At 61.5% G+C, this 115,343-nt stretch carries 104 protein-coding genes and 2 tRNA genes (1 of these 106 running past the window's edge); 79 read left to right on the top strand and 27 right to left on the bottom strand.

Annotated elements, in window-relative coordinates:
- The 4 genes from HY836_RS09205 to HY836_RS09190 form a co-directional block, all read left to right on the top strand.
- Nucleotides 1-416: the end of an ABC transporter permease gene (locus tag HY836_RS09205; RefSeq protein ID WP_290675673.1), read on the top strand. 646 nt of this gene lie to the left of the window's left edge; only the last 416 of its 1,062 coding nucleotides appear in the window; its start codon lies off the left edge, out of view; the stop codon is at nt 414-416.
- A 5-nt stretch (nt 417-421) separates the two neighbouring features.
- The gene (locus HY836_RS09200) at nt 422-1,348 is read left to right on the top strand and encodes an ABC transporter permease (protein WP_290675671.1); all 927 of its coding nucleotides are present in this window, start codon (nt 422-424) and stop codon (nt 1,346-1,348) included.
- A gap of 85 nt (nt 1,349-1,433) precedes the next feature.
- Nucleotides 1,434-2,600: a BMP family ABC transporter substrate-binding protein gene (locus HY836_RS09195; protein WP_290675669.1), complete on the top strand. Its 1,167-nt coding sequence runs from the start codon at nt 1,434-1,436 to the stop codon at nt 2,598-2,600.
- Between the two features lie 32 nt (nt 2,601-2,632).
- Entirely contained in the window at nt 2,633-3,676 is a 1,044-nt protein-coding gene (locus tag HY836_RS09190; protein WP_290675667.1) for an adenosine deaminase, read from the top strand.
- A gap of 623 nt (nt 3,677-4,299) precedes the next feature.
- Here the strand turns inward: HY836_RS09190 and HY836_RS09185 are convergent.
- On the bottom strand, nt 4,300-5,175 hold the full coding sequence (locus HY836_RS09185) for a class III extradiol ring-cleavage dioxygenase (protein ID WP_290675665.1): 876 nt from the start codon (nt 5,173-5,175) through the stop codon (nt 4,300-4,302).
- Nucleotides 5,176-5,184: 9 nt separating this feature from the next.
- Nucleotides 5,185-5,919, bottom strand: coding sequence for a YoaK family protein (locus tag HY836_RS09180; RefSeq protein WP_290675663.1), 735 nt, complete (start codon nt 5,917-5,919; stop codon nt 5,185-5,187).
- 80 nt (nt 5,920-5,999) lie between these two features.
- Between HY836_RS09180 and HY836_RS09175 the strand changes: the two genes are divergently transcribed.
- Nucleotides 6,000-8,606, top strand: a complete 2,607-nt coding sequence (locus tag HY836_RS09175) for an ABC transporter permease (protein WP_367114662.1) — start codon at nt 6,000-6,002, stop codon at nt 8,604-8,606.
- Between the two features lie 3 nt (nt 8,607-8,609).
- Here HY836_RS09175 and HY836_RS09170 read toward each other — a convergent pair whose 3' ends face one another.
- From HY836_RS09170 to ychF, 4 genes are all read right to left on the bottom strand, one after another.
- Nucleotides 8,610-9,116, bottom strand: a complete 507-nt coding sequence (locus tag HY836_RS09170) for a chemotaxis protein CheW (RefSeq protein WP_290675774.1) — start codon at nt 9,114-9,116, stop codon at nt 8,610-8,612.
- A gap of 210 nt (nt 9,117-9,326) precedes the next feature.
- Nucleotides 9,327-10,043 (bottom strand): hypothetical protein, encoded by a 717-nt coding sequence (locus tag HY836_RS09165; protein ID WP_290675661.1) that lies wholly within the window; start codon nt 10,041-10,043, stop codon nt 9,327-9,329.
- Nucleotides 10,044-10,133: 90 nt separating this feature from the next.
- On the bottom strand, nt 10,134-11,693 hold the full coding sequence (locus HY836_RS09160; RefSeq protein ID WP_290675660.1) for a methyl-accepting chemotaxis protein: 1,560 nt from the start codon (nt 11,691-11,693) through the stop codon (nt 10,134-10,136).
- A gap of 197 nt (nt 11,694-11,890) precedes the next feature.
- Nucleotides 11,891-12,982, bottom strand: coding sequence for a redox-regulated ATPase YchF (ychF, locus tag HY836_RS09155; RefSeq protein ID WP_290675659.1), 1,092 nt, complete (start codon nt 12,980-12,982; stop codon nt 11,891-11,893).
- Between the two features lie 232 nt (nt 12,983-13,214).
- On the opposite strand from ychF, the gene HY836_RS09150 reads away from it, so the two are divergent.
- Together HY836_RS09150 and HY836_RS09145 are read left to right on the top strand one after the other, a co-directional pair.
- Nucleotides 13,215-14,375, top strand: coding sequence for an FAD-dependent monooxygenase (locus HY836_RS09150; protein ID WP_290675658.1), 1,161 nt, complete (start codon nt 13,215-13,217; stop codon nt 14,373-14,375).
- Nucleotides 14,376-14,423: 48 nt separating this feature from the next.
- Nucleotides 14,424-15,179: a DsbC family protein gene (locus HY836_RS09145; RefSeq protein ID WP_290675656.1), complete on the top strand. Its 756-nt coding sequence runs from the start codon at nt 14,424-14,426 to the stop codon at nt 15,177-15,179.
- A gap of 9 nt (nt 15,180-15,188) precedes the next feature.
- Here HY836_RS09145 and HY836_RS09140 read toward each other — a convergent pair whose 3' ends face one another.
- Genes HY836_RS09140 through HY836_RS09120 form a run of 5 tightly spaced genes read right to left on the bottom strand, consistent with a single transcriptional unit; the run spans nt 15,189 to nt 20,312 of the window.
- Nucleotides 15,189-16,379, bottom strand: a complete 1,191-nt coding sequence (locus tag HY836_RS09140) for a DUF3108 domain-containing protein (protein WP_290675655.1) — start codon at nt 16,377-16,379, stop codon at nt 15,189-15,191.
- The gene (locus tag HY836_RS09135) at nt 16,364-18,157 is read right to left on the bottom strand and encodes a peptidase M61 (protein ID WP_290675654.1); all 1,794 of its coding nucleotides are present in this window, start codon (nt 18,155-18,157) and stop codon (nt 16,364-16,366) included. The genes HY836_RS09140 and HY836_RS09135 overlap by 16 nt, the downstream gene beginning before the upstream one ends.
- A gap of 51 nt (nt 18,158-18,208) precedes the next feature.
- Nucleotides 18,209-18,709: a DUF3429 domain-containing protein gene (locus HY836_RS09130; RefSeq protein WP_290675653.1), complete on the bottom strand. Its 501-nt coding sequence runs from the start codon at nt 18,707-18,709 to the stop codon at nt 18,209-18,211.
- 58 nt (nt 18,710-18,767) lie between these two features.
- Entirely contained in the window at nt 18,768-19,595 is an 828-nt protein-coding gene (locus tag HY836_RS09125; RefSeq protein ID WP_290675652.1) for an SAM-dependent methyltransferase, read from the bottom strand.
- Between the two features lie 51 nt (nt 19,596-19,646).
- Complete coding sequence (locus tag HY836_RS09120; RefSeq protein WP_290675650.1) at nt 19,647-20,312, bottom strand: Maf family nucleotide pyrophosphatase; 666 nt, start codon at nt 20,310-20,312, stop codon at nt 19,647-19,649.
- A gap of 108 nt (nt 20,313-20,420) precedes the next feature.
- On the opposite strand from HY836_RS09120, the gene HY836_RS09115 reads away from it, so the two are divergent.
- The 20 genes from HY836_RS09115 to nagZ all read left to right on the top strand — a co-directional run bounded on the left by HY836_RS09115 (nt 20,421) and on the right by nagZ (nt 39,664).
- Nucleotides 20,421-21,023: a YceD family protein gene (locus tag HY836_RS09115; RefSeq protein ID WP_290675648.1), complete on the top strand. Its 603-nt coding sequence runs from the start codon at nt 20,421-20,423 to the stop codon at nt 21,021-21,023.
- Nucleotides 21,024-21,271: 248 nt separating this feature from the next.
- The gene (gene rpmF / locus HY836_RS09110; protein WP_290639700.1) at nt 21,272-21,457 is read left to right on the top strand and encodes a 50S ribosomal protein L32; all 186 of its coding nucleotides are present in this window, start codon (nt 21,272-21,274) and stop codon (nt 21,455-21,457) included.
- Between the two features lie 124 nt (nt 21,458-21,581).
- Complete coding sequence (gene plsX / locus HY836_RS09105) at nt 21,582-22,709, top strand: phosphate acyltransferase PlsX (RefSeq protein ID WP_290675647.1); 1,128 nt, start codon at nt 21,582-21,584, stop codon at nt 22,707-22,709.
- An 11-nt stretch (nt 22,710-22,720) separates the two neighbouring features.
- Nucleotides 22,721-23,752 (top strand): beta-ketoacyl-ACP synthase III, encoded by a 1,032-nt coding sequence (locus tag HY836_RS09100; protein WP_290675646.1) that lies wholly within the window; start codon nt 22,721-22,723, stop codon nt 23,750-23,752.
- Between the two features lie 72 nt (nt 23,753-23,824).
- The gene (fabD, locus tag HY836_RS09095; RefSeq protein WP_290675644.1) at nt 23,825-24,763 is read left to right on the top strand and encodes an ACP S-malonyltransferase; all 939 of its coding nucleotides are present in this window, start codon (nt 23,825-23,827) and stop codon (nt 24,761-24,763) included.
- Nucleotides 24,760-25,506, top strand: coding sequence for a 3-oxoacyl-ACP reductase FabG (gene fabG / locus HY836_RS09090; protein ID WP_290675642.1), 747 nt, complete (start codon nt 24,760-24,762; stop codon nt 25,504-25,506). Before fabD ends, fabG begins: the two co-directional genes overlap by 4 nt.
- Nucleotides 25,507-25,615: 109 nt before the next feature.
- Entirely contained in the window at nt 25,616-25,855 is a 240-nt protein-coding gene (acpP, locus tag HY836_RS09085; protein WP_035034663.1) for an acyl carrier protein, read from the top strand.
- A gap of 80 nt (nt 25,856-25,935) precedes the next feature.
- On the top strand, nt 25,936-27,180 hold the full coding sequence (gene fabF, locus HY836_RS09080) for a beta-ketoacyl-ACP synthase II (RefSeq protein ID WP_290675640.1): 1,245 nt from the start codon (nt 25,936-25,938) through the stop codon (nt 27,178-27,180).
- Between the two features lie 55 nt (nt 27,181-27,235).
- On the top strand, nt 27,236-28,015 hold the full coding sequence (locus tag HY836_RS09075; RefSeq protein ID WP_290675638.1) for a hypothetical protein: 780 nt from the start codon (nt 27,236-27,238) through the stop codon (nt 28,013-28,015).
- A 104-nt stretch (nt 28,016-28,119) separates the two neighbouring features.
- Nucleotides 28,120-28,725: an RNA polymerase sigma factor RpoE gene (gene rpoE, locus HY836_RS09070; protein WP_290675772.1), complete on the top strand. Its 606-nt coding sequence runs from the start codon at nt 28,120-28,122 to the stop codon at nt 28,723-28,725.
- A gap of 113 nt (nt 28,726-28,838) precedes the next feature.
- Nucleotides 28,839-29,564: a sigma-E factor negative regulatory protein gene (locus HY836_RS09065; protein ID WP_290675636.1), complete on the top strand. Its 726-nt coding sequence runs from the start codon at nt 28,839-28,841 to the stop codon at nt 29,562-29,564.
- Nucleotides 29,565-29,746: 182 nt separating this feature from the next.
- A complete protein-coding gene (locus HY836_RS09060; protein WP_290675634.1) occupies nt 29,747-31,303 on the top strand; it encodes a DegQ family serine endoprotease in 1,557 nt (518 codons plus the stop codon).
- Between the two features lie 420 nt (nt 31,304-31,723).
- On the top strand, nt 31,724-33,532 hold the full coding sequence (gene lepA, locus HY836_RS09055; protein ID WP_290675632.1) for a translation elongation factor 4: 1,809 nt from the start codon (nt 31,724-31,726) through the stop codon (nt 33,530-33,532).
- Nucleotides 33,532-34,503, top strand: coding sequence for a signal peptidase I (lepB, locus tag HY836_RS09050; protein WP_290675630.1), 972 nt, complete (start codon nt 33,532-33,534; stop codon nt 34,501-34,503). Before lepA ends, lepB begins: the two co-directional genes overlap by 1 nt.
- Before the next feature lie 15 nt (nt 34,504-34,518).
- Nucleotides 34,519-34,905, top strand: a complete 387-nt coding sequence (locus HY836_RS09045) for a DUF4845 domain-containing protein (RefSeq protein WP_290675628.1) — start codon at nt 34,519-34,521, stop codon at nt 34,903-34,905.
- Between the two features lie 58 nt (nt 34,906-34,963).
- A complete protein-coding gene (rnc, locus tag HY836_RS09040) occupies nt 34,964-35,755 on the top strand; it encodes a ribonuclease III (protein WP_290675626.1) in 792 nt (263 codons plus the stop codon).
- 186 nt (nt 35,756-35,941) lie between these two features.
- Nucleotides 35,942-36,901 (top strand): GTPase Era, encoded by a 960-nt coding sequence (gene era / locus HY836_RS09035; RefSeq protein WP_290675771.1) that lies wholly within the window; start codon nt 35,942-35,944, stop codon nt 36,899-36,901.
- 6 nt (nt 36,902-36,907) lie between these two features.
- Nucleotides 36,908-37,681, top strand: coding sequence for a DNA repair protein RecO (gene recO, locus HY836_RS09030; protein ID WP_290675624.1), 774 nt, complete (start codon nt 36,908-36,910; stop codon nt 37,679-37,681).
- Nucleotides 37,678-38,511, top strand: a complete 834-nt coding sequence (locus HY836_RS09025; protein WP_290675622.1) for a pyridoxine 5'-phosphate synthase — start codon at nt 37,678-37,680, stop codon at nt 38,509-38,511. The genes recO and HY836_RS09025 overlap by 4 nt, the downstream gene beginning before the upstream one ends.
- A 25-nt stretch (nt 38,512-38,536) precedes the next feature.
- The gene (gene nagZ / locus HY836_RS09020; RefSeq protein ID WP_290675619.1) at nt 38,537-39,664 is read left to right on the top strand and encodes a beta-N-acetylhexosaminidase; all 1,128 of its coding nucleotides are present in this window, start codon (nt 38,537-38,539) and stop codon (nt 39,662-39,664) included.
- A 31-nt stretch (nt 39,665-39,695) separates the two neighbouring features.
- Here nagZ and HY836_RS09015 read toward each other — a convergent pair whose 3' ends face one another.
- Both HY836_RS09015 and HY836_RS09010 read right to left on the bottom strand, forming a co-directional pair.
- Nucleotides 39,696-41,582, bottom strand: a complete 1,887-nt coding sequence (locus HY836_RS09015) for a long-chain fatty acid--CoA ligase (protein WP_290675617.1) — start codon at nt 41,580-41,582, stop codon at nt 39,696-39,698.
- Between the two features lie 179 nt (nt 41,583-41,761).
- The gene (locus HY836_RS09010; protein WP_290675615.1) at nt 41,762-44,719 is read right to left on the bottom strand and encodes an Rne/Rng family ribonuclease; all 2,958 of its coding nucleotides are present in this window, start codon (nt 44,717-44,719) and stop codon (nt 41,762-41,764) included.
- A gap of 859 nt (nt 44,720-45,578) precedes the next feature.
- Here HY836_RS09010 and HY836_RS09005 point away from each other — a divergent pair.
- The 4 genes from HY836_RS09005 to HY836_RS08990 are packed head-to-tail and all read left to right on the top strand — an operon-like array spanning nt 45,579 to nt 48,669.
- The gene (locus tag HY836_RS09005; RefSeq protein WP_290675613.1) at nt 45,579-46,604 is read left to right on the top strand and encodes an RluA family pseudouridine synthase; all 1,026 of its coding nucleotides are present in this window, start codon (nt 45,579-45,581) and stop codon (nt 46,602-46,604) included.
- A 27-nt stretch (nt 46,605-46,631) separates the two neighbouring features.
- On the top strand, nt 46,632-47,312 hold the full coding sequence (locus HY836_RS09000; protein ID WP_290675611.1) for an HAD family hydrolase: 681 nt from the start codon (nt 46,632-46,634) through the stop codon (nt 47,310-47,312).
- The gene (locus tag HY836_RS08995) at nt 47,305-47,682 is read left to right on the top strand and encodes a Rieske 2Fe-2S domain-containing protein (protein WP_290675609.1); all 378 of its coding nucleotides are present in this window, start codon (nt 47,305-47,307) and stop codon (nt 47,680-47,682) included. The genes HY836_RS09000 and HY836_RS08995 overlap by 8 nt, the downstream gene beginning before the upstream one ends.
- A gap of 27 nt (nt 47,683-47,709) precedes the next feature.
- Nucleotides 47,710-48,669 (top strand): S49 family peptidase, encoded by a 960-nt coding sequence (locus tag HY836_RS08990; RefSeq protein ID WP_290675607.1) that lies wholly within the window; start codon nt 47,710-47,712, stop codon nt 48,667-48,669.
- Nucleotides 48,670-48,696: 27 nt separating this feature from the next.
- Here HY836_RS08990 and HY836_RS08985 read toward each other — a convergent pair whose 3' ends face one another.
- Entirely contained in the window at nt 48,697-49,539 is an 843-nt protein-coding gene (locus tag HY836_RS08985; RefSeq protein ID WP_290675605.1) for an HDOD domain-containing protein, read from the bottom strand.
- 112 nt (nt 49,540-49,651) lie between these two features.
- On the bottom strand, nt 49,652-50,233 hold the full coding sequence (locus HY836_RS08980) for a chalcone isomerase family protein (protein ID WP_290675603.1): 582 nt from the start codon (nt 50,231-50,233) through the stop codon (nt 49,652-49,654).
- Nucleotides 50,234-50,476: 243 nt separating this feature from the next.
- On the opposite strand from HY836_RS08980, the gene HY836_RS08975 reads away from it, so the two are divergent.
- Nucleotides 50,477-51,259, top strand: a complete 783-nt coding sequence (locus HY836_RS08975; protein ID WP_290675601.1) for a type III pantothenate kinase — start codon at nt 50,477-50,479, stop codon at nt 51,257-51,259.
- Between the two features lie 6 nt (nt 51,260-51,265).
- On the opposite strand, the gene hslU is transcribed toward HY836_RS08975, so the two are convergent.
- From hslU to HY836_RS08950, 5 genes are all read right to left on the bottom strand, one after another.
- Nucleotides 51,266-52,597, bottom strand: a complete 1,332-nt coding sequence (gene hslU / locus HY836_RS08970; protein WP_290675599.1) for an ATP-dependent protease ATPase subunit HslU — start codon at nt 52,595-52,597, stop codon at nt 51,266-51,268.
- Nucleotides 52,598-52,603: 6 nt separating this feature from the next.
- On the bottom strand, nt 52,604-53,152 hold the full coding sequence (gene hslV / locus HY836_RS08965) for an ATP-dependent protease subunit HslV (protein WP_290675597.1): 549 nt from the start codon (nt 53,150-53,152) through the stop codon (nt 52,604-52,606).
- 91 nt (nt 53,153-53,243) lie between these two features.
- Nucleotides 53,244-54,989 carry an STAS domain-containing protein gene (locus tag HY836_RS08960; protein WP_290675595.1) on the bottom strand — a complete coding sequence of 582 codons (1,746 nt, stop codon included), beginning with the start codon at nt 54,987-54,989 and terminating at the stop codon, nt 53,244-53,246.
- A 5-nt stretch (nt 54,990-54,994) separates the two neighbouring features.
- Nucleotides 54,995-55,468: an RNA polymerase-binding protein DksA gene (dksA, locus tag HY836_RS08955; RefSeq protein WP_367114657.1), complete on the bottom strand. Its 474-nt coding sequence runs from the start codon at nt 55,466-55,468 to the stop codon at nt 54,995-54,997.
- Nucleotides 55,469-55,928: 460 nt separating this feature from the next.
- Nucleotides 55,929-56,981, bottom strand: coding sequence for a GTP-binding protein (locus tag HY836_RS08950; protein ID WP_290675591.1), 1,053 nt, complete (start codon nt 56,979-56,981; stop codon nt 55,929-55,931).
- 187 nt (nt 56,982-57,168) lie between these two features.
- Here HY836_RS08950 and HY836_RS08945 point away from each other — a divergent pair, with 187 nt between their 5' ends.
- The 6 genes from HY836_RS08945 (at nt 57,169) to HY836_RS08920 (ending at nt 64,529) form a co-directional block, all read left to right on the top strand.
- Nucleotides 57,169-57,987: an HlyC/CorC family transporter gene (locus tag HY836_RS08945; protein WP_290675770.1), complete on the top strand. Its 819-nt coding sequence runs from the start codon at nt 57,169-57,171 to the stop codon at nt 57,985-57,987.
- A gap of 10 nt (nt 57,988-57,997) precedes the next feature.
- Nucleotides 57,998-59,605 carry an apolipoprotein N-acyltransferase gene (lnt, locus tag HY836_RS08940; protein ID WP_290675589.1) on the top strand — a complete coding sequence of 536 codons (1,608 nt, stop codon included), beginning with the start codon at nt 57,998-58,000 and terminating at the stop codon, nt 59,603-59,605.
- Between the two features lie 125 nt (nt 59,606-59,730).
- Nucleotides 59,731-60,666 (top strand): glycine--tRNA ligase subunit alpha, encoded by a 936-nt coding sequence (gene glyQ / locus HY836_RS08935; RefSeq protein WP_290675587.1) that lies wholly within the window; start codon nt 59,731-59,733, stop codon nt 60,664-60,666.
- A 2-nt stretch (nt 60,667-60,668) separates the two neighbouring features.
- The gene (glyS, locus tag HY836_RS08930; RefSeq protein ID WP_290675585.1) at nt 60,669-62,840 is read left to right on the top strand and encodes a glycine--tRNA ligase subunit beta; all 2,172 of its coding nucleotides are present in this window, start codon (nt 60,669-60,671) and stop codon (nt 62,838-62,840) included.
- Between the two features lie 34 nt (nt 62,841-62,874).
- Nucleotides 62,875-63,483, top strand: coding sequence for a D-glycero-beta-D-manno-heptose 1,7-bisphosphate 7-phosphatase (gene gmhB, locus HY836_RS08925; protein ID WP_290675583.1), 609 nt, complete (start codon nt 62,875-62,877; stop codon nt 63,481-63,483).
- Complete coding sequence (locus HY836_RS08920) at nt 63,480-64,529, top strand: M48 family metallopeptidase (RefSeq protein WP_290675581.1); 1,050 nt, start codon at nt 63,480-63,482, stop codon at nt 64,527-64,529. Before gmhB ends, HY836_RS08920 begins: the two co-directional genes overlap by 4 nt.
- Nucleotides 64,530-64,555: 26 nt before the next feature.
- On the opposite strand, the gene HY836_RS08915 is transcribed toward HY836_RS08920, so the two are convergent.
- Complete coding sequence (locus HY836_RS08915; RefSeq protein WP_290675579.1) at nt 64,556-65,626, bottom strand: MBL fold metallo-hydrolase; 1,071 nt, start codon at nt 65,624-65,626, stop codon at nt 64,556-64,558.
- A 196-nt stretch (nt 65,627-65,822) separates the two neighbouring features.
- Here HY836_RS08915 and can point away from each other — a divergent pair, with 196 nt between their 5' ends.
- Nucleotides 65,823-66,485 carry a carbonate dehydratase gene (gene can, locus HY836_RS08910; protein ID WP_290675577.1) on the top strand — a complete coding sequence of 221 codons (663 nt, stop codon included), beginning with the start codon at nt 65,823-65,825 and terminating at the stop codon, nt 66,483-66,485.
- 40 nt (nt 66,486-66,525) lie between these two features.
- Nucleotides 66,526-68,424 carry a bifunctional isocitrate dehydrogenase kinase/phosphatase gene (gene aceK / locus HY836_RS08905; RefSeq protein WP_290675576.1) on the top strand — a complete coding sequence of 633 codons (1,899 nt, stop codon included), beginning with the start codon at nt 66,526-66,528 and terminating at the stop codon, nt 68,422-68,424.
- A 76-nt stretch (nt 68,425-68,500) separates the two neighbouring features.
- Here the strand turns inward: aceK and HY836_RS08900 are convergent, their stop codons facing one another.
- Nucleotides 68,501-69,334, bottom strand: a complete 834-nt coding sequence (locus HY836_RS08900) for an outer membrane protein assembly factor BamD (RefSeq protein WP_290675768.1) — start codon at nt 69,332-69,334, stop codon at nt 68,501-68,503.
- 263 nt (nt 69,335-69,597) lie between these two features.
- Here HY836_RS08900 and HY836_RS08895 point away from each other — a divergent pair, with 263 nt between their 5' ends.
- From HY836_RS08895 to HY836_RS08800, 20 genes are all read left to right on the top strand, one after another.
- A complete protein-coding gene (locus HY836_RS08895; protein ID WP_290675766.1) occupies nt 69,598-70,548 on the top strand; it encodes an RluA family pseudouridine synthase in 951 nt (316 codons plus the stop codon).
- Nucleotides 70,549-70,843: 295 nt separating this feature from the next.
- A complete protein-coding gene (gene scpB / locus HY836_RS08890) occupies nt 70,844-71,641 on the top strand; it encodes an SMC-Scp complex subunit ScpB (RefSeq protein ID WP_290675574.1) in 798 nt (265 codons plus the stop codon).
- 17 nt (nt 71,642-71,658) lie between these two features.
- Nucleotides 71,659-73,734 carry a 23S rRNA pseudouridine(2605) synthase RluB gene (gene rluB / locus HY836_RS08885; protein WP_290675572.1) on the top strand — a complete coding sequence of 692 codons (2,076 nt, stop codon included), beginning with the start codon at nt 71,659-71,661 and terminating at the stop codon, nt 73,732-73,734.
- Between the two features lie 157 nt (nt 73,735-73,891).
- A complete protein-coding gene (gene ndk, locus HY836_RS08880; RefSeq protein WP_290643141.1) occupies nt 73,892-74,317 on the top strand; it encodes a nucleoside-diphosphate kinase in 426 nt (141 codons plus the stop codon).
- Between the two features lie 35 nt (nt 74,318-74,352).
- Nucleotides 74,353-75,495, top strand: coding sequence for a 23S rRNA (adenine(2503)-C(2))-methyltransferase RlmN (rlmN, locus tag HY836_RS08875; protein ID WP_290675570.1), 1,143 nt, complete (start codon nt 74,353-74,355; stop codon nt 75,493-75,495).
- A 66-nt stretch (nt 75,496-75,561) separates the two neighbouring features.
- On the top strand, nt 75,562-76,383 hold the full coding sequence (gene pilW, locus HY836_RS08870) for a type IV pilus biogenesis/stability protein PilW (protein WP_290675568.1): 822 nt from the start codon (nt 75,562-75,564) through the stop codon (nt 76,381-76,383).
- Complete coding sequence (locus HY836_RS08865; RefSeq protein ID WP_290675566.1) at nt 76,376-77,374, top strand: RodZ domain-containing protein; 999 nt, start codon at nt 76,376-76,378, stop codon at nt 77,372-77,374. The genes pilW and HY836_RS08865 overlap by 8 nt, the downstream gene beginning before the upstream one ends.
- Nucleotides 77,371-78,645 carry a flavodoxin-dependent (E)-4-hydroxy-3-methylbut-2-enyl-diphosphate synthase gene (ispG, locus tag HY836_RS08860; protein WP_290675564.1) on the top strand — a complete coding sequence of 425 codons (1,275 nt, stop codon included), beginning with the start codon at nt 77,371-77,373 and terminating at the stop codon, nt 78,643-78,645. Before HY836_RS08865 ends, ispG begins: the two co-directional genes overlap by 4 nt.
- A gap of 41 nt (nt 78,646-78,686) precedes the next feature.
- Nucleotides 78,687-79,988 (top strand): histidine--tRNA ligase, encoded by a 1,302-nt coding sequence (gene hisS / locus HY836_RS08855; RefSeq protein WP_290675562.1) that lies wholly within the window; start codon nt 78,687-78,689, stop codon nt 79,986-79,988.
- 36 nt (nt 79,989-80,024) lie between these two features.
- Complete coding sequence (locus HY836_RS08850) at nt 80,025-80,741, top strand: tetratricopeptide repeat protein (protein ID WP_290675560.1); 717 nt, start codon at nt 80,025-80,027, stop codon at nt 80,739-80,741.
- Between the two features lie 63 nt (nt 80,742-80,804).
- Complete coding sequence (gene bamB, locus HY836_RS08845; RefSeq protein ID WP_290675559.1) at nt 80,805-81,962, top strand: outer membrane protein assembly factor BamB; 1,158 nt, start codon at nt 80,805-80,807, stop codon at nt 81,960-81,962.
- 18 nt (nt 81,963-81,980) lie between these two features.
- A complete protein-coding gene (gene der, locus HY836_RS08840; RefSeq protein ID WP_290675558.1) occupies nt 81,981-83,342 on the top strand; it encodes a ribosome biogenesis GTPase Der in 1,362 nt (453 codons plus the stop codon).
- A 137-nt stretch (nt 83,343-83,479) separates the two neighbouring features.
- Nucleotides 83,480-83,719: an RNA chaperone Hfq gene (gene hfq, locus HY836_RS08835; protein ID WP_290639920.1), complete on the top strand. Its 240-nt coding sequence runs from the start codon at nt 83,480-83,482 to the stop codon at nt 83,717-83,719.
- Between the two features lie 76 nt (nt 83,720-83,795).
- Entirely contained in the window at nt 83,796-85,028 is a 1,233-nt protein-coding gene (hflX, locus tag HY836_RS08830; protein ID WP_290675764.1) for a GTPase HflX, read from the top strand.
- A 179-nt stretch (nt 85,029-85,207) separates the two neighbouring features.
- Complete coding sequence (gene hflK, locus HY836_RS08825) at nt 85,208-86,407, top strand: FtsH protease activity modulator HflK (protein ID WP_290675762.1); 1,200 nt, start codon at nt 85,208-85,210, stop codon at nt 86,405-86,407.
- A gap of 32 nt (nt 86,408-86,439) precedes the next feature.
- Entirely contained in the window at nt 86,440-87,330 is an 891-nt protein-coding gene (gene hflC / locus HY836_RS08820) for a protease modulator HflC (RefSeq protein WP_290675557.1), read from the top strand.
- A 29-nt stretch (nt 87,331-87,359) separates the two neighbouring features.
- Complete coding sequence (locus HY836_RS08815; protein ID WP_290675556.1) at nt 87,360-87,545, top strand: DUF2065 family protein; 186 nt, start codon at nt 87,360-87,362, stop codon at nt 87,543-87,545.
- A 110-nt stretch (nt 87,546-87,655) separates the two neighbouring features.
- On the top strand, nt 87,656-88,849 hold the full coding sequence (locus tag HY836_RS08810; RefSeq protein WP_290675555.1) for an ATP phosphoribosyltransferase regulatory subunit: 1,194 nt from the start codon (nt 87,656-87,658) through the stop codon (nt 88,847-88,849).
- 37 nt (nt 88,850-88,886) lie between these two features.
- On the top strand, nt 88,887-90,254 hold the full coding sequence (locus tag HY836_RS08805; protein WP_290675553.1) for an adenylosuccinate synthase: 1,368 nt from the start codon (nt 88,887-88,889) through the stop codon (nt 90,252-90,254).
- Between the two features lie 64 nt (nt 90,255-90,318).
- On the top strand, nt 90,319-90,840 hold the full coding sequence (locus HY836_RS08800) for a phosphoribosyltransferase (protein ID WP_290675552.1): 522 nt from the start codon (nt 90,319-90,321) through the stop codon (nt 90,838-90,840).
- A gap of 33 nt (nt 90,841-90,873) precedes the next feature.
- On the opposite strand, the gene HY836_RS08795 is transcribed toward HY836_RS08800, so the two are convergent.
- The 3 genes from HY836_RS08795 to HY836_RS08785 form a co-directional block, all read right to left on the bottom strand.
- Nucleotides 90,874-92,667 (bottom strand): hypothetical protein, encoded by a 1,794-nt coding sequence (locus HY836_RS08795; RefSeq protein ID WP_290675551.1) that lies wholly within the window; start codon nt 92,665-92,667, stop codon nt 90,874-90,876.
- A 182-nt stretch (nt 92,668-92,849) separates the two neighbouring features.
- Nucleotides 92,850-92,934, bottom strand: a tRNA-Leu gene (locus tag HY836_RS08790).
- 465 nt (nt 92,935-93,399) lie between these two features.
- Nucleotides 93,400-93,484, bottom strand: a tRNA-Leu gene (locus HY836_RS08785).
- A 114-nt stretch (nt 93,485-93,598) separates the two neighbouring features.
- Here HY836_RS08785 and rnr point away from each other — a divergent pair.
- The 19 genes from rnr to trxC all read left to right on the top strand — a co-directional run bounded on the left by rnr (nt 93,599) and on the right by trxC (nt 113,179).
- Nucleotides 93,599-95,992, top strand: coding sequence for a ribonuclease R (rnr, locus tag HY836_RS08780; protein WP_290675760.1), 2,394 nt, complete (start codon nt 93,599-93,601; stop codon nt 95,990-95,992).
- Nucleotides 95,993-96,154: 162 nt separating this feature from the next.
- Nucleotides 96,155-96,901, top strand: coding sequence for a 30S ribosomal protein S2 (rpsB, locus tag HY836_RS08775; RefSeq protein WP_290675550.1), 747 nt, complete (start codon nt 96,155-96,157; stop codon nt 96,899-96,901).
- Between the two features lie 107 nt (nt 96,902-97,008).
- Nucleotides 97,009-97,893, top strand: a complete 885-nt coding sequence (gene tsf, locus HY836_RS08770) for a translation elongation factor Ts (protein WP_290675549.1) — start codon at nt 97,009-97,011, stop codon at nt 97,891-97,893.
- Between the two features lie 203 nt (nt 97,894-98,096).
- On the top strand, nt 98,097-98,807 hold the full coding sequence (gene pyrH, locus HY836_RS08765; protein WP_290675548.1) for a UMP kinase: 711 nt from the start codon (nt 98,097-98,099) through the stop codon (nt 98,805-98,807).
- An 87-nt stretch (nt 98,808-98,894) separates the two neighbouring features.
- Nucleotides 98,895-99,455, top strand: coding sequence for a ribosome recycling factor (gene frr, locus HY836_RS08760; protein ID WP_290675546.1), 561 nt, complete (start codon nt 98,895-98,897; stop codon nt 99,453-99,455).
- Between the two features lie 119 nt (nt 99,456-99,574).
- Nucleotides 99,575-100,351: a polyprenyl diphosphate synthase gene (gene uppS, locus HY836_RS08755; RefSeq protein WP_290675544.1), complete on the top strand. Its 777-nt coding sequence runs from the start codon at nt 99,575-99,577 to the stop codon at nt 100,349-100,351.
- 13 nt (nt 100,352-100,364) lie between these two features.
- Nucleotides 100,365-101,288: a phosphatidate cytidylyltransferase gene (locus tag HY836_RS08750; RefSeq protein WP_290675542.1), complete on the top strand. Its 924-nt coding sequence runs from the start codon at nt 100,365-100,367 to the stop codon at nt 101,286-101,288.
- A complete protein-coding gene (ispC, locus tag HY836_RS08745; RefSeq protein ID WP_290675540.1) occupies nt 101,281-102,486 on the top strand; it encodes a 1-deoxy-D-xylulose-5-phosphate reductoisomerase in 1,206 nt (401 codons plus the stop codon). Before HY836_RS08750 ends, ispC begins: the two co-directional genes overlap by 8 nt.
- A gap of 57 nt (nt 102,487-102,543) precedes the next feature.
- Complete coding sequence (gene rseP / locus HY836_RS08740; protein ID WP_290675538.1) at nt 102,544-103,953, top strand: RIP metalloprotease RseP; 1,410 nt, start codon at nt 102,544-102,546, stop codon at nt 103,951-103,953.
- A 27-nt stretch (nt 103,954-103,980) separates the two neighbouring features.
- Complete coding sequence (gene bamA, locus HY836_RS08735) at nt 103,981-106,269, top strand: outer membrane protein assembly factor BamA (RefSeq protein ID WP_290675536.1); 2,289 nt, start codon at nt 103,981-103,983, stop codon at nt 106,267-106,269.
- Nucleotides 106,270-106,271: 2 nt separating this feature from the next.
- Nucleotides 106,272-106,781 (top strand): OmpH family outer membrane protein, encoded by a 510-nt coding sequence (locus tag HY836_RS08730; RefSeq protein WP_290675534.1) that lies wholly within the window; start codon nt 106,272-106,274, stop codon nt 106,779-106,781.
- A complete protein-coding gene (gene lpxD, locus HY836_RS08725) occupies nt 106,778-107,851 on the top strand; it encodes a UDP-3-O-(3-hydroxymyristoyl)glucosamine N-acyltransferase (RefSeq protein WP_290675532.1) in 1,074 nt (357 codons plus the stop codon). The genes HY836_RS08730 and lpxD overlap by 4 nt, the downstream gene beginning before the upstream one ends.
- Nucleotides 107,848-108,288 (top strand): 3-hydroxyacyl-ACP dehydratase FabZ, encoded by a 441-nt coding sequence (fabZ, locus tag HY836_RS08720; RefSeq protein WP_290675529.1) that lies wholly within the window; start codon nt 107,848-107,850, stop codon nt 108,286-108,288. Before lpxD ends, fabZ begins: the two co-directional genes overlap by 4 nt.
- Before the next feature lie 7 nt (nt 108,289-108,295).
- Entirely contained in the window at nt 108,296-109,084 is a 789-nt protein-coding gene (gene lpxA, locus HY836_RS08715) for an acyl-ACP--UDP-N-acetylglucosamine O-acyltransferase (protein ID WP_290675527.1), read from the top strand.
- A 5-nt stretch (nt 109,085-109,089) separates the two neighbouring features.
- Nucleotides 109,090-110,244 carry a lipid-A-disaccharide synthase gene (gene lpxB, locus HY836_RS08710; protein WP_290675525.1) on the top strand — a complete coding sequence of 385 codons (1,155 nt, stop codon included), beginning with the start codon at nt 109,090-109,092 and terminating at the stop codon, nt 110,242-110,244.
- Complete coding sequence (rnhB, locus tag HY836_RS08705; RefSeq protein WP_290675523.1) at nt 110,213-110,950, top strand: ribonuclease HII; 738 nt, start codon at nt 110,213-110,215, stop codon at nt 110,948-110,950. The genes lpxB and rnhB overlap by 32 nt, the downstream gene beginning before the upstream one ends.
- Nucleotides 110,951-110,971: 21 nt before the next feature.
- Nucleotides 110,972-111,796, top strand: a complete 825-nt coding sequence (locus tag HY836_RS08700; RefSeq protein WP_290675521.1) for an RNA methyltransferase — start codon at nt 110,972-110,974, stop codon at nt 111,794-111,796.
- A 134-nt stretch (nt 111,797-111,930) separates the two neighbouring features.
- Nucleotides 111,931-112,629, top strand: coding sequence for a Bax inhibitor-1/YccA family protein (locus tag HY836_RS08695; RefSeq protein ID WP_290675519.1), 699 nt, complete (start codon nt 111,931-111,933; stop codon nt 112,627-112,629).
- A 109-nt stretch (nt 112,630-112,738) separates the two neighbouring features.
- A complete protein-coding gene (gene trxC / locus HY836_RS08690; RefSeq protein ID WP_290675518.1) occupies nt 112,739-113,179 on the top strand; it encodes a thioredoxin TrxC in 441 nt (146 codons plus the stop codon).
- A 27-nt stretch (nt 113,180-113,206) separates the two neighbouring features.
- Here trxC and dnaB read toward each other — a convergent pair whose 3' ends face one another.
- Together dnaB and rplI are read right to left on the bottom strand one after the other, a co-directional pair.
- Nucleotides 113,207-114,643, bottom strand: coding sequence for a replicative DNA helicase (gene dnaB, locus HY836_RS08685; RefSeq protein ID WP_290675516.1), 1,437 nt, complete (start codon nt 114,641-114,643; stop codon nt 113,207-113,209).
- Between the two features lie 213 nt (nt 114,644-114,856).
- Nucleotides 114,857-115,309, bottom strand: a complete 453-nt coding sequence (rplI, locus tag HY836_RS08680; RefSeq protein ID WP_290675514.1) for a 50S ribosomal protein L9 — start codon at nt 115,307-115,309, stop codon at nt 114,857-114,859.
- Between the last annotated feature and the right edge of the window lie 34 nt (nt 115,310-115,343).

The following is a 115,343-nucleotide window of genomic DNA, read 5'->3' as shown; positions in this document are numbered from 1 at the left end:
CCCGTACCTATGCCGGCTTTCAGTTGCAAGTCGGTGGGCTGGCGCCAGCGGCCTCTCGTTACGCCGGGTTCTCGTCGCGCAGTGCCTTGTGGACGGCTTTGCTGCTGTCCGGGGGCATGGCGGGGCTGGCAGGCGGGCTGGATGCGGCCGGGCCCCAGGGGCAACTCACGCCTTACATCCCCTTGGGCTACGGCTTTGGCGCCATCATCGTGGCCTTTGTCGGTCGCCTTCACCCTGTGGGCATCGTGTTTTCCGCGGTGCTGATGAGCATGTTCTACATCGGTGGCGAGCTGGCGCAGTCGCGTCTGGGCCTGCCCAAGGCCATCACGGGCGTGTTCCAGGGCTTGCTGCTGTTCGCCTTGCTGGCCTGTGACACCTTCATCCATCAACGTCTGCGCTGGGTGGCTGCCAAATGACCGGAATGACCGCTGACTCTCTGGCGCTGCTGATTGCCGCCACGCTCAATGCCGGCACCGTCGTGGCCCTGGCCGCGCTGGGGCTGTTGATCAATGAGCGTGCAGGCGTGCTCAATCTGGGCGCCGAAGGAATGATGCTGGTGGCCGCCATCGCGGGCTACGCCACCTGTGTGCATACCGGCAGCGATGTGCTGGGCTTTGCTGCAGGGGCCCTGGCTGGCGCGGGCATGGCCGCCTTGTTCGGTGTGCTGGTGATCTGGCTCAATACCAACCAGTACGCCAGCGGGCTGGCCTTGAGCCTGTTTGGCGCGGGCTTGAGCGCCTTTGCGGGTATCCAGTACACGCAGCAGCGCTTGCCCGAGCGCGCGCACTTCGACATCCCCTTCCTGTCTGACATGCCCTTTGTCGGCCCCGCTTTGTTCAAGCACCACCCCTTGGTCTACGGCGCCATGGCGCTGGTGATCGGGCTGAGCTGGTTCCTGCTGAAGTCTCGCGCTGGTCTGGTCTTGCGCGCCGTGGGCGAGTCGCCCGAATCGGCGCACGCGCTGGGCTATCCCGTTCGCCCTATCCGTCTGTTGGCTGTGATGGTCGGTGGGGCCTTGTGCGGGCTGGCGGGCGCCTATATCTCGATGGTCTACACGCCCATGTGGGTCGAGGGCATGGTGGCAGGCAAGGGCTGGATCGCCCTGGCCTTGACCACGTTCGCCACCTGGCGCCCCGCGCGCGTTCTGTTGGGCGCTTACCTGTTTGGCGGCGTCACCATGTTGCAGTTTCAGTTGCAAGGGCAGGGCGTGCAGATCCCCAGCCAGTGGCTGACGATGCTGCCTTATCTCTCGACCATCGTGGTGCTGGTGTTGATCTCGCGCAATCCGACGTGGATTCGCATCAACATGCCCGCATCGCTCGGGAAACCCTTCCATCCTGGCGCCTGAATTGGCATGATCGCGGCACGATCATTGCACCGGCTGTCCAGATCAAACCCTTTGTTTTTGAGCTGTTTTCAACCCTGGAGATGACATGACTTCACCGATGTCCAAGCGTTCTTTGTTGAAGTTGGCGGGCTGGGCCACGCTGGCTACATCCGCCGCCCTGGTCGGCTGTGGCAAGAAGGAGGCTGCAGCCCCTGAGGCCGCTTCTGGCGCTTCCGAAGCCGCTTCGGCCGCTGCCGCACCTGCCGGCCCGCTGAAGATTGCCTTTGCCTATGTGGGCCCTGTGGGCGATGCCGGCTGGACTTACGCACACAACGCGGGTCGCCTGGCCATCGAAAAGGAATTCGGCGACAAGGTCAAGACCACCTTTGTGGAGAAGGTGCCTGAGGGCCCTGAGGCCGAGCGCGTGATCCGCGATCTGGTGGGCCAGGGCAACACCCTGATCTTCGGCACCACCTTTGGCTACATGGAACCCATGCTCAAGGTGGCAGCCGACAGCAAGGACGTCAAGTTCGAGCACGCCACCGGCTACAAGACCGCGCCGAACATGCGCACCTACGACTCGCGCACCTATGAAGGCGCCTACATGGCGGGGGTGATCGCGGGCGGCATGAGCAAGTCTGGCGTGATCGGCGTGGTGGGCTCGATCCCCATCCCCGAAGTGATTCGCAACATCAACACCTTCACGCTGGGCGCGCAAAGCGTCAACCCCAAGATCAAGACCAAGGTCGTGTGGGTGAACGCGTGGTTTGATCCTCCCAAGGAAACCGAAGGCGCGCAAAGCCTGCTCAACCAGGGGGCCGACGTGCTGTTCCAGAACACCGATTCGCCCGCCGTGCTGCAGACCGCTGAAAAGGCCGGTAAATACGCCTTCGGCTGGGATTCGGACATGACCCAGTTTGGCCCCAAGGCTCACCTGGCCTCGGCCATCATCAACTGGGCTCCGTACTACGTCAAAGCCACCAAGGACGCCCTGGAAGGCACATGGCAGACCGGTGGTGTCTGGTGGGGTGTGAAGGAAGGCGCGATCGACATCGTGTCCATCTCCGACAAGGTGCCGGCTGATCTGAAGGCCAAGGTCGAGACGGTCAAGGCCGGCCTGAAGGATGGCAGCTTCGTGATCTGGAAGGGCCCCATCCTGGGTCAGGACGGCAAGGAAGTCGTGGCCAAGGACGCCGTGGCCGATGACAAGTTCCTGGGCGGCATCAACTTCTACGTCAAGGGCGTGGATGGTGCCGTGCCTTCCGGCAAGTAAGCCTCTGACGATGCACTGATCAAATCGACAAGATGACCCAAGCCCGTTTCGCCATTTCCAAGGACAAGCTGTCGGCACTGGTGCAAGCCATGCCCAAGGCCGAGTTGCACATGCACATCGAGGGCTCGCTGGAGCCTGAGCTGATCTTTGCCCTGGCCCAGCGCAATGGCGTGAGCCTGAGCTATCCCAGTGTCGAGGCCCTGCGTGCGGCCTACGCGTTCACGGATCTCCAGAGCTTTCTGGACATCTATTACGCGGGGGCATCGGTCCTGCTCAAGGAGCAGGACTTCCACGACATGGCCTGGGCTTATCTGCTCAAGGCCAAGGCCGACAACGTCGTCCACACGGAAATGTTCTTCGATCCTCAGACGCACACCGACCGTGGTGTGCCGTTCGAGGTGGTGATCAAGGGCCTGAAAAGCGCTTGCGATCGGGCGAAGGCGGAGTTGGGGGTCAGTGCATCGTTGATCATGTGCTTCCTGCGGCACCTGCCGGAGGAAGCCGCACTCAAGACGCTGGAAGAGGCCTTGCCCTTCCGGCAGCATTTCATCGGTGTGGGGTTGGACTCGAGCGAGCGAGGCCATCCACCCGAAAAGTTTGCCCGTGTCTTTGCGAAATGCAAGGAACTGGGGCTGCATCTGGTGGCGCATGCAGGTGAAGAAGGCCCGCCTGCCTACATCATCAGCGCGCTGGATGTGCTGCATGTGGAGCGCATAGACCATGGTGTGCGCTGTGTAGAAGATGCGGCGCTGGTGCAGAGGCTGGCCAGCCAGGGCACGGCCTTGACGGTGTGCCCGCTGTCGAATGTCAAGCTGTGCGTGTTCAAGAAGATGGCCGATCACAACCTCAAGGCCTTGCTTCAGCATGGCTTGAAGGCGACGGTCAATTCGGATGACCCGGCTTATTTCGGTGGCTACATGAACCAGAACTTCCTGGCTTGTTTTGCCGATCTGGATCTGGATGCGGACGACGCCTATACCCTGGCGCGCAACAGTTTTGAAGCCAGCTTTGTGGATGAGCAGACCAAGGCTGGCTGGATCGCGCAGCTGGATGCGACGTTTGCGCAGTTTGCTTGAGGTTGGTTTGATGCTTCGCTGAGGCGCTTGTTTCGCTTGGCTTCATGGGCCGTCAGAGTGTTGCTCTGATGGCCTTTTTGCTTTTTGCCTTTGTGTTTTTGTTCGTGCGGATGTGGGGGCAACGGGACGACGGCGGCAAGCGCCTGTTCCGCTCCTGACGCGGGCGACCACCGAGCGGCGCCGCCTTTGCCTCGTCAACACGAGCCTGCCCATGCCACCAGCCAGGACACCGCGAATGGTCGCTTCACAGTCGCTTGCCACCGCCATCCCGCGACATGCCGAGGGCTGGCAAGAGGTGTGAGTGGTGCACGCGTGGCAGCGTGGCGCGGGACCGGAAGTGGTGAAAGGAAATGCGTTACGGGTAGGTGCTGGCGGCTGTTCAATCGTGCCAGGCGACCCCTGTGTCGGACCGGGTGAATTGGGTGGGCGGCTGAAGCGACCATTCGCGGTGTCCTGACTCGTGAACCGCCTGGTCGGTGTTGACGAGGTGACCGAGTCGCGATGCGGTGATGGCCCGCGTCAGGAGCGGAAGCCGCCCACCCGGTTCACCTGGTCGCGCTCGCTTCATGCATGAAGAGAACGCCACCAAGACGCATCAACAGCAGCGCAAACCCAGCGCTAAGTCACACGCCCATTTGGCGAGCCAAGGCCTCGACACCCGGCCCGAAGCCATATGCATCCAGCGCCAGATGCCCGTGCGTCACGCTGCTGTGCAGTCGCATCCCTTGAGCCGGTACCGATGCATCGCCTTCAACTGCGGCGCCAGCTGCAAAGTAGAAAGGCAGCCAGTGCTCGTCTGTGGGGTGCATCTCACGAGCGTAGGGGGCTTGGGCGCGGTAGTCCAGCAAAGCTGGCCAATCGGCCACCCTGGTCCGGTTGTCTACCCAGGCGCGAAACGCCGCGCAGTCCTCTTCTTCCGGGGCGTCTATCGGGCTTGGCGAGCCAAAAAAGCGCTGCAGATTGTGCGTCAGGCTGCCTGATCCGATCACCAGGATGCCCTGCTTGCTCAGACTGCGCAGCGCCCGGCCCAAGGCCAGCATGTCGGCAGGCTTCGTGTGCGGCATCAAGGACACCGGCACCACGGGCACATCCACCTGTGGGTACACGTGCATCAAGGTGGTCCAGATGCCGTGATCCAGGCCACCTTGCGGCGTGAACTGGGCGGGCAGGCCTGCCTTGGTCAGCAAACGTGTGATCTCTTGTGCCAGGGCTGGTGCGCCAGCTGCTTCGTAGCGGATCTCATACAGGGCGGCCGGGAAGCCGCCAAAGTCATGGATGGTCTGATGGTGAGCCGCGCCCAGCACGAAGGGCGTGCGCGTGGCCGTGTGCGGCGACATGATCACCACGGCCTTGGGTCTACCCCAGAGCTGGTCAATGGCCGGCCCCAGCTCTCTCATGAACTGCCCGGCGGCCCCCGGCTCGAGGGCGATCATCGGTGAGCCGTGAGACAGAAACAGGGTTGGCAGCGGGGTGTCTTGCGTGGGCTTGGTGGGATCCATGGTGAAAGTCTAGCGACGGGCAGGCAGGAATTGCGCCGAGGACAGCAATGCCAGCACGATGGCCAGGGGCACCGTGGACACATAGCCCACATGCTTGAAACCCAGCGCACCGATCACGCCACCGACGAAAAAGGACAGCACCAACTTCACGTGCACGATAAGGCGCTCCTGGTTCACCCGAACCAGCGGCATGGCCACGCTGTCCGGCGAACGGTTCCAGTACAACAGCTTGCCCAGCTCGATGCCGATGTCCGTGACCAGCCCGGTCACATGCGTGGTGCGGATCTCGGCGTTGGACACTTTCGTGATCATGGCGTTCTGCAAGCCCATCACATAGCACAGCAGACCCACGGTGATGCCCATGGACGTGCCGATCAGGTGATGCATATACCCCAGCACGCCAAACGCCAGCAACAGGGAGGCCTCCAGCAGCAGGGGCAGCGTGTACTCGTGTCGGGAACGCCGGCGGCGCGCCCAGTTGATCATCACGGCCGAGGTGGCTGCTCCCAGCAGGAAAGCCAGCAGGGAGGTGAACCAGTCCAGCACCAGGTCCATGCGACCCAGGGCCAGGTCATCAGCCATGCTGGAGACCACACCCGTCATGTGAGAGGTGTATTCCTTGACCGCCAGGAAGCCGCCCGCGTTGGTGGCGCCGGCCACGAAGGCCAGTGACAGGCCCAGATGCAGGTTGCTCTGGCGTGTACGCTCCGGGGCCGTGAGCGTCCTGAGGTAATCGACTGGCATGGGTGGGGGTGATCTGCAAACTTCGGATTAAGCTGCCATCATCGCGCAATCCGAGCCACATCCAGCCTGAATCTACCTACATGAGTGTGATGTCCAGCAGCATGACCGTACCCGCATGGCGATGGGCCTTGCTTCAGACGCGGCGCGATTTCCGTGCCAGCAGCATGCGTTTTCTCATACTGGCCGTGGTGCTGGCGGTGGCCGCGCTCACGGCCGTGGGCTTTTTTGCTGATCGCATCGAGCGCGGCCTGTCTCGTGACGCGGCGCAGTTGCTGGGTGCCGATGCGGTGGTGGTGGCCGATCAACCCGTGCCGGAAGAGGTGATTCAAAAGGCGAGAGACCAGGGCTTGCGCGTGGCGCAAACCTCGGTGTTTGCCAGCATGGCGCGTGCACCGGATGAGCTTGGTGGCGATACGCGTCTGGTAGCACTCAAATCCGTCAGCCCGAATTACCCGCTGCGCGGCCAACTGACCCTGGGCACCATGGGAGCCGATGGGGTCGTCAAGCCCGCAGGCAAGGCTCCGGCAGGTGGACCGCCTGCCGGCCAGGCCTGGGCGGAGCCTGGTCTCCTGCTGGCGCTCAGCCTCAAGGTAGGCGATGAACTTTGGCTGGGCGAAGCGAGGTTCCGTATCCAGGCCGTGATCGTGAGCGAACCAGACCGCGGTGGTGGTTTCGTGGCGTTTTCGCCCCGGGTGATGATCCGCGCAGCCGATCTGCCCAGAACCCAGCTCGTTCAGCCTGCCAGCCGCATCACCTACCGGGCACTGGTCGCCGGGCCTGGCAGGGCAGGGGACGCGGACAGCACACGCATCGCCGCCATGCCCAACGACGGCAAGCAGCAGGTGCAAGCTTTCGTCGATGCGGCGCGCAAGGTGGCGGACAAGGCGCGCGGCGTGAAGATCGAAACCCTGGACACCGGGCGCCCGGAAATGCGCGCCACGCTGGACCGCGCCGGGCTCTTCCTGCGCCTGGTGGCCTTGCTGGCTGCCTTGTTGTCCGCGGTGGCGGTGGCGCTCGTTTCGCGGGATTTTGCGCAGCGCCGCCTGGATGACTGTGCGCTGCTGCGGGTGCTGGGCGTGCCGCAGCGCGTGATGGCCTGGTCCTATGCGATGCAGTTCGCGCTGGTGGGCTTGATGGCGAGTCTGGTTGGCTTGTTGCTCGGCTGGTTGTTCCACCTGGTTTTTGTCGCGCTGCTGTCTGATTTGGTGGGCGTGTCGCTGCCGGCAGCGGGCTGGCAACCGGTGGCCTTGGGCATGGGTGTGGGGGTGTTGCTGACCCTGGGTTTTGGCCTGCCGCCCGTGCTGCAGCTGACGCAGGTGCCACCCCTGCGTGTGCTCCGGCGTGACCTGGGACAACTGCGGCCCATGTCGGCTGCCGTCTGGGGCCTGGGCGGCGCGGCGCTGCTGGCCTTGCTGATGCTGGTGGCCAGAGACGTGAAGATGGGGGGCATCGCGCTGGGCGGCTTCGCGGGGGCTGTGCTGGTCTTCGCCGCCGTGGGCTTTCTGGCCGTGGCACTCTTGCGGATGCTGGCCGACCGCCTCGCTGGCAAGGCGCCCACCTGGTGGACCTTGGGCACGCGTCAGCTCACGGCGCAGCCCGTCCAGACGGTGGTGCAGGTGTGTGCCTTGAGTGTCGGCTTGCTGGCACTCATGCTGCTGATCCTCATCCGCACGGATCTGGTGGCCAGTTGGCGCAATGCCACGCCACCTGATGCGCCCGATCGCTTCGTCATCAACATCCAGCCGGATCAGGTCGAAGCCTTTCAGGCCACCCTGCGTGAAGCCGGCATCCAGCAGTTCGACTGGTATCCGATGGTGCGCGCCCGCCTGATCGGGATCAACGGCAAGCCCATCCGCGTGGAAGATTACCCCGAAGAGCGCGCCCAGCGACTGGTGGACCGGGAGTTCAACCTCAGTTACGCCCAGACCACGCCGGTCTATAACCCCGTGGTGGCCGGCCGTTATGTGCAGAACGAAGACGACGCCTTCAGCGTGGAGCAGGGCATTGCCAAGACCCTGGGCTTGAAGCTGGGTGACAGGCTTCGGTTCGAGATGGCGGGCACCGTCCAGGAAGGGCGCATCACCAGCCTGCGCAAGGTGGACTGGTCATCCATGCGGGTGAACTTCTTCGTGATGGCGCCCAAGGCGGACATGCCGCAATGGCCTGTCACCTACATCACGGCCTTCAAGCTGCCCAGACAGGCCTCACTGGACCGTCTGCTGGTCCAGAACTTTCCCAACGTCACCGTGATCGACGTGTCCGCCACCTTGGCGCAGATTCAGAACGTGCTGGGGCAGGTGATCACGGCGGTGGAGTTCCTGTTCGTGTTCACGCTGGTCACGGGGTTGATCGTGCTCATGGCAGGCTTGATGACCTCGCGTGAGCGCCGAGCCAGGGAGTGGGCCGTGCTGCGCTCCATGGGGGCCACGCGCCAGTTGCTGTCCACTGTTCAACGTGTGGAGTTGCTGGGGCTGGGTGCGCTGGCAGGTGCCATGTCTGCTGCGGCGGCATTGGCCATCGGCTGGGGCCTGGCCACCAAGGTTTTCGAGTTCGAATGGAATGCGCCCCTCTGGTGGCCCCTGCTCGGAGCCCTCATCGGGGCGCTGCTGGCCTGGATGGCCGGGTGGTGGAGCCTGCGCGGCGTGGTCGGCAGGCCGGTGGCGCTGACCTTGCGGCAGGCAGAATGAGGCTTACTGGGCCAGGCTGTTGATCAGGCCCATCTCGGCGCTGCCCATCAGCGATTCGATGTCCATCAGGATCAGCAGGCGGTCGCTCACGTTGGCGATGCCGGTGATGTAGGTGGTGTCCACGACCGAGTTGCTCATTTCCGGGGCGGGCTGGATGGCGGTCTCGGCCAGTTGCATCACGTCGCTCACCGAGTCGACCACGGCACCGACCACGCGGCCCTTGACGTTCAGCACGATCACCACGGTGAAGCTGTTGATCTCGGTCTGGCCGTCTTCGTTGAAGCAGTTGAACTTCACGCGCAGGTCAACGATGGGAACGATCACACCGCGCAGGTTCACCACACCCTTGAGGTAGGCGGGGGCATTGGCGATCTTGGTGGGCGGTTCGTACGAGCGGATTTCCTGAACCTTCAGGATGTCGATGCCGTACTCCTCGGTACCCAGGCGGAACGTGAGGTATTCACGGCCCGCGGGCACATGGCGCACCTGGCGGTTGTTTGTATGGCGCATGCCCAGTCCGGCGGGGGCGGCATCACTGCGGGCAGCGGGCTGGGTCTGGGGGGCGGCTTGCAGGGTTTCCATGCTCGTCCTTCGGGTATCAGGGTCGTGCGCCAAGCGGGGCGTACACCGTGGAGACTGGTTCCACCATCAATATCGGTCAGTCCTCACGGAACTGAAGCCTCAAATTGACCCGGGTTTACGCCCAGGTTCTGATGACGATCAGAATTTGATGCCGTACCACCCAAGACCGATCCCCCAGGCCTGACTGTCCGGTGTGGCATTGGTGCGTGAAGCGGTGACATCCAGCCCCAGTTGTTCGGGCAATAGCCAGTAGCGCAGTCCAGCCGATTGGGTGGCTGGGGCGTTGTGGTGCCCTACCAATTCCCCGAAAACAAGCCAGCGTTCAGAAGGGGACCACGCCAGTGCCGCCGCGTAGGTGCTCGCGCTGGCGTGTTCGCGTCGGTCGTGCTCCCGGCCCAGATTGATGTGCAGCGTCCATTGCGGGTTGAGGGGCAGGCTGGCCAGTACCGCGAAGCTGTTGGCGGCCTGATGCCAGTCTGGTTCGTCAGGTGCCTTGCCGTTGCTGGTGCCGGCCTTCAGGCCAAAGCGCCAGTCTTGCCAACTGGCCCACTCGGGTGCCCACTTGATCCCGACGGCCCGTCCCTGCACCTGTTCACTGCCGGGGGAAACGCGGATGAACTCCAGCCCGAGTTCCAGCCCATCCATCAAGCCACAGGCTGGTGCGAAGTGGGCGCTGCGGGCATCGCTGGCGTAGTCCAGCCAGGACTCGACCTGGCAGACCGCCTGATCGTTGGCCCCCGCGTCGTCCGTGGTCAACGGGCGTCCCGCCTGCGCTGGCAGGTTCACCATGCAGGCCAGGCCGCTTGCCAGGGTCAGCAGTTGCAGGAACTTCTGAATATCTTTGCTCAGGTTCATCGGCTTGGCTCCAGCTTGGGGGGGGGCGGTTGGCGGGGCGATTGGATGCTGTTCGATCAGGTTTGGCTTCAAGCGGTATCGTGCGCGCGCTCAGACCTTGAAGATCGCCATCGACTGTGTCAGGCGCGTGGCCTGGTCCTTCAGGCTGGCTGCTGCTGCCGCAGACTGTTCCACCAGGGCTGCATTTTGCTGGGTCATCTGGTCCAGGTTGGAGACGGCCTGGTTGACCTGCCCGATGCCGGTGCTTTGCTCGGTAGAGGCGGCCGTGACCTCACTGATGATGTCAGAGACACGCTGCACACTGGAGATGATCTCTTCCATGGCGGCGCCCGCATCGTGTACCAGGCGCGTACCGGATTGAACCTTTTCGCCGGATGCCGTGATCAGTTGTTTGATCTCTTTGGCGGCTGTGGCGCTGCGTTGGGCCAGGCTGCGAACCTCGCCTGCCACCACGGCAAATCCACGCCCTTGTTCACCCGCGCGAGCGGCTTCAACCGCGGCGTTCAGTGCCAGGATATTCGTCTGAAAGGCGATGCCGTCGATCACGCTGATGATGTCGTTGATGCGTTTGCTGGTACCGTCAATTTCACCCATGTTGGACACCACCTCCGACACGATGCTGTTGCCCCTGTGGGCGGCGCCTGCGGCCGACTGGGCCAGGGCGTTGGCCTGCATGGCCGACTCCGCACTATGGCGCACGGTACCGGTCAGGTGCTCCATGGAGCTGGCTGTTTCCTGCAGGCTGGATGCCGTGCTTTCGGTTCGCGCCGACAGGTCCATGTTGCCACTGGCGATTTCGGTGGATGCGACCGAAATCGAGTCCGCTGACACGCGTACGTTCGATACGATGGCTCTCAGTGAGTCTTGCATGCTGGCCAGCGAGGCCAGCAACTGAGCCGGTTCATCGCCGCCCTTGCTGTCAATGGCATTGCACAACTGGCCCGCGGCAATGGCCTCGGCAATGCGCTGAGCATCTTCCAGCGGCTGGCAGATGCAGATTTGATTGAGGATGGTCAGTGGCCCGACGATCAAGATGGACAGGATCACCGCGCCGGCAAACAAGGCAATGGTGTATCGGACGGTGTCGAGTTGGTCCTGATCTGCATGGGCCAGCTCCAACTCCATGACCTTGTCGATTTCCTGTGTGCGCAGCTCGAACTGGTCTGCCACGGCCAACACAGGCCCTAGCTTTGCCAGCGCATCCTGGGCGCTCAGGGCGCCCGAACTCAAATTGCCGCTTTCGGATTCCAGCGCCTTCTGATACTGCTCCAGTTGCGCCAGCAGTTTGCGTGCGATGACATTGTCTTCATCTTCCTCGCCGTCGAGCATCTTGTCTGTGGCGCTGCGCACAGCCTTCAGCGCCTCCTGCCAGGCTTGAAGATCTTTGTGTACGGCCGGGGCATTGCCAGCGTTCAGGAGCGCGTTCTTCTCGTGGATACGCAGATGACCAATGGCTGCTCGCATCTGGGAGAGTTCCCCGACCTCAGCAAAGTGCCCTTTACGGTATTCCTCGCCAGCGCTCTGGTTGTGCAACAAGCCATACAGACCCACACCTCCCACGAGCATCAGCAAAGAAAGCACCACGGCAATAGCGCTGTACATGCGGAACCGGATGGTGAACCCGCGCATCGCGGCATAGAACATGTTCATGGCCAGACTCAAGACTGTTTATCGGACACTTTTGGCGCCCAGAAGCAGAGCCTGATGGCCGTGTTCAAGTCGCCTAGACCTCGGTGGTTTCGGCGACTTCTGGCACGTCTTGAGCCATTTGTGTGCTCATAAGAATGAAAAAAGCCGGTCAGGCGCTGTGGCCGACCGGCTTGTTCTGGGGTCTTGCCCTCAGGGGATCAACTGCTGAACAGGAAATTGAGCACATCGCCATCCTTGACGATGTACTCCTTGCCTTCGGCGCGCATCTTGCCGGCATCCTTGGCGCCGGCTTCACCCTTGTACTGGATGAAGTCTTCGTAAGCGATGGTCTGGGCGCGGATGAAGCCCTTCTCGAAGTCCGTGTGGATCACGCCGGCGGCCTGAGGGGCGGTGTCACCCTTGTGGATCGTCCAGGCGCGCACTTCCTTCACGCCCGCCGTGAAGTAGGTCTGCAGGCCCAGCAAGCTGTAGGCCGAACGGATCAGGCGGTTCAGACCAGGCTCGTCCTGGCCCATTTCCGCCAGGAACATGGCGCGGTCTTCGTCTTCCATTTCAGACAACTCGGCCTCGGTCTTGGCGCAAATGGCCACAACCGGGCCCTTCTGGGCTGCCGCGTACTCTTTCAGGCGGTCCAGGAAGGGGTTGTTCTCGAAGCCATCTTCCGACACGTTGCCCACGAACATGGCCGGCTTGGCCGTGATCAGGCACAGCGGCTTGAGGATGACCAGTTCTTCCTTGCTGAAATCAATCGTACGGACTGGTTTGGCCTGGTCCAGCGCCGCCTGGCACTTCTCCAGCACCTTGACGATGGCTGCCGCGTCCTTGTCGCCAGAGCGGGCGGTCTTGTTGTAGCGGTGCAGGCCCTTTTCCACGGTGCCCAGGTCAGCCAGGCACAACTCGGTCTGGATGACCTCGATGTCGGCAATCGGGTCGACGCGGCCATTCACGTGGATCACGTTGTCGTCTTCAAAGCAGCGCACCACGTTGACGATGGCGTCCGTCTCGCGAATGTGCGAGAGGAACTGGTTGCCCAGGCCTTCGCCCTTGGATGCACCTGCCACCAGGCCAGCAATGTCCACAAACTCGACGATGGCAGGCAGGATGCGCTCTGGCTTGACGATCTCGGCCAGCGCGGCCAGACGAGGGTCAGGCACCTCGACCACGCCCACATTGGGCTCGATGGTGCAGAAGGGATAGTTCTCGGCAGCGATGCCGGCCTTGGTCAGGGCGTTGAAGAGGGTGGACTTGCCGACGTTGGGCAGACCCACGATGCCACATTGGAGGCTCATGGATGTTCCTGGTTGGATACAGACGAAAGGAATACGGTCACGCCTTGCCCCCCAATTTCCGGGGCGCAACACACGCCAAACCCGGCATTTTACGCGGTGAGTGTTGCTGTGACGGCCATCAAAAGGGCGTGCACCTTTTGAAATCCATAATAGACCCGTTGAAACCGGAACAAAATCGGCGGCAATTTGCACCAAGCTAGGTGGCGCAATGCCCCTGTCCCGATTCTTTTTCATGACCAAAACAGATTTTGATGTGTGTGTGAGCGGCTCCGGCGCCGTGGCGATGAGTCTGGCCCTGGCACTGTCGGCGGATGGCTGGCGTGTGGCCTGGGCCAAAGCCCCCGCATCCGGCAAACCGGCCCAGCCCGATGTGCGCACCTACGCACTCAATGCCCGTGCCATCACCTTGCTGGAGCGCTTGCGTGTGTGGCCGGCTTTGAAAGCCAGTTCGGCGGCTGTTCTGGAGATGGATGTGCGTGGCGACGAAGGCGGCACTTTGTCGTTTTCCGCCTGGCAGCAATGCGTGCGTGAACTGGCCTGGATCGTTGATGCGGCCGAGTTGGAGCGTTTGCTGGGCGAGGCCATGCGTTTTGCCCCCCGAGTCGAGGTGGTGCCACCTGTGACCGAGCAGGGCGCACCGGTCGATGCGGGCTTGCTGGCCATCTGTGAGGGCAAGTTCTCCGGCACCCGCTCCAACCTGGGTGTGACATTCACCCGGCGGGAATATGGGCATTGGGGCGTCGCCGCACGATTGAAGGCGACTCAGCCTCACCACGGTGTGGCCAGGCAGTGGTTTCGCTCCCCCGACATATTGGCGCTCCTGCCTTTCAATCACCCGGATCCCGTGGCTTCTTACGGCCTGGTCTGGTCGGTGCCCCAGGCCCGCGCCGAGCATTTGCTGGCCTTGAGCCCGACCGAATTTGAGCAGGAACTGCGCGATGCCATCCTCCTGTCCGATGCGTCGGCGCCTGCCAAGGTTGGCGAACTGAGTCTGACCTCCCCGGTGGCGGCATGGCCTCTCGCTTTGGCGCAAGCTAGCCGCTGGACTGGCCCGGGCTGGGTCCTCCTGGGCGATGCGGCCCATCTGGTACACCCTCTGGCGGGGCAGGGGCTCAACCTGGGATTGGCCGATGTCGATACCCTGGTGGCGGTGCTCAAACAGGCGCGGGCAGATGAACCATGGCGTTCGCCTGGCGACGAGCGCACCTTGCGCCGCTATGCCCGGCAGCGCGAGTGGCCCACCAAGGCCATGGCGGGGTTGACGGATGGCTTGCTGCACTTGTTTGCGGATGAGCGCGCACCTGTGCGTGACCTTCGTAACGCGGGCATGTCGCTGGTTCAGCGGCTGGGGCCTGTCAAGAATTGGCTGATTGGCCGCGCACTGGATCAATGAGCGCAGCTTGTTTTCTGGCATCGACACACACATTTCAAAGGACTGAGGATGATTTCCACTTTTCGCGCTCTGGCCGCGGCCAGCCTGGTTTGCTCGTTGGGGGCGGCGGTTCAGGCGCAGTCCGGGGAGTTGCCTGCAGCTCAATTGGCGGTCATCAAGGCCAAGCTGTCGCAGCGCGTGCCGGAGTTGGCCGGCATCGAATCCGCCCGTACCACACCGGTGCCGGGGCTGATCGAGTTGAAGGTGGGCAACCAGGTGGTCTACACCGATGCCTCAGGCGAGTACCTCATCGAAGGACAGTTGCTGGAGACCCGAACACAGCGCAACCTGACCGAAGAGCGCTTGGATGAAATCAACAAGGTGGACTTCTCTTCCCTGCCATTCAAGGATGCCATCGTCTGGAAGTCAGGTACGGGCAAGCGTCGCCTGGTGGTGTTCTCGGATCCGAATTGTGGATACTGCAAGCATCTGGAAAAGGAAATCCAGCAGATCAAGGATGTGACCGTCTACACGTTCATGATCCCGATCCTGGGGGACGATTCCAGAGCAAAGGTCGACAACATCTGGTGTGTCAAGGACCGCACGCAGGCCTGGCGTGACTGGATGCTCAATGGCATGGCACCAGCCAAGGCGTTTGGCATGTGTGCCTCGCCGGCGCAACGTAATCAGGCGCTTGCGCAGAAGCTGCGTGTCAACGGTACGCCCGCGATGTTCTTCGAGGACGGTTCGCGCCTGGCATCCGCCGCGTCGGCAGCGGTCATCGAGCAACGCTTGAGCAAGGCCAGCATCAAGACCGGCGGTTGATCATCCGCATCAGGGTGGAGGCGTGTCGCCAGGCGTCTGCTGTGGCGCGCCGTCCATCTGCATGTCCACATAGATCTCGTCCGTCCATTTGGCGTAGATCCTGATCGGCAGATATTGCAGGCTCGGGGCGAACCAGATGTCGCCCAGGAGGCTGTTCTTGTCCTGCGTCAGCCGGCGTGGTTTGACGTGCATCGTCTGGACGTCGCCCATGCCTGTGTGCAGCACTTCCTGATCGATGACGTCATAGGCGATGACCTCAAAGCGCTTGCTGGAGGCCAATGGCATCTCGATCGTGTTGCCCTTTTGAAGCAACTGCGGTTGCAGGATGAATTTGTAGGCCAGGTGGATCAGGTGGCTGACGGGGTCTTGCGCATCAGGCGTACGGGGAACCCGCTCGCCAGTGTTCAGCACGATCTCCTGCTCTTCAAATTTCAGCACGCTCGGCTTGGACGTTTTGAACAAGAGCCTGTTGACGCTCTCATAGCGCTCAGGCGACAAGCCGGATGCCACAATGTTGCCTTCACTGATCATGTTGATGCCGCCCAGAACGGGCACGCTGACATCCAGTCTCACCTGATAACGCGAGTTCTGCCGCACCCATTCCACGGTGGCCTGGCCATAAAAAGGCCCTCGGTAGTAGCCTTCGAGCTTGTAGCTCACCCTGGTGGCCTTGGGCCAGACAAAGGTGGGGCCCAGGGCAGCCGAAGCGGCGGATGCCGCAGTGGCAACATGCGCCTTGCTGGCTTCAGGTGCGCTGGCAACGGGAGGGGGCTCTACCGGCTTGGTTTGCGCCATGTCGCTAGCTGATGCAGCCGCGTCTACCTTGCTGGCCGCTTCAGCGACCTTGGCGGCTGAGGCGGCATCGTCCGGCGCCGAGGCTGCTTTGGCGGGCTTGGGTACACGCTTTTTGGTCACCACGGGCGCGGCCGGGCTGACCTTTGGCGCAGGCGGCGCTGCCACAGCGACAGGCGGTTGGGTCTGCTTGATCTCGGAGACGTAGGTGGCCTCCATGCGCTTGATCGATGGCGCGGCCGGAGAAAGGTCCACCATCTGCTGGGAGATCTCATACGTCACCCAGAGGTGCGCCAGCGCAACCACCAAGGTCAAGGCCAGCATCACACGCCAGCGCCTGTTGGGGCCTGGTCGGTTTTCGGATTCAGTGGGCGGCAAGGCCCCGTTGACGTTCAAGCTCGCAGCCATGCCTGCCTTCTGGCGAACTTGTCCGGCATCTGACCAAGGTCAGCCAGGCTCAGGGTGATGATCTCCACGGGGGAGCCGGTTTGCGCGGGCACAGTCAAGGTCGAGACTTTCTGGTCTCGGCAGATCAGCAGGACTTGAGCGCGTTGGGCATCGTGCCAGGCGGCGAGATCGTCGGCCTTCCTGATGCGCCATCCATCCAGTGCCAGCAGTTCATCGCCCGCGCTCAGGCCCATGCCTTCCGCGACGCCGCCCCGCATCACGGCCTGCACCTTGGCGGCGCCGTTGTTGTCTTGAATGCGCAAGCCCCATTGCTGTGGCAGGGGCGCGGCCTTGCCGCTCCAGGCCACGCCCAGTCTGTCCAGCAGATGCTGCAGGGGCAGCTCTTCGCATTGCTCAGTCCACTTGTCGAGCAAGGCCAGCCAGGTTTGTTCGACGGGCGTGCCTGCCTTGACCTGCAGACCTTGCGGGTAACGCCCGGCTTCGTCAGCCAGGGCCTGGGCCACGTCAGCCTGCGTGATGGGACGGCCCAACTGCCACAAGCGCTGCATCACGCCATCCAGCGAAGGATGGGCTTTGCCCGAAGCAGGCAGTTCACGCAGGGCCAGATCCAGGGCCAGTGCTACCAGCGAGCCCTTGGTGTAGTAGCTCACGGTGGCGTTGGCGGTGTTCTCGTCGGGGCGGTAATAGCGCGTCCAGGCATCGAAGCTGGCCTGGGCCACGCTGTAGCTCAGGCGGCCAGGCGTGGACAGCACCTGGTTGACCGTCTTGCCCAGCAGCTTGATGTAGGTGGCAGCGTCAATCAGGCCAGTTCGCAGCAGGAACTGGTCGTCGTAGTAGGAGGTGAAGCCCTCGAAGAACCACAGCATGCGGGTGTGGTTCTCTCTGGTGTAGTCGTAAGGTGCGAATTCGACCGGCTTGAGGCGCTTGACGTTCCAGGTGTGGAAGTACTCGTGGCTGATCAGGCCCAGCAAGGTGGTGTAGGCGTCCTTGTTGACCGGGCGGCCCTGGCGCGGCAGATCCTTGCGGCCACAGATCAGGGCCGTGCTCTGTCGGTGTTCCAGCCCGCCGTAGCCATCTTCGATGACGTTGAGCATGAACACATAGTGGTCGAACGGCGCCTTCTTGCGGCCGTGCCAGAAGTTGATCTGGGCTTCGCAGATCAGGCGGGTGTCGTCCAGCAGCTTCTGGCCGTCCAGATCGGCCGTGGCGCCGGCCACCACGAATTCATGGCGCACGCCGCGCACGGTGAACTCGCCGCGCCAGAAGGTGCCCAGCTCGACGGGGTGGTCGACCAGCGCGTCGTAATCGGGCGCGAGGTAGTCGCCCACGCCTTGCGTATTGATTTTGGAGGCGGGCAGGGCGGTGGCCACTTGCCAGCCCTTGGGCAGCCCGGTGATCTTCACCGCATGAGGCTGGTCTTCAAAGCCGTGCACTTTCAGGAAGACGCTGGTGCCATTGAAGAAGCCTCGGCTGGCGTCCAGAAAGGCCGCGCGCACCGAGGTGTCAAAAGCGTAGACCTCGTATTGCACGGTCAGGGCGACCGAGCCCGTTGTGGCTACTTCCCAGGTGGCCTTGTCCAGCGGTGTGACTGCCACATCGCGGGTGCCTTGCTTCGCCTTCAGCGGCGACAGATGGCGCGCGAACTCCCGAACCAGGTAGCTGCCCGGGATCCACACCGGCAAGCTCAGTTGCTGACTGGGCGCAGGCTTGTCCACGCGCAGGGTGACCAGAAAGCGGTGTGCGTTCGCGTCAGCGACTTCAATGCGGTATTGGATCATCGGGCTGGTTGGCTCGTGTGAGGTGGCTGGGGGCTCGGATCAATGTGCGGATCAGATCTGGGCCGCGGCCAGGAAGCAGCTCATGCTGGAGACGAAGGTCAGGCGAAAGCGCAGGGTGAGCCAGCCTGACACGCCCAGCTCCGGGTAGCGCTTGCGGTCACTCAGGTAGCAGGCAATCAGCAGCACACCCAGCACAACCAGCCCCGCATGGGGCGGCATCAGCAGGGCCAGCCAGGCGGCCAGCGAATAGATCACGCCCGTCCACAGTGCGCGGCGGTAGTGGGGCGGCGCCTCCATGTGCCAGGTCGAGCGCCACATCATCAGGCCCCAGGGGATGCCACCCAGAAAGGCCACGATCAGCGCGGCGTAGCTGGTGATGGCGCGCACCACGAACATGAAAGGCTCGGCGTCGATGCGACCGACCAGCAGCCAGATGAAGATGGCGCCGCCCACGAAAGGGATCAGCCCCGCATAGGCCAGCTTGCGTGCCAGCTCGTCTGGTTCGGCATGGTGGTGATCGGGCAGGGTATGGGTGGCGGGCAGGTCGTTCATGGTGGACTTCGGTGCGATGTCGCCATTGTGGCAAGAAGCGCGTGGCTTGAAGGGGCGATCAGGCGGCCAACCAGCTGAAAACCGCGGGAATGTCGTCTGGCAGTGTCAGCGCCTGCTTGCGCCAGCGTTCGACCGTGTCCGTGCGGCTCCAGCCTTGCGGCAAGGTCAGGCCCACGCTCACGCTCAGCAGGGTGTTGCCTTGCAGGTGTTGCACCAGGGCCTGCCACAGGGCCGGATTGCGGTAAGGCGTTTCGATCACCAGCTGAGTTTGATGCGCCTTGCGTGACAGTTGCTCCAATTCCTTGATGCGCTGGCTGCGCTCCTGCGCTTCCACAGGCAGGTAGCCCACAAACGCGAAGCTCTGGCCATGCAGGCCGCTGGCCGCCAGGGCCAGCACGAGCGAGCTGGGACCTGACAGCGGCAACACACTGACGCCAGCCTTGTGCGCCGCCAGCACGACCGCTGCACCGGGATCAGCCACGCCAGGCAGGCCCGCTTCGGAAATCAGACCCACATCGTGCCCAGCCAGGGCAGGGGCCAGCAACTCGGCGATCTGGCGGGCCTCCTCCGAACTGGGCGCGCCACCTGTGCGCTTTTGGGCGCCCTTGGGTGGACGAGGCAGCACCTGAATCTGCTGCTCCTGCATCGGCGCGGCCAGGGGCGTGATCTCGCCCACACGCTTGAGGAAAGCGCGTGTGGTCTTGGCATTCTCGGCAATCCAGTGGCGCAGGCCGGCGGCGGCCATGATCGCCCCCATGGGCAGCACCTCGCGCAGATCGGGGGCGGCGCTGCCTTCCTCCGTGTCCAGGCAACCCAGGTCCAGGGTATTGGGGATCAGCAGCAGTCGACCGAAGCGTCCAGGCTTGTCTTGGGGGGCTTGTGGCATGGTTTGTTCAGAAGGGCGAGAGGTATCGAAAAGGGTGGCCGGGCGAGCTTGTCAGCGCAACGCGTGTCGCCAGGCCAGAGCGTCAGCGCCCGCGTCACGCATGAGGCGCGCGGTGGCGATCAGGGGCAGGCCAATCAGGGACGTGGGGTCGTCGGAGACGATGCGTTCCAGCAGCACGATGCCCAGGGTTTCGGCTTTGGCGCTGCCGGCGCAGTCATAGGGCTGTTCGGCGTGCAGATAGGTGTCGATATCGGCGTCGCTCAGATCCCGGAAGGTGACCGTGACGGTGCTCAGATGGGTGCCGGCGAACTGGCTGGCAGGGCGCATCACGCAGACGGCCGTGTGGAAGCGCACCTCCTGCCCGCGCATGGCCCGCAATTGCTCGGTGGCACGTTGATGGTTGCCAGGCTTGCCCAGCGCCTGGCCATGCAGTTCGGCGACCTGATCCGAGCCGATCACCAGCACATCTGCGTTGGCATCAGCTTGCAACTGGTGGCAGACGTCCTGCGCCTTGGCTTTGGCCAGCCGCAAGGCCAGATCGGATGGCGCCTCGCCTGGGCGCGGCTGCTCGTCCGTGCGGGGTGAGCAAGTCTCGAATGGCAGCCCAAAGCGGGCGAGCAGTTCCTTGCGATAGGGCGAGGTGGAGCCCAGCACGAGGCGGGGCCAGGCGGGCGTAGGGCTTGTCAAGATCGGTTGTGGGCTGTTGCTGGATGGCATGTGATCGCTGATCGAGGGCAGCAGGTCAGGGGGCGTTTGGCGGGCAGGCGCAGCCGCCCCAAACTCGTATTGTCCCAGGGCCGGAGCGCTTGCCCTAAACTTGCGCCAATGAAAGCACGCACTTTTGCCCCCCGCAAGCTGGACATGGCCGCCTTTATCGAGTCCGGCGAAGAGATGGTGGGCGTCATGCCCGTCCAGGACTGGCCTCGTCTGGCCGAAGAATTGGCCAAGGACGCCGATGTCGCCAGCCTCAAGCCCATCAGCTGGCGCGCCCAGGGGCGTCTGGTGGCGCAGCGTGTGGGTGGCCCTCAACTCTGGCTGGACCTGAGTGCGCATGGCGAAATCGCCCGCGAATGCCAGCGCTGCCTGCATGCCGTGACCTTGCCGCTGGGGATCGACACCAGCATCCGCTTCGTGAAAGACGAGGCTGCCGCCGCTGAACTGGATGCAGACTGCGACGATGACGTGCTGGCCTTGTCCCGCCAGTTCGACCTGCAGGACCTGATCGAGGACGAACTCATCATGGCCCAGCCCATCGTGCCGCGCCACGAACAGTGCCCGACCGACGTGGCCGCGCTGATCAAGGCAGAAGTCGAAGCGGTGCCCCCCGGCCACGTGGCGCCCGCCGAGCAGCCTGGCGAGGCCGTGACGGCATCTGGCAAGCCCAATCCTTTCGCGGTATTGGCGTCCTTGAAAAAGGATCGCACCTGACGTTGATCCGTTGCCAGGATTCATGCTAGAATCGCTGGTTTTCCGGGTAGACCAATTTATTTCGTGGGCAGAGGTGTGAACCAAAGCTTGCGTTGTTTGAGCGGTTTGGCCGGTTCAAAATCAAATTTTTCAACACTTGCGGACTGCAAGGCGCTCAGTTTCAAGCGTGTTCTCGCAATCAGAAACTGGCACGGTGTGGTCTGACAAACCGCGAGCTGCAAGCTAAGTTCGCACATCCGGAGTCCAACATGGCCGTTCAGCAAAACAAAAAGTCGCCCTCCAAGCGCGGTATGCACCGTTCGCACAATGCCCTGGTTACGCCGGGCACGGCCGTGGAAGCCACCACTGGTGAAACCCACCTGCGTCACCACATCAGCGCCACCGGTTTCTACCGTGGTCGCAAGGTCCTCAAGACCAAGGCTGACGCCTCCTGATCTTTCAGATCTGACCCGGTTGCTGGCCGGGTATAAACAAATCACGCCATGAGGGCTGGGTCAACCGAAACATCGGTTCGCCAGCCCTTGTTCTTTTGTGCTTTCGTGAATGAATCATTTGCCCATGACTGCCTCCACGCCCAACTCGTCCTCCCCCCGATCGTCTGATGGGGTGATTTCCCCCGTTCGCATCGTTGTGGACGCCATGGGTGGCGATCATGGGCCGTCCATCACGCTGCCGGCAGCCAAGGCCTTCCTGGCCAAGCATGCCGATGCCGAAGTGGTGCTGGTGGGCCTGGCGGAAGCCATCGAACCTGCCCGCAACTGGCCTCGTACCACCCTGGTGCCCTGTACCGAAGTGGTGACGATGGAGGATCCGGTTGAAATCGCGCTGCGCCGCAAGAAGGATTCTTCGATGCGCGTGGCCATCAGCCAGCTCAAGGCCACAGCCGACAAGCCCGCCAACGCGCACGCCTGTGTGTCGGCCGGCAATACGGGTGCGCTGATGGGCCTGGCTCGTTACCTGCTCAAGACTGTGGATGGCATTGACCGTCCGGCTCTGGCCACCGTAATGCCCAACCAGAAGGACGGCTTCACCACCGTGCTGGATCTGGGGGCCAATGTGGATTGCACCGCCGAGCACCTGCTGCAGTTTGCCGTCATGGGCAGTGCCCTGGTTTCGGCCGTCGATGGCAAGGACAGCCCCAGCGTGGGCCTGCTCAACATCGGTGAAGAGATGATCAAGGGCAGCGAAGTCATCAAGAAAGCGGGTGACTTGCTGCGCACGGCCAACGATCGTGGCCTGCTGAACTTCTACGGCAACGTCGAAGGCAACGATATTTTCAAGGGAACTTCGGACATCGTGGTGTGCGATGGCTTCGTCGGGAACGTCGCTTTGAAGACTGCTGAAGGCCTGGCGGGCATGTTTGCCTCCTTCATCAAGCAGGAGTTCACGCGCAATATCGTTACCAAGATGGTGGCTTTGGTCGCCATGCCGGTGCTAAATCGCTTCAAGATGCGCGTTGACCACCGCCGCTACAGCGGTGCGGCCCTGCTCGGATTGCGTGGCCTGGTGTTCAAGAGCCACGGTTCTTCTGACGCCCTGGCTTTCGAAGTGGCGATGAATCGGGCTTATGATGCCGCCCGTCACAAGCTTTTGGACCGGGTTCACGACCAGATCGCTGCCACGCTTGTCAGTCTGCCGACTTCGGCTGACACAAGTGGTTCGGCGGATGTGGGGCAGGCGGCCTGATCCACCCCTCAATGTCCACAAGACATACTGACGACAATTTACGTTCCAGCTCACAGGCGTTGACGGGCCCTCGATTTGCCCGCATCGCCGGAACTGGCAGCCAGTTGCCCCCCCGGCGTGTCACCAACCAGGAGTTGGTTGACCGCCTCGCCGCCGATGGCATCCAGTCCTCCCATGACTGGATCATCGAACGCACAGGCATCCATGCGCGCCACTTTGCCGAGCCCGATGTCACCTCCAGCATGCTGGGCGTGCAGGCGGCCCGCAAAGCCCTCGACGCGGCCGGCCTGCAGGCCGATGACATCGATCTCATCATTTGTGCCACGTCCACGCCGGACATGGTCTTTCCCTCCGTGGCTTGCCTGATCCAGCGCGAACTGGGCATCCATGGCTGCCCCGCCTTTGACGTGCAGGCCGTGTGCTCGGGCTTCATCTACGCCCTGACCGTGGCTGATTCGATGATCCGTTCGGGCGTGTCGCGCCGCGCGCTGGTCATCGGCGCCGAGGTGTTCTCCCGCCTGCTGGACTTCAAGGATCGAACCACCTGCGTGCTGTTTGGCGACGGCGCGGGTGCCGTTGTGCTGGAAGTGTCCGAATTGCCGGGTATTGTGTCCTCTTGTCTGCATGCGGATGGCCGTTACGTGGATCTGCTCAATGTGCCGGGCAATGTGTCGGGTGGGCAGGTTCTGGGAGACGTCACGCTCAAGATGGACGGGCAGGCGGTGTTCAAGCTGGCCGTCAACGTCCTGGACAAGGCGGCACACGAAGTGCTGGAAGCGGCAGGTCGTGATGAAACCTGCATCGACTGGCTGATTCCGCACCAGGCCAATTTGCGCATCATGCAGGGCACTGCCAAAAAATTGAAACTTCCGTATGACAAGATCGTGGTGACCGTCGATCAGCACGGCAACACCTCGGCGGCATCGATTCCGCTGGCACTGGACCATGCGGTACGCAGCGGCCAGATCCAGCGCGGCCAGACACTCATGCTTGAAGGCGTGGGTGGCGGTTTCACCTGGGGTGCGGTGCTGGTTGACTATTGACGCCAGTCGACGCGCGCCTCTTGATTTCACCCACAACACTCATTTCTCAGAGACAGTACCAAGGACCTCGTCATGACTGCATTTGCTTTTGTGTTTCCCGGCCAGGGCTCCCAAGCCGTGGGCATGCTCAATGCGTGGGAAGGCCACGCCGCCGTGCGCGACACACTGGCCGAAGCCTCTGATGCCCTGGGTGAAGACATCGCCCGCCTGATTGCAGAAGGCCCCAAGGAATCGCTCGACCTGACCACCAACACCCAGCCCGTGATGCTGACGGCGGGTGTGGCTTGCTGGCGCGCCTGGTTGGCTGAAACCGGCCTGAATCCGGCTGCCGTAGCGGGCCACTCGCTGGGTGAGTACTCGGCACTGGTGGCCTCCGGCGTGCTGACCTTGAAAGATGCCTTGCCCCTGGTGCGCTTCCGTGCGCAAGCCATGCAGGACGCCGTGCCCGTGGGCACCGGTGGCATGGCCGCCATCCTGGGCATGGACGCAGAAGGTGTGAAGGCTGGTTGTGCTGAAGCTGCCGCCGCTGTCGGCGAAGCTGTCGAAGCCGTGAATTTCAATGATCCGAAGCAAACCGTGATTGCCGGCACCAAGGCAGCGGTCGAAAAAGCCTGCGAGGTCTTGAAGGCCGCGGGCGCCAAGCGCGCCTTGCCGCTGCCGGTGTCGGCGCCGTTTCACTCCAGCCTGATGAAGCCTGCTGCCGAGCGCCTGAAGGAAAAGCTGGCCGCAACGGCCTTTGCCGCACCACAGATTGCTGTGATCAACAACATCGACGTGGCTGTCGCCGCTGATGCCGACGCCATCCGTGATGCGCTGTATCGCCAGGCTTTTGGCCCCGTTCGCTGGGTCGAAACCATTGCCGCCATCAAGGCGCGGGGTGTGACACATGTGATCGAGTGCGGCCCAGGTAAAGTGCTGGCCGGTATGGTCAAGCGCATCGACGCAGACTTGATTGCAACCACCATTTTTGATCCGGCTTCGCTTGCTGAAGCCAAGGGGCTGCTGGCATGAGCACGGAATTCAAGGGACAAGTGGCGCTGGTGACCGGTGCCAGCCGCGGTATCGGCCGCGCCATCGCGTTGAGCCTGGCCCAGCGTGGCCTCAAGGTCATTGGCACGGCCACCACCGAATCTGGCGCGCAAGGTATCAGCGAGGCGCTGGCTGGCTTCGATGGCAGCAAGGGTATCGTCCTGAACGTGACCGATGGCGCCGCTGTAGACGCCGCGCTGGATGCCATCCTCAAGGAGCATGGCGCGCTTCACGTGCTGGTCAACAATGCCGGCATCACCCGCGACAACCTGTCCATGCGCATGAAAGACGATGACTGGGATGCCGTCATCGACACCAACCTCAAGGCCGTGTTCCGTCTGAGCCGCGCGGTGATGCGCCCCATGATGAAGCAGCGCCATGGCCGTATCATCAACATCACCTCGGTCGTGGGCGCCAGTGGCAACCCCGGTCAGGCCAACTATGCTGCCGCCAAGGCAGGCGTGGCGGGCATGACCCGTGCGCTGGCCCGCGAGCTGGGTAGCCGTAACATCACCGTCAACTGTGTGGCGCCGGGCTTTATCGATACTGATATGACCCGCGCCCTGACTGAAGAGCAACATACCGCCTTGAAGGCGCAAATCCCGCTGGGCCGTCTGGGCCAGCCCGATGACATTGCCGACGCCGTGGCCTTTCTGGCCTCGCCTCAAGCCGGCTACATCACGGGGCAGGAACTGCACGTCAATGGCGGCATGTACATGAACTGATTTTGAGATTGTTCAGGGAATCTCAATTTCCTTTTTCGAGCCGGCGGCGTTATAGACACGCCGAACCGGTAAAATCCCTGGTTTGTTTGCACCACCTCCTGGAGGAGTCATGAGCGATATCGAAGCACGCGTCAAGAAGATCATTGCAGAGCAACTTGGTGTTGCCGAGTCTGAAGTCAGCCCCGAGAAGGCCTTCGTTGCCGACCTGGGCGCCGATTCCCTGGACACCGTTGAACTGGTGATGGCCCTCGAAGACGAGTTCGGCATCGAAATCCCCGACGAAGAGGCTGAAAAGATCACGACTGTGCAACTGGCGATCGATTACGCCAAGTCGCACGTCAAGGCCTGAGCCGATTGAGTCAGACCAAGGCCCTTGCTCGCTGAGCTCGGGCCTTGTTCACATCGAATCAACCCTTTTCAAATCCAAGCATGACCCGTCGTCGCGTCGTCGTCACAGGCCTGGGCCTGGTTACCCCCGTGGGCAACAATGTTCAGGAATCCTGGTCGAATCTGGTTGCTGGCCAATCCGGCATCCAAACCATCACCAAGTTCGATGCCTCGGCGTTCGCCTGCCAGTTCGCAGGTGAGGTCAAGGGCTTCAACATCGAGGATTACATCCCCGCCAAAGAAGCCCGTCACATGGATACCTTCATCCATTACGGTCTGGCTGCTTCCATGCAGGCCGTCCGTGATGCGGGCCTGCCGACGGGCGAGGCCCTGACACCCGAGCTGGCCGAACGCATTGGCGTGATGGTTGGCTCCGGCATTGGTGGTCTGCCCATGATCGAGCAGACCCACAAGGAATACACCGATCGCGGCCCTCGCCGCATCTCGCCCTTCTTCGTGCCCGCATCGATCATCAACATGATCTCCGGCCACGTGTCCATCCAGTACGGCTTCAAGGGCCCCAATATCGGCGTGGTCACGGCTTGTACGACGGGCTTGCATGCCATCGGTCTGGCTGCCCGCATGATCGAGTACGGCGATGCCGACGTGATGGTCGCCGGTGGCGCAGAAGCCACCGTGTCGCCCTTGGGCATTGGCGGCTTTGCTGCTGCCCGCGCACTGTCCACACGCAACGATGATCCCAAGACGGCTTCACGCCCCTGGGACAAGGACCGTGATGGCTTCGTGCTGGGTGAGGGCGCTGGTGTCATGGTGCTCGAAGAGTACGAAAGCGCCAAGGCGCGTGGCGCGAAGATTTACGCTGAACTGGTCGGCTTCGGCATGACCGGTGACGCCTATCACATGACCGCACCGGATGTAGACGGCCCCAAGCGCTCGATGCTGTCGGCGCTGCGCAACGCCGGTATCAACCCCGATCAGGTTCATTACCTGAATGCGCACGGTACCTCCACGCCGCTGGGCGATGCCAACGAAACGAACGCCATCAAGGCGGCGTTTGGCGACCACGCGAAGAATCTGGTCGTCAACTCGACCAAGTCCATGACGGGACACTTGCTGGGTGGTGCTGGTGGCATTGAATCCGTGTTCACGGCGCTGGCTGTGCACCACCAGATCTCGCCTCCCACGATCAACATCTTCAACCAGGATCCCGAGTGCGACCTGGACTACTGCGCCAACACCGCGCGCGAGATGAGGATCGACGTGGCCGTGAAGAACAACTTCGGCTTCGGCGGCACCAACGGTTCGCTGGTGTTCAAGCGCGTCTGATTGACGGGCGCTTGGGCACATTGGTTTGCAGCAAGTCAAGATGGCCCCGCACCCCATGATGAGACCCAATGCCTGGGCCCTTTGGTCGGGCTCGGGGGGCTTGCCAGCTGTGCATCGCACCGCAGCCCTGTTCTGGTTGGCTGGTGGCGCGATGGTGCTCGCCTGGGTGGTTGGTCTGGTTCATGAAGCCATTGTCTGGGGTAGTTCGCCTCTGCTCCTGACAGCCGGGCTGTCTGTGGCTGTGGGGTGGTGCTGGCTGGCCTGGTCAACCTGGTCCGTCTGGCGTGCCGATCAGGCGCCCATGACCTTGTTGTGGACCGGGCCGGTGCGTGAGGTCGAGGAAGATGGCATACGCCTCACTGTAGGCGGTTTTCGGCTTGCGCAGTGGGATGCCGCCGTGCGCATCGAGGTGCAGATGGACCTGCAGCGCTGGATGTTGTTGCGGGTCATCTCCCTGAATGCCAGTTCTCCTCGCCAGACCTGGTTGTGGCTGGATGCCAAGGCGCAACGGCCAGGTGCTGCGGCACCGCAATCGCGTGACGCCTTGCATCAATTGAGATCCCTTCTGTATCTGGCGCCTCAACGCCGGTCGGCCTTGCCTGCAAAGCCATCAAGGCGAGGGGGCGCGGTCTCCGGGGTGATTCGGACAATGGCATCATGGCTGCCACCATTCAAATCAGGATCCAAGTTGCGTTCATCTGTCATGCCCCCCGGGTCGCTTTCAGGGCTGAGTCATCTGCATTCCGGCGCAGAGTCTGTCTTTCCCTCGACGCTGGTCATGCGTGACGAGGATCGCCGTGATGGTGTGGGTACTCGTGCCGGAGAACGCTCGTGAAGCCTCAGGAGCCAGTCGATCAGGCGCAGCCTGACCAGACTGCGTCGCCTCATGTGCGCCTGTCGGTCGCGGAAGCTGCCGTACATACTGAGCCGGTTGACCCGATTGTGGACGTCGATGCGGCCTTGGTTGAGCGGGTGCAGCGCGGTGACCAGAAGGCGTTCGAAATGCTGGTGGTCAAGTACCAGCGCCGCATCGAGCGTTTGATCGCACGCATGGTGCGGGATGTGGACCTGGTTGAAGACATCGCCCAGGAAACCTTCATCCGTGCCTATCGTGCGCTGCCCAATTTCCGTGGCGAAAGCGCGTTCTACACCTGGCTTTATCGCATCGCCGTCAACACCGCCAAAAAGGCCATGATTGGTCTCAAGCGTGACCCCGTTCTCACTGAATCGGCCATGGCGTCGGTCAATGACGAGGAAGAGGGCAGCTCTCGTGTGGAAAACGAACTCAGCGACGGCGAAACGCCGGAATCCGTTCTGGCCAGTCGACAGATTGCCCAGACGGTGAATGCGGCCATCGAGTCGCTGTCCGAAGATCTTCGCCAGGCCATCACCTTGCGAGAGATCGAGGGCCTGAGTTATGAGGAAATTTCCGAGATGATGAACTGCCCCATCGGCACGGTTCGCTCGCGGATTTTTCGCGCCCGGGAAGCCATCGCGACCCGCCTGCGTCCCTTGCTGGATACCCGGCAGGGCGAACGCTGGTGATGACGTTCGCTCAAATGTAAATCTGAGTGAACTTTTTTCAGTTGGATGAGTCTGTCTGTCATGTGGATGACGCGTGATGCGACATCCGGGGCGTGTATCAGGAGCAAATACGCATGTCTGACCGTTTCAGTGACAGTGACGCCGTCCGCGAAGCCCTGTCGGCGTTGGCTGATGGGGAAGCTCAATCTCAAGAGGTGGCCCGTGCTTGCGCTGCCTGGCGCGAGCAGCCCGATGCCCGAGCCGCATGGCAGGCGTATCAGGTGATTGGTGACGTGATGCGTTCGGATGATCTGGCGCATGGCGCATCCGGCGATGCCTTCCTGGCCAAATTCCGCGAACGCCTGGCGCAAGAGCCTGTGGTGCTGGCGCCGAGTGCCGCTCAAGCCGTACGTGGCGCGCCTGACATCGTCCCGACGCCTGCCGTGGTGCACACACTCAAGCGTCGCGCCTGGGCTGGGCCGATGGCCGTGGCCGCTGGCTTTGTCATGGTAGTGGGTGCCTTGATGTCGTCTCAGATCTTGCCCGTCGGCAACGGTGCGGCCTCGGGTGACGCCGCGCTGGCGCAGTCGGGGGGGGGCTGGGCAACGACGGCAGGTGGGGTGGGCCACGCTTATGTTCCCACGCAATGGTCTGGTAATGGCCTGGGGGCAGACGCCACCCGCATGTCGGGTTTGTCCATTGAAGGCGGCGCGTCGTTCAATCGTCCTGGTGACATCGTCATCGTTCGCGATCCGCACCTGGATCAAGCGCTCGCTGCCGAGCAAGTCGGCTCATCCGGCGAGGCCTCATTTGCCGGTCAAGGGCAATTGATCAGACAAGTGGTGTTTGACGGCCGCTAACACAGCCGTCTTTCCGCCTTACGGGCCGCTGTTCAGCTTTCGGGTTGCAGCGGCCTTGATCTTTGTTATCTTTACTTCTCTTCACACCGCTTGAGTGAACTGTCAGCCATTTGTCTGGCTCCTACGTTGTAGTTCCTGTCCCTTCAATTTGTATCGTTTTTTTGTCAAACGAGGTTTTGCAAATGACGTTTTCCAATCAGTCAGTCTCTTCGACCCCTTCCGTCGCTCGCCGCACGCTGGTCGTCGGCTCGGTGGTCTCGGCCGTGGCGCTGGTGCTGAGTTCCAGTTTGTTCCCCCACGCTTCACAAGCGCAGCAGCCGGCGCCGATCGTGGCGCCTGCAGTGCAGCCCGCGGCGCCTCAGGCACCCTTGCTGGTTAAAGGTTTGCCAGACTTTTCGGAGTTGGTTGAGCGCGTGGGCCCATCGGTGGTAAGCATTCGCACCACGCAGCGCATTGAAGAGTCCGAGGAGGGCGATGACGAGGCTGATGCCCAGATGCGTGAGTTCTTCCGCCGCTTCTTCGGCACGCCCATGCCTGGCCAGACACCACGCAAGAATGCGCCCAAGAAGGGCGGCGAACATGGCGAAGAGCGTCCACGTGGCCTGGGGTCGGGCTTCATCGTCAGCACCGATGGCTATGTGATGACCAACGCGCACGTGGTCGATGGCGCGGACGAGGTCTACGTGAACCTCACGGACAAGCGCGAGTTCAAGGCCAAGGTGGTGGGTGTTGACAAACGCACCGATGTGGCCGTGCTCAAGATCGAAGCCAGCAAGCTGCCCGCCGTGGCGATTGGTGATGTGGGCAAGCTCAGGGTGGGTGAATGGGTGATGGCCATTGGCACACCATTCGGCCTGGACAACACGGTGACAGCCGGCATCGTCAGCGCCAAGGCGCGTGACACCGGTGAGGAGATCCGTTTCATCCAGACGGACGTGGCGGTGAACCCCGGTAACTCGGGCGGCCCTTTGATCAACATGCGCGGCGAAGTCGTGGGCATCAACTCTCAGATCCTCAGCCGCTCGGGTGGCTTTATGGGTATCTCGCTGTCGATTCCCATTGATGACGCCATGAAGGTGGCCGAGCAACTGCGCTCAGGCGGCAAGGTGGTTCGTGGGCGCATTGGTGTCGCCATTGCGCCGGTGACGAAGGATGTGGCCGAGTCCATTGGTCTGGGCAAGCCGGTGGGCGCCCTGGTCCAAAGCGTGGAGGCTGGCACGCCTGCCGAGAAGGCCGGTCTGGAGGCTGGTGACATCATCACCAAGTTCGGTGGGCAGGCCATCGACAAGGCGCCTGATTTGCCACGCCTGGTTGGCGGCACCAAGCCCGGTACAAAGACCTCCATCCAGGTTTTCCGTCGTGGTGCCTACAAGGATCTGAGCATCACGGTAGCCGAGCTGGATGCGGCCAAGGCCAAGGGTGAGAAGGCAGAAGCGGGCAAAGCTGAAGCCAAGCTGGCCGCGTCTGCCCTGGGCTTGAACATCGCCGATCTCAACGCCGAGCAAAAGCGCGAGCTCAAGCAGAGCGGCGGTGTGTTCGTGGAGTCCGTTGAAGGCCCTGCCGTTCGTGCGGGCCTGCGTGCCGGCGATGTGATTTTGGCCGTTGCCAACGTGCAGATCAGTGGCGTCAAGGAGTTCGAGGCCGTGCTGGGCAAGCTCGATCGCAGTCGTCCTGTGAGCGTTCTGGTGCGCCGTGGTGAGTGGGCGCAATACGCGGTGATTCGCCCGAATGCCAAGTAAACAGTGATGACGGGCGTCAAGGCGCCTGCTCGCTGGCAGCGACCCTGATCGGTATCCGCAAGCCGATCAGGGTTTTTTATCGCGAAAAAATCACCGAAAACTTGATTGAAGTGAAGGGTTGTTGGTTGCGCTCGACAGGCCATTTTGCTGTTGATAACTGAGCGGGCGGCGTTGGGATTGCCGATACAATCCCTGGGCTGGCGAATCCTCCCCCAAGAAGCAAATCAAATCGCTCAAGTTACCCACAGTGGCCTGTTGATAACGTGTGGATAACAATTTTGAGGGTGCTCGCAACATCCCTGTTCATGGCTGTGACGCGGCCTTTTCAGTGGGGCTTTTCGATACAATGAAAGCCCAACAAGCAGTTGCCATACGTTTTTGTTGGAAGGCGCGTCACACCTTTGGACGTGCCTTTTTTTTATGAATCACATCCGTAACTTTTCGATCATTGCCCACATCGACCACGGCAAGTCCACGCTGGCCGATCGCATCATCCAGCGCTGTGGTGGTTTGAGTGACCGTGAGATGGAAGCGCAGGTTCTCGACTCGATGGACATCGAGCGTGAGCGCGGCATCACCATCAAGGCCCAGACGGCCGCACTGCAATACAAGGCCAAGGATGGCCAGGTCTACAACCTCAACCTCATCGACACACCGGGCCACGTCGACTTCTCGTATGAAGTGAGCCGCTCGCTGTCCGCCTGCGAAGGTGCCTTGCTGGTGGTGGATGCCAGCCAGGGTGTGGAAGCCCAGACCGTGGCCAACTGCTACACCGCGCTCGACCTTGGCGTTGAAGTGGTGCCCGTGCTCAACAAGATGGACCTGCCGCAGGCCGATCCCGAGCGCGCCAAGGCCGAGATCGAAGACGTGATCGGCATCGATGCCACCGATGGCATCCCCTGCTCGGCCAAGACCGGCATGGGCGTGGATGAGATCCTCGAGGCCGTCGTGGCCCGTATCCCGCCACCCCAGGGTGATCCGGATGGCCCGCTGCGCGCCATGATCATCGACTCGTGGTTCGACAACTACGTGGGCGTGGTCATGCTGGTGCGCGTGGTCGACGGCCAGTTGCGCAAGGGTGAGCGCATCCGCATGATGGCATCCAACGCCGTCTATCCGGCCGAACACCTGGGCGTGTTCTCGCCCAAGTCTGAAAACCGCGAGTCGCTCAAGGCAGGCGAGGTGGGCTTCATCATCGCCGGCATCAAGGAGTTGCAGGCCGCCAAGGTGGGCGATACCGTCACCGTGGAAAAGAAACTGCCCAACAACGCCGGTCCGGCCACCGAGGCGCTGCCAGGCTTCAAGGAGATCCAGCCGCAGGTGTTTGCGGGCCTGTATCCCACCGAGGCCAGCGAGTACGACCAACTGCGCGATGCGCTGGAAAAGCTCAAGCTCAATGACTCGTCCTTGCGCTATGAACCTGAAGTCTCGCAAGCGCTGGGCTTTGGCTTCCGCTGCGGCTTCCTGGGTCTGCTGCACATGGAGATCGTGCAGGAGCGTCTGGAGCGTGAGTTCGATCAGGACCTGATCACGACCGCGCCCAGTGTGGTCTACCAGGTCGAGCTCAATGGCGGTGAAGTCATCGACGTGGAGAATCCCTCCAAGATGCCTGAGATCGCCAAGATCAAGGAGATCCGCGAGCCTATCGTCACCGTGCACCTTTACATGCCGCAAGACTATGTGGGCCCCGTGATGACGCTGGCCAACCTCAAGCGTGGCGTGCAGCTCAACATGGCCTACCACGGCCGTCAGGTCATGCTGACCTATGAGATGCCGCTGGCCGAGATCGTGCTGGACTTCTTCGACAAGCTCAAGAGCGTGTCCCGTGGCTATGCCTCGATGGACTACGAATTCAAGGAGTACCGCGCCTCCGACGTGGTCAAGGTGGACCTGATGATCAACGGCGACCGCGTGGATGCGTTGTCCATCATCGTGCACCGTGCCCAAAGTCAGTACCGCGGCCGTGCCGTGGCGGCCAAGATGCGCGAACAGATCCCGCGTCAGATGTATGACGTGGCCATTCAGGCGGCCATCGGCGGCAACATCATTGCCCGCGAGAACATCAAGGCCCTGCGCAAGAACGTGCTGGCAAAATGTTATGGCGGTGACATCACGCGTAAGAAGAAACTGCTCGAAAAACAAAAGGCCGGTAAAAAGCGCATGAAGCAGGTTGGCTCCGTCGAGGTGCCACAAGAAGCGTTCCTGGCCATCCTTCAAGTGGACGATTGATGAGTTTGATCACAGGTGTGTTGTACGCTGCCTTGGTGGCGTACCTGGGGGGCTGGTATGTGGGCCAATGGCACGGCAACTTCTCGCTGCTGCTGTTTGTGCTGACCCTGGTCACGCTGGTCTATTGGCTGGCCGAGCGCTACAAGTTCCAGCCCGAGCGCGAAGCCGCTGCGGCCAAGCTGGTGGCCGAGGACGAATCGCGCCGTGCGCAGTTGGCCAGCCAGGGCATTGCCCAGGTTGACGGCAACGTGGCGCAAGCACGAGACAAGCTGCTCATGCAGCCCTGGTGGCTGGACTGGACTGCTGGGCTGTTTCCGGTCATTTGCGCTGTCTTCCTGATGCGCTCCTTCCTGTTTGAGCCGTTCAAGATTCCGTCGGGTTCGATGATCCCGACGCTGCTCGTGGGCGACCTCATCCTGGTCAATAAATTCCACTATGGCGTGCGTCTGCCGGTGATCAACAAGAAGATCATCGCCAACAACGAGCCCCAACGTGGCGACGTGATGGTGTTCCGCTATCCAGTCAACACCAGTCTGGACTACATCAAACGTGTCGTCGGCGTGCCGGGCGACGAGATCGCCTACATCAACAAGAGCTTGACCATCAATGGCAAGCCCATCGAGAAAACGGCCATGGCCGAGTTCTATGATGAAGACAGCTTGCGCTACTACTCGCGTTACATGGAAAATCTGGCACCCATGAAGCACAGCGTGATCGAGGACAAGAATCGACCGGGCTTCATTCCTCAGCAAGCCGTTGAAGATTTCCCTGGCCGTGAAAACTGCCGCTACAGTGGTGAAGGCGTGGTGTGCAAGGTGCCGCCAGGTCACTACTTCATGATGGGCGACAATCGCGATAATTCTCTGGATTCTCGCTTCTGGGGTTTTGTGCCTGATGAAAACATCGTGGGCAAGGCCTTCGTGATCTGGATGAACTTCGGCGATTTCAAACGCATCGGTTTCTTTCAATAAGCCAGGACAGACATGATGAACGTGGCGTCTCGTTCTTCTTTCGCTCGTCGCTCGCCATCGGCGCAGTCGGGCATCACCTTGATTGGCCTGCTGTTCTGGGCCGTGTTGATCTCTTCCTTTGCGCTGGTGCTGATGAAGGTGTTTCCGGCGGTGACCGAATACCGCACCATCCAGAGCATGGTCAACAAGGCTGCGCGTGAAGGCGGCAGCACCGTTGCCGAGATTCGCGCCTCTTTTGACCGGTCAACGCAGATCGAGTATGGCGTGACCTCCATCAGTGCCAAGGATCTGGAGATCACAAAGGAAGACGACAAGGTCGTGGTCAAGTTCGCCTACGACCGGGAGATCGAGCTGATTCCGCCGGTCTACCTGCTTTTGAAGTTTGAAGGGCAGTCCAAGTGAGGCTGGCCTTTTGGCAAATCTCTTTTCACGGGCCTGAGTTCAGGCCCGCTTTGTTTTAATGGCAAGCACGTCCAAGCGCAATCATCACGATGGCCTGAGTTCGGCTCAGGCGCTGACGCCCGCATTGCTGGCCTTGCAGCAACGGCTTGGCCACGTTTTTGCAGATACCCGATTACTGGCGCGAGCCGTGACCCACAAGAGCTTCGGGGCAGATCATTACGAGCGACTGGAGTTCCTGGGCGATGCGGTGTTGAGCCTGGGCGTGTCGGCCTTGTTGTACAAGCAGTTTGACCGCAGCGATGAAGGTGATCTGACTCGCGTTCGGGCGCATCTGGTTCGTCAGGACATGTTGCACAAGCTGGCGCAACAGTTGGGTTTGCCAGAGGTGATGCGCCTGAGCGAGGGCGAGGCCAAGGGAGGCGGCGCGCAGCGGCCCTCGATTCTGGCTGACGCGCTGGAGGCCATCATCGGCGCCGTGTACCTGGATGCGGGCGCTGATGCCGCACGTGATCTCGTCTTGCGGCTGTTTGAGCCGTTGGTGGTCGAGTCCACCATGGACGGCTGGAGCAAGGACGCCAAGACGGCCTTGCAGGAGTGGCTGCAGGGGCGCAAGATGCCGACTCCGACCTATACCATCGTTGAAACAAAAGGCAAGGCGCATGAGCAAACGTTCGTCGTAGCCTGTGAGATGCCCGCGCTGGACCTGGCTGTGACGGGCGAGGGGCTTTCTCGCCGTGCAGCCGAGCAGGCAGCTGCGCAAGCAGCGTTGGCCCAATTGCAATCTACCTCGCCCAAAGACTTGCCAAAGGCCAGCAAGGCCACTGTGGTGGTCAAGAAAAAACGCGTCTGACGCATCGCTCGAACAACCTCATTACATACCGCCATGCCGAAGAAGCCCTCCACTCCATCCAGCGTGCAGCCCGCCGCCAAGTCCGCACCCAAGTCGAGCCCGAAGCCCAAGGCAGCACCGAAGCCCAAGGCCAAGGCGGTTGACAGCGCCAATCCGGATCTGGACGCGATGTTGTCCAAGCTGTCGATGGCCAAGACCAATGGCGGCGAGCAAGCGGTTCCACCCGAGAAGCAGCGTTGTGGCCTGATCGCCATCATTGGTCGGCCCAACGTGGGCAAGTCCACCTTGCTCAATGCGCTGGTGGGGCAGAAGGTGTCGATCACCTCACGCAAGGCGCAGACCACGCGCCATCGCATCACCGGCATTTGCACAGAAGGCGATACGCAGTTCGTGTTTGTCGATACACCTGGCTTTCAGACGCGCCATACCGTGCGTGGCACGGCTGCGCTCAACCGCAACCTGAACAAGACCGTGCAGGCGACCTTGTCCGATGTGGATGTGGTCATGTTCCTGGTTGAGGCCGGCAAGTTCGGCCCGGATGACGCCAAGGTGGCGGCCTTGCTGCCCAAGGAAAAGCCTGTGCTGCTGGTGGCCAACAAGCTGGATCTGGTGCACCGCCGCGAGGACCTGTTCCCCTGGCTGCAAGGCCTGCAGGAGCACCACACCTTCACGGAATTCGTGCCGCTGTCTGCCCAGAAGGAGGCCGATACCAAGCGCCTGCTGGGCATCGTGCGGCCCTATCTGCCCGAGCAAGGCTGGTGGTATGACCAGGAGGCGCTCACCGATCGCACGGACCGCTTCATGGCCAGCGAAATCATCCGTGAAAAGCTGTTCCGCCTTACGGGTGACGAGTTGCCCTACACCTCGACGGTGGTGATTGATCAGTACACCGAGGAGCCACCGGTGCCCGGCAAGTCCAAGTCCACGGGACTGGTGAAGATCGCTGCCACCATCATTGCCGAGCGCGAGCAGCACAAGGGCATGATCATTGGCGACAAGGGCGAGCGCCTCAAGCGCATCGGTACGGAAGCGCGCACCGAGCTGGAGCGACTGATGGGCACCAAGGTGTTTCTGGAGATTTGGGTCAAGGTGCGTTCGGGCTGGGCCGATGACGAGGCCCGTCTGCGCACCTACGGCTACGAGTAAGGTTCAGTGGCGCGCGCGGCTCAACGTCCCGGTTCGGCGGCCTATGTGCTGCACAGCCATGACTGGAGCGAATCCAGCCTGATTCTGGACCTGTTCACGCGGGACCACGGCCGTGTGGTGGCCGTGGCCAAGGGCGCCAAACGGCCATATTCGCAACTACGCCCTGTGCTGATGCCGTTTCAGCGTCTGACGCTGGGCTTTGGTGTCAAACGCTCGGAAGATGCCGAAGTGTGGCTGCTGCGTCAGGCTGAGTGGGCGGGTGGATCGGCCTGGCCGGGTGGCGCTGCACTGCTGCCTGGCTTCTACCTCAATGAACTGCTGCTGCGCCTGATGGTGCGGCACGACCCGCACCCGGCCTTGTTTGATGCCTACGCGCAAACCTTGCAGGCCATGGGTGACCCCAGCCTGCTGCAAGCCGCATTGAGGGCTTTCGAGCTGACCTTGTTGCGCCAGTTGGGGCATTTGCCGCAGATGTCGGTCGAAACCGTGGGTGCGCGGCCTGTCATCGCTGGCCGTGCCTACGAATTGCATTCCGAACTGGGCGTGCGCGAGGCGCAGTGGGTGGGCGAGCCCAGCGCGGGCCCGGTCGTGCTGGACGGCCAGGTGTTGATGGACATTGAACAGGCCCTGTCGCTCAACACCACCATTCCCACGCTCATGGCGGCCTGCATGCCAGCTTTGAGTGAACTCAAAGCCCTGTTGCGCACCTTGATTCACTATCATCTCGGTTCCCAGACGCTGCGCACGCGCCAGCTCATGATGGAGCTACAACAACCATGACCTATTCTGGCTCTCAACTGACCGCCGTGGACGCGCCTTTGCTGGGCGTCAACATCGACCACATCGCCACGGTGCGCAATGCGCGTGGCGGGCGTTTCCCCGATCCTGTGGCGGCGGCCCTGCTGGCGGTCGAGGCCGGTGCGGACATCATCACCTTTCACCTGCGCGAAGACCGCCGTCACATCCGTGACGAGGACGTGGTGCGCCTGAAGTCGAACCTGTCGGTGCCGCTGAACTTCGAAGCCGCGGTGACCGACGAGATGCTCGACATCATCGAGCGCACGGCGCCCGAGCATGTGTGCCTGGTGCCCGAGCGCCGCCAGGAGATCACGACCGAAGGCGGGCTGGATGTGCTCGGCCAACGCAGCCGCATGCAGGAGGCCTGCGCCCGTCTGGCCAAGGCCGGTTGCCGCGTGTCGCTGTTCATCGGTGCTGACCCTGCACAGATCGAGGCGGCGGCCGAAGTGGGCGCGCCTTGCATCGAGTTGCACACCGGGGCCCTGGCCAATGCCTGGTGGGACGGCGATGCAGCCTTGCTGGCACATGAGCTGGACCGCCTGAAGGCCGGCCTGAAGCTGGGCCGCAGCCTGGGTCTGCGCACACATGCTGGCCATGGCCTGGCGCTCACGCAGAACCTGCCGATCGGCGATGACAAGATCAAGCCTGGACAGGTCAGCAGCACGGCGCTGGTTGCGGCGCTGCCGGATGTCAGCGAACTGCACATTGGCCATGCGCTGATGGGCCATGCCCTGTTCGTGGGCCTGCGCGAAGCCATCGCCGATTTCAAGGCCGAGTCCATCATCGCCCGTCGCCAGGCGGCCGCAGTCTGAATCACCCTTTTACACAAGCTACAACATGAGCAAGAAAAGCAAGAGCAGCCAGGCAGCCGGTCAGGAACTGACGGTCGAGACCATCGCCCATTCGCCCGTGGTGATCGACATCGAAGGCCTGAGCCTCAATGACGATGATCGCCGCCGCATCGCGCACCCGTTGACAGGCGGCCTGATCCTGTTTTCGCGCAACTGGTCCAACCGCGCGCAACTGACGACCTTGTGTGCGGAGATCAAGTCCATCCGCCCCGACGTCCTGATCTGTGTGGACCACGAAGGCGGCCGCGTGCAGCGTTTTCGCACCGATGGCTTCACCCAGGTGCCTGCCATGCGCAGCCTGGGTGAGATGTGGATGAACGATGGCAAGGGGGGGCAGGGCGCAGGTGCACTGGCGGCCACCGACGCTGCCACCGCCTGTGGCTATGTGCTGGCCAGCGAGTTGCGCGCTTGTTGCGTGGACCTGACCTTCACGCCCGTGCTGGACCTGGATTGGGGCGAAAGCGGCGTCATCGGCGATCGAGCTTTCCACAAAGACCCGCGCGTGGTGTCCATCCTGGCCAAGAGCGTGATGCATGGCTTGCTGCTGGCCGGCATGGCCAACTGCGGCAAGCACTTTCCGGGGCATGGTTTTGTCAAGGCCGACTCCCATGTGGACGTGCCCGTGGACAAGCGCAGCCTCAAGGCCATCCTGGCCGATGACGCCAAGCCTTACGAATGGATGAGCACCTCGTTGACCAGCGTGATGCCGGCCCACGTGATTTATCCAAAGGTGGATGCGGCGCCTGCGGGCTTCTCGCGCAAGTGGCTGCAAGACATCCTGCGCGGCCAGATGGGCTTCACCGGTGCCATCTTCAGCGATGACCTGAGCATGGAAGGTGCGAGCGTGGCGGGCAACCACACGCAGGGCGCCATTGCCGCGCTGAATGCGGGCTGTGACATGGTCCTGCTGTGCAACCAGTCCCTCAACGGCGGCAAAGCCGTTGACGAGTTGCTGGATGGCCTGACCGAGGCCCTCGCTTATGGCGACTGGGTAGCCAGCGCCGACAGCGAAGCGCGCCGCCTGGACCTGTTGCCCCAGACGGCGCCACTGACCTGGGACGAGTTGATGCACTCACCTCAGTATCAGCAGGCCTTGTCGAAGCTGCCGCGCTGAGCGGCAGCGCGCATGATCAGCCGGCCTTGGCTCAGTTAGCGTACAACGCGTTGATCAGGGCCTGTTGACGCTCCAGCACCACCTTGCGCTTGACCTTGAGGGTGGGCGTCAATTCGCCGCCCTCGATGGTGAAGGGCTCTGTCAGCACAGCAAACTTGCGGATCTGCGCGACGCGGGCCTGCAGTTCGTTGGTGTGGTCAACCGCCTTTTGCAAGGCAGCCAGCACCTTGGGGTGCTTGTGAAGATCGGGCGCCATCTCAAGGCCATTCGCTTTGGCAAAGTCAGCCAGACTCTGGGCTTCCAATGTCAACAAGGCCGTGAGGTAGTTGCGGCCATCGCCACACACCACCGCATACTCGATCAAGTGGCTGTCCATCAAGGAGGCCTCGATGTTGGCTGGCGAGATGTTCTTGCCGCCTGAGGTGATGATCAGGTCCTTCTTGCGCCCTGTAATGTAGACATAGCCTTCTTCATCCACATGGCCGAGGTCGCCAGTCAGCAACCAGTCGTCCACGATGGTCTGCGCGGTGGCGGCAGGCTGGCCCATGTAGCCGTGGAAGATGTGCGGCCCGCGGATGAGCAATTCCCCATCATCGGCGGCGCGTATCTCGGTGCCAGGCAGGACCTTCCCAACCGAACCGATCTTGGTGTGGCCCGGCAGGCTCAAGGTGGAAGGCCCGCAGGCTTCGGATTGCCCATAGCCTTCCCGAACATGGATGTTCAGTCCCGTGAAGAAGCGCAGGCTCTCCGGTGAGATAGGGGCTGCTGCTGTCACCAGCAGGCGCGCCTGATCGAATCCCAAGGCCTCCTGGACCTTCTGGTAGATCAGCTTGTTGGCCAGGTTCTTCTGCAGCGTCAACCAGGGGTTGGGGCGCATCCCGTCCATATCCTGCATGTTCCAGCGCTGGCCAACCTTCAAGGCCCATTTGGCCAGTTGCGCCTTGAAGCCTGTCGCCTGTGCCAGTTTGGCCTCGATCGCCACCTGCATCTTTTCCCATACGCGGGGCACGCCAAAGAAGATCGTGGGTTTGACCTCCTTGAGGTGCTCGCCCAGTTTGTCGATGCTCTGGGCAAAGTAGACCGCAAAGCCGCCGTAGACCTGGTTGTGCATGGTGGCCATCTGCTCGGCAATGTGCGCCAGTGGCAGGTAGGAAATCATGCGGTCGTTCTCATCAACGTGGAACAACTGACCCATGGTGTTGGCCGTCCACCAGAGGTTGCCATGGCTGAGCATGACTGCCTTCGAGGGCCCTGTTGTGCCGGATGTGTAGATCAGCGAAGCCGTGTCCTCCGGCTGGATGGCCGCCAGGCGTTTGTTGATGAGGCGTTCGTACTCGGCCTCCTGGCTGCCCAGTCCTTGCACCATGAAGTCCTGCCAGGCCATGGTCTGGCGATGGCCGAGGCTCTTGGGGCTGCCTTTGATCTGAACGACGTGGCGCAGGTGATTGAGACGCTCGGCGCAGGCGGCCACGCATTCGAATCGGTCCTCATCCTCCAGCACCAGCACGGGGGCCTTGCAGTGGTTCAGGATGTATTCGATGTCGGCAGTCGAACTGGTCCAGTAGATGCCAACGGGGATCGCGCCAATGCTCATGGCGGCGTAAGCCGCAATGGACCATTCGGGCCTGTTGAAACTCAGGATGGCGACGGCGTCACCGTGTTCGACGCCCAGTGCGAGCAGGGCCCGTGCAGCCTGACGGATTTGTACCGCGTAGTCCTGCCAGCTGCAGGCCTGCCATTCGCGTTCACCGCGAACCCAGTAGGCAGGTTTCCCGGCCAGGCGAGACGCGGTTTCGAACAGTTTGAGGGGGGGGGCAATGAACTCTGCGAACACGGTGGCCTGGCTGGCTTGCTCTCTGTTGTGTGATGAGGGTGAAGGCCAGGGGCGCGCCGATTCGGCGGCTGAAATAGGGGGCATGCCGGTCTCCAACTTTGATCCAGCCATTAGATGGCATGCTTGACGTATGCGTCAACACCTTGGCGTATAGGTGAAACCCTCGTGTTATTTCTTGTTAGACATGCCTTCAACTTCGAGGTTGTTCGGGCATGAAAAAACCCGGCACGAGGCCGGGTTTGATGCGTTGGTGAAAAGCGCCTTTAGGCGGCATTTTCAAACGGCAGGGTGATCTGGCTGAGGTCCTTGCGGGTCTCGACCAGAATCAGCGGGCCTTCGTCCAGCACCACGGCAGGCTTGCGCTCACGTGGTACGTGTACAGGCTTGGGTTCGGCCGCAATGGCTTCCTGTACGGCGCGGATCTTGTCCGCATCCGAATTCACCCATTCCAGGCCAGCGGACTGGGCAATGGCTTGCAGATCACTGATCTGCAGGATGAAGGGGGCTGGTGCTGGTGCTGCCACGGCGGCAGGCGCTTGAGCTGGTGCAGCTTGTGCAGTTGCGGGCTCAACCGTTGCTGGTGCGGCGGCTTCGTACGCGGCTGCAGGCTGACTGGCAGTCGCGTTATCGTCAGCCAAGGCCGTGAGGGGCAAAGCAGTCGACATGACCGATTCGGCTTGCGGCTGGGTGTCGGCAAACGCAGATGCCTGGGCATCGTTGTTATCGCTACCTTCAACGCCTTCACCACCTTCGCGGCGATCGCGACGGCCCCGGTCACCTCGGTTGCGACGGCGACGGCCGCCTTCCTGGCCTTCACCTTCGGCACCTGCCTCGCCACCCTCGGTAGCGGCGTTGCCTTCAGCACCTTCGTTGGCGGCGTCAGTTTGATCGGCGCCTTCCAGTTGCGTCTGGCCTTCTTCGCGTTCACCACGGCCACGACCACCACGACGACGGCGGCGGCCACCTTCGCGTTGTTCGCCTTCGGCTGCGGGCTGACCGCCAGGCACTTCAACCAGACCTTGTTGCTCGGATGCGGCTGCGCTGGCCTGGCCAATTGCTGCGGCTTCGGCGGCAATGGCCTCACGGTTGATCACCGGACGCTCGCCGTTGCGTTCGCCACCACGGCCGCCACGGCCACGGCGACCTTCGCCACGGTTGTTGCCGCTTTCTTCCGTGCGGGCGATGTCGGTGCCCTCGGCGTTCGGGGCGCGTTCTTCACGGCCCTGGCGGCGGCCACGGCCTTCACGGCCCTCGCGGGCTTCGCCACGCTCGGCCTTGTCGCCACGCTCGCCGCGTTCACGACGCTCGCCATTGCGGTCTGCGCCTCGCTCTCCACCGCGTTCGCCTCGGCGCTGACCGTCACGACGACCGCGGCCTTGGCCCTTGCCGCCTTCCTTGGTCTCGTCCTTGCCGGCCGGGGCGGCAGGTGTTTCCACCGGTGCTGGTGTCGCGACAGGTGCAGGCGTTTCGCCAGCACCAAACAGGCGCTTGATCCAGCCAAAGAAGCCGCCAGACGAGGCGGGTGCAGGGGCAGGGGTGGGCGCTGGCACGTGCACCGGCACCATGGCGGTGGCCACGGCAGGGTGATCGTGATCAGGCTTGGTGATCGCCACTGGCGCTGGTTGGTCAGGCAGCACACCCTTGATCACGGGCTCTTGCTTGGGCTTGGCCTTTTCGCGGCGGGTGATGCCGACTTCCTCGTCCGGCTCCTCGATCATCGAGTAGCTGGCCTGGATGTTTTCCAGGCGAGGATCGTCATGGCGCAGGCGCTCCAGCTTGTAGTTGGGCGTGTCCAGGTGCTTGTTGGGCACCAGCAGCACGGTCACGCGCTGCTTGAGTTCGATCTTGGTGATCTCGGTGCGTTTCTCGTTGAGCAGGAAGGAGGTCACTTCCACCGGCACTTGAACGTGCACGGCGGCCGTGTTGTCCTTCATGGACTCTTCCTGGATGATGCGCAGGATCTGCAGCGCCGAGGATTCGGTGTCGCGGATGTGGCCGGTGCCGTTACAGCGCGGGCAGGTGATGTGCGAACCTTCGCTCAGCGCCGGGCGCAGACGCTGACGCGACATTTCCAGCAGGCCGAACTTGGAGATCGAGCTGAACTGCACGCGGGCGCGGTCAAAGCGCAGCGCATCACGCAGGCGCTGTTCGACCTCGCGGCGGTTCTTGGACTCCTCCATGTCGATGAAGTCCATGACGATCAGGCCACCCAGGTCGCGCAGGCGCATCTGGCGGGCGATTTCGTCAGCCGCTTCCAGGTTGGTGCGGAAGGCGGTTTCCTCGATGTCGCTGCCACGGGTGGCGCGCGCCGAGTTCACGTCCACGGCCACCAGGGCTTCGGTGTGGTCGATCACGATGGCGCCACCGGAAGGCAGGTTCACCGTGCGGCTGAAGGCCGTTTCGATCTGGTGCTCGATCTGGAAGCGCGAGAACAGGGCGGCGTCATCGCGGTAACGCTTCACGCGGTTCGACTGATCCGGCATGACGTGCAGCATGAACTGCTTGGCCTGCTCGTAGATGTCGTCGGTGTCGATCAGGATTTCGCCAATGTCCGAGGTGAAGTAATCGCGGATGGCGCGAATCACCAGGGAGGACTCCTGATAAATCAGATACGCGCCCTTGCCGGCGCCGGAGGCTTCGTCAATGGCCGTCCACAGCTTGAGCATGTAGTTCAGGTCCCACTGCAGCTCGGCTGCGGTGCGGCCGATACCGGCTGTGCGGGCGATCAGGCTCATACCCTTGGGGTATTCGAGCTGATCCATGGCTTCTTTCAGCTCTTCACGCTCGTCGCCCTCGATGCGACGGCTCACGCCACCACCACGGGGGTTGTTGGGCATCAGAACCAGATAACGGCCAGCCAGGGAAACGAAGGTGGTCAGGGCTGCGCCCTTGTTGCCGCGTTCTTCCTTTTCGACCTGGACGAGCAGTTCCTGCCCTTCCTTGATCACGTCCTGGATGCGAGCGGAGCGAACCTCCACGCCTTCCTTGAAATACTGGCGCGAGATTTCCTTGAATGGCAGGAAGCCATGACGTTCTTCGCCGTAATCGACGAAACAGGCTTCCAGCGAGGGTTCGACGCGGGTAACGACGGCTTTATAGATATTGCCTTTGCGTTGTTCGCGGCCTTCGATTTCGGTTTCGAAGTCGAGCAGTTTTTGCCCGTCAACGATCGCCAGGCGCCGTTCTTCCGGCTGCGTGGCATTGATCAGCATGCGCTTCATGTGGTCTCCACAGATCGTATCGAGGCCCCTCCGGGATGGCGCCGGAAAAGCCTCCACTCACCTCGGCCTTTTCAGGTCGGGGCAGCGTTCATGCACGAGCAACGATGTGGAACCGAAGGAATTGCCGTGGGCTGTCAGTGACGCGAGAGGCGTTCTTTCAGCAGGGGCGCGCGCGCCGAGACTTGGACACGAGCCTGCCGCCACCCCACGCCGGCTGCAGCATGCGCGTCAGGCGCAATCAGCCGGGTCAATGAGGCGGGGGAAGGGGCACCATCACGCTGGAACCCGAACGCGGCACGGCGCAGCGCGCCGGCTTTCACTGCACGAAACGGCAAGCGAAAGGCGGCCTGCGAGCAGGCGGGGCGGTTGGGGGGCGTGGTAGGCCGGGGCACGTGGGCAGTCACTCGACGCAGACCCCAGCGGCTTGCAGATGCCTGGAAGGCACGCTCGACGCTGGAATCCAATAAACCTTGAATCGTGGTTCTTTCAACGTTGGCTCTGACACGGACTTCCCGCTGGCAAAACCACACCTTGGGTGGTTTCTTCCGGCTGGCAGACCGTGCTGCATCACCATCAATTTGGCGGGACTCCCCGCCTTGCCCTGCTATGGCGCTCCGCCAAACCTGCTCAAAAGGTAAAATGAGGTTTGACCTTGCTATTTGTTGCCGACACGAGCACAGGCCATATCAACAAACAAACATTTCATAACGTGGCTCAGCCCATTATAGGTGCGAAATCCGCATCCCGCCGCTCCAAAATAGCCGCGAAAACACAGCCGTCCGGCAAGGTCAAGCCCCCAACGGGGGTGTCTGTCGCGCGCAAGACCCCGGCCAAGTCGCCTGTTGCCCCTGCCGTACCCGTGAAAGCCCCAGTGCCTTCTGTTGCGCAGGTGCAGCACATCATCATTGATGAGGGGGGGGCTGGCCAGCGCTTGGACAACTTCCTGATCAAGGTGCTCAAGGGGGCACCCAAGACCCTGGTCTACCGCATCATCCGCAGTGGTGAGGTGCGGGTGAACAAGGGCAGGGCATCTGCCGAGACCAAGCTGGCGCTGGGTGATGACGTCCGCGTACCGCCCTTGCGTCTGGCAGAAAAAGACGAGGCCAAGGCCGCGGCCGTGCCTGCCCGCGAATTTCCCGTCCTGTTTGAAGACGAGCACGTGCTGGCCATCAACAAGCCGGCGGGCGTGGCCGTGCACGGCGGCAGTGGCGTCAGCTTTGGCGTGATCGAACAATTGCGCCGCGCGCGGCCCGAGTCACGCTTTCTGGAGCTGGTGCACCGCCTGGACAAGGAAACCTCGGGCATCCTGCTGATCGCCAAGAAGCGCAGCGCCCTGGTCGCCTTGCAGGACTTCTTCCGCAATCGCCAGGCCCACAAGACCTACGCCGCGCTCGTGATCGGCGACTGGCCGGATCGCAAGAAAGTGATCGACGTGGCCTTGCACAAATTCCTGACCGCCGATGGCGAGCGCCGCGTCAAGGCCGTCAAGGGTGATGACGACGAAGGCCGCCGCTCGATCACGTTGGTCAAGGTGCTGCAGCGCTATCAGGGCTTCAGTCTGCTGGATGTCACCATCAAGACGGGGCGTACCCATCAGATCCGCGTGCACCTGTCGCACGAAGGTCATCCGATCGTTGGCGACGAGAAGTACGGTGATTTCGCCCTCAACAAGGCCCTGGCGCGTGGCCCGGGTGCCGAGTCGGTGCCTGGCGTCGGTCGAGACAAATTGAACGACGGGCGCTTCGAACGCATGTTTTTGCATGCCCGCTACCTGCGCCTGCCGCATCCTGTTACCGGCGAAGACATCGTGCTGGAGGCGCCGCTGCCGCCGGAATGCAACAACCTGCTGTCCGCACTGACGGCGGTGTCATCGGCGTCCAAGTAAAGTCGCAGGCGCAACACAGGAGCTCTCTTGAATCCTTTCGACAACGGTTTGCGACCTCGTGCTTACGATCTGGTCGTGTTCGACTGGGACGGCACGCTGTACGACTCCACGGCGCTGATCGTGCGCTGCATCCAGTCCGCGTGCGAGGATCTGGGCTTGCCCGTGCCTGAGCGCACGCAGGCTGCCTATGTGATCGGTCTGGGCCTGCACGATGCCCTGGCGCACGTCGCGCCCACCTTGCCGACCGAGCGCGTGCCTGAACTGGGGCAGCGTTATCGGCACCACTATTTCAAGCGCCAGCACGAGCTGAGCCTGTTCGAGGGGGTGTTGCCTTTGCTGGCCACCTTGAAAGAGCGCAACCATTGGCTGGCGGTGGCCACGGGCAAGACCCGTCAGGGCCTGGACGAAGCATTGGCTCATGTCGAACTGGTGGGCCTGTTCGACAGCTCCCGCACGGCCGATGAAACCTTCTCGAAGCCGCACCCTCGCATGTTGCAGGAGCTGATTGCGGAATTCGGGGTCGAGCCCGAGCGCACCTTGATGATTGGCGACACCACGCATGACCTGCAACTCGCCGTCAACGCCGGCACGCACAGCGTGGCAGTCAGCTTCGGGGCGCACGAGCCGGCGGCTTTCACAGACTACCCGACCCGGTTTGTGGCCCACTCGATGACCGAGTTGCACGATTGGTTGCGCCAGCATGCCTGAGCTGAGCCTGGCGCCGCAGCACCTGTGCGAATCAGCCGCCCTGCAGGAGTGCGGTGATGCCGTGACCTTCGAGGTGCTCGAATGGGGGCGCTCAGTGCCTGCCTTTGCGGTGCGCTACGATCAGGTTGCGCTGGCCTACCTGAATCGTTGCGCCCATGTCCCGGCCGAGATGGACTGGCAACCCGGCAAGTTCTGGGACATGGACAAGCGCTTCATCATCTGCTCCGTACATGGCGCCCTGTATGACCCTCCCAATGGCCAGTGTGTCAGCGGGCCTTGCCCTGGTGCCCGCCTGGAGGCCATTAAGCTGTCCGAGGAAGCCGGGCAGGTGTATTGGTATCCTACGGAACGTTTTCAGCCTTTGTTCTGATTTCTTCTCTTTCAACCGAGCCTGCTCATGAGCGCTGTAGAACCTTCCTCGTCGGACAACCTGTCTGCGACCCAGAACACCTTGTTGAATCAGTTTGCGCAGGCATATCTGGATCAGCAACGTCGCGAGCAGCGTTGGCGCTGGTTCTGGCGCATCGTGTGGATAGGTGTGGCGGCCACCATCATGTGGGCCACTGTCCAGAACGTGCCTTCGGCAACGTCACCGGTCACACCTCACACCGCGTTGGTTGAGGTGCGCGGCGAGATTGGTGCGGACACCGAGGCCAATGCAGACAACCTGTTGGCTGCCTTGCGCAGTGCGTTCGAGGATGTCGGGGCGCAGGCGGTTGTGCTGCGTATCAACTCGCCTGGTGGCAGTCCCGTACAGGCAGGCCTGGTCAATGACGAAGTACGCCGCTTGAAGGCCTTGCACAAGAAGAAGGTCTATGCCGTCTGCGAAGAGATGTGCGCCTCTGCGGCCTATTACATTGCCGTGTCGGCTGACCAGATCTTCGTGGACAAGGCCTCCATGGTTGGCTCCATCGGCGTGTTGATGGATGGTTTCGGTTTCACCGGCGTCATGGACAAGGTGGGCGTCGAGCGGCGCCTGATGACGGCTGGCGCCAACAAGGGCATGCTGGATCCCTTCTCGCAACGTAACCCTCAACACGAAGGTTTTGCGCAGGCCATGCTGGATCAGATTCACCAGCAGTTCATGCAGGTGGTGCGTCAGGGGCGAGGCAAGCGTCTCAAGGAAACGCCGGAAACCTTCTCGGGTCTGTTCTGGAATGGTCAACAGGCGATGGAACTTGGTCTGGCAGATCACTTGGGTAGCCTGGATCAGGTCGCGCGTGATGTGGTCAAGGCAGAAGACATCATCGACTACACCCAGAAGGAAAATCTGGCGGAGCGTCTTGCCAAGCGTTTCGGTGCGGCATTTGGCGCAGGCGCCGTGCAGGCGATGCGCTCCTCCGTCAGCATCCACTGAGTGGCCGTGAGCCGAGGTTGGCTGGCCTTAGTTGTCCATGCCCTGGACCAGGCGGTACGCCGCGTCCGGAGACAGATTCAGCAGCTTGGCCACTTCGTTCACGTCTTCTGGCAAGGCCGCTTGAGCGTGGGGATCCTCCCAGCCGTACTGGGTGTGCCGAGCGATGCGAACGCCCAGCATCACATTGCGGATCTTGGGGTCGGCCGCGTTGTGGTCATCTGTGCACTTGATGAGCAGATAGGGTAATTGCCACAGGCGCATCAACTCCTGTGACAGATCACCCAGTTCAATGCCCAGCACCTCACGCTGGATGTCGACCGAGCGGATGGTGTAATCCGCTTTTTGACGGGTGGCGATTTCCAGCGCCAGCCTCGGTGCATGGCACCACAACAGCATTTCAGTGAAGTCGTGCAGCAATGCGGCCTCCTGGATCACCGTGGCGTCTTCGTCCTGGCGCCTCAGGGCGAAACCCATGGCGAAGTGCGCTGCCCGGCGTGCCCGGGTGATGACCTTGATCAGGCCGCTGAGCGCGTCAGGTTGTTCGTGCAGCCACTCCAGGATGGTGGTCGTGTCTTTGAACGCCCTGAAGAAGGGCGTGATGCCTTGCATCACGATGGCGCCAACCAGTGTTTCCGGTGGCTCCACGCTCAGCCGCGTGCAATAGCGCGACACGTGTACAAGCACCTTCAAGGTCATCAAGGGGTCGTTGGCCAGCCCGTCGGCCAGGGTGTGCGCGTCGACCGTGCCTTTGGTTTCCTCGATCATGCGCAGCTGATTCAACTCGGCCACCGAGCCGGGCAGCACGGGAATTTCGACGCGGCTGAAGGCGTCGGTCCAGGCACGCAGAGAGGGCAGGGCTTTGTCGATCATGGAAGGGTTACCCCATTACGCATGATCACCTTATCGGCACTTTGTCTGAATTTGGCAAGCAGGGCTTGCCCCCGAGCTGCCAATTTCGTCACATGAATGCTGTAGCGTTTGCTTACCTGGCGCCCAGCAGGGCGTCTTTCAGGTCGGAGTCCACCGGCGAATTACCCAGCCAGATGCGCAGCAGGGCGCCGTAAAAGTCGTCGCCGCTGATCTCCGGGCCCTTCTGGACACCATCCACCAGCACGCGGGTGCCGTTTCCTGGCGTGTTGTCGATGCGGATGGTTGTGCCCTTCCTGACTTGGCCAAAGGCCATCATCTGGTTGCGGACTTCTTCCAGCTTGGCCTGGAACCGGGCGATCTCGTGGTCGCTGTTGTTTTTCTTGAAGCCCTTGATCATGGCATCAGCGAAATCCTCGCCGGTCAGGTCGCGCAGCAGCACGATCTGCATGCTCTTGGGGCCGGACTGGTTCAGCAGTGCGCTGGCTGAGTGCTCTTTCCTGGCGACATACAGGCCGGCAGCGTAGACGTCCACAATCACCTTGACACGCACACCTGCGCCGTTGAGTTGCAGTGGTTGATTGGCCAGTTGGTAGGTGTCGTTGAACTTGGCGCCCTTGATGTCCAGGGCTGCCCAGGCAGGCAGGGCTGTCGCCAGGATGGCCGACAGGATCAGCTTGCGTGCGAATGGCTTCATGGCTCTCTCCGATGCTTCGAATGTGTCAATCCATTGACGCGCAAGCGGATCGGGTGTCGATGGCTGTCGCGTTTCGGATCGCACAATATCTGAACTTCCCAACAAGATGTCCCCCCTCCTTGAGTAGTTGTTTCTGCGGCGTGGCGCGTTTGCTGCACTGCGGCAACGATTCTTACTGTGTATTGCAGCGACAATGCCAGCCATCCAATCCCTCCGGGTGTTCCTCTCTCAAGAGATTCGTGCATGTCTTTCCTGGTCATCGATATTGGTAACACCCGTTTGAAGTGGGGGCTGTATGCCCATCCGTCACCAGGCGCCGAGCTGTTGGCCCATGGTGCGGTTGTCCTGGAGGACATCGACTACCTCTGGGAGCTGCACTGGAAGAACCTGATGCACAAGCCACAGGGCATGCTGGGCTGTGTGGTGGCCGGGGAAGCCATCAAGAAGCGGGTTGAAGAGCAACTGATCGAGGGCTGGGCGCTGGAGCCTCGCTGGTTGTCGTCCAGCGCGACGGCTGCCGGCGTGATCAATGGTTATGAACATCCTCAGCGGCTGGGGTCTGATCGCTGGGCTGCCATCATCGGCGCTCGTCAGCGCGCCTTGCAGCAGTTGCCTGAGAATCCGCCGCCGGTACTGGCCGTGATGGTTGGGACGGCTGTGACGGTGGATGCAGTTGATGAGACGGGGCGCTTTCTTGGTGGCTTGATCCTGCCAGGCTTTGGCCTGATGTACCGGGCGCTGGAAAGCGGGACGGCCGGCCTGAAAGTGCCGACAGGCGAAGTCAGAGACTTTCCGACCAATACCAGCGATGCACTGATGAGCGGTGGCACCGACGCGATTGCCGGTGCCATCGAGCGGAGCATGCGCAGGCTGCGCGTCCGGTGTGGTCGTGAGCCGCTGCTGATCATGTCTGGAGGGGCGGTGACCCGCCTGTCACACGTGCATGAACTGCCGACCATGGTCGTCGAAAACCTCATCTTCGAAGGCTTGCTGACCCTGGCGGCAGCCTCAGGCGCTGCAGCCTGATCCAGCTTACAAAATGAACCGCGACAGGTCCTCGTTGCGGGCCAGTTCACCCAGGCGGCGATCAACCTCCGCCATGTCCACGGTGTGCGTCTGACCGGATCGATTGGGTGCGTCAAAGGATAGTTCGTCCAGCAGGCGCTCCATCACGGTTGACAGGCGTCGTGCGCCGATGTTTTCGGTGCGCTCGTTCACCTCGAAGGCGATCTGCGCCAGGCGACGGATGGCCTCCGGGGTGAAGTCCAGTTGCACGCCTTCCGCAGACAACAGCGCTTGATACTGTTTGATCAGGCTGGCGGTGGGCTGGGTGAGGATGGCTTCGAAGTCTTCGACCGACAGCGAGGAGAGCTCAACCCGAATCGGGAAGCGGCCCTGCAGTTCGGGGATCAGATCGCTGGGCCGGCTGAGGTGGAAGGCGCCAGATGCGATGAACAGGATGTGGTCGGTCTTGACCATGCCGTATTTGGTGTTGACCGTGGTGCCTTCTACCAGTGGGAGCAGGTCGCGTTGCACGCCCTGACGCGAAACCTCGGCGCCGTTGCCTTCCGATCGGCTGGCCACTTTGTCGATCTCGTCGATGAACACAATCCCGTTCTGTTCGGCGCGCTCCAGGGCCCTGGCCTTGATGTCCTCCTCGTTGAGCAGCTTGGCAGCTTCTTCTTCGATGAGTTGGGTGCGGGCTTCCGCCACCGTGACCTTGCGGGCCTTGCGCTTGTTTTGGCCCATCTGGGAGAACATGCCGCGCAACTGCTCGGCCATGTCTTCCATGCCGGCCGGGCTCATGATCTCCACGGTGGGGGTCTTCATGTCCGAGAGTTCGATCTCGATTTCCCGGTCGTCCATGCTGCCTTCGCGCAGGCGCTTGCGCATGACCTGCCGGGCGGTGTTGTCGGTCGATGGCGTGTGGGCGATGCCAAACTCCGACCGCGGTGGTGGCACCAGCACGTCCAGCAAGCGCTCCTCTGCAGCGTCCTCGGCCTTGAGGCGCTGCGCTTGCATCTGGTGCGCACGCTCTTGCTTGACGGCGGACTCTACCAAGTCTCGGATGATGGTGTCGACGTCCTTGCCCACATAGCCCACTTCGGTGAATTTGGTCGCTTCTACCTTGATGAAGGGGGCGTCGGCGAGCTTGGCCAGGCGGCGCGCAATCTCGGTCTTGCCTACCCCAGTGGGGCCGATCATCAGGATGTTCTTGGGTGTGATCTCGCCACGCAGCTTGTCGTCCACCTGCTGGCGGCGCCAGCGATTGCGCAAGGCAATGGCCACCGCACGTTTGGCTTCGCGTTGGCCAACAATGTGGCGATCGAGTTCGCTGACGATGTCTTGGGGTGTCATGCTCATGTTGCTTCAGTCCAGCGAAACGATGGTGTGATTCTGATTGGTGTAAATGCACAGGTCGCCAGCGATCTCCAGCGACTTCTTCACCATCTCAGCAGCCTGCAAATCCGTGTTGGCAACCAGTGCGCGGGCAGCAGCCTGGGCGTAGGCGCCACCTGACCCAATGGCGATGATGCCGTGCTCAGGCTCCAGCACATCACCATTGCCGGTGATGATCAGCGAGGTGTCCTTGTCGGCGACGGCCAGCATGGCTTCGAGCTTGCGCAGCACCCGGTCCGTGCGCCAGTCGCGCGTCAGCTCGACAGCAGCGCGCGTGAGGTTGCCTTGGTGTTTTTCCAGCTTGGCTTCAAAACGCTCGAACAGGGTGAAGGCGTCGGCCGTGGCGCCAGCGAAGCCAGCGAGAACCTGATCCTTGTAGAGCTTGCGGACCTTGCGGGCCGAAGCCTTGACCACGATGTGGCCCAGGGTGACCTGGCCATCGCCGCCCATGGCGACTTGCCAGCCGCTTGGGGTTTGGCGGCGAACGCTGACGATGGTGGTGCCGTGATAGGAATCCATGACGCTTGGATCGTGTTTAAAGTGCTCGCGCACGAAGTAGCGTCAGGTGGAGGCGGTGCCCCTGTTTTCAAGGGGGGCACAACATGCCAGCTCAAGTGGTTTGAAGCTTGACCTTGGCGTGTTCGTTGATGCCCATCGCGCCGAAGAACAATGCAATCAGCCGATGCGGGTTGTTGAACACCACCTGCCGATCTTCGGCTCGGCGTGCGAGCACCCAGTTCAGCAGGTCACCTGCGGCGATGAAGTCCACGCGCAGCAGGTGGGCACAATCGATCTCCAGGGTCACGCTGGCGCTGAGTTGGTCGTCCAACTGCGTCAGGGTCTGGCCGATGTCGCCAACCAGCTGGCCGGACAGGTCGAGGGTCGCCACCTGGACGAATTCCACTTCGTCATGCAGTTGCGACTCAATGAAACTCGTGGTGACTTCGCTGACGTGCGAAAGAGGGCGTGTGTGCGGATGGATGTTGTCGGTCTGCTCGCTCACTCGGCAACTGGCATGTTCCCAGGATGGGGGCGACAGCTCATACGTCACGCAGTAGTCAATGGCCGTTTCGTCGAATTGATCGGGGCGATTGCACAGGCGCAGGATCTCCAGGCGCAGCATCCAGTAGGCGGGGTCCGAGTCCTTGACCCCAGTGGGCGATGCTTCGCCGAGAACATCCAGCAAGGTCGGCACGCCGATCCAGACCATTTCCTGAGCTTCACGTGCCCATTGGCGCATCAATTGCACCAACTGGCCTGCCCCTTCTGGCGACACGCTGTGCACGCCACTCCAGTCCATGATCCATGGGCGTGGCATCTGCAATATCTCTATGCGCAGGTTGGCTGTTGCCTCCTGATCAAGGCATGACGAGGCGATCCAGCCTTCCAAGTGGGGCGCCGGGGCATCAAGGCTGCCAGGCTCCGTGGCTGGCGCCTGATGAACGGCCGAACTGACGTCCGGCTCGCTCAGGTTGCGCTTGCCCTTGTTGGCCAGGAAGGTGGCGACTTTCTGAGGCAGCGAATACCACTGCGGCGCAGAAACACCGAATTTCTGGGCATAAGACACGGCCAGATGGTCAAATTTCTGCTGCAGGTCGAGAGCTCGGTACAGGTCGAACAAGACCAGCCAGGTTTCAGCCTGATCGTGGCGTGCGGCGCCAGGGTGAACCAGATCCAGCAGGTTCTGTTCGCACTGGTCGAAATCGGCGTTGGCAAAAGCGATGACAGCTTCGTCCAGCTCCGGATCATGGACCACTTCGACTACGTGCACATCCAGTTCGCCATGCAGGCTGGCTTGAGTGGACGGTTCTCCCCTGTTGGTGGCCATGCGCGGCACCGAGGCTCGGGCCACATCCAGTACGGTCTGGGAAATCTGTGGAGGCTCGTCGTCGTACGACAATGTGGCCGGTACGGTGAGCATGTTGGGCGCCGTGGTGGCTGGATCTGCCAATCGACCTGGCGCAGAAGGCAGAGCGGCCGGCTGCAGGATGGGGGGCTGGCGGCTGGCGCCGCCCACCATCTGCAATTCGATGGCGTCGATCTTGGCTTTGACCGCGATGTCCGAGCGCGCGCCACCCTGGGGGCGGGAGTCCGGGTCCATATTGGACGGACTGCTCAGCGCCAATGCGTTGTCAGGGCTGAGGCCCTCACGGCGGATCTTGCGCAGCATGTCGAGTTCGCGCTTGCGCACGAAGTCGTTACGCCGCTTTCGCTCGATCATGGCCTTGATCTCGCCCTTGGCGTAATCGCTCTCGCCAGCGTCTTCCCTGGGCGCGTCCAACTCCGTCCAATCCGTTGTCGGATTGGCCACGAAGCGCGCAACTTTGCGCAGGAAACCGCCTGATTCTTTGCTCATGAAGTTCAGTCGCCGAACATCTTTTGCTTGAGCTCGCGGCGCTGTTGCGCTTCGAGGGACAGCGTGGCGGTGGGGCGTGCCAGCAAGCGGCCCAGGCCGATGGGTTCACCCGTTTCGTCACAGAAACCGTACTCACCGGAATCGATGCGGACCAGCGCCTGCGAGATTTTCTTGAGCAGCTTGCGCTCGCGGTCGCGGGTGCGCAGCTCCAGGGCATGCTCTTCCTCGATCGTCGCGCGATCAGCTGGATCGGGCACGATGGAGGTGTCTTCGCGCAGGTGCTCGGTCGTCTCGCCTGCGTTGGACAGCAGATCTTCCTTCTGCGCTTCCAGGCAGGCGCGGAAGAAGTCCAGCTGCTTGTCGCTCATGTACTCCGATTCGGGCATGGCGAGCAATTCGGCTTCGGTCAGATCTTTGCCGGCTTTGGTCTTCCAGGCATTGGCGAGTTTGGTGTCAACCTTGGTGGCAGGGGTGGGCATGTTGTCTGGGGTACTGATTTTTGACGACGATCGTCCGGAAGCCACGGATTGGGCTGATACGGTAGCTTCGGCTGGTTTGGCCGCGGCTGAAGAAGAGGATTTGACGGATTTGCTCTCGACGGGCGCTTTGGTGGTGGCGCTCGCTTTCTTGGTGGCTGGCTTGGCGGGCGTTTTGGCGGAGGTCGACACTGCCTTGGCTGATTTGGCCGAAGCAGCGTTTGCCGATTTGCTCACAGAGGCGGATGTTTTCGTCACAGGATCCTCCTTCACAAAATGCGTGATCCACAGACTGATGTCTTGTTTAGCTTACGCGTGGCCAGGTACTGCTCCATCGCCCGTCAGGTCAAACGAGGCTTCCGAGATGGCTTACGCCAACGCAGGAAGCGCGCGGATTGTAGCCACGCTTGCGGGCCGATTTCACCAGACTATCCCTCAAGGTGTGCATTTCGGTGACAGACGATCAGGACAGACATTGATCCAGGCCAGCTTTGAACAGGTCCTGGGGCAGGTCAATGCCGATGAACACCATCTTGCTGATCTTGGTCTCGCCAGGTGCCCACTTGGGGCCGACGTCGCTGCCCATCAACTGGTGAACACCCTGGAAAACCACCTTCTTGTCCATGCCGGTGACATTCAGAACCCCCTTGTAGCGCAGCATGCGCGGGCCGTAGATCTGGACCATGGAGCCCAGGAAATCTTCCAGCTTGGTGGGGTTGAAGGGGCGATTGGACTTGTAGACGAAAGACTTCACGTCGTCGTCGTGCGCATGGTGGTGCGGGTGGTTGCAGTGCTCGCCGTGCTCATGATCATGGTCGCAGTGTTCGCCATGATCGTGATGATGGTGGGCGTGACCGTCGTCCTTGAGGAAGTCCGGGTCGATGTCCAGCTTGGCGTTCAGGTTGAAGCCCTTGATGTCAAAGACTTCCTTGAGCGCCACGTTACCGAAGTGCACGCGCTTTTGCGGTGCACGGGGGTTCATGTGCTTGATGCGGTGGGAGAGGGCGTCGGCCTCTTCCTGGGGGACCAGATCGGTCTTGCTCATGAAGATTTGGTCGGCGAAACCCACCTGGCGGCGCGCTTCCTGGCGCTCGTCCAGCTGCTTGTCGCCGTGTTTGGCGTCCACCAGCGTGACGATGGCGTCCAGCAGATACAACTCGGCGATCTCGTCGTCCATGAAAAAGGTCTGGGCGACGGGGCCTGGGTCGGCCACACCGGTGGTCTCGATGACCACGCGGTCGAAATTCAGGGTGCCGGCGCGCTTTTGCTTGGCCAGATCGGACAGGGTGTCGCGCAGGTCTTCACGAATGGTGCAGCAGATGCAGCCATTGCTCATCTGGATGATCTGCTCTTCGGTGTCGGCAACAAGGATGTCGTTGTCGATGTTTTCTTCACCGAATTCATTTTCGATCACGGCAATGCGCTGGCCGTGAGCTTCGGTAAGGATACGTTTGAGCAGCGTGGTTTTACCACTGCCCAGAAAACCGGTAAGGATGGTGACAGGAATCAGGCTCATAGCACAAGTGTAGCCCCGTGTTGAGCCACGTGCTGCGAGCTTGTGACTGAATTGACGCGGCCATAGGGTATTCTTGAGGCATCCCAACCACGACACCCCTGCCGTGTCCGAACCTTCTCATAGTCGGCCCACCAAAGTCGAGAAAAACCATGCGCATTCCCACAAGCGGGAGCGTGATCACCGCAGCCTGTTTGTTCGCCTGGTGGAATTTTTATCTCCCGGGCCGGATTCCACGGCGGAGTTGATCGAAAGCCTGGCACAAGCCGAGCACCGAGAGCTGATCGAGCCTGAATCCCGTGTGATGCTGGAAGGTGTGATTCGCATGGCCAGCATGTCCGCTGGCGATGTGATGGTCGCCGTCAAGCGCATGGATTTGCTGGACATTGACTCCCCCTACGATGAGTTGCTGGGGCAAGTCATTGAGACCGGGCACTCTCGCTTCCCTGTTTTTGAAGGGTCGCGCGACAACATCATCGGCATGTTGATGGCCAAGGACCTGCTCAAGCTCCAGCGAGCACCGGAATTGAACCTGCGCACCTTGTTGCGTGCGCCGGTTTTTGTGCCTGAGTCAAAGGGGCTCAACGAGTTGCTGCGCGAATTCCGATCCAACCGCAGTCACATGGCCATCGTCATCGACGAGTTCGGCAAGACGGCTGGGCTGCTCACGATCGAGGACGTGCTGGAAGAGATCGTTGGCGAGATCGAGGACGAGTTCGACGACGAGGACACGCCTTCGAGCATCTTCACTCTGGCTGACGGCAGTCAGCGTGTGGCGGGTGACGCGTCCATCGTGTCCGTGAACGAAACCTTCGAGACCAATCTGCCGGAAGAGGATTTCGATACCATCGGTGGGCTTGTGGCGCACGAATTGGGGCGCGTGCCGCGCCGTGGCGAGCACATGGATGTGGGCGGCTTGCGTTTTGCCGTGATGCTGGCCCGTGGCGGCGCAGTGCGGTGGTTCAAGGTGACGCGCGCGCCGGATGCATCGGAAACTGCCGAGCAGTGAGTTGGCTTTCATGACGCTGTCTTCCTTGCCTTGGTGGCGGCACCGCGCTATGCGCTGGGCCGTTGCCTCAGGCGCATTGCACGCCTTGTCGCTGTCGCCGTGGTGCGCAGACTGGTTTTCCCTGGCGCCAGCAGCGGTTCAGACCGCCGCACTGTGCGTGCTCTTGTTCTCCCTGTGGCGAGATGCCCTGTCACCCCATCGGGCGGCTGGCGCGACCTGGGCGTATGGCACCGTCTGGCTGATTGGCGCGACGGGCTGGATGTACGTCAGCCTGCATCGTTTTGGCGAATTGCCGGCCTGGTTGTCGGGCCTCGCAGTTGTCGGTCTGTGCGCGGCCTTGTCCCTCTACATGGCGGCGGTGGGATGGGCTTGGGCGCGTTGGCGTCGTCAGATCTGGTGGGCCGATGCGCTGCTGTTTGCGGGCCTCTGGGTGTTGGCCGAATGGGCCCGCGCCGTCATCTTCACGGGGTTCCCATGGGGGGCCAGTGGTTACGGCATGTTGTCTGCGCCATTGGTGAAGCTGGCGCCGTGGCTGGGCGTGTATGGCGTGGGGGGCGTCTGGGCGCTGATGGCGGCTGGCTTGGTCTGGTCGATCATGGGTGGGGTCACCACTTGGGTGCGTGTTGGCGTGCCGCTGTTGTTGTCTGTCGTGGTGCTGGTTCTTTCCCTGGCGCCCGTGCACATGTTCACTGCTTCGCATGGTCGCGTTTTGAGCGTGAGCCTGCTCCAGGGTAATGTGCCGCAGGACGAGAAATTCGTCTCCGAGCGCCAGGTGCCCATGTTGATCTGGCACGGACGTCAGATCGTATCGGCCAAGGGGCAACTGGTGGTGGCGCCCGAGACCGCCATACCGTTGCTGCCATCTCAATTGCCTGATGGCTACTGGGATCAGATCAAGAGCAGTTTTGGTGCAGGCAGCCATCGGTCCGCCCTGATTGGTGTGCCGCTGGGTGATTTCGATGTGGGTTATACCAACTCGGTGGCAGGCCTGTCGGCTGACTCCATGGCATTGCCTGAGGGCATGTATCGCTACAACAAACACCATCTGGTGCCGTTTGGTGAGTTCATCCCCATGGGCTTTCGCTGGTTTGTCCAGATGATGAACATGCCCCTGGGGGATTTCACGCGTGGCCCACTGAATGCGCCGCCCTTTGCCGTACAGGATCAGCGTGTGGCGCCCAATATCTGCTACGAGGACTTGTATGGCGAGGAGATCGCCGCGAGGTTTCGTGACGCGCAGCAAGCTCCGACCATTCTGGCCAATGTGAGCAATCTGGCATGGTTTGGAGCGCGTGTGGCCATCCATCAGCACTTGCAGATTGCCCGTATGCGCTCGCTGGAATTTCAGTTGCCTACATTGCGGGCCACGAATACCGGGGCTACGGTGGTGATCAATCACCTGGGGCAGGTCACCCATGCGCTGGAGACCAACACGCGTGGTGTGCTGGAGGCTTCCGTTCAAGGTCGATCGGGCGTGACGCCCTTTGCCTATTGGGCATCCAGGTGGGGCTTGTGGCCGCTGTTGGTGCTGGCTTCGCTGCTGATTCTGGCGGGTTGTGCGGGAAGAAGAAGTCGCGCTTTGGCACCCCTTGGCGGAGACGGTGCCGCCATTCACTAGAATCGAGGTTTTGCATCTGGGTTGAGCCGAACCAACAGGCTCCCGGATTGCAAGACAGAACAATCCTGTTTTTCTCATCGATCGAGGTTGCTCATCGGGCGGCCTGCATCACACAAGGCAACAACATGCTGACCTTCCAGCAACTGATCCTGCGTTTGCAAAGCTACTGGGACGCCCAGGGCTGCACACTGCTGCAACCCTATGACATGGAAGTGGGCGCAGGCACCAGCCACACGGCCACCTTCCTGCGCGCACTGGGCCCCGAGCCCTGGAAGGCTGCCTACGTTCAACCCAGCCGTCGCCCCAAGGACGGTCGTTATGGCGAGAACCCCAATCGCCTGCAGCACTATTACCAGTACCAGGTCGTGCTCAAGCCGGCACCGGCCAACATCCTGGAGTTGTATCTGGGCTCTTTGGAAGCGCTGGGTTTCGATCTCAAGAAGAACGACATCCGCTTTGTGGAAGACGACTGGGAGAACCCCACGCTGGGCGCCTGGGGCCTGGGCTGGGAGGTCTGGCTCAACGGCATGGAGGTGACGCAGTTCACCTACTTCCAGCAAGTTGGCGGCATCGACTGCAAGCCCATCACGGGCGAGATCACCTATGGCCTGGAGCGTCTGGCCATGTACCTGCAAGGCGTTGAAAGCGTGTACGACCTGGTCTATTCGAAGGATCCGGCCGGCAACATCGTGAAGTATGGCGATGTGTTCCACCAGAACGAGGTGGAGCAGTCCACCTACAACTTCGAGCACAGCAACGTCGAGTTCCTGCTGGATGCGTTCACCAATTACGAGACGCAAGCCAAGTACCTGATGGAGCAAAAGCTCGCGCTGCCCGCCTACGAGCAAGTGCTCAAGGCTGCGCACACGTTCAACTTGCTGGATGCGCGTGGCGCGATCTCGGTGACCGAGCGTGCCGCCTACATCGGCCGCATCCGCAATCTGGCGCGCGCCGTGGCCGCGGCCTACCTTGACAGCCGTGCCCGCCTGGGCTTCCCGATGGCCCCCAAGGCCTGGGCTGACGAAGTGATCGAACAACTGAATAACAAGAAGGCTGCCTGAAAATGAGCACCGCTAACCTCCTCGTTGAACTGTTTGTCGAAGAGCTGCCCCCCAAGGCGCTCAAGAAGCTGGGTGACTCTTTTGCCAACGTGCTGGCCGACAGCCTGAAGGCGCAGGGACTGGCTAAGGCTGATGCCGTGGTGACCTCGTTCGCCTCGCCTCGTCGCCTGGCCGTGCATGTGACCGATGTGGCAGCCAAGGCCGTTGATCAGGCTGTGCAACAAAAGCTGATGCCGGTGGCTGTTGGCCTTGATGCGTCCGGCAACGCCACACCTGCACTGCTCAAGAAACTGGCTGCATTGGGCGCTGGCCCCGAAGCCGTTGCCAGCCTCAAGCGTGCACCGGATGGCAAGGCCGAAGCACTGTTTTTTGACAGCGTCAAGGCGGGTGCCACCCTGGCCGAAGGCCTGCAAAAAGCGCTGGACGACACCATCGCCAAACTGCCCATCCCCAAGGTCATGACCTACCAGCTGGAGCAAGGCGAAGGCGCCAACTTCCAGCCGGGTTGGACCAGCGTCAACTTCGTGCGTCCTGCGCATGGCCTGGTGGCCCTGCATGGTGATCAGGAGGTGCAGATTGGTGCGCTGGGCCTCAAGGCCGGCCGCAGCACCGTGGGTCATCGCTTCGAGGCGCGCGTCGACAAGATCATCCTCCTGACCGCCGACACCTATGCCGAGCAAATGCTGCGTGACGGCGCCGTCATCGCCAGCTTTGCCGAGCGCCGCGCTGAGATCGAGCGCCAATTGGCGGCTGCAGCAGCCAAGGCTGGCGCCAACCTCAAGCCGATCGAAGACGATGCGCTGCTGGACGAGGTCACGGCCCTGGTCGAACGCCCGAACGTGCTGACGGGTCGCTTCGAGGAGGCCTTCCTGGAAGTACCTCAGGAGTGTCTGATCCTCACGATGAAGGCCAACCAGAAGTACTTCCCGCTGCTGGACGCATCGGGCAAGCTGACCAACCAGTTCCTGATTGTCAGCAACATCCGCCCTGAAGATCCGAGCGCTGTCATCGGCGGCAACGAGCGCGTGGTGCGCCCGCGTCTGGCCGATGCCAAGTTCTTCTTCGATCAGGACCGCAAGAAGACGCTCGAATCCCGCGTGGGTGGCCTGGCCAAGGTCGTTTACCACGGCAAGCTGGGCACGCAAGGTGACCGTGCCGAACGCGTGCGCGCCATTGCCCACGAGATCGTCAAGCAATGGAGCCTGGCCACCGTGCCCTTCACGGTGGACGCCAAGGACCACTTCGACGTGCTCGACAGCAAGGCGCAGCAGGCTGCACGCCTGGCCAAGACCGACTTGCTGACCGACATGGTGGGCGAGTTCCCCGAGCTGCAGGGCATCATGGGTGCGTATTACGCGCGCCATGAAGGCCTGCGCGACGGCGTGGCCATCGCCATCGAAGACCACTACAAGCCCCGCTTTGCAGGCGACGCGCTGCCACGCAACCATACCGGTACCGTGGTGGCCCTGGCTGACAAGCTGGAGACACTGGTGGGGCTGTTCGGTATCGGCCAGTTGCCCACGGGTGACAAGGATCCGTTCGCCCTGCGCCGTCATGCCTTGGGCGTGATCCGCATCCTGGTGGAAAACAACCTGCCGCTGGATCTGTCAGCGCTGATCGCTGCCGTCATTCCCGTGTTCGGCGAGCTGATCAGCAACCCCGCAGAACACCTGCTGAGCTTCTTCTCGGATCGCCTGGCCGTGTCGCTGCGCGAGCAGGGCTATAGCGCCCAGGAAGTTGACGCCGTGCTGGCACTGCAGCCCGAGCGCCTGGGTGATGTGCCTCGTCGCCTGGCGGCTGTGCGTGCCTTTGCCGCGCTGCCCGAAGCCGCAGCACTGGCCGCCGCCAACAAGCGTGTGGGCAACATCCTCAAGAAGGCCGAAACCGAGGTGGAAGCCAAGGTCGATGTCGCCTTGCTGAAAGAGGCTGCCGAAGCCGCGCTTTACGAGGCATTGCAGGCGGCTGCGCCAAAAGCACGCGCAGCCTTCGAAGAAGGTGACTACACTGCAAGCTTGCAGGCGCTGGCCGTGCTGAGAGCACCCGTTGACGCCTTCTTTGACAGCGTCATGGTCAATGCCGATGATGCTGCCCTGAAGGCGAACCGCCTGGGTCTACTGGCCACGATGCACAAGGCCATGAACCAGGTTGCGGATATCTCCAGACTGGCGGCGTGATCTCTTGTCTGGACGCATCCACCCCGGAGAGGGCATGAAACTGGTCATCCTCGATCGCGACGGTACGATCAACCACGAACGCGAGGACTACATCAAGTCCAGCGACGAGTGGGTGCCACTGCCCGGCGCGCTTGATGCCATTGCCCGGCTGAACCACGCCGGCTGGCATGTGGTCGTGGCCACGAACCAGTCCGGCATCGGTCGCGGCTTGTTCGACATGGTCGCGCTCAATGCCATGCACGCCAAGATGAACCAGTTGCTGGCGAAGGTTGGCGGCCGGGTTGAGGCGGTGTTTTTCTGCCCGCACACGCCGGAAGACCATTGCACCTGCCGCAAGCCTTTGCCGGGTCTTTTCCAGATGATCGGTCAGCGTTTCGGGCGCAGCCTGGATGGCGTGCCGATGGTCGGGGATCTGCCTCGTGACGTGCTGGCAGCGCAATCCGTGGGGTGCGAGCCTCATCTGGTTCGCACCGGTCAGGCGGCCACGATGAGTGAGGCCGATCTGTATGACCTGCGCCAGCGTGTGCCTGATCTGACCATCCACCCTGATCTGTCTGCATTTGCAGACTTTCTTATCCTGCGGGATCGCAAGGCCCATGGCGAAGACAGCCCGGTCGCGACCCATATGGGGGAGTTGACTTGAAACTCCCCGTGCCGATGCAGCTGGCTCTGTGGGGGGACGAAGAGTTCCGCGCCGAGCCGCCGTCGGCGATCTCTGTCGTACCTCATATTTTTCCTCCTTTGACTGCTGCTGTATCGCCGCTTGCGGCCCCTCCTTTGTCTTCGTCTTCTTCACTGGCATCCGATCTCGCAGGGCGGGGCGATGGCTTGCCAGTTCTGGATGACGCGCCGGCGTCGTCCACCACGTCCGCGTTGCGGGCGCCCCATCATCATCACGTCGAGTGCCATCCTCTCAGTGGCTTGCCCTGGTTCCGTCACCCTCAAGGCGAGCATGAAATCTGTCTGGGCAAAGCTGTGGTGTCTTATGAAATCAAGCGTGCCCGTCGCCGCTCCATCGGCATGGTGGTGGGCGTCGAGGGTTTGAGCGTGCGTGCGCCGCGTTGGGTGTCGTCGACCGATATCGAGACGGCCTTGCGTGCCAAGGAACGCTGGATTTGTACCAAGCTGGTCGAGCAGCGCGAGCGTGCCCACAAGCAGTTGTCGGCGCGCATTGACTGGCGTGAGGGCGCCACCGTGCCTTACCTGGGTGATTCGGTGGTGCTGGTGCTGGACCCTCGCATTGAAGGTGCCGTGCTGCATGAGCCATCTGTGCTGGTCGAGCGCGCCTTGCCTGGCGTGGCCCAGCGCACCTTGCACCTGGGCTTGCCTCAGTGCGCCTCATCTGACCAGATTCGCGATGCGGTGCAGCACTGGCTGCAGCAGGAGGCCGTCAAGGTCTTCCAGGCGCGGGTGCCCATCTACGCGGAACGCCTGGATGTGTCGGTGCGCAAGGTCAGTCTGTCTTCCGCCAAGACGCGGTGGGGCAGTGCCAGTGTGGATGGGTCCATCCGCTTGCACTGGCGCCTGATCCACTTCGGCATCGACGTCATCGATTACGTCGTGGCACATGAACTGGCCCACCTGCGCGAGATGAACCACAGCCCCCGTTTCTGGGAGGTGGTGCGTTCGGTGATGCCCACGTTTGACGGCCCGCGCGATCAGCTTCGTCACGCGGTCATTCCCGACTGATTGGTAGGCCAGGGCTGAGGCCTGACTCAGGCCTTCTCGTACAGCCAGCAGCCTTCTGGCGAGCGGCTGCGGTTCAACTGGCCGCGGTGCCACAGGTAGTTGAGGTGCGCGATGGCCTCGCCCATGGCGAAGGTGGTCTGGTGCAGATCGAGCTGCCGTTTGAACAGAACGGACAACATGTCTGCGGCGTGGCTGGGCTTGATGCTGCATGCTTTCAGAACGTCATCCAGCCTATCCCGGTGATGGTCCTTCAGTTGCTGGATCCGGGCGTGGATGCCGGTGAAAGGCAGGCCATGCGAGGGCAGGGCGAGCGTGTCGGCAGGCAGGTCGGCCATGTTGTCCAGCGAGCTCAGAAACAGGCCCAACGCGTCTCCCTCGGGCTCGAGATCAACCACGCTGACATTGGTCGAGATGCTGGGCAGCAGCATGTCGCCGGAAATCAGCAGGCCATCGCGCTCGTTGAACAGCGAGATGTGTTCCGGGCTGTGGCCGTAGCCAGCGATGCACTGCCATTCACGCTCACCGATGGTCAGGCGCATGCCATCCATCAGGCGGCGATAGTCATAAGGTACTTGTGGCACCAGTGACTTGAAGTAGTTGCTGCGCCCGCGCACTTTGCTCACGTCTTCCGGCTGGTTCAGGCCGTGTTCGGCAAAGAAATTTGCCGCGCGAGGCCCGCCAAAACCTGTGGTCGATTCACAGGCGAGTTGGGCGGCGAAGTGGTCTGTGGCGCTCATCCACAGGCGTGCGGGGCAGCCGGGGGCGCTGAACTGCTCGATCAGCCACTGGGCATTGCCAACGTGGTCCGGGTGCATGTGGGTGGCCAGCATGCGTGTCAGTGGCCTGCCAGCCAAGGGGGCTTGCCATAAGGCTTGCCACGCTTCGCGGATGGCCTCGGTGGCCACGCCTGCATCGACGATGGTCCATCCCGCTGCGCCATTCAGTTCGTCGTCCAGAGCCCACAGATTGATGTGGTTGAGCGCAAAAGGCATGGGCATGCGGATCCAATGCACGCCTGGCCGCAAGGTCATCAACTCACCAGGCTCGGGGCGAGCGTCGCCCAGTGGGTAGTGCAGGGGGGATGGCTGGTGGGGCATGGCGCTCGCTGGGGTGAATCTGCGAGCCATTGTGCCTTGCGGACTCGCTGGAGGTGTCCTCAAATCCTGCAGATCCCTGATCGCAAGACTGTGGTGGGCGATATCTATAGGCGCGTCAGGGGAAATGGCCTGACTGACACGCTTCTTTTGCTTTGGGGCAGCAGGATCGGGGGCATCCCTTACTACACTCACTCCTATGACACTTGATCACCTGTTTGACAACAACCGGGTCTGGGCGCGCGACATCGAGCAACGCACGCCCGGCTTCTTCTCCAGGCTGCAGCAACAGCAGTCGCCTCAGTATCTGTGGATCGGCTGCGCAGACAGTCGCGTGCCGGCCAACGAAATCTGCGGGTTGCTCCCCGGTGAACTGTTCGTGCACCGCAATGTGGCCAACGTGGTGGTTCACTCTGACCTGAACTGCCTCTCCGTCATGGAGTTCGCCATTGACTCGCTCAAGGTCAAGCACATCATGGTGGTGGGGCACTACGGTTGCAGTGGCGTCAAGGCCGCGATGGAGAACCTGCGCATCGGCATCGCCGACAACTGGCTGCGCCACGTTCAGGATGTGCGGCATCAGCACAAGGACTGGTTGTTCAGCCTGCCGGAAGGGCAGACCAGGCTGGATGCGCTGTGCGAACTCAATGTGCTGGAGCAAAGCCTCAACGTGTGCCACACCACCGTGGTGCAAGACGCCTGGGCGCGTGGCCAGGAGGTCATGGTTCATGGCTGGGTATACGGCTTGCATAATGGCCTGATCAACGATTTGCGCATGTCCGTGGCCAATCCGGTGGCGCTGGCCGAAGCCTATTCGCAGGCGCTGGCCAAGCTCAAGCAGCGCTACGCAAGCAGAACCTGATCAACGTCCGCCCGTTCCATTCGTTCACTCAAGGCAAACGATGTTTCCACAACAGCTGACCGACCCACGCGTCTTTGAAATCGCCAAGGCCTTGCTCGATGGCTTCGATCGCCACTACAAGATCTTCAGCGAAACAAGCTCGCAGTCCAAGAAGCGTTTCGAAGAAGCCGACTGGCACGGTCAGCAGACCGCGCAGCGGGTGCGCATCGAGTTCTACGACTTGCGTGTGGATGAAGCCGTCGAGCGCCTGGAGCAGGACTACCAGGCCAGCAGCTTGCCCATGGAGGTCTGGCACCAGATCAAGCTGTTCTACATCGGTTTGCTCACGGGCCACAAACAGCCGGAACTGGCCGAGACCTTCTTCAACTCGGTCACGATCAAGATCCTGCACCGCAAGTACTACCAGAACGACTTCATCTTCGTGCGCCCGGCCGTGTCGACCGAGTACATCGACGACGATGAAGGTGAGGGCAACGCCACGTTCCGGGCCTACTACCCTACGCGCGAAAATCTCAAGGAGATGCTCAAGACGCTGGTCGTGAACTATGAGCTGGCCATCCCCTTCGAGGATCTGGATCGCGACATCACCTTTGTGCACGAGGCCTTGCTGGAGCAGGTTGGCAACGTGCGCCTGCGCACCAACTTCCAGATCCAGGTGCTGTCCTCGCTGTTCTTCCGCAACAAGGGCGCCTACATCGTCGGCAAGGTGGTCAACGGCTTCCGCAGCCTGCCATTTGCGATCCCCATCCTGCACAACTCCAAGAGCCGCCTCTACATCGATGCAGCCCTGTTCGGCGAGGATGACCTGCTGGCGCTGTTCAGCTTTGCGCGCGCCTACTTCATGGTCAATATGCCGGTGCCTTCAGCCTATGTGCAGTTCCTGCGCACGCTGATGCCGCGCAAGCCGCGTGGCGAGCTCTACAGTGCCATCGGCCTGCAGAAGCACGGCAAGAACCTGTTCTATCGAGATTTCCTCTTCCACCTCAAACACTCGAGTGACAAGTTCCGCATTGCCCCTGGTATCAAGGGCATGGTCATGCTGGTGTTCGATCTGCCGTCCTATCCCTTCGTGTTCAAGGTGATCAAGGATTACTTCCCGCCGCAAAAGGAAACCACGCGCGCCCAGATCATGGGCAAGTACCAGCTCGTGAAGCAGCACGACCGTGTCGGGCGCATGGCCGACTCGCTGGAGTTCACCAACGTGGCTTTCCCTCGTCATCGCTTTGACGATGAGCTGATCGAAGAGTTGCGCAAGTTCTCGCCCAGCGTCATCGAAGAGGACGAAGACGGCAAGGTGCTGATCCTCAAGCACCTCTACATCGAGCGTCGCATGGTGCCGCTCAACATCTACATCCAGGAGGCCACAGGCGAGTCGCTGGAGCATGCCGTGATCGAGTACGGCAATGCCCTGAAGGATCTGGTGGCGGCCAACATCTTCCCTGGCGACATGCTGTGGAAGAACTTCGGTGTGACGCGCAACGGCAAGGTGGTGTTCTACGACTACGACGAGATCGAGTACGTCACCGATTGCGTGTTCCGCAAGGTGCCCGAGCCACGTAACGAGGAAGACGAGATGTCCGGCGAGATCTGGTACTCGGTCGGCCCACATGATGTGTTCCCGGAAACCTTCGGGCCCTTTTTGCTGGGTGACCCGCGCGTGCGCGCCATCTTCATGAAGCACCATGCCGATCTGCTGGAGGCTGACTTCTGGCAGCAGCACAAGGAGCGCATCAAGGCCGGTTATGTGCACGACGTGTTCCCGTATGACCGGGCGCGCCGCTTCGTGCACCGCATCCACAGTGCGCAGACACCGCTGGATCCGTCAGATGAGATCGCGCCGACCGAGGAGCCTGTCGATGTGCGGCCGTTGGGTCGCGAGGTGCACGACCAAGGGACGCTGTCTGGCTTCACCACGGGTGGTGCGGCCAGCGGCGATTGAGTGGCGGCCCAGTCTGGGGCGAGCATGAAAAAGGGGGCTGTCAAGCCCCCTTTGTTTTGTGCGTCAGGCGCTCAACTCACCAGAGTTGCCACCAAGGCTTTTTGGCCTGCGCTTGGGCGCTCGCAGCGTCCTCGCTCAGGAACTTGCTGTTCGGGAAGCTCTGCTTGAGCACGCGCTGGGCGTCATCGCGCAGTTGAACGAGGCCCAGGTTGTCGTAGGCCTTCACCATGATGTAGAGCGCCTCTTCGATGGCGGGTGACTGGCGGTAGTCCTTGATGGCCTGTTGCGCCCGGTTGGCGGCGGCCAGGTTGGCGCCGCGTCGCAGGTAGTAGCGCGCCACGTGCACTTCGCCGGCAGCCAGCGAATTGACGATGTGGTTCATGCGCAGGCGCGCATCCTGCGCGTACTTCGAGTTCGGGAAGCGCTCGCCGAGTTGCCGGAACGATTCGTACGCATCGCGTGATGCCTGCTGGTCGCGTTCAGACAGGTCCTGGCTGGCCAGGCGGCCGAACAAACCCAGATCGTCGTTGAAGTTGATCAGCCCTTGCAAGTAATAGGCGTAATCCAGGGCGGGGCTGGTGGGGTGCAACCGGATGAAGCGTTCCAGCTTGGCCAAAGCCTGGGCCTTTTCGCCCGTCTTGTAATAGGCGTAAGCCAGATCAATCTGCGCCTGTTGGGCCAGGATCGTGCCGGATGCGCGTGCTTCGACCTTTTCCAGGCGCTTGATGGCGCTCTCAAAATTGCCGTCATCCGCCTCTTCCTTGGCGTCTGCGTACAATTTGTCTGGACTGATGTTGGCAAACTCGTCTTGAGGGGCCGATCCGCATGCGACCATGAGGGCGCTCACGGCCAGTGCCAGCAGGCCGGCACGTTGGCCGGTCCAGGTGCTCCAAGAGGTGTTCTTCAGCAGTTTCACGTGTTTATGTTGCGGATTGCTCCGCTTGCAGTCCCGCCTTGCAGCGTCGGAACCCGCAGTATAGAAGCCCTCGGGCCCATCTTTGTCTCCTTACCAGGTTTGTTTGCCACATGGCGCGTCGTCCCCGTATTGAATCTTCTCCCAGCGTTGTTGATCTGAGCCCCGATGAGGTGGTTGACGTTGACCTGCCCGATGACGACTGGTCGGATGCGCCGGCGCCCGTCCTGACTGCCGCAGGGCGCGAACCCGAGCGCCGCATGCTGGAGGTCGATGCGGCCGGGCATGGGCAGCGCCTGGATGTGTTCCTGGTAAGCGGGGCTTCCGAGTTCTCTCGCAGTCACCTCAAGAACCTTGTCGACGAGGGGTGTGTCGAGGTGGATGGCAAGGTGGCCAACTCCGCTTCGCGCAAGGTCCTGGCGGGGCAGCGTGTGGTGGTTTTGCTGAAACCCACCGCGCAGAGCCAGGCCTTTCTGGCCGAACCCATGGATCTGCCCATCGTTTTTGAGGATGAGCACTTGCTGGTGGTCAACAAGCCTGCGGGTCTGGTCGTGCATCCGGCGGCCGGCAACTGGACGGGTACTTTGATGAATGGCTTGTTGGCGCACCATGCCGGCGCGGCCGATCTGCCTCGGGCGGGCATCGTGCACCGCTTGGACAAGGACACCAGTGGCCTGATGGTGGTGGGTAAGACCGTGACAGCCGTCACCGCCTTGACGCGCGCCATCGCCGCACGCGAGGTGAGTCGGCAGTACCTGGCGCTGGCGCATGGGCAGGTGGCCGATTCTTTTTCCGTGGAGTCCTCGATCGGGCGCGATCCGGTCACGCGCATCAAGATGGCTGTCGTGCCGTCTGGCAAGCCAGCCAGGACGGATGTGCAGCGGCTCTTGCTGGGTGAGTGGGCTCCCGCGTCTGAGGGCAGCAAGGGGGAGCAACTGCTGGCACGCCGTTTCAGTGGCGTGTTGTGTACGCTGCACACAGGACGCACGCATCAGATTCGCGTCCACATGAGTAGTCGGCGGCACCCGCTGGTCGCCGATACCCTGTATGGCGGTGCGCCAGCCTTGGGGATGACCCGGCAGGCCTTGCACGCCGCGAGGTTGTCGTTCGTTCATCCGGCAACAGGCAAAACGGTGAAATTCGAAGCGCCTTTGCCTGACGACATGGCCTCGGCGTGGGCTTTGTTGGCAGCGTCGGCACCGGCCCCTTGATGAAGGGCAACAGATTTGGCGTAACTGGTGCATAATGCTTCGACAGATATCGGGTCAAGAACCCGAAATCGGGCGGCTTTTGAGAAAAAGCCTGTCACGGGAGGTCAGCCCTCAAGGCGTTCCCCGGCCTGATCACCTCGAACCGAGGTCCCTTTTAATTTAAAAGTATCCGGGCGTATGTGACGCCCTTCGCGTAGTTTGATTCGTGGATTGGCCGCATGACATCGGCTGGTCTGCTGTCAGGCGTTTCGTACGGAAGCCATGCCAGGCGATCCGACCACATTCGATTGAAGAGATGGAAGTCCTCAATCCTCAGGATGCCCAGTGCGTTCTTGAAGCGGCGCTGATGTGCGCCCACCAGCCTATGACGGTGCGTGAAATGCGCCAGTTGTTTGACGACACCATGTCTGCGGATACGGTGCTGTCGTTGCTGGCTGAGTTGAGCGCGCGCTGGGGTGGTCGAGGCGTCGAGTTGCGTCAGACGGCACACGGTTGGCGTTTTCAGACCCGTGCCGAGGTGCAGCCTCATCTGGATCGATTGAACCCTGAAAAGCCCCCGAAGTATTCGAGGGCGACCCTGGAAACGCTGGCCATCATTGCCTACAAGCAGCCGGTCACCCGGGGTGACATTGAAAGTATTCGTGGCGTGACGGTGAGTTCCAACATCGTCAAACAACTGGAAGAGCGTGGCTGGGTGGAGGTTATCGGGCACCGCGAGGCGCCTGGTCGCCCGGGCTTGTATGCCACGACGAAACAGTTCCTGGACGATCTGGGGCTGGCTTCGCTCAACGAGTTGCCGACACTGGATGGTTTGCCGGTCAGCCAGGCCTTGTTGCCTGGACTGGAAGAGGTCGAACCGGACAATGAGCCTGCCGATGAGGCTGGCCCGACCGAAGATCAACCGTCTCTGCTGGAGTCGGTTGCTGCTTCGTCGCCTGAGTTGCCGCCTGCCGAATCTGTCGGTGAGGTGGCTGACATTGCCGTGGCTGACCTGCCTGTCGCGTCCGCTGCACCACTTGATGAACCGGCCGCTCCGTCTGAAGTACAGGGGCAGACCGTTACAGAACCACATACCGATTTCCCTGCTCCATGACCACAGACAACGTGCCCATGCAAGATCCCCAAGAACAGCCTTTGGTCGCCGACGAGGTGGTCAAGCCCAAGCGTACGCGCCGTACGAAGGCAGCCGAAGAGGCCGCCCCCGCAGTTGAGGCCGTGACGGCGCCTGAAGAGGCGGTGCCGGCCAAAAAGACGGCGACGCGTCGCAAGAAGGTCGTGGCCGACGCGGTGCCTGCTGAGGCCGCAGAGCTTGTGGCCCCTGAGGTGACGGCTGACGCCAAGCCCAAGCGCGCCCCGCGCAAGAAGGCTGTTGAGGTGGCAGAGTCTGTGCCTGTTGCCGTGGCGCCAGAGGCGGCCGTGGCTTCGGCTGAAACGCCTCGTGAGGAGGCTGCGCACGGTTTCATCCAGTTGGCCCCTGAGGCTGCGGTAGATGGTGCGGAGCAGGCTCCTGTGTCTGCTGCCGAAGGTGGCGAAGGCGCCGCACCGCGCGAAGGCCGCGAGGGCCGTGGCCGCCGTGATCGCGATCGGGGTGATCGTCAGCGCGGTCCTCGTGGCGAGCGCGGTGATCGTCCGCCTCGTGAGGAGCGGTTTGCGCAGGCTGGTGAAGGCGTGTCGGCTGAGGGTGATGCGCCGGAGTCGTCTGACGAGTCCGGCGAAGAGCAGCGTCCGTCCCGCCGTGCCGCCATCGCGGCCGAGCAGGCGACCGAGGTGTTTGCCGAGTTGCTCTCGGGCGACTTCGACAAGACCCACGAAGAGGAAGTGGCGGAAGCCGCTGCCGAAGACACTGGCCCCTACAAGCGCGTGCTGCGCCCCGAACCTGATGCGCCCAAGCTCCAGAAGGTGCTGGCCCAGGCTGGTGTGGGTTCGCGCCGCGACATCGAGCAGATGATCGAAGACGGTCGCATCGAGGTCAATGACCAGGTCGCGCACATCGGTCAGCGCATTTCCTTTGGCGATCGCATCAAGGTGGCGGGTCGTCCGATCCGCGTGCGCATTGCGCCGCCGCCTGCACGCATCCTGGCGTACCACAAGCCGACCGGTGAAGTGGTCACGCACGACGATCCGCAAGGTCGCCCGACGGTGTTCCAGCGCATGCCTCGCCTGCAAAACGGCAAGTGGATGTCGGTGGGCCGTCTGGACCTCAATACCGAAGGTCTGCTGCTGTTCACGAACTCCGGCGAGTTGGCCAATCAGCTCATGCACCCCCGCTTTGGCGTGGAGCGTGAGTACGCGGTTCGCGTGCTGGGTACGCTGGACGAAGGTGCGCGCAACAAGCTCCTGACTGGCGTCGAGATCGAAGGTCAGTCGGCTTCATTCGTGTCCATCAGCAAGGGTGAAGGCGAGGGCGTGAACCAGTGGTATCGCGTGGTCATCACCGAAGGCCGCAACCGCGAAGTGCGCAAGTTGTTCGATGCCGTTGGCCTGACGGTCAACCGCCTGATCCGCGTGCGTTACGGTGCCATCGTGCTGCCTCGTGGCCTCAAGCGTGGCGTCTGGGTTGAGCTGGGTGAATCCGACGTGCGCGCCGTGAAGTCGCTGGCGGGCATGGATCGCCAGGAGTTCGGTCAAGGCCAGGGCCAAGGCCAAGGTCGTGGCGGCAAGAATCAGCCACGTGGCCAGCAAGGCCAGGGTCAAGGTCAGGGGCAGCAAGGTCAGCAAGGCTTCAAGAGCAAGCAAGGCGGCCGTGGTGGTCAGCAACAACAAGGTCCGGGCGGTCGTCCGCAAGGTGGTCAAGGTGGTCAAGGCGGCCAGGGTGGGCAAGGTGGTTACGGCAATCGTCCGCAACAGCAACGTGGCCCCCAGCAGGATCGCCAGCAAGACCGTCAGATGGCGCCTCGCCATGACTCGGATGACGATCTGGATCACATCGGGCCTATCCCCAACCCGCTGGAGCAGACCTTCGACAAGCGCTTCGTGAAGGGCTCCAAGCGCATCACGTCGGGTTTTGGCCGTCCGGACCAGCAGGACCATGGTGGTGCTCAGAAGAAGGGCAGCGGCCCTCGCCAGCCCGATCCGCTGCAGACATCCGTTGGCTACATCGGTGCCGATGCCTATTTTGGCAAGACCGGTGGTGGTGGCCGTCGCGGCGGTGGTGGTGGCGGCGGCGGTGGTCGCGGTCGCCGTTGATTTTGGATGGTGGGATGTCGGGTGGCCTTGCCTCAGGGAAACCCGCGTTGACACCCCGCCTTTGAATGCTTTTCACGCTCGGCACTGCCACTGACGCGCAGTACAATGCTGGGTTTTGTCAAATCTGCAGATCTTTTCTGAGAATCAGGAGAACTAAATGGCTATCGAACGCACCCTCTCGATCATCAAACCCGACGCCGTTGCCAAGAACGTCATTGGCCAAATCGTCAGCCGCTTTGAAGGCGCTGGCCTGAAGGTGGCCGCTGCCAAGCTGGTGCAACTGTCGCAAGCTGAAGCCGAAGCTTTCTATGCTGTGCACGCTGCCCGTCCTTTCTTCAAGGATCTGGTGAGCTTCATGATCTCCGGCCCCGTGTTCGTGCAAGTGCTCGAAGGCGAAGGCGCGATCCTGAAGAACCGCGACCTGATGGGCGCTACCGACCCCAAGAAGGCCGAAAAGGGCACCATCCGCGCTGACTTCGCTGACAGCATCGACGCCAACGCCGTGCACGGTTCGGACGCTGCCGAAACCGCCGCCGTTGAAATCGCATTCTTCTTCCCCGCTCTGAACGTCTACAGCCGTTAATTCGCTGTTGACCGTTTGCTGGTTCAAGAAGAAGTATGGACGCCGTCAATCTGCTTGACTATGACCTTGAGGGGTTGACCGCGTTCTGCGAGCAACTGGGCGAGAAGCGTTTTCGCGCCACCCAGTTGTTCCGCTGGATCCATCAGAAAGGTGCGACCGATTTCGATCAGATGTCGGATCTCGCCAAGTCGCTGCGCGGCAAGCTCCAGGGTGTGGCCACCCTCAAGCGTCTGCCCGTCATCAGCGAACACATCTCGTCGGATGGCACGATCAAGTGGCTGTTCGATGTGGGCGGCGGCAACGCTGTCGAAAGTGTCTACATTCCCGAAGACGACCGCGCCACGCTGTGCATTTCATCGCAGGCGGGCTGTGCCGTTGGTTGCCGTTTCTGCTCGACAGGCCATCAGGGTTTCAGTCGCAATCTCACCACGGGTGAGATCCTGGCTCAGTTGTGGCATGCCGAGCATGTGTTGCGTCAGCGCTTGAACACGTCCGAGCGCATCATCAGCAATGTGGTGATGATGGGCATGGGTGAGCCGCTGCAGAACTACAGCGCGCTGGTGCCGGCCTTGAAGGTCATGCTCGATGACCACGGTTATGGTCTGTCGCGCCGCCGCGTCACGGTGTCCACCTCGGGTGTGGTGCCGATGATCGAGCGCCTGAAGACCGATTGCCCCGTTGCGCTGGCCGTGTCGCTGCATGCGCCCAACGATGCCTTGCGCGACGAGCTGGTGCCGATCAACAAGAAATACCCGATTCACGAATTGCTCGATGCCTGCCGCGATTACCTGCAGGCGGCGCCGCGCGATTTCATCACGTTCGAATACTGCATGCTCGATGGCGTCAATGACACCGATGTGCATGCCCGCGAGTTGATTGCCCTGGTCAAAGGCAAGATCAACTGCAAGTTCAACCTGATTCCTTTCAATCCCTTCCCTCAGTCGGGCTTGCATCGTTCTCAGAATGAGCGCGTGCAGGCGTTCGCTCGCTTGCTGGCCGACGCCGGGATCATCACCACGGTCCGCAAGACGCGTGGTGACGACATCGACGCGGCCTGTGGGCAGTTGGCAGGGGAGGTGCAGGATCGCACCAATGCCCGCGACCGCATGTTGCGTCAACCTGTCGAGGCCAAGGTGGCGTCCCCGAAGCCCGGGGAACGTAACCGCCACGCGCATTGATGCGTGTGCGGGCGAGAGCGGGGCGCTGAAGCCTCTACACTGAACCCTTTTCAAGGAGACTGCTGCATGAGGATGCTTCGCTCGGTGGTGTTGACAGCTTGCACGCTGGGTGCCTTCATGGTGAGCCTGGGGCATCTGGGTGGCTGCGCCGGTGGCCCCGCGTCAAGGATGTCGTCTTCTGGCGACATCACGACCTCATCAGACGAGGGCGATGTGCGAAAGCGTTCGCGCATCCGGATGGAGCTGGCTTCAACCTATTACGCACAAGGGCAATTCACGACGGCGCTCGATGAGTTGAAGCAGGCTGTGGCGATTGACCCTTCGCTGCCGGATGCTTACGAGATGCGTGCCTTGATCTATGACGCCATGGGCGAAGATGCACGCGCTGTCGCCAACTACAAGCAGGCCTTGTCGCTGGATGCCAACAATGGCAGTGTGCTGCACAACTACGGTTGGCACCTCTGCCGCAAAGGGCAGTTCGCCGAAGCTGATGCCTTGTTCGAGCGCGCCGCAGCATTGCCTCAGACCGTGTCGACCAGCAAGACATTGCTGGTTCGCGGTGTGTGCCAGATCAGCGCCGGCCTCTACCCTGAGGCCGAAAAAACGCTGGTGCATTCTTACGAGCTGGATCCATCCAACCCCGCGACGGCTTTCAACCTGGCTTCCGTGCTGCACCGTCGCGGCGAGATGGAGCGTGCGCGCTTTTATATCCGCCGCGTGAACAATGTACCGGCACAGGTGACGGCGGAGTCCTTGTGGCTGGCTATCCGCATCGAGCATCGCCTGGGCAACGCCAATGGACGCGATGAAATGGCGGCGCAATTGCGTAGCCGCTTCCCGACAGCCCGTGAGACCAACGCGATGGAGTTGGGGAAATACGATGACTGAGCCGACGCCGATCATCCTGTCGTCGCCAGATGCGGGCAACCGCGGCGCTGGTGAGATGTTGCGTCTGGCGCGCGAGGCCCAGAACATGACGATTGAGGGGCTCGCCGCCACCATCAAAGTCACGCCGGCCAAGCTGGATGCTTTGGAGCAAGGCCAGTTCGACAAGTTGCCGGATGCCAACTTCACGCGAGCCCTGGCCATGACGGTGTGTCGCGCCTTGAAGCTGGATCCCACCGCGGTATTGGCTGCTTTGCCGGCCGCTCGGCCAACGGCGCTCGCCGAGGGCAAGCCGCCCCTGAATCAGCCCTTCAAGGATGTGCGTGGCGGTTCCCCGCTGTTTGATCGCCAGTGGGACTGGTCGGGCTTGTTGACGTTCAAATGGCTGGCGCCCATCGTGTTGCTGGCAGGTGCCGTCGTGATCTATGTCCTGCCTGATTCGGTCGACGTACCGGCCTGGGTGCAGCAAGTACTACAAACCTCCCCGCGTGCGGTGCAGGCTACGGCAGTCGAGCAGGCCGCCTCCGCCGCGCTGGCGCAGTCGACAGAAGCCTCGGCACCTGAGGTTGTGGCCGATGTGCCGTCGGATGCGGCGGCTTCTGCCAGCACGGCGTTACCAGTGGTCGCGGCGTCAGGGGCTCAGGCCCCGTTGGTCCTGGATGTGGTCGAAGGCGCTGCTTCCGTTGCGGTTGCCGCTGATCCTCGCTTGGCGACCGTGGCGCATCCGTCAGCGTCGATGCCCATGATCGGCGCAGGAGCAGGGCCCTTGGTGCTGACCGTGACGGCCGCATCGTGGGTGGATGTGCGTGACGCCAAGGGCGTCAAGCTGCTGTCTCAACAGGTGACGCCAGGCCAGACACTGTCGCTCAACGGCACGCCGCCGCTCAAGGTACTCATTGGCAACGCGGCAGGCGTCAGCTTGAGCTACAAGGGGCAGCCCGTGGATATGGCGCTACAGACGCGCAACAACGTCGCACGCGTGGAATTGAAATGACTCTGGAAAATCATCGCCTCATCGACATCGCTCGACCAGCCGCGCGCCGTTCGCGGCAGGCCCGTGTCGTGTGGGGGTCTCGAGTGGTGACGATCGGTGGCGATGCGCCTGTGCGCGTCCAGTCGATGACCAACACGGATACCGTGGACGTGATCGGCACAGCCATTCAGGTCAAGGAATTGGCCCTGGCAGGATCGGAACTGGTTCGCATCACGGTGAATACGCCTGAGGCCGCCGAGGCCGTGCCACATGTGCGTGAACAGCTCGATCGCATGGGCATCGACGTGCCCCTGGTGGGCGATTTCCACTACAACGGGCACCGCCTGCTCACCGATTACCCGGCTTGCGCTGAAGCCCTGTCCAAGTACCGGATCAATCCTGGTAATGTGGGCAAGGGTGACAAGGGTGATCGCCAGTTCGCACAGATGATCGAAGTGGCCATGCGCTACAACAAGCCGGTTCGCATCGGTGTGAACTGGGGCAGTCTGGATCAGGAACTGCTGGCGTCCCTGATGGACGAGAACGCCCGCAGCGCCGATCCCTGGGACGCTCAGCAAGTCATGTACCAGGCCTTGATCAGCTCGGCCTTACAGTCGGCGCAAGCAGCGCGCGAATTGGGTATGCCGCCCGACCAGATCATCCTGTCCTGCAAGGTCAGTGGTGTGCAGGATTTGATCAGTGTCTACCGCGGCCTGGCCGATCGTTGTGACTACCCGCTGCACCTGGGTCTGACCGAGGCCGGCATGGCCACCAAAGGCACGGTGGCATCGGCCACGGCGCTGTCCATCCTGCTGCAGGAAGGCATTGGCGACACCATCCGCGTGTCCTTGACGCCTCTGCCCGGTGAGGCCCGCACGCAAGAGGTCGTGGTGGCACTTGAGATCCTTCAGGCCCTGGGGCTGCGCACCTTCGTGCCCAGCGTGACCGCTTGCCCAGGCTGTGGCCGCACCACCAGCACCACCTTCCAGGAACTGGCCAAGCAGATCGACGACTTTCTGCGTGCCCAGATGCCTGTCTGGCGCAGCCAGTATCCCGGCGTCGAAAAGCTCAAGGTGGCCGTGATGGGCTGCATCGTCAACGGCCCGGGCGAGAGCAAGCATGCCGACATCGGCATCAGCCTTCCAGGCAACGGCGAGGCGCCTGCCGCCCCCGTGTTCATTGATGGTGAAAAAGCCATGACGCTGCGTGGCGAGCGCATCGCCGAAGAATTCCAGCAGATCGTGCAGAACTACATCGATCGCCGTTTCAACAAGGCTGAATCCGCCTCCTGAGCGGTCGCCTGCATCCATACCGACAAGAAGAAGATCCATCCATGGCCGAGATTTTGAAAGCCATCAAAGGCATGAACGACATCCTGCCGCCGGAATCGGCGCGCTGGGAATGGCTGGAAGACGTGGTGCGCAAGGTGATGCGCCGCTACGGCTACCAGAATATGCGTACGCCCATCGTGGAGCCCACGGCCTTGTTTGTGCGGGGGCTGGGCGAGGTGACCGATATCGTCGAGAAGGAGATGTACTCCTTTGAAGACAGCCTCAATGGTGACAAGCTCACGCTGCGCCCCGAAGGCACGGCTGGCTCCGTGCGGGCCATCATTGAACACAACTTCCTGTACGAAGGCGGCAAGCGCCTGTACTACATCGGCCCCATGTTCCGCCACGAGCGTCCTCAGAAAGGGCGCTATCGCCAGTTCCACCAGGTGGGTGCCGAGGTGCTGGGCTTTGCCGGCCCCGATGTCGATGCCGAGTTGATCCTGATGACCGCCGCGCTGTGGCGTGATCTGGGCCTGAAGATCGGTCGGGATGTGTCGCTGCAGATCAACTCCTTGGGGCAGCCTGAAGAGCGCAAGGCGCACCGCGCGGCCTTGATCACGTATCTGGAATCACACGCCGAGTTGCTGGATGAGGAGGCGCGCCGCCGCCTGCACACCAATCCGCTGCGCATTCTCGACACGAAGAACCCCGCGATGCAGCCCATCGTGGAAGGTGCGCCCAAGCTGATCGACTTCCTGGGCGAGGCTTCTCTGGAGCATTTCGGCGCCATCAAGCACGTGTTGGATGTGGCGGGCGTGCCGTATCAGGTCAACACGCGCCTGGTGCGTGGCATGGATTACTACAACCTCACCGTGTTCGAGTGGGTGACCGACAAGTTGGGCGCGCAAGGCACGGTGTGTGGCGGCGGCCGCTACGATGGCCTCATCGAACAATTGGGCGGCAAATCTGCGCCAGCCGTCGGCTGGGGCCTGGGCATGGAGCGCCTGTTGCTGCTCTTGCAGGAAGTGGGCATTGAGTCGCCCTCGACGGCGCCTGATGCTTTTGCCGTGGTGTTCACGGGTACGCCAATCTCGACCGTCCTGACCACGATTGAGGGTCTGCGCGCCAAGGGTGTTCAGGTTGTGCTCAATCCGGCAGGCAAGGATGGTCCGGCCAGCCCCAAGTCCCAATTCAAGAAGGCGGATGCCAGCGGCGCACGTTATGCCTTGATTTTCGGGCCCGACGAGGTTGCGCAGGGGCAGGTGTCCGTCAAACCGCTGCGCGATGGCGGTGAGCAGGTGACGCGGCCTTTGGCCACCCCTGGGGAATGGGCGGAGTCCTTGTTGCCTTCCTCGCAGTCATAATCCTCGGCTTTTACACACATTCAAACGGGAACCGCCATGGCGACCTACGATCTCGAACAACAGGAACAGCTTGACCAGTTCAAGCACTTCTGGAAGCAGTATGGCAACCTGATCACGTGGGTGCTGGTGTTGGGGTTGGGTGCATATGCAGCCTGGTCCTACTACCTGTACTGGCAGCAACAGCGCGGCACGGCAGCAGCGGCGCTGTACGAGGAGCTGGATCGTGCCGCACTGGCGGGCAATGCCGACAAGGTTGGGCAGATCTTCGGCGACATGAAGGACAAGTACGCCGGCGCGACTTTCACCGAGCAAGGTGCCTTGCTGGCGGCCAAGGTGGAGTCCGACAACAAGAAAGCCGATCAGGCCAAGGCCACCTTGCAATGGCTGGTCAGCGGCGGCAAGAACGCCAATCTCGTGGCCGTGGCCCGGCTTCGTCTGGCCGGTATGCAGATGGACGCCAAGCAGTATGACGAAGCGCTCAAGACCTTGGGCGCCGATTTGCCTGCCGAGTTCACACCGCTGGCAGATGACCGCCGTGGCGACATCCTGATGGCGCAAGGCAAGAAGGATGAGGCCGCCAAAGCCTATCTGGCAGCATGGAAGGGTGTGGATGCCACGGTCGAATACCGTCGCTTCATTGAAAGCAAGTTGACTGCTTTGGGGCAGCCACCCGCACCGTTGCATAACAAGGTCGCACCCGTCGCTACGGGTGCACCGACAGGCATGCCGCCTGGTCTGGCGCCTACGAACTGATCTATCTGATACTGTGCCGTCTGGCGGTACCCATAAAAACTGGACGCTTTCCTGGAAGCACACATGACCCTGATTCGCGCCAAGCTGGTGAAAATGTCCCCGGTCTCATCACGCATGAGCAAGTTGCTCGTCTCTTCGGCCATGCTGATGGTGCTGGCCGCGTGCGGCTCCAGCAAGCCCAGCCCTGCGGCACTGGAGTCGCTGACACCCACCGTGCGGCTGACGACGCTGTGGTCGCACCGTGTCGGCTCCATCGATGGCAACCTTATTCTGGCCGTTCGCGACGGGCAGGTCACGACCGCCAGCAAGGATGGCGAAGTGGTGTCCTTCGAGGTTGCGACGGGCAAAGAGCGCTGGAGGGGCAAGGCCGGTGCCGACTTGACGGCCTCCGTTGGCAGCGATGGGCGTTATGCCGCCGTGGTGACGCAAGCCAACGAACTGGTCGCTTTCGATCAGGGCAAGGTGCTGTGGCGTGAGCGTTTGCCTGGTCGAGTGATCACGGCGCCTCTGGTTGCCGGGGAGCGGGTGTTCATTCAGTCGGTTGACCGCAGCGTGCGCGCATATGACGTTCAGAATGGCCGTTGGTTGTGGCAATACCAGCGCCCCGGTGGCGAGCCCCTGGCCCTGGCCAATGCGGGTGTGATCACAGCCTTCCGCGATACCTTGCTGGTGGGGCAGGGACCTCGTCTGGTCGGCCTGGATCCGCTCAAAGGTACGGTTCGTTTTGACCTGAACGTCGGCACGCCGCGTGGCACGAATGAAGTCGAGCGTCTGGCTGATCTGGTCGGTCCGATGGCGCGTGTCGATGATGAGGCTTGCGTGCGCACATTCCAATTGAACGTGGCTTGCGTTGAGCTCAATCGTGGCTCCTTGCGTTGGAGCAAACCGCAAGCAGGTCGGCAGGCCGTGGGCGCGGATCAGCGCCTGGTGGTCGGTGCCGACGGTGCGGACCGCCTGACGGCCTGGAAGGCTGAAAACGGCGATGTGCTGTGGCGCGCTGATCGTTTCACCTATCGCAACCTGAGCGCGCCGGCAGTCTGGGGCAACCGTGTTGTGGTCGGCGACGGCAAGGATTACCTGCATGTGCTGGCTGCCGAAGATGGTCGCACGGTAGGCCGATTCGAATTGGATGATCCGCTGGCCGCTGCGCCAGTGGCCCATGGTGAGACCCTGTTGGTTGTCACCCGCAAGGGCACCTTGTACGCGCTGCGTGCCAATTGATCTGTTAGTTGAGAATTCATGAAACCAGTTATTGCCTTGGTCGGACGACCCAACGTCGGCAAATCGACGTTGTTCAACCGGATGACCAAGAGCCGCGATGCCATCGTGGCCGACTTTGCCGGCCTGACCCGCGACCGTCACTATGGTGAGGGGAAGCTGGGCTCGCACGAGTTCATCGTCATCGATACCGGTGGTTTTGAGCCTGAGTGCACCTCCGGCATCTTCAAGGAAATGGCCAAGCAGACGCGTCAGGCTGTGGCTGAAGCTGATGCCGTGATCTTTGTCGTCGATGCCCGCAATGGCTTGTCGGCGCAGGATCACGACATCGCCAAGTACCTGCGCACGGCCAACAAGAAGGTGCTGCTGGCTGCCAACAAGGCAGAAGGCATGCAGACCGGCCCGCAACTGGCCGAGTTCTATGAACTGGGTATCGGTGAGCCGATCCCGGTGTCTGCGGCGCACGGGCAGGGTATCCGCAGCCTGGTTGACATGTCGCTGGAGGGCTTCTTCCCCGAGGAAGACGAGGATGATCCGCTCGACGGTCGTGACTGGCGCGAGATGGACCTCGACAAGCCCATCCGGCTGGCCGTGGCAGGGCGCCCCAACGTTGGCAAGTCCACCTTGATCAACACCTGGTTGGGTGAGGAGCGTCTGGTGGCCTTTGACATGCCAGGCACCACGCGAGACGCCATCAGCGTGCCGTTCGAGCGTGAAGGCAAGCGCTTCGAGTTGATCGACACGGCGGGCCTGCGTCGCAAGGGTAAGGTTTTCGAGGCCATCGAGAAGTTCTCCGTGGTCAAGACCCTGCAGGCAATTTCCGACGCCAACGTCGTGCTGCTGCTGGTGGATGCCACGCAGGGCGTGACGGAGCAGGACGCGCACATCGCCGGCTTCGTGCTGGAATCCGGTCGCGCCGTTGTGATCGCCATCAACAAGTGGGATGCGGTGGACAGCTACCAGCGAGAGATGCTGCAGCGCTCGATCGAGCAGCGCCTGGCCTTCCTGAAGTTCGCACCCGTGCTGCACATCTCGGCGATCAAGCGCCAGGGCCTGGGGCCGCTGTGGAAGGCCATCACGGCCGCCTGGGTCTCCGCCACCAAGAAGCTGCCTACGCCGGTGCTCACGCGCCTGCTGCAAGAGGCCGTGCAGTTCCAGCAGCCCAAGCTGGCTGGTGCGTATCGCCCCAAGCTGCGTTACGCCCACCAGGGCGGTCAGAATCCGCCCATCATCGTCATCCACGGCAATTCGCTGGAGCACATCAGCGCTGCCTATCAACGCTATCTGGAAGGGCGTTTCCGCGAGCATTTCAAGCTCACGGGCACACCCTTGCGCATCGAGTTCAAGTCGTCGCAGAATCCGTTTGCCGACAAGGAACAATGACTTTTGCCGCCTGAAAGTGGCGCTGGGCAAGGGCATTTAACCCCGCACAGCGTCATCGATCACATAACCATATCCGGTCAGGAGACGGGGACTGTGTTAAGGTGGCAAATCCGAAACTTTTCAACACGGAGCATATCGTGAGCAACAAAGGGCAACTCCTACAAGACCCCTTCCTGAACCTTTTGCGCAGAGAACATGTGCCGGTGTCCATTTACCTGGTCAACGGCATCAAACTCCAGGGACATATCGAATCGTTCGACCAGTACGTCGTGTTGCTCCGCAATACCGTCACGCAAATGGTCTACAAGCACGCCATTTCCACGGTGGTGCCTGGGCGTGCGGTGAATTTCCACGCCAGCGAATCGACCGAAGACTGATCAGCGCAAGCTGAACAGTTTCTCTCAACCAGCCGACCCAAGCTCTGACGCCTTGACGACCTCCTCTTCAACGTCTGTGCTTCATCCTTCCGAGGACCCGCGGGTCGTGCTGGTCGGGGTCGATTTTGGCCCCGGGTCATCCTTTGATCCCACATTGGATGAGCTTGCCTTGCTGGCTGAGTCTGCGGGTGATCAACCCGTGGCCAAGGTGACGGCAAAGCGCAAGTCGCCCGACGCAGCCTTCTTTGTGGGCTCCGGCAAAGCCGATGAAATCAAGTCGATCGTGGACCTGTATCAGGCGCACGGCGTGATCTTCGATCAGGCACTTTCTCCCGCTCAGCAACGTAATCTCGAACGCCATCTGGGCGTTGAGGTGCTGGACCGCACGGGTCTCATCCTCGAAATTTTTGGTGCGCGAGCGCGCAGCCACGAGGGCAAGTTGCAGGTTGAGCTCGCTCGACTTCAATACCTCTCGACGCGCCTGGTGCGCCGCTGGTCCCACCTGGAGCGTCAGCGTGGTGGCGTCGGCCACCGTGGCGGCCCTGGGGAAACACAGATTGAGCTGGACCGTCGCATGATCGATGCCAAGATCAAGTCGCTCAAGGCTAGCCTCATCAAAGTCAAGAAGCAGCGCAATACCCAGCGGCGCTCGCGTGAGCGTACCGGTGCGTTCCGCGTGTCTCTGGTTGGGTACACCAACGCAGGCAAGTCCACGCTGTTCAACGCCTTGACAAAGGCGGGCACCTACGCTGCCAACCAGCTGTTTGCCACGTTGGACACGACCACGCGTCAGCTGTTTCTGGCCGAAGCGCAGCGCAGTGTGACCCTGTCTGACACCGTGGGCTTCATCCGTGATCTGCCGCACTCTTTGGTTGAGTCTTTCGAGGCGACCTTGCAAGAGGCTGCCGAAGCAGATTTGTTGATCCATGTGGTGGACGCCGCCAGCCCGGTTCTGCACGAGCAGATCGACGAGGTGCTACGTGTGCTTGACAGCATCGGTGCAGGGCAATTGCCCCAAGTGCTGGTGTTCAACAAGAGCGACTGCCTTGATGCGCACCAGCAGCCGCGGGTGTTGCGCGATATTTACGAATTGCCCTCGGGGCGCCGTTGCGTGCGCGTGTTCGTCAGCGCACTCAAGGGCGAAGGCCTGGATGTGTTGCGCGCGGTACTCGCTGAAGCAGCATTGCACGGCCTGGAAGGTGTTCCTGGTGCCAATCTGGCGCCAGATCCCCGTTTCGACATGCACAATCCCATCGACGCAGAGGTACCCAGTCCGGACTACCCTGCCTATCCGACAATCCGAACATGAACATGCAATCCATGGAAACGGGTTCCTCGTCTGAACCAGGCCGCCCCGGGGCGGTCAACGCCATTGCGTCAGCCATCTGGCAATTGGGCAGGTTTTCTCTGAGCGCAACCCGGCGTCTGTGCTGGTTGGGGCTGCAGGCTACCCGCCAAGCCATTCCGGGTCTGGCGCGCCCACAAGGCATGCTCAACGAGCGCAACGATGGGCCGCCCGATCTTGACGAGTTGTGGCGCGACCTCAACCGCAAGCTCTCCGGCATTTTCTCGGGGCGCCCAGGTGGCGGCGACAGTGGTCCCGGCGGCAGCATCACGCCTGATCCCAAGGGGGCAGGTATCGGCATCGGTCTGGTGCTGGGCCTGATTGCCCTGATCTGGCTGGGAAGCGGCTTTTTCATCGTTCAGGAAGGTCAACAGGCGGTGGTCATGACCTTTGGGCGCTACAGCCACAAGGTGGACGCTGGCTTCCAATGGCGCGCACCGTTTCCTTTCCAGAATCATGAGTTGGTCAACCTGACCCAGTTGCGCTCCATTGATGTAGGCAGCAATTCGGTGATGCAGGCAACCGGCTTGCGTGATTCGTCCATGCTCACGCGTGACGAAAACATCGTCGATATCCGCTTCACGGTGCAATACCGCCTCTCGGACGCTCGCCAGTACCTGTTCGAGAACCGGAACTCTGACGAGGCCGTGCTCCAGGCTGCGGAATCGGCCGTGCGCGAAATCGTGGGTAACAGCACCATGGATTCGGTGCTGTACGAGCAACGTGACGCCATTGCCACCGAATTGGTCAAGTCGATTCAGCATCAGGTCAACAAGCTGAAAGCAGGTGTGACGATTGCCAACGTGAACGTCCAGAGTGTCCAGGCCCCTGAACAGGTGCAGGCTGCATTCGATGACGCGTTCAAGGCTGGCGCAGATCGCGAGCGACTCAAGAACGAGGGTCAGGCTTACGCCAATGACGTGATTCCCAAGGCGCAAGGTACGGCCGCACGCTTGCGTGAGGAGGCCGCAGGCTATGCAGCTCGCGTCGTCGCGCAGGCAGAAGGTGATGCGCAGCGTTTCAAGTCGGTTCTGACCGAGTACCAGAAGGCGCCCGGCGTGACGCGTGACCGCCTCTACATTGACACCATGCAGCAGATCTACAGCAATGTCACCAAGGTGATGGTGGATTCGCGTCAAGGTACCAATCTGCTGTACCTGCCTCTGGACAAGCTGATGCAGTTGTCGTCGCCAGCAGGCACGGCCCCCGTCACGCCTGTTCCACCAGCAACACAGAGCAGCAGTGGCACGGCCGATCTGCCTGCTTCGTCCAGCCCTGCAATGGGTACGCAGGATGCCCGTTCGCGGGAAGGTCTGCGTAGCCGCGATCGTGACGCTCGCTAAGCGCGCGCAGCAAGGACAGCAAGGAATCTCACATGAATCGTTTAGGCATCATCCTTGGCGGCTTCGTGCTGGCCATCATCATCTCGGCCTCGACTTTGTTCATCGTTGATCAACGCGAGTTCGCCGTGATCTACGCTTTGGGTGAAATCAAGGAAGTGATCAGCGAGCCGGGGCTCAAGGCGAAGCTGCCAGCTCCTCTGCAGAACGTGGTTCGTCTGGACCGTCGCGTGCAGACGTTGGACAGCCCCGAGTCACGCCCCATCTTTACGGCTGAAAAGAAGAGCCTGGTGATTGACTGGCTCGTAAAGTGGCGCGTGGTTGAGCCCAAGCAGTTCATCCGCAACAATGGCGTGGACCTGCGCAATGCAGAGAATCGCCTGTCGCCCATCGTGCAGGCCGCCCTGAATGAAGAGGTGACCAAGCGGACGGTGGGCTCCATGCTTTCTTCCGAGCGTGACAAGGTGATGCAAGGCGTGATCAAGCGTCTCGCCGACGATGCGAAGGTTTTCGGGATCGAAATCGTGGACGTGCGCATCAAGCGCGTGGATTTCGCGGTCAACATCACTGAGTCGGTCTACCGCCGTATGGAGTCCGAGCGCAAGCGTGCAGCGAACGAGCTGCGTTCGACTGGTGGCGCCGAGGGTGAAAAAATCCGCGCCGATGCCGATCGGCAGCGTGAAATCATCGTGGCTGAGGCTTACCGTGACGCGCAAAAGATCAAGGGTGATGGCGATGCCAAGGCGTCTGCCCTCTACGCCGATGCCTTTGGCAAGGATCCGCAGTTCGCGCAGTTCTACCGCAGCCTGGAAGCCTACCGTTCCACATTCCGCAACAAGACAGACGTGATGGTGCTGGACCCCAGCAGCGAGTTCTTCAAGGCCATGCGCGGTAACAGTGCGCCTGCTCCGGCCGGCAAGAAGTGATCGTTTGACGGCGCCAAACTTGTTCGCTCATGTCTGACGCGATCTGGATCGCACTGGCGCTGTTGCTCGTGCTGGAAGGCCTGATGCCCGCCATCAACCCTGGTGGTTGGCGTCGCATGTTCGAGCAGGTCATGCAGCTCAATGACCAACAGATCCGCACGGTCGGTCTGGTCAGCATGGTGCTGGGTTTGCTCATGCTCTGGGTGCTGCAATAGCGTCAAGTCGCCATTCCTGACGCCCTGTTTCACGGGTATGAGTGTGTCGGATTGGTAAACCGACGTCATCCCCCTGTAGAATCTCGTTTTTAACCCCCACACGTTTTCCTATGTCGTCTGCTTGGCTGTTGCCAGAGCACATTGCTGACGTTTTGCCTGCGCAGGCGCGTCGCGTGGAAGAGTTGCGCCGCGTCTGGCTGGATGCGGCTCGCAGCTACGGCTACGAACTGGTCATGCCGCCGCTGCTCGAGCACATCGAGTCGCTGCTGTCCGGTACAGGCCATGCTCTGGATCTCAAAACCTTCAAGCTGGTCGACCAGCTCAGCGGTCGCACCTTGGGGGTGCGCGCTGACGCCACGCCTCAGGTGGCGCGCATTGATGCGCACCTGCTCAACCGTGATGGCGTGACCCGCCTGTGCTATTGCGGTCCCGTGCTGCACACGCGCCCAGCCACGCCCCAGTCCAGCCGCGAACCGCTGCAACTGGGCGCAGAGATCTATGGCCACGCCGGCCTGGAAGCGGATCTGGAATCCACGGAACTGGCGCTGGAGGGCTTGCGAGCTACTGGCCTGACTGGTCTGGTCATCGATCTGGCTGACGTGCGTCTGGTCAATGGTGTGCTCGCTGGCTTGGGCGTGCCCACCCTCGACACCGCTACCCACAATGCCTTGGTTCTGGCCTTGACCACCAAGGATGTGGGCACTCTGCGAGAGCTGTCCACACAGGGCCCTCTGGCCACCGTGCCGGCCGCCGCTGATGTGCTGGTTCGTCTGACCAGCCTGTTCGGCGGCGAAGAGGTGCTGTCCCAGGCTCGCGCCATGTTGCCTCAGCATGCCCTGGTGGACGCTGCACTGACCGATCTGACCTGGCTGGCTGCGCAATTGCGCCAGGCCCAACCTGAAGTCTCCGTGGGCTTCGACTTGTCCGATCTGAGTGGCTACGCCTACTACAGCGGTACCCGATTTGCCATTTACGCGCGGGGGCACGCTGATGCCCTGGTGCGTGGTGGCCGCTACGACGAGGTGGGGGCGGTTTTTGGCCGTCGCCGTCCCGCTGTGGGCTTCAGTCTCGACCTGAAGATCCTGGCTGATTTGCTCGCTGGCCGCCAAGGGCTGGCTGTGCGTTCGGCCGTGCGTGCACCCTGGGGTGAAGACCCCGCCTTGCGCGAGGCTGTGCGCGCTTTGAGAGGGCAGGGGCACACCGTGGTGTGTGTGCTGCCCGGACATGAACACGACGTCCAGGAATTCGACTGCGATCGCGAACTCGCGCTGGTCGATGGACGCTGGTCGGTGCGCGCGCTCTAAGCGCCCCGATCCTTTCAAGCCATTTAGGAACTCCGCCATGCAAAGCAATACCGCGTCTACCAGTGCGTCCGTACGTCCCGACTCCGCATCCGCCCGCAACGTCGTGGTCGTCGGCACCCAATGGGGTGACGAAGGCAAGGGCAAGGTGGTTGACTGGTTGACCGACCATGCCGCTGCCGTCGTGCGCTTCCAGGGTGGCCACAACGCTGGTCATACCTTGGTGATCAACGGCAAGAAAACGGCCTTGCAGCTGATCCCCTCGGGCATCATGCGCGAAGGCGTGGCCTGCTACATCGGCAACGGCGTGGTGGTGGATCCCACTCACCTGCTGACAGAGATAGAGCGCCTGGAGGCTGCTGGCCTGAACGTGCGATCGCGCCTGTTCATCAGCGAATCCTGCCCCCTGATCCTGCCGTTCCATGTTCAGGTGGACAAGGCTCGCGAAGCCCTGCGTGAAACCAGCGGCAGCGGCAAGATCGGCACCACCGGCAAGGGCATCGGCCCAGCCTACGAAGACAAGGTGGCTCGTCGGGCGCTGCGCGTGCAGGACCTGAAGCACCCTGAGCGTTTTGCCTCCAAGCTCAAAGAACTGCTGGAACTGCACAACTTCGCGCTCACCAGCTACCTGAAGTCTGAAGCGCTCGAGTTCCAGCCCATCTACGACCAGGCCATGAAGGCCGCCGAGCAGATCCTGCCCATGCTGGCGGACGTCGGCGTGAAGATCCATGGCCACAATGTGGCGGGCGGCAGCGTGTTGTTCGAAGGCGCGCAAGGCACGCTGCTGGACATCGACCACGGCACCTATCCCTTCGTGACCTCCAGCAATTGCGTGGCCGGCAACGCCGCCGCTGGTTCTGGTGTCGGCCCTGACAAGTTGCACTACATCCTCGGCATCACCAAGGCTTACACCACGCGTGTGGGTAGTGGCCCTTTCCCGACCGAACTTGAGTGGGATGTGCCTGACACCGTCGGTTATCACCTGTCCACAGTGGGCCAGGAGCGCGGCACCGTAACCGGTCGCGCACGTCGTTGCGGTTGGCTGGATGCGGCAGCGCTGAAGCGCTCGGTGCTGATCAACGGCGTCTCCGGCGTCTGCATCACCAAGTTGGATGTGCTGGACGGGCTCAAGGAAATCAAGGTCTGCACGGGTTATATGCTCAATGGTCAGCGCATCGACATCCTTCCGCTGGATGCTGATGACATCGTCGCCTGCGCTCCCATCTACGAAACCTTCCCAGGCTGGGAGGGCACGACCTTTGGCATCACCGAGTGGGACAAGCTGCCAGCCAATGCACGTGCTTACCTCGAGTGCGTGCAAGGCCTGATTGGCGCGCCCATCGACATGGTGTCCACTGGCCCCGATCGCGATCACACCATCCTGTTGCGTCACCCCTACAAGGCCTGATCCGCACACCGCGGTCCATCAAGTTTTGCCCGTACCTTCGCAACTCAGCAAGAAAGACGTTCTCATGCTCACTGACGACGGCAAGCATCTGTATGTGTCCTGGGAGGAGTACCACCAGCTCACCGAGCGCCTGGCCCTGAAGGTTCATGCCTCTGGCTGGGAGTTCGATCAGATCCTGTGTCTGGCTCGTGGTGGGATGCGCCCTGGCGACGTGCTGTCGCGCATCTTCGATCGGCCGCTGGGCATCATGTCCACGAGTTCGTATCGAGATGATGGCGGCACCCTGCAGGGGCGTCTGGACATGGCCAAGTACATCACCATGCCCAAGGGCGAGTTGGCTGGCCGTGTGCTGCTGGTTGATGACCTGGCGGACTCGGGTGTGACCTTGCGCGCCGTGGTAGATCGCTTGCGCAGCATGCCGGCCATCACCGAATTGCGCTCGGCCGTGATCTGGGTGAAAGGTGTGTCCAGCTACACGCCTGACTATTACGTGGACACTCTGCCAACGAGCCCGTGGATTCATCAGCCGTTTGAAGAGTACGACACCCTTCGTCCAGACGCTTTGCTCAAGCGATACAAGGTCTGATCCTGGGTTGCCCCACCCTCACTTTGAAGCGGCTCAGAGCATGTCTTTGAGCCGTTTTTTCATGGCGGCGCTGATGTCGACGGGGGGCAGCGTTACGCTGCGACCAGCCGGTGGCAGCTTGAAGTGCTCGTAGCCGGACTCCCGCCAGTTATAGAACTGCCAAGGGGCATCATGCAGCGGGGTGTCAAATTCAAACGAGGCCTGTGTGGCATTGCCGAATTCGTTGACGGCCTCGACTGTAACGACAAAGTTGCCTGCACGAATGCGATCGCCTACTCGGAGCGGTTGCGCCCGCAAATCCCTGCTGACTGCTTCACCCAGGCCACGTTCACCGGTCAGCTTGATGAGTCGATCAGTCAGAACCGTCAGCGTTACGACCTGATCGCCACTGGTCAACGCCTGAATGGATGTGGGGTTGTGGAGTCCGAAATAGCGTCTGATGGTCGGGTAGTAGCCGACAAAAAGGGCCTTGGGTGGATTGATCAGGATGACCTTGCCTTCCGGATCGTCTCGCTTGTCCGGTAGCGATAGCGATTCCAGCTGCATGACAGCAGTCGTCATGGATGGCGTGACGATAGCCATGGACATGGTGACAATGGGATAGAGCAGCAAGTGGACAAACATCAGAACGCTTGCAATGACCGTGCTCGACCTGATCGCAAGGCGGCCATGGCTGTTGCTCGCCTGGCTTTTCCAGGTGGCTGTGAATAACATTGCCAGCAGGGGGCTCAAACCAAATTCGGCGTTCAGTAGCAGTCTGTCATTCGTGGCGGCAGCGCACACAGGCACCAAGGCGAGCAGTGCGCCCAGACCGAAGAAGCGAGCCAATGGATTGACCCAAATCTGACGAATGTGCCCTACCCAGATGCTCAAAACAATCATGACGCCCGCGCCGCACGCATAGACCACTTGAGGTCCTTCAGGCAGCAGATGAAAGATCGAGGAGGAGACCCCGTAAAGTCCAGCCAGCAGGAGGGCAGGCATGCGCAACATCACAGCATGGGCGAAGCGCAATGGGTCTGCGCCAGGGTCGATGTAGCCACCTAGTCCGGCGCTGCCATAGCCGAGATGGTTGTAATACAGGCGCCAGGTCACGATGATGAGCACAAAGGGAAGTAAGGCCATCAATCGGGTGCGCCAGTGGCTTCTGGCAGGCTCCAGAATCAGAACATAGGCCAGCAGGTAGCCCATCGCTGCCACTCCCGCCTCTGCGGCAGCGAGCCCGATGATCATGGACACCATGCTCAGTAGGCCAAATACCAGGCCGCGGCCTTGTCGCCAAAGGTGAAACGCCATCAGCGTCAGCACGATGAGGCAGCCGGCGATCAGCTGGTTGCGGGCTGCCAGCCAGATCACCGTGAACAGGTGCATCGGGCTGATCGCGAATATCAAGGCTGACAATCCCGGCTGCGCGGGTCGCTGATCCAGCATGCGGTAGAGCCGACTCAGCAGCCACACCAGTGCGGCGTACCAGAGCAGGCTGTGAGCGTGCATCAAGGCAGGTGATTCCGGCCAGAGGTGGTAGTCGGCCCAATGGCTCAACTCTGATAGGGGGCGCCAGAAGGACATCAAGGCATGGTCCGCTGCCCACCACTGAAAGAGGCCTGCATCCTTCATTGCTTGAACGTGCGCTGCGTTGCCGTCTGCAAAGGTATAGAGGCCAAAGAACGTGCCAGGGTGTGGCTGATGTGCTTTACCGGTGATCAACTCTCGAAACAGGAAATCGTCACCGATCAGCCCCGTGCGCAAGGTTGGCAGTGCCAGCAGCACGCCAATCAATGCGATGAAGAGCGCTGCGTGTGGATGGGAGAGGGCTCGACGCCACATGGGCCTGTCCTGGATGTTGTTGGATCTTGACGTTAAAGGCTGACTGGACCTCGCGTCGGATCGCGCATCCTAATGCTGCAGATGATCTGCAAGTGATGGGGGGATCACTTAGTTTCTGGATGTATCTTGCCCGTCAGGGCAAAGAAAAAGCCGCTTGATGCAAGATCAAGCGGCTTTTCAAATGGTGCCCAGGAGAGGACTCGAACCTCCACGGAGTTACCCGCTAGTACCTGAAACTAGTGCGTCTACCAATTCCGCCACCTGGGCAGGTACTTTTTTGATTCGGCGTTGTTGTCAGCGCGTCATCTAGACCATGAATATAGCATGACTTTGGTGCTTTTCGGTGCGTGTGTCGGTCGGGCATCAAAAAAGTTGAATTTGTGCATGCCGCGTTGCTTTTTTGATGGCGGATCAAAGGCGGATTTCAATTGGGCTGTCCGACATGTGCCACATAGCGACTTGGCTTCGGTGAAAAGGTGTACGCTGGACCAGCACTGACCTATTTGATGTTGACCAGTTTTTTCTTGATCACGGATATTCGTTCGGCCTTCTGGGCAACAACGCCTGCGCAGGACGCGGTAGGCATTGTTCTGGTGTCTGCCGCGGGGGCGGATGCTCGTGGGGTTTGCTGCTATTCGGGCCAAGCCTTGCGGATTGGTAACGAAGTCGGTCAGAACATCAGCATCAAGCAAGAAAAAAGCCGCTTGATGCTAGATCAAGCGGCTTTTCATTTGGTGCCCAGGAGAGGACTCGAACCTCCACGGAGTTACCCGCTAGTACCTGAAACTAGTGCGTCTACCAATTCCGCCACCTGGGCAGGTACTTTTTTGGCTTCTGACTTCTGGCTTGAATTTCTCAGCATCTTTCGGTGCTTGAAATTTCTGCCTCAGTCATCAGCGAAGAATTCAATTCTAGCATCAAAATGATGACTATGACAACACCCTCTCAAAATTTTGTGAATCTCATGAGCGAAGTCGTTGGCACCGTGCAGGGCCACCGTGATGGGCACGGCTTCGTTCAGCCTGATGAAGGCGACGTGAGCATCTACCTGTCTCCTCAGGAGATGCGCTCGGTCATGCACCGTGATCGGGTCAAGGTTCGCGTAGTGCGCTTCGACCGCCGAGGGCGCCCCGAGGGTCTGGTGCTCGAAATCGTTGAGCGCAAGAAGACGCCCATCATCGGGCGCTTGTTGCATGAGGGCGGCGCATGGTTGGTGGCGCCGGAAGATCGCCGCTTCGGGCGCGACATCCTCATCCCGGCCAAGGCCACGGCGAATGCCGAGCCAGGGCAGGTGGTGGCGGTCGAGTTGACCGAGGCGCCTTCGCTGAGTGCGCAACCCGTTGGGCGCGTGACCGAGGTGCTGGGTGGCATTGATGACCCGGGCATGGAAATCGAGATTGCGGTACGCAAGTACGAAGTGCCGCACAAGTTCAGCGATGACACGCTGGCGCAGGCTGCGAAGCTGCCCGAGAAGTTGCGTGCGTCTGACAAGAAAGGCCGTATCGACCTGACGGACGTGCCGCTGGTCACTATTGACGGTGAAGATGCGCGCGACTTCGATGATGCGGTTTACTGTCAGCCCGCCAGCATTGGTCGATCCAAGGCGCCCAATGCGTGGCGTTTGCTGGTGGCGATCGCGGACGTGAGTCACTATGTCAAGCCTGGTGATCCGCTGGATCGCGATGCCTACGAGCGCGCGACGTCGGTGTACTTCCCTCGCCGTGTGATTCCGATGCTGCCCGAGAAACTGTCCAACGGCCTGTGCTCGCTCAACCCCGAGGTGGAGCGCCTGTCCATGGTGTGCGACATGCTGGTCACGCAGGAAGGGGAGGTTCACGCCTACCAGTTTTATCCCGCAGTGATCAACTCACATGCGCGCTTCACATATACCGAGGTCGCTGCGATCCTGGGTAACACGCGTGGCCCTGAGGCGCAAAAGCGTGGTGAACTGGTGACGCACCTGCTGCACCTGCACGAGGTGTACAGGGCGTTGCTCAAATCTCGCTCAGGCCGTGGTGCGGTGGATTTTGATACCACCGAGACGCAGATCGTGTGCGATGACAACGGCAAGATCGCCAAGATCGTGCCGCGTGTGCGCACTGAGGCGCACCGCTTGATCGAGGAGGCCATGCTGGCGGCCAACGTCTGTTCGGCAGACTTCATTTCACGCGCCAAGCATCCCTCGCTGTACCGCGTGCACGAAGGGCCTACGCCTGAAAAGCGTTCGCTGCTCAAGAATTACCTGAAGGCGCTGGGTTTGGGCTTGAGTCTGGGTGAGGAGCCTACGCCGGGTGAATTCCAGGCGATCGCGCAAGCGACCAAGGATCGCCCGGACGCGACGCAGATCCACACCATGCTGCTGCGCTCCATGCAGCAGGCCATGTACACGCCGATCAACAGCGGGCACTTCGGCCTGGCCTACGAGGCTTACACCCACTTCACCAGCCCGATTCGTCGTTATCCGGATTTGCTGGTGCACCGTGTGATCAAGGCCTTGCTGGGCAGTGCGCGATATGGTTTGAAGGTGCCTGAAGGTGTGATCTCCTCGGTGTCCACCTTCAAGCGCAAGCCTGGCGGCAAGCCAGGTGCGCCCGCCAAGGGTCTGCCGGCTGCGCCTACAAAGGCTGCGGCGCGCATCAAGTTGCCGCCTCAGGAGTTGGCGGCCTGGGAAACCGTGGGTATCCATTGCAGCGCCAATGAGCGCCGTGCTGATGAGGCTTCGCGTGATGTGGAGGCCTGGCTCAAGTGCATGTTCATGCGCGAGCGCCTGGGTGAGGAGTATGGCGGGACCGTGACGGCTGCCACGAGCTTCGGCTTGTTTGTCCAACTGGATGGCTTGTATGTGGAGGGGCTGATCCACATCACCGAACTGGGTGGTGAGTACTACCGGTTTGACGAAGCGCGCCAGGAGTTGCGTGGTGAGCGTACCGGCGTGCGTTATAGCATCGGTTCGCGCGTGCGGATCCAGGTCAGCCGGGTGGACCTGGATACCCGCAAGATCGACTTCCGCATGGTGCGCGAAGGTGCCGAGCCGCGCCCTGGCGCCGCGCCGGGTGGTGCACGCCGCAAGGGGCGCGGTGCAGACGCTAACTGGCCCGGGGACGTCTCGGCTCAGGAGGAGTTGGCCGACATCCAGGATGCGGACCGTGAGGCCAAGCGTGGTGGCAAGGCTGCCGGCAGGGGCGGGAAGGCGGGCAGCAAGGGGCGTGATCGTGGCGTGGTCGTGGAGGCGGCGCCGGTGCGTGCTACCTCTGGTGGGCGAGGCTCATCCAAGGCGGCTGGCAAGAAAGCGGTTGCGCGCAAGGGTGGCAAGGGCAAACGCTGAGTTTCATGCTAGAATGCCAGAGTTTGCCCGAAATGGGTTTGGGCAAATCAATCGCGAAGCCGGCAATTCCCAAGGTGTCGCAGTGGGCTCCAGTCCTTTTTTTGGTCTGTGCAGCCCCCTGAGATCGCTGCCGGCTTCTAGAAACAACCTCTGGAGCATTCCATGTCCGTATCCATGCGCGAAATGCTGGAAGCCGGTGTCCACTTTGGTCACCAAACCCGCTTCTGGAACCCCAAGATGGCCCCGTATATCTTCGGCCATCGCAACAAGATCCACATCATCAACCTCGAGAAGACGCAACCTGCGTTCGAAGAGGCTCTGAAGTTCGTCAAGCAGCTGTCGGCTCGCCGTGGCACCGTGATGATGATCGGTACGAAGCGTCAAGCTCGTGACACCATTGCTCTGGAAGCCGAACGCGCTGGCGTGCCTTTCGTGAACCAGCGTTGGTTGGGCGGCATGCTGACCAACTTCAAGACGGTCAAGGGCTCGCTGAAGAAGCTGAAGGACATGCAGGCACAGGTCGAAACCGGCCTGGACAATCTGAAGAAGAAGGAAGGCCTGCTGTTCCAACGCGAGCTGGCCAAGCTGGAAAAGGACATCGGCGGCATTCAGGACATGAACGCGCTGCCTGACGCCCGGTTCGTGATCGACGTCGGCTATCACAAGATCGCCATCGCCGAAGCCAAGAAGCTGGGCATCCCCGTGATCGGCGTGGTTGACACCAACCACTCGCCCGAAGGCATCGACTACGTCATCCCCGGTAACGACGACTCTTCCAAGGCTGTGGCGCTGTATGCCAAGGCCGTGGCTGACGCCGTGCTGGAAGGCAAGGCCAACGCCGTGAACGAAGTGGTGGCCGCTGCTGCTGGTGGCGACGACGAGTTCGTGGAAGTCAACGAAGCTGCCTGAGGCTCCTTGACCTAGCAAGAAGGGGCTGACCAATCAGCCCCTTTTTTTCAACAGAATTTCCTGTGTGGCGGTGATGACACCGCCCCTGACTCAAACGGAGAAAGCAAATGGCTGCTATTACCGCCAGCATGGTCGCTGAACTGCGTGCCAAGACCGATGCGCCCATGATGGAGTGCAAGAAGGCTCTGACCGAGGCTGATGGCGACTTCGCCAAGGCTGAAGAGATCCTGCGCGTCAAGCTGGGCAGCAAGGCTTCCAAGGCCGCTGCCCGCGTGACCGCTGAAGGCATCGTGTCTGCCTACATCGATGGTTCGACCGGCGCCCTGGTTGAGATCAACTGCGAAACCGATTTCGTCTCGAAGAACGACGACTTCCTGGGCTTCGGCAAGGCCGTGGCCGAGCTGATCGCCAAGAAGAACCCCGCTGACGTCGAAGCCCTGTCGGCGCTGGACCTGAACGGCACCACCGTGGAAGCCACTCGTTCCGCTCTGATCGGCAAGATCGGCGAGAACATGACCATCCGTCGCTTCAAGCGCTTCAGCGGTGACAACCAGCTGGCCGCTTACCTGCACGGTTCGCGCATCGGCGTGGTGGTCGAGTTCACTGGTAGCGACGTCGCTGCCAAGGACGTGGCCATGCACGTTGCGGCCATGAAGCCTGTGTCGCTGTCGTCCGACGACGTGCCTGCTGCTCTGATCGAAACCGAGCGCAGCGTGGCCACCGCCAAGGCTGCGGAATCCGGCAAGCCTGCTGACATCGCTGCCAAGATGATTGAAGGCGCTGTTCAGAAGTACCTGAAGGAAGTGTCCCTGTTCAACCAGGTTTTCGTGAAGGCTGCTGACGGCAAGCAGACCGTCGAGGCTTACCTGAAGTCGGCCAGCACGGTTGTCAAGGGCTTCACGATGTTCACCGTGGGTGAGGGCATCGAGAAGAAGCAGGAAGACTTCGCTGCTGAAGTGGCCGCTACGCTGGCCGCTGCCAAGGGTCAGTAACCCGACGCAAGACAAGGGGGCTTTCAGCCCCCTTGTGCTATGCGGCATTGCTTTGCCTCAAGGGGCTTCAAGCTTTACAGAACAAGGATCGCCGATTCATGGAACCATCGCGCGATCAGTATTTCAAAGACACAAGGTCTGGGTGGATTCAAAGTTGCGATAACCTTTGAACTCGCCACAAGCCATCAAACAAGGACGTCTGCATGCCCGCCTATAAGCGCATCCTCTTGAAACTTTCTGGTGAGGCCCTGATGGGCGATGATGCCTATGGCATCAACCGCGCGACCATTGTTCGCATGGTCAAGGAAATCCAAGAGGTCACCGCCATGGGCACCCAGGTTGCTGTGGTGATCGGTGGTGGCAATATTTTCCGCGGCGTGGCGGGTGGTTCTGTTGGTATGGACCGTGCCACGGCTGACTACATGGGCATGCTGGCTACCGTGATGAACTCGCTGGCCCTGGCTGACACCATGCGCCAGGAAGGTATGACCGCTCGCGTCATGTCGGCCATCAGCATTGACCAGGTGGTCGAGCCTTATGTGCGCCCCAAGGCCTTGCAGTACCTCGAAGAGGGTAAGGTCGTCGTGTTCGCGGCCGGTACCGGCAACCCCTTCTTCACGACCGATACCGCAGCCGCACTGCGTGGTGCCGAAATCGGCGCCGAGATCATGCTCAAGGCCACCAAGGTGGATGGTGTGTACACGGCTGATCCCAAGAAGGATCCGTCTGCCACGCGCTACACCAGCATCACCTTCGACGAGGCTCTGATCAAGAATCTGCAGGTGCTGGATGCCACGGCTTTCGCGCTGTGCCGTGACCAGAACCTGCCGTTGAAGGTGTTCTCCATCTTCAAGCCCGGTGCGCTCAAGCGCGTGGTGCAGGGTGAAGACGAAGGCACCCTGGTTCACGTTTGATCGCTGGTTCAGGCACAATTTCGTCTTCCGGTTTTCCCTCTCACGCGTTTGTCAGTCAGGTCGTCAAACATTCGCACGGAGTTCTCCATGAGCATCGCTGAAATCAAGAAAAACGCAGAGCAGAAAATGCTCAAGTCCATTGAGGCATTCAAGGCCGAGCTAGCCAAGATCCGTACGGGTCGTGCCCACCCCGGCATCCTGGATCAGGTTCAGGTCGATTACTACGGTTCTTTGGTGCCCATCAGCCAGGTGGCCAACGTATCCCTCATTGATGCGCGCAACATCAGTGTGCAGCCTTGGGAAAAAGGCATGGGCGCCAAGATCGAGAAGGCCATTCGCGAATCCGACCTGGGTCTGAATCCTTCCACGCAGGGTGACCTGATCCGCGTCCCGATGCCGGCCCTGACAGAAGAGCGCCGCAAGGAGCTGACCAAGGTGGTCAAGAACGCGGGTGAAGATGCCAAGATCGCTGTGCGCAATCTGCGCCGTGACGCCAACGAGCATGCCAAGCGCCTGCTCAAGGACAAAGAGATCACCGAAGACGAGGATCGTCGTTCGCAGGATGACGTGCAGAAGCTGACCGACAAGACCATCGCCGAAATCGACAAGCTGGTGGCTGGTAAAGAAGCTGAAGTGCTGGCCGTTTAAGCCGCCGCGCTTTGTCATAATCTCGACGCAGTCCGAGGCGGCATGGCCGCCTCGCTGTATTTCTGGCGGGCGCAGTTCATGTGCTCAGGAGCCAGGCTGATTCATTTCTTGCTGAACCGATGTCCAAGACACTCGTTGCCGACCTTGTTCCCCGCCATGTGGCCATCGTGATGGATGGCAACGGACGTTGGGCGCGCAAGCGCTTCATGCCGCGTGGCGTTGGGCACAAGGCTGGTGTTGATGCCTTGCTCAAGGTGGTGCAGGCGACGGTAGACCGTGGGATCGGCTTTCTGACCGTGTTTGCCTTCTCCTCGGAGAACTGGAAACGGCCCGAAGAGGAAGTGTCTGGCTTGATGAGCTTGTTGCTGGTGGCGTTGTCCAAGTATCTGGCCAAGATGAATGCCGACGGCGTGAGCATTCGGATCGTGGGCGATCTGGACAATGTTTCGGACAAGGTGCGCCATGCCTTGCTGGACGCCCAGGCCGCGACGGCGCGCAACGACAAGTTGATATTGACGGTCGCCTTCAACTACGGTGGACGCTGGGACATCGTTCAGGCGGCGCGTCAGGCAATGGCAGCTGGCGTGCGACCGGAGCAACTGGATGAGGCAGCATTGTCGCGTTACATGGCCATGAGCTATGCGCCAGATCCTGACTTGTTTGTACGCACGGGAGGGGAGGTGCGCTTGTCGAACTTCCTTCTTTGGCAGAGCGCCTATGCCGAGTTGTATTTCACGGATTGTCTGTGGCCAGATTTTGACCACAGGGAGCTCGACAAGGCCATTGCGAGCTATGCCCGGCGAGAGCGGCGATTCGGGGATGTGGGCTCGTCGGGTGAGGGTGACGGCGCCATTGGCAGTGGCGATGAAGACAACGGCTCCAGGGCTCAGGCCTGAAGGATCTCGATAGATGCTCAAGCAACGTGTCATCACGGCCCTGATTCTGGTGGCCATTTTGCTGCCTACGCTGGCTGCGCAAGCCGCTTGGCCTTTTGCCATCCTGACGCTTGTTTTCATCTCCGCCGCGGGGTGGGAGTGGTCGCGTCTGAATGACGCACCAGGTGTGCGTGCCATCATCATGGGGGCCGCTGTAGCTGGGGGCTGTGCCACTGTCGCTCAGTATCTGGGGTTGCCAGTCTGGGGGCAGATGCAGGCTGTGGTGTCCGAGGCCCAGGGCCATGTACACGGCTGGGGGCACCCGCTGGTGGGGTTCGGAGCGCCCGCCTTCATCTGGCTGGCTGCTGTGCTCATCTGGGTGATCGGTGGGGTGGCCGTGCTGCGCTATGGCACGCTTTACTGGAAGCAGGTGCCGCGGGACCTGCGTCGCTTGCTGGGCCTGGCACTGCTGGTGCTGGCCTGGCTGGCGCTGGTAGAAAGCAAGATGCAGGGCCTGAACTACCTGCTGTCGGTATTTTGCCTGGTATGGGCCGCTGACATCGGTGCCTATTTTGGCGGCCGGACCTTCGGTAAGCGCAAGCTGGCACCGTCCATCAGCCCCGGCAAGAGCTGGGAGGGCGTGTGGACGGGGATGCTGGTCGTGGGTCTGCTCGCCGCGGGCTGGATCTGGATTGACCGCAATATCGGCGTGGACTCACCCAGCCTGTACAGTCGTTTGCTCATGGGCCTGGGGCCTGTGGGCATGCTGGCCGCACTGGCCTTTCTGACTGGCATGAGCGTGGTGGGGGATCTGTTCGAATCCTTGATCAAGCGTCAGGCTGGCGCCAAGGACAGCAGCCAGTTGCTGCCTGGGCATGGTGGTGTGCTCGACCGTATTGATGCCTTGCTGCCGGTGTTGCCCTTGTCGCTGGCCTTGATGACCCTGTGCCATGGTTGATCACACACATCATCGCCGCCTTCGCCTGTGCATCCTGGGTGCCACGGGCTCCATTGGTACCAACACGCTGGACGTGGCCGCGCGCCACCCCGATCGTTTCGAGATCTGGGCCCTGAGCGGGGCCTCCCGTGTGGACGAGCTGTTTGCGCAGTGCGTGGCACATCGCCCCACGTATGCCGTGATGCCGGCCGAGTCGCTGGCGGCGCAGTTGCGTGACAAAGTGCGTGCCGCAGGTTTGCCCACCGAGGTGCTCAGCGGCGAGCAGGCACTGAGTGAGGTGGCCTCCCATGCCGATGTCGACGTCGTCATGGGCGCGATCGTGGGTGCCGCCGGGCTGGCGCCCTGTCTGGCTGCGGCCCGCGCCGGTAAACGGCTGCTGCTGGCCAACAAAGAGGCCCTGGTAGTGGGTGGTGCCCTGTTCATGGACGCGGTCAAGCAAGGCGGCGCCACCTTGTTACCCATTGACAGCGAACACTCGGCCATCTTCCAGTGCCTGCCTGAAGATGCCTCGACGTGGGCTGCGCGCATTGATCACATTGTCCTGACCGCATCGGGCGGGCCCTTCCGTGATCGTGATCCCTCGACATTCGCAGACATCACGCCGGATCAGGCTTGTGCTCATCCCAATTGGGTGATGGGGCGAAAGATCTCGGTGGATTCTGCGACGATGATGAACAAGGCGCTGGAGGTGATCGAGGCGCGCTGGCTATTTGGCCTGACGCCCGATCAGATCCGCGTGGTGTTGCATCCACAGAGCATCATCCACTCGATGGTGGTTTGCCGTGATCGCTCCGTGTTGGCGCAACTGGGGACGCCGGATATGCGTGTCCCCATCGCTTATGGTCTGGCCTGGCCTGAGCGTATCGAGTCAGGTGCCGACATGCTGGATTTCACCAAACTGAACGCGCTGACCTTCCGTGAGCCTGATGCGGCCCGCTACCCAGGCTTGCAACTCGCGTGGGAAACCTTGCGTGGTGCACCTGGCAGTACGTGCGTGCTTAACGCAGCCAACGAGGTGGCGGTTGATGCCTTTCTGAATCGCCGCATTCGTTTTGATCAGATTCATCGCGTGAACGTGCAGACGCTGTCTGACTGCGTTGTGCCCGACGGTGCGGCAGGGGCCGTGGAAGGTTTGTTGTCGCTGGATCAGCAGGCTCGCCGTGTGGCAGAGTCCGTGGTGGTTGGGCTGGCGCGCTGATCGCATGACGCCTCGATCGTCGATTGACCTGAGGATGATGTTCCAAGGAGTGGTGCGATGTTGACAACGGTCCTGGCTTTCATTGTCACCATAGGCGTGTTGGTGATCATTCACGAGTATGGGCACTATCGTGCTGCAGTGGCTTGTGATGTCAAGGTATTGCGTTTTTCGGTTGGCTTTGGCCGCGTGTTGTGGTCCCGCACCAAGGGCGAAACCGAGTTCGTTCTGTCCGCTTTGCCATTGGGCGGCTACGTGAAGATGCTCGATGAGCGGGAAGGTGCGGTGGACGCCGCCGAGTTGCATCGGGCGTTCAACCGCAAGCCGGTCTGGCAGCGTGCCATTGTCGTGGTGGCAGGGCCCCTGGCCAATCTGCTGCTGGCGGTGGTGTTGTACGCCAGCGTGAACTGGGCTGGCGTATCCGAAATCCGTCCCTTGTTTGCGCAGCCCAAGGCAGGCAGCCTGGTCGAGCAAGCCGGCCTTCAGTCTGGTGACGAGATCCTGGCCGTGCAGGTCGATCGAGCGGTTGCGGACGAAGGCGCTGAATCTGGCGAGCAGTGGCAGCGCGTGCGTTCTGTCAATGACTTCCAGTGGTTCCTGACTCAAGCGGCGCTCAAGGGCCAGGATTTGCGTTTGCGAGTTCAGCGCCATGCTGCGCCCGGTCAATCCGCGCACGGCGAGCGGGAGTTGCTGCTGGCGACGAGCAAGGTGTCTGTGGCCGAGGTCGATGGTGAGTTGATGGCACGCATCGGCCTGACGGAGCCTTATGCCGAGCCGGTGGTGGACAAGGTGATCGCCGGTGGCCCGGCCGAGAAAGCTGGCCTGCGTCGCGGCGATCTTGTGCTGCTGATCAATGGTCAAGCCCCGTCAGACGCCAGCCATTTGCGCCGATTGATCCGCGAGAGTCAGGACAAGGGGCAGCCAAAGATATTGGATCTTCGTATTCAGCGCGAAGGCCAGGCCCTGAGCGTGCAGGTCATGCCCGTCATGAAAGACATTCAAGGGCAGATGTTGCCGCGCATCGAGGTCGGATTGGGGCGGGCTGCTGCAGAAGTCGAGGTTCGATATGGCTTTGTGGAGGGCTTGAGCCGGGCGATCACCAAGACCTGGGATGTTTCCGTTCTGAGTCTGGACATGTTGCGCAAGATGCTCATCGGGCAGGCTTCGGTCAAGAACCTGAGTGGCCCCTTGACGATTGCCGATTACGCCGGCCAGTCAGCGAAACTGGGGTGGGTCTACTACATCGGCTTCCTGGCGCTGGTCAGTGTCAGCCTGGGGGTGCTCAATTTGCTGCCTTTGCCGGTGCTCGATGGCGGGCACCTCATGTATTATCTTTTCGAAGGTGTCACGGGCCGGCCCGTGTCCGAACGTTGGCTGGAGCGCCTACAACGTGGTGGCGTCGCCATCATGCTGGTGATGATGTCACTGGCCCTTTATAACGACCTGGCGCGCCTCATAGGCGCGCACTGAGTTCACTTTCGCATGCATATTCCTTCCATGACTGCTGTCCGGTTCAAGCCGTCCCTGCTCGCCGCCTTGCTGGCGTCTTCCCTGTTCCAGGCGGCCTGGGCCGTCGAGCCCTTTGTGCTCAAGGACATTCGTGTTGAAGGCTTGCAGCGCGCGGACGCCGGTACCGTGTTTGCCTCGTTGCCATTCCGCGTGGGTGATACCTATACCGACGACAAAGGTGCGGCAGGTTTGCGCTCCTTGTTTGCTACAGGCCTTTTCAAGGATGTACGCATTCAGATTGACGGCAAAGTGGTGGTCATCGTCGTGGAAGAGCGGCCGGTGATCTCCCGCGTGGAATTCGTGGGCACGAAGGAATTCGACAAGGACAACCTGGTCAAGGCCCTCAAGGATGTAGGTATTGGCGAAGGGCAGCCTTTTGACCGAGCGCTGGCCGACCGCGCCGAACAGGAGCTCAAGCGTCAGTATCTGACGCGCAGCTTGTATGGCGTCGAGGTGGTGACCACGATCACCCCGGCGGAGCGCAATCGCGTCAACGTGACGTTCACCGTGACCGAAGGCGAGGTCACCAAGATCAAGAGCATCACCATCACCGGCAACCAGGCTTTCTCGGAAAGCACGCTGTTGTCCCAGATGGACCTGACCAACGGTGGCTGGTTGACCTGGTACACCAAATCCGATCAGTACGCGCGTTCCAAGCTCAATGCCGACCTGGAAGCGATCAAGGCCTACTACCTCAATCGTGGCTACCTCGAGTTCCGCATCGATTCCACGCAGGTTGCCATCTCGCCTGACAAGCAGGATATCTCGATCGCGATCAATGTGACTGAAGGTCCGCGCTATGTGATCACGGGTGTCAAGCTCGATGGCGACTATGTCGGCAAGGAGGAGACCTTCCGCAAGCTCGTGACGATCAAGCCAGGCGAAGCCTATCGCGCCGAGGATGTGGCGTCGACCATCAAGGCGTTCACGGATCGCTTTGCTGCGTTCGGTTATGCCTTTGCCAGGGTGGAGTTCCGCCCCGAGCTGGACCGTGAAAAGGGACAGGCCGTGGCCGTGCTGGTGGCCCAGCCTCAGCGTCGCGTCTACGTGCGGCGCGTGAACGTGGCAGGTAACTCTCGCACACGTGACGAAGTGATCCGCCGCGAGTTCCGCCAGTTTGAGGCAGCCTGGTATGACGGTCAGAAGATCAAGCTGTCGCGTGATCGCGTGGACCGTCTGGGTTACTTCAAGCAGGTCAACATCGAGACCACGGAAGTGGCGGGCACGGCCGACCAGGTGGACTTGACCATTTCGGTGGAAGAAAAGCCGACGGGTAACTTGATGCTGGGGGCTGGTTTCTCCAGTGCAGAAAAGTTCACCTTGACAGCCTCGGTCAAGCAGGACAACGTCTTCGGTACAGGTAACTATCTGGGGGTTGAACTCAATACCAGCAAGTACAACCGCACCATCGTCGTCAGCACGGTTGACCCGTACTTCACCGACAACGGCATCTCACGCTCCTATGATGTCTACTACCGCACTTCGCGCCCGTTGAGCTCGCAGGGCGGTGACTACCAGATCGTGACGCCCGGTGCAAAGATGAACTTCGGTGTGCCCTATACCGAGTTTGACACCATCTTCTTCGGTGTCGGTGCTGAGCAAACGACCATCAAAGGCACAATCGGTTTGCCGCTGAGCTATCAGATTCACCGCGAAACCTTTGGTGAGCGTAGCCTGTCCATTCCCCTCACCACAGCGTGGCAGCGTGACTCGCGAGACAGTGTGATTGCGCCGTCGACTGGTCGATACCAGCGTGTCAACCTCGAATGGGGGGCCCTGGGTGATACACGCTACCTGAGGTCTGACTACCAGTTCCAGCAGCACTTTGCGCTGACCAATCGCTACACCTTCAGCTTCAACAGCGAACTGGCCTATGGTGTCGGGCTGCAGGGGCGGCCGTATCCGGTGTTCAAAAATTTCACTGGCGGTGGTCTGGGGTCCGTTCGAGGTTTCGAGCAAGGTACTTTGGGTCCGGTTGATGCGCTGGGCTCCTACATCGGGGGCAACAAGCGTATCAACCTGAACCACGAGTTGTATGTGCCGTTCCCCGGCGCAGGCAATGATCGCACTTTGCGCCTGTTTGGGTATGTGGATGCCGGTAATGTCTGGGGCGAGAACGAGCCCATCAAGTTCAAGGAATTCCGCGCGTCCACAGGTGTTGGTATCAGCTGGGTTTCGCCGGTCGGTCCGCTCAAGCTGAGCTACGGCAAGCCATTCCGCTACTTCGATCAAGATAAAATACAAAAACTCCAGTTCCAGATCGGCACGGCATTCTGATCATGAAATCGATTCGCAAGATTCTGCTTGCCAGCATCACTGTGTTGGTCTCCTTGGCCGCTCATGGCCAGGAGCTCAAGATTGGCGTGGTCAATCTGGACCGTGTGCTGCGTGACACCACTGCCGCCAAAGCAGCGCAGACCAAGCTGGAGGCCGAGTTCAAGCCTCGCGAGAAAGAGCTCAACAAGATCGAAGGCGTCATCAAGTCGGCCTCCGAGCGGTTTGAGAAAGACGCTCCGACGCTGGGCGAAAGTGAGCGCATTCGCCGTCAACGTGATCTGCTGGATCAGGATCGTGAATTGCAGCGTAAACGCCGCGAGTTCCAAGAGGATTTCAACCAGCGGAAAAACGAGGAGCTGACCAGCATCCTCGACCGTGCCAATCGGGTGGTCAAACAGATCTTCGAACAGGAAAAGTTCGACCTGATCCTGCAGGAAGCCGTGTTCGCCAGCAATCGTGTGGACATCACTGGCAAGGTCATCAAGGCACTGGATACCGGATCTGCCAAGTGAGCGCCCCGCATATCGCGCAAGACGACCGTGCCGCGCTCAACCCCGCCACCACGCTCGGTGCGTTGGTCGATGCGCTGGGTGGTGAATTGCTGGGCCATCGTGACACTGTGATTCGCCACATCGGGGCGCTGGACACAGTTCGCCCTGATGCCATCTCGTTTCTGTCCAACCCGAAATACCGCAGTCAACTGGCATCGACACTGGCTGTGTGCGTGATCGTCAGCCCGGCCGTAAAAGATGAGGCGGCTGCGCGTGGTGCTGCCATCGTCTGCGACGACCCTTATCTTTACTTTGCGCGCCTGACCCAATGGTGGGCGACCCGTGTGCGGCCTCGTCCTGCCGCAGCCGTTCACCCGTCTGCCGTGGTTGATGCGACGGCGGTGATTGGGCAGGGTGTGACCATCGGTCCGCTGGTGGTGATCGAGGCCGGTGTGGTCATTGGCGACAACGTGATTGTCGGCTCTCACTGTGCAGTGGGCGCGCGTGCGCGCATCGGCGCTGGCAGCAAGCTGGCGCCTCACGTCACGCTGGGCTTCGATTGTGTGGTCGGTGAGCGCTGCATCCTGCACAGCGGGGTGGTGATTGGTGCGGACGGCTTTGGTTTTGCGCCCAACCAGGGTCGCTGGGAAAAGATCGAACAGCTTGGTGCCGTGCGCATCGGTGACGATGTGGAACTCGGGGCCAACACCTGCGTGGATCGCGGTGCGATCGAAGACACCGTGATCGACAAGGGCGTGAAGCTCGACAACCTGGTTCAGATCGCGCACAACGTGCACATCGGCGAGCATTCGGCCATGGCCGGCTGCGTCGGCGTGGCGGGCAGTGCGCGCATCGGCAAGCACTGCACCGTGGGCGGCGCCGGCATGATCCTGGGCCATCTCACGTTGGCTGACAATGTGCACGTGTCTTCCGGCACGCTGATTTCCCGCTCCATTCCACAGCCCGGCATGTACACCGGGGTGTTCCCCTTCGACGACAACGCATCCTGGGAGAAGAACGCGGCCACGCTGCGGCAACTCCATGCCCTGCGTGATCGCATCCGTACCCTAGAGAAACAGATCAAATCGTGATGGACATCCACAAGATCCTCGAAAAACTCCCGCATCGCTACCCCTTCCTGATGGTGGACCGCGTGCTGGAGATCGAAAAGAACGTGCGGATCCGCGCCTTGAAGAACGTGACCATCAACGAGCCGTTCTTCCAGGGGCACTTTCCTACACGGCCCGTCATGCCTGGCGTCATGATGCTTGAGGCGCTAGCCCAGGCGGCTGCCCTGCTGGCGTTTGATTCACAAGGCAAGGGTGCCGATGAAGATTCCGTCTATTACTTTGTGGGTATTGATGGCGCGCGCTTCAAACGTCCGGTGGAGCCGGGTGACCAGTTGATCCTGGATGTGCAACTCGATCGTGCGAAGGCCGGCATCTACAAGTTCAATGCGCAGGCGTTTGTCGGTGAAGAGTTGGCGGTGTCGGCCCAACTCATGTGCACCGTACGCAAGGTGGCCTGATCCAGACATGGCGAACATCCATCCCACCGCGATCGTCGATCCCCAGGCGCAACTGGCCGAGTCCGTATCGGTTGGCCCTTATTCGATCATCGGTCCTCATGTGGTCATCGGCGAAGGCTCGAGCGTTGGCGCGCATTGCGTGATCGAGGGCCACACCACGATCGGGCGCGACAACCGTATCTACCAGTTCGCTTCACTGGGCGGCGACCCTCAGGACAAGAAGTACGCGGGCGAGCCGACCAGGCTCGTGATCGGCGACCGCAACACCATCCGCGAGTTCACCACGTTCAACACGGGCACCGTGCAGGACAAGGGCATCACGCAGATCGGCGATGACAACTGGATCATGGCCTATGTCCATGTGGCGCATGACTGCGTCATCGGCAACCACAATGTCATTGCCAACTCGGTGCAGTTCGCCGGACATGTGACCGTGGGCAATTACACCTTGATCGGCGGCATCAGCGGTGTGCACCAGTTCGTGCGCATCGGCGACTTCGCCATGGTGGGCTTCCAGACCCGCCTGTCGCAAGACTTGCCCCCTTTCATTCAGGCTTCCGGCAACCCGGCCGAGGCTCAGAACGTCCACCAGGAAGGCCCGCGTCGTCGTGGTTATGTGCCTGAGCGGCTGAGCATCCTCAAGCAGATGTACCGCACGCTGTACCGCAAGGGCCTCACGCTGGAGGCCGCCAAGGCCGAGATCGCCACCTTGCGCGGGCAACATGCCGAAGCGGATGCCGACATCGACATGATGCTGGCTTTCCTCGCTGACGCGACGCGCGGCATCGTGCGTTGACGCCCATGGGGACCGCCGCACCTCGGGTGGCCATGGTGGCCGGCGAGACCTCCGGGGATCTGCTGGCCGGCTTGCTGCTTGGCGGCATGAAAGCCCGTTGGCCCGATCTGACGGCCTCCGGCATCGGCGGGCCGCGTATGGCGGCGCACGGCTTCGAGGCGCATTGGCCGTACGAGAAGCTGGCTGTGCATGGCTTCAACCTGGAAGTGCTGCGGCGCTTTCGCGAGATCTGGGGCATCCGGGAGCAACTGAGTGAACGCCTGCGCAAGGAGCGCCCCGATGTGTTCATCGGGGTGGATGCGCCTGACTTCAACCTGGGGCTGGAGGCGCGTCTGAAGACCGCCGGCATCAAGACCGTGCACTTTGTCAGCCCCTCCATCTGGGCCTGGCGGGGAGGGCGCATCAACAAGATCCATCAATCGGTGGATCACATGTTGTGCCTGTTTCCGTTCGAGCCTCAGCTGTATCACGACAAGGGCATTGCGGCCACCTTCGTGGGGCATCCGCTGGCGGATACCTTCCCGCTGGAGGTGCCGCGTGAGGCCGCTCGCGCCAAGCTGGGCTTGCCTGCCGATGCGCCTGTGGTGGCCGTTTTGCCGGGCAGTCGTGGCGGTGAGATTCGGTATATCGCGCCGACCTTCCTGCAAACGATCGCCCGCCTGAGCCAGATGCGCCCGGACCTGCGTTTTGTGCTGCCGGTGGTGCCGGGCATGCGCGGGCTGATCGACCCGATGGTGGCCGAGCATGTGCCCGACAAGGCCAGGCTCGTGGTGCTCGATGGCCAATCGCACGACGCGTTGGCCGCTTGCGACGTGACGCTGATCGCCAGTGGCACCGCCACCTTGGAAGCCGCTCTGTTCAAGCGCCCCATGGTCATCGCCTACAAGATCAGCGCACTGAGTTGGCCCATCATGAAGCGCATGGCTTACCTGCCCTGGGTGGGCCTGCCCAACATCCTGCTGCGCGATTTTGTCGTGCCTGAGCGCTTGCAGCACGACGCCAACCCTGAACAACTGGCTGCTGACGTACTCGCCTGGCTGGACAATCCGGCCCGTGCGCAGTCGGTGCAGCAGCGTTTTCTTGAACTTCACCATACCCTGAGGCGCAATACCGCCCAGGCCGCCAGCGATGCCATCGCCCAAGTCCTCGAAAGCCGTTAAAGCGCCCACCACGGCCACCCAGGGCGGCCGGGCCAGCAAGGCCGTTGCCGAACTCGTGGTGCCCGAACAGCTCGATCTGTTGTGGCCGACTGCCTCGGCCGGGCTGCTGGCCGGTGTGGATGAGGCAGGGCGTGGGCCATTGGCGGGCCCGGTGGTGGCCGCTGCGGTGATCCTGGATGATCAGCAGCCGATCGCCGGGCTGGCGGACTCCAAGAAGCTGACCGCGCGCGCCCGTGAGCGTTTGTACGACGAGATTCGGGCCAAGGCACTGTGCTGCTGCATTGCCGAAGCCAGTGTCGAAGAAATCGACGAGCTCAACATCCTGCACGCCACCATGCTGGCCATGCGTCGTGCGGTTGAAGGGCTTAGGCTGAAGCCGGCCATGGTGCAGGTGGATGGCAACCGCGTGCCGCCGCTCAATGTGCCGGCGCAGGCCATCGTCAAGGGTGATGCCAAGGTGCAGGCCATTTCGGCGGCGTCCATCCTGGCCAAGGTGCATCGTGACCGCCTGTGCGAACAGTTGCACGAGGCCTATCCCCAGTACGGTTTTGACGGGCACAAGGGCTATCCCACCGCTGACCATGTCGCTGCCCTGAAGCTGCATGGCGCGACGCCTGCACATCGCCGCAGTTTCGGCCCCGTGAAGGTGGTGCTGGGCCTGGCGCCCGATCCCTCTCTGGTGCAGCCGCGTTCGGGGCGACGTTGACCTCCAGGCCCTGACACATTCATGACGACTCAACTGATCACCTCCCGCGACAACCCGCTGGTTCAGCGCTTGCGCAAACATGTGCAGGATCCGTCTGCCTACCGCAAGCTGGGCGAGGTCTGGCTGGAAGGCGATCACCTGTGCTCGGCCTGCCTGGCGCGCGGCGTGCCGGTCGCGCTGGCTGTGATCGCCGATACTGCCTGGCAGGGCGAGCACGGCGTGGCGCAGGCTTTTGATGAGCAGGCCCGCCGGCTCAGCGAGCTGGCCAGGCAGGCAAGCAAGGTGGTGGTGGTGCCCGAGGCCTTGTGGAAGGCGTTCACGAGCCTGGAATCCCCGGCGCGCCTGGGCTTCTTGCTGAATCGGCCTGGGCTGGATGGGCAGGGCGCTGGTATCCGTCCGGGTGTCCGCACGGTGGTGCTGGATCGCGTTCAGGATGCGGGCAATGTGGGCAGTATCCTGCGCAGTGCCTCGGCCATGGGGTTTGAGCAACTCGTGGCCCTCAAGGGGACGGCTGCGCTGTGGTCGGGCAAGGTTCTAAGGGCGGGCATGGGCGCGCACTTTGCCTTGCATCTGGTCGAGCAGGTCAATGCCGATGACCTGGATGCCCTGGGCGTGCCCATGGTGGCCACCAGTTCACATACCGATCAGATGTTGCCCTCCGCACCCTTGCCGGATCCCTGCGCCTGGGTCATGGGGCATGAGGGGCAGGGCGTGGCAGAGTCCGTCATGGCGAAATGCCAGTTGCGAGTGGCCATACCGCAGCCTGGTGGAGAGGAGTCACTCAATGTGGCGGCGGCGGCGGCGGTCTGCCTGTATGAGTCCTTGCGCCGCCGCCAGTCTGCGTGATGTCATCCTGTGGAAAAACCATGCATTGCCAAGGCTGTTAACGAGGCAGTTTGTCCCTATATCCGTGTGGCACAGCCTACAATCCGCGCATGGGTGCCGCGCTGGCCGCACCGTCTGTTTCTTTCGGAGGATTCATGGATCGTTCTATCAAACCCCTAGATGTCGTTTATGGCGGCTCGTCGCTGGGCGTAGATCGCCAGCGTGTGCTGCGCAATACCTATGCCTTGCTGGCCTTGTCGATGCTGCCAACCGTGTTGGGCGCCTGGCTGGGTGTGTCCATGGGCTTCAGCTTCATGGCCGGAAGCCCCTTGATGGGCTTCCTGTTGTTCATGGGTATCTCGTTTGGCTTCTTTTTCGCGATCGAGAAGTTCAAGAATTCCGGCGTGGGTGTGGCGCTTCTGCTGGGCTTCACCTTCTTCATGGGCTTGATGCTGTCGCGGTTGATTGGCCATGCGCTCGGGATGTCCAATGGCGCCAGCCTGATTTCACTGGCCTTCGGTGGCACCGGGGCCGTTTTCCTGGGTATGTCGGTCCTGGCCAGCACGATCAAGCGAGACCTGTCCAGCATGGGCAAGTGGCTGTTCATGGGCATGATCGTGATCCTGGTGGCAGCTGTGGCCAATATCTGGCTGCAGATGCCCGCCCTGCATCTGGCGATCTCGACCATGGCCGTGCTGATCTTCTCTGCCTTCATCCTGTACGACATCAAGCGCATCATGGACGGCGGTGAGACGAACTACGTGACCGCGACGTTGGCGATCTACCTCAACGTCTACAACGTGTTTTCCTCGTTGCTGCAGTTGTTGATGGCTTTTGGCGGCAACGACGATTGAGCCTCTAGGGGGGCGGGGCATCCCGTCCTCTCAAGTAAGGGCTGTCTCAGGCCTTGAAAACTGGCCGGTCGATACGATATGGGGTATGTTGCCGAGTTGGAGCGATCCCATGTCAAGCACATCACTGGAACTGGTCTGCCCGCACTGTGAGACCATCAACCGCGTGCCTTCTACACGTGTCAACGATGGCGCGCAGTGCGGCAAGTGCGGTCAAGCCGTACTGCCATCCTTGCCCGTTGTGCTGACTGCGCGCAATTTCGAGCGCTTCATTACCCGCGATCAACTACCCGTGCTGGTTGACTTCTGGGCGCCCTGGTGTGGGCCCTGCAAGATGTTTGCGCCGGTATTTGCCCAGCAGGCCGGTATCTATGCCGGTCGCATTCGCTTTGCCAAGGTGGACACCGAGGCAGAGCCCTCACTCGGGGCCCGCTACAACATCCGCAGCATCCCGACGCTGGCCCTGTTCAAGCAGGGGCGTGAACAGGATCGGGTGTCGGGTGCCTTGCCGCCAGCTCAATTGCAGGCCTGGCTGGCACGTCACGGTCTGTAGGCGGCTGGTAGGCGGCACCCAAGGCGATCAGTATTGGTCGCCTTCGCCCGTGTAGGTGCCAGGCGCCAGGTTCTCGAAGCGCGTGTTGGACTTCAGGAAGGCCAGGTGCACAGCGCCCACAGGGCCGTTACGCTGTTTGCCGATGATGATTTCGGCCTGGCCTTGTAGCTTGGATTCGCGGTTGTAGTACTCGTCGCGGTAGATGAACATGATCACGTCCGCATCCTGCTCGATGGCGCCGGATTCGCGAAGGTCGGACATCATGGGGCGCTTGTCAGGGCGCGTTTCCACCGAACGGTTCAACTGCGACAGCGCGATCACCGGGCATTGCAGCTCTTTGGCCAGGGCCTTCAGCCCCCGGGAGATTTCACCGATCACGGTCGCGCGGTTTTCCTCGTTGCCGCCTGAGCCGCTCATCAACTGCAGGTAGTCGATGATGATCAGGCCGAGCGTGCCGCCAAACTGGCGAGCCAGACGACGCGCCCGGGCGCGCAGTTCATTGGGTGAGAGGCCTGGCGTTTCGTCGATGAACACATTGGCCGTACGCAGCTTTTCAACCGTTTCGCTCAGCCGGCTCCATTCGTCGTCAGACAGGCGGCCGGTACGCAGGTTCTGCTGGTTGATGCGGCCGATCGAGCCCACCATACGCAGGGCAAGCTGAGAGGCGCCCATTTCCATCGAGAAGATGGCCACAGGCAAGCCTTCGTTGACGGCCACGTTTTCGCCGATGTTCAGCGCGAAAGCGGTTTTACCCATGGAGGGGCGGGCCGCCAGGATGATCAGGTCGCCCTTTTGCAAGCCGGCTGTCATCTTGTCCATGTCGATGAAACCGGTGCGCACGCCGGTGACGTCGTCCAGGCCGTTGTCTGCCAGTTCGGTCACGCGGTCCAGCAGGTCGACCACCAGGCCGTCCATCGAATGGAAGCCTTGTTTATTCTTGTTGCCCTCTTCGCCGATCTTCATGATCTTGGCTTCGGCCTCGTCCAGGATGTCCGACACCGACTTGCCGTTGGGGCTGAAGGCATTGGTCGCGATCTCGTCGCTCACCGTGACGAGTTTGCGTAGCACGGCGCGTTCGCGCACGATCTCGGCGTAGCGGCGCATGTTGGCCGCGCTGGGCACCGATTGGGCCAAAGCATTCAGGTAGGCGAGGCCACCCACGTCCGAACCTTTGCCCGACATCTGCAGCTGTTCATAGACCGTGATCACGTCTGCCGGTTTGGAGGCGTTGATCAACTGCTGAATCGCCGTGAAGATGAGCTGGTGCTCGTGGCGATAGAAGTCAGAGTCGCTCAGCAGATCAGAGGCGCGGTCCCAGGCGCTGTTATCGAGCAGCAAGCCGCCCAGCACGCTTTGCTCGGCCTCGATGGAGTGCGGTGGCACGCGCAGCTTGGCGACTTCATCGGCGCCGATGGCGTCTGTGAGCTTGGAAGGTGAAAACGGGGTCGGGAGAACAGCGGCCATGGTCTGCAATCATAAGCTCGCCCACAGCAGGCACCTGTGGGTAACTCTGTGGACATGTGGGCAAGTCTGTGGACAGCCTTGGGAAATCCTGGGGAGCGGCGGGGATAACTGCCAAGGACCTTCCTGGGGCGTGTTCGTGAAACGACAAAGCCGGCACGAGGCCGGCTTTGCTTCGGGGCCGGCGAGCCGACCCCTTCAGGTACAAGACCTGACTTAGGCGGTTTCGCCAACCACAGCGACGGTGATCTCAGCGACCACGTCAGTGTGCAGCGACAGCGACACAGGGTGCTCGCCAACAGTCTTCAGAGGACCGTTAGGCAGGCGGATCTGGTGCTTGGCCACTTCGAAGCCAGCAGCCTTCAGGCCTTCAGCGATGTCGAAGTTGGTCACGGAGCCGAACAGGCGACCGTCCACGCCAGCCTTCTGGGTGACGTTGATGGTCTTGCCGGAGAGCTTCTCGCCCAGAGCTTGAGCGGCGGCCAGCTTTTCAGCTTGAACCTTTTCCAGTTCAGCGCGGCGGGCTTCGAATTCGGCGACAGCCTTTTCAGTGGCGCGACGGGCTTGGCCAGTGGGGATCAGGAAGTTACGAGCGTAACCGTCCTTCACGCGGACCACATCACCCAGGTTGCCCAGGTTGGCGACTTTTTCGAGGAGGATGATTTGCATGACAGAGAACTCCTTAGACGCGGTGCTGGTCGCT

Source organism: Aquabacterium sp. (assembly GCF_016234775.1).
Classification (GTDB): Bacteria; Pseudomonadota; Gammaproteobacteria; order Burkholderiales; family Burkholderiaceae_C; genus Aquabacterium.
Note: the sequence above shows the minus strand (reverse complement) of the source record. Positions and strands in the feature narration are given on the sequence as shown.

Coding starts and splice junctions, on each gene's coding strand:
- HY836_RS09200 (WP_290675671.1), top strand. CDS start 422: ATGACCGCTGACTCTCTGGCGCTGCTGATTGCCGCCACGCTCAATGCC.
- HY836_RS09195 (WP_290675669.1), top strand. CDS start 1,434: ATGACTTCACCGATGTCCAAGCGTTCTTTGTTGAAGTTGGCGGGCTGG.
- HY836_RS09190 (WP_290675667.1), top strand. CDS start 2,633: ATGACCCAAGCCCGTTTCGCCATTTCCAAGGACAAGCTGTCGGCACTG.
- HY836_RS09185 (WP_290675665.1), bottom strand. CDS start 5,175: ATGGATCCCACCAAGCCCACGCAAGACACCCCGCTGCCAACCCTGTTT.
- HY836_RS09180 (WP_290675663.1), bottom strand. CDS start 5,919: ATGCCAGTCGATTACCTCAGGACGCTCACGGCCCCGGAGCGTACACGC.
- HY836_RS09175 (WP_367114662.1), top strand. CDS start 6,000: ATGAGTGTGATGTCCAGCAGCATGACCGTACCCGCATGGCGATGGGCC.
- HY836_RS09170 (WP_290675774.1), bottom strand. CDS start 9,116: ATGCGCCATACAAACAACCGCCAGGTGCGCCATGTGCCCGCGGGCCGT.
- HY836_RS09165 (WP_290675661.1), bottom strand. CDS start 10,043: ATGAACCTGAGCAAAGATATTCAGAAGTTCCTGCAACTGCTGACCCTG.
- HY836_RS09160 (WP_290675660.1), bottom strand. CDS start 11,693: ATGAACATGTTCTATGCCGCGATGCGCGGGTTCACCATCCGGTTCCGC.
- ychF (WP_290675659.1), bottom strand. CDS start 12,982: ATGAGCCTCCAATGTGGCATCGTGGGTCTGCCCAACGTCGGCAAGTCC.
- HY836_RS09150 (WP_290675658.1), top strand. CDS start 13,215: ATGACCAAAACAGATTTTGATGTGTGTGTGAGCGGCTCCGGCGCCGTG.
- HY836_RS09145 (WP_290675656.1), top strand. CDS start 14,424: ATGATTTCCACTTTTCGCGCTCTGGCCGCGGCCAGCCTGGTTTGCTCG.
- HY836_RS09140 (WP_290675655.1), bottom strand. CDS start 16,379: ATGGCTGCGAGCTTGAACGTCAACGGGGCCTTGCCGCCCACTGAATCC.
- HY836_RS09135 (WP_290675654.1), bottom strand. CDS start 18,157: ATGATCCAATACCGCATTGAAGTCGCTGACGCGAACGCACACCGCTTT.
- HY836_RS09130 (WP_290675653.1), bottom strand. CDS start 18,709: ATGAACGACCTGCCCGCCACCCATACCCTGCCCGATCACCACCATGCC.
- HY836_RS09125 (WP_290675652.1), bottom strand. CDS start 19,595: ATGCCACAAGCCCCCCAAGACAAGCCTGGACGCTTCGGTCGACTGCTG.
- HY836_RS09120 (WP_290675650.1), bottom strand. CDS start 20,312: ATGCCATCCAGCAACAGCCCACAACCGATCTTGACAAGCCCTACGCCC.
- HY836_RS09115 (WP_290675648.1), top strand. CDS start 20,421: ATGAAAGCACGCACTTTTGCCCCCCGCAAGCTGGACATGGCCGCCTTT.
- rpmF (WP_290639700.1), top strand. CDS start 21,272: ATGGCCGTTCAGCAAAACAAAAAGTCGCCCTCCAAGCGCGGTATGCAC.
- plsX (WP_290675647.1), top strand. CDS start 21,582: ATGACTGCCTCCACGCCCAACTCGTCCTCCCCCCGATCGTCTGATGGG.
- HY836_RS09100 (WP_290675646.1), top strand. CDS start 22,721: ATGTCCACAAGACATACTGACGACAATTTACGTTCCAGCTCACAGGCG.
- fabD (WP_290675644.1), top strand. CDS start 23,825: ATGACTGCATTTGCTTTTGTGTTTCCCGGCCAGGGCTCCCAAGCCGTG.
- fabG (WP_290675642.1), top strand. CDS start 24,760: ATGAGCACGGAATTCAAGGGACAAGTGGCGCTGGTGACCGGTGCCAGC.
- acpP (WP_035034663.1), top strand. CDS start 25,616: ATGAGCGATATCGAAGCACGCGTCAAGAAGATCATTGCAGAGCAACTT.
- fabF (WP_290675640.1), top strand. CDS start 25,936: ATGACCCGTCGTCGCGTCGTCGTCACAGGCCTGGGCCTGGTTACCCCC.
- HY836_RS09075 (WP_290675638.1), top strand. CDS start 27,236: ATGATGAGACCCAATGCCTGGGCCCTTTGGTCGGGCTCGGGGGGCTTG.
- HY836_RS09065 (WP_290675636.1), top strand. CDS start 28,839: ATGTCTGACCGTTTCAGTGACAGTGACGCCGTCCGCGAAGCCCTGTCG.
- HY836_RS09060 (WP_290675634.1), top strand. CDS start 29,747: ATGACGTTTTCCAATCAGTCAGTCTCTTCGACCCCTTCCGTCGCTCGC.
- lepA (WP_290675632.1), top strand. CDS start 31,724: ATGAATCACATCCGTAACTTTTCGATCATTGCCCACATCGACCACGGC.
- lepB (WP_290675630.1), top strand. CDS start 33,532: ATGAGTTTGATCACAGGTGTGTTGTACGCTGCCTTGGTGGCGTACCTG.
- HY836_RS09045 (WP_290675628.1), top strand. CDS start 34,519: ATGAACGTGGCGTCTCGTTCTTCTTTCGCTCGTCGCTCGCCATCGGCG.
- rnc (WP_290675626.1), top strand. CDS start 34,964: ATGGCAAGCACGTCCAAGCGCAATCATCACGATGGCCTGAGTTCGGCT.
- era (WP_290675771.1), top strand. CDS start 35,942: ATGGCCAAGACCAATGGCGGCGAGCAAGCGGTTCCACCCGAGAAGCAG.
- HY836_RS09025 (WP_290675622.1), top strand. CDS start 37,678: ATGACCTATTCTGGCTCTCAACTGACCGCCGTGGACGCGCCTTTGCTG.
- nagZ (WP_290675619.1), top strand. CDS start 38,537: ATGAGCAAGAAAAGCAAGAGCAGCCAGGCAGCCGGTCAGGAACTGACG.
- HY836_RS09015 (WP_290675617.1), bottom strand. CDS start 41,582: ATGCCCCCTATTTCAGCCGCCGAATCGGCGCGCCCCTGGCCTTCACCC.
- HY836_RS09010 (WP_290675615.1), bottom strand. CDS start 44,719: ATGAAGCGCATGCTGATCAATGCCACGCAGCCGGAAGAACGGCGCCTG.
- HY836_RS08995 (WP_290675609.1), top strand. CDS start 47,305: ATGCCTGAGCTGAGCCTGGCGCCGCAGCACCTGTGCGAATCAGCCGCC.
- HY836_RS08990 (WP_290675607.1), top strand. CDS start 47,710: ATGAGCGCTGTAGAACCTTCCTCGTCGGACAACCTGTCTGCGACCCAG.
- HY836_RS08985 (WP_290675605.1), bottom strand. CDS start 49,539: ATGATCGACAAAGCCCTGCCCTCTCTGCGTGCCTGGACCGACGCCTTC.
- HY836_RS08980 (WP_290675603.1), bottom strand. CDS start 50,233: ATGAAGCCATTCGCACGCAAGCTGATCCTGTCGGCCATCCTGGCGACA.
- HY836_RS08975 (WP_290675601.1), top strand. CDS start 50,477: ATGTCTTTCCTGGTCATCGATATTGGTAACACCCGTTTGAAGTGGGGG.
- hslU (WP_290675599.1), bottom strand. CDS start 52,597: ATGAGCATGACACCCCAAGACATCGTCAGCGAACTCGATCGCCACATT.
- hslV (WP_290675597.1), bottom strand. CDS start 53,152: ATGGATTCCTATCACGGCACCACCATCGTCAGCGTTCGCCGCCAAACC.
- HY836_RS08960 (WP_290675595.1), bottom strand. CDS start 54,989: ATGAGCAAAGAATCAGGCGGTTTCCTGCGCAAAGTTGCGCGCTTCGTG.
- dksA (WP_367114657.1), bottom strand. CDS start 55,468: ATGCCCACCCCTGCCACCAAGGTTGACACCAAACTCGCCAATGCCTGG.
- HY836_RS08950 (WP_290675591.1), bottom strand. CDS start 56,981: ATGAGCCTGATTCCTGTCACCATCCTTACCGGTTTTCTGGGCAGTGGT.
- lnt (WP_290675589.1), top strand. CDS start 57,998: ATGACGCTGTCTTCCTTGCCTTGGTGGCGGCACCGCGCTATGCGCTGG.
- glyQ (WP_290675587.1), top strand. CDS start 59,731: ATGCTGACCTTCCAGCAACTGATCCTGCGTTTGCAAAGCTACTGGGAC.
- glyS (WP_290675585.1), top strand. CDS start 60,669: ATGAGCACCGCTAACCTCCTCGTTGAACTGTTTGTCGAAGAGCTGCCC.
- gmhB (WP_290675583.1), top strand. CDS start 62,875: ATGAAACTGGTCATCCTCGATCGCGACGGTACGATCAACCACGAACGC.
- HY836_RS08915 (WP_290675579.1), bottom strand. CDS start 65,626: ATGCCCCACCAGCCATCCCCCCTGCACTACCCACTGGGCGACGCTCGC.
- can (WP_290675577.1), top strand. CDS start 65,823: ATGACACTTGATCACCTGTTTGACAACAACCGGGTCTGGGCGCGCGAC.
- aceK (WP_290675576.1), top strand. CDS start 66,526: ATGTTTCCACAACAGCTGACCGACCCACGCGTCTTTGAAATCGCCAAG.
- HY836_RS08895 (WP_290675766.1), top strand. CDS start 69,598: ATGCTGGAGGTCGATGCGGCCGGGCATGGGCAGCGCCTGGATGTGTTC.
- scpB (WP_290675574.1), top strand. CDS start 70,844: ATGGAAGTCCTCAATCCTCAGGATGCCCAGTGCGTTCTTGAAGCGGCG.
- rluB (WP_290675572.1), top strand. CDS start 71,659: ATGCAAGATCCCCAAGAACAGCCTTTGGTCGCCGACGAGGTGGTCAAG.
- ndk (WP_290643141.1), top strand. CDS start 73,892: ATGGCTATCGAACGCACCCTCTCGATCATCAAACCCGACGCCGTTGCC.
- rlmN (WP_290675570.1), top strand. CDS start 74,353: ATGGACGCCGTCAATCTGCTTGACTATGACCTTGAGGGGTTGACCGCG.
- pilW (WP_290675568.1), top strand. CDS start 75,562: ATGAGGATGCTTCGCTCGGTGGTGTTGACAGCTTGCACGCTGGGTGCC.
- HY836_RS08865 (WP_290675566.1), top strand. CDS start 76,376: ATGACTGAGCCGACGCCGATCATCCTGTCGTCGCCAGATGCGGGCAAC.
- ispG (WP_290675564.1), top strand. CDS start 77,371: ATGACTCTGGAAAATCATCGCCTCATCGACATCGCTCGACCAGCCGCG.
- hisS (WP_290675562.1), top strand. CDS start 78,687: ATGGCCGAGATTTTGAAAGCCATCAAAGGCATGAACGACATCCTGCCG.
- HY836_RS08850 (WP_290675560.1), top strand. CDS start 80,025: ATGGCGACCTACGATCTCGAACAACAGGAACAGCTTGACCAGTTCAAG.
- bamB (WP_290675559.1), top strand. CDS start 80,805: ATGACCCTGATTCGCGCCAAGCTGGTGAAAATGTCCCCGGTCTCATCA.
- der (WP_290675558.1), top strand. CDS start 81,981: ATGAAACCAGTTATTGCCTTGGTCGGACGACCCAACGTCGGCAAATCG.
- hflK (WP_290675762.1), top strand. CDS start 85,208: ATGCTCAACGAGCGCAACGATGGGCCGCCCGATCTTGACGAGTTGTGG.
- hflC (WP_290675557.1), top strand. CDS start 86,440: ATGAATCGTTTAGGCATCATCCTTGGCGGCTTCGTGCTGGCCATCATC.
- HY836_RS08815 (WP_290675556.1), top strand. CDS start 87,360: ATGTCTGACGCGATCTGGATCGCACTGGCGCTGTTGCTCGTGCTGGAA.
- HY836_RS08810 (WP_290675555.1), top strand. CDS start 87,656: ATGTCGTCTGCTTGGCTGTTGCCAGAGCACATTGCTGACGTTTTGCCT.
- HY836_RS08805 (WP_290675553.1), top strand. CDS start 88,887: ATGCAAAGCAATACCGCGTCTACCAGTGCGTCCGTACGTCCCGACTCC.
- HY836_RS08800 (WP_290675552.1), top strand. CDS start 90,319: ATGCTCACTGACGACGGCAAGCATCTGTATGTGTCCTGGGAGGAGTAC.
- HY836_RS08795 (WP_290675551.1), bottom strand. CDS start 92,667: ATGTGGCGTCGAGCCCTCTCCCATCCACACGCAGCGCTCTTCATCGCA.
- rnr (WP_290675760.1), top strand. CDS start 93,599: ATGACAACACCCTCTCAAAATTTTGTGAATCTCATGAGCGAAGTCGTT.
- rpsB (WP_290675550.1), top strand. CDS start 96,155: ATGTCCGTATCCATGCGCGAAATGCTGGAAGCCGGTGTCCACTTTGGT.
- tsf (WP_290675549.1), top strand. CDS start 97,009: ATGGCTGCTATTACCGCCAGCATGGTCGCTGAACTGCGTGCCAAGACC.
- pyrH (WP_290675548.1), top strand. CDS start 98,097: ATGCCCGCCTATAAGCGCATCCTCTTGAAACTTTCTGGTGAGGCCCTG.
- frr (WP_290675546.1), top strand. CDS start 98,895: ATGAGCATCGCTGAAATCAAGAAAAACGCAGAGCAGAAAATGCTCAAG.
- uppS (WP_290675544.1), top strand. CDS start 99,575: ATGTCCAAGACACTCGTTGCCGACCTTGTTCCCCGCCATGTGGCCATC.
- HY836_RS08750 (WP_290675542.1), top strand. CDS start 100,365: ATGCTCAAGCAACGTGTCATCACGGCCCTGATTCTGGTGGCCATTTTG.
- ispC (WP_290675540.1), top strand. CDS start 101,281: ATGGTTGATCACACACATCATCGCCGCCTTCGCCTGTGCATCCTGGGT.
- rseP (WP_290675538.1), top strand. CDS start 102,544: ATGTTGACAACGGTCCTGGCTTTCATTGTCACCATAGGCGTGTTGGTG.
- bamA (WP_290675536.1), top strand. CDS start 103,981: ATGACTGCTGTCCGGTTCAAGCCGTCCCTGCTCGCCGCCTTGCTGGCG.
- HY836_RS08730 (WP_290675534.1), top strand. CDS start 106,272: ATGAAATCGATTCGCAAGATTCTGCTTGCCAGCATCACTGTGTTGGTC.
- lpxA (WP_290675527.1), top strand. CDS start 108,296: ATGGCGAACATCCATCCCACCGCGATCGTCGATCCCCAGGCGCAACTG.
- lpxB (WP_290675525.1), top strand. CDS start 109,090: ATGGGGACCGCCGCACCTCGGGTGGCCATGGTGGCCGGCGAGACCTCC.
- rnhB (WP_290675523.1), top strand. CDS start 110,213: ATGCCATCGCCCAAGTCCTCGAAAGCCGTTAAAGCGCCCACCACGGCC.
- HY836_RS08700 (WP_290675521.1), top strand. CDS start 110,972: ATGACGACTCAACTGATCACCTCCCGCGACAACCCGCTGGTTCAGCGC.
- HY836_RS08695 (WP_290675519.1), top strand. CDS start 111,931: ATGGATCGTTCTATCAAACCCCTAGATGTCGTTTATGGCGGCTCGTCG.
- trxC (WP_290675518.1), top strand. CDS start 112,739: ATGTCAAGCACATCACTGGAACTGGTCTGCCCGCACTGTGAGACCATC.
- dnaB (WP_290675516.1), bottom strand. CDS start 114,643: ATGGCCGCTGTTCTCCCGACCCCGTTTTCACCTTCCAAGCTCACAGAC.
- rplI (WP_290675514.1), bottom strand. CDS start 115,309: ATGCAAATCATCCTCCTCGAAAAAGTCGCCAACCTGGGCAACCTGGGT.